The 115,343-nt window shown below is 41.8% G+C and carries 100 protein-coding genes and 3 riboswitches (1 of these 103 running past the window's edge); of the genes, 26 read left to right on the top strand and 74 right to left on the bottom strand.

Annotation, left to right across the window (positions count from 1 at the left end; translation table 11 throughout):
• The 9 genes from DFO73_RS09440 to DFO73_RS09400 form a co-directional block, all read right to left on the bottom strand.
• Positions 1 to 923, bottom strand: the 5' portion of a protein-coding gene (locus DFO73_RS09440) for a TRAP transporter substrate-binding protein (protein ID WP_110064540.1). It extends 130 nt beyond the left edge of the window; the window shows 923 of its 1,053 coding nt (coding positions 1-923); it begins with the start codon at positions 921 to 923; its stop codon lies beyond the left edge, outside the window.
• Between the two features lie 475 nt (positions 924 to 1,398).
• Positions 1,399 to 2,512, bottom strand: a protein-coding gene (gene prfB / locus DFO73_RS09435; protein ID WP_110064539.1) for a peptide chain release factor 2 whose coding sequence is annotated in 2 segments (ribosomal slippage) — positions 1,399 to 2,439 and positions 2,441 to 2,512 — 1,113 coding nt in all. Because the reading frame shifts where the segments join, the coding sequence is not laid out codon by codon here.
• A 340-nt stretch (positions 2,513 to 2,852) separates the two neighbouring features.
• The gene (gene secA / locus DFO73_RS09430) at positions 2,853 to 5,366 is read right to left on the bottom strand and encodes a preprotein translocase subunit SecA (RefSeq protein ID WP_110064538.1); all 2,514 of its coding nucleotides are present in this window, start codon (positions 5,364 to 5,366) and stop codon (positions 2,853 to 2,855) included.
• 374 nt (positions 5,367 to 5,740) lie between these two features.
• Complete coding sequence (locus tag DFO73_RS09425) at positions 5,741 to 6,733, bottom strand: nuclease-related domain-containing protein (protein WP_110064537.1); 993 nt, start codon at positions 6,731 to 6,733, stop codon at positions 5,741 to 5,743.
• A gap of 293 nt (positions 6,734 to 7,026) precedes the next feature.
• Positions 7,027 to 8,088 carry a YecA family protein gene (locus DFO73_RS09420; protein WP_110064536.1) on the bottom strand — a complete coding sequence of 354 codons (1,062 nt, stop codon included), beginning with the start codon at positions 8,086 to 8,088 and terminating at the stop codon, positions 7,027 to 7,029.
• Positions 8,089 to 8,468: 380 nt separating this feature from the next.
• Entirely contained in the window at positions 8,469 to 9,311 is an 843-nt protein-coding gene (locus DFO73_RS09415; protein ID WP_110064535.1) for a DUF1028 domain-containing protein, read from the bottom strand.
• A 14-nt stretch (positions 9,312 to 9,325) separates the two neighbouring features.
• Entirely contained in the window at positions 9,326 to 9,856 is a 531-nt protein-coding gene (locus tag DFO73_RS09410) for a chromate transporter (protein WP_110064534.1), read from the bottom strand.
• Positions 9,853 to 10,428, bottom strand: a complete 576-nt coding sequence (locus DFO73_RS09405) for a chromate transporter (protein WP_110064533.1) — start codon at positions 10,426 to 10,428, stop codon at positions 9,853 to 9,855. The genes DFO73_RS09410 and DFO73_RS09405 overlap by 4 nt, the downstream gene beginning before the upstream one ends.
• A 150-nt stretch (positions 10,429 to 10,578) precedes the next feature.
• Positions 10,579 to 12,189, bottom strand: a complete 1,611-nt coding sequence (locus tag DFO73_RS09400) for a gamma-glutamyltransferase family protein (RefSeq protein WP_110064532.1) — start codon at positions 12,187 to 12,189, stop codon at positions 10,579 to 10,581.
• A 370-nt stretch (positions 12,190 to 12,559) separates the two neighbouring features.
• On the opposite strand from DFO73_RS09400, the gene DFO73_RS09395 reads away from it, so the two are divergent.
• The 3 genes from DFO73_RS09395 (at position 12,560) to DFO73_RS09385 (ending at position 13,715) form a co-directional block, all read left to right on the top strand.
• On the top strand, positions 12,560 to 12,694 hold the full coding sequence (locus tag DFO73_RS09395) for an FbpB family small basic protein (protein WP_110064531.1): 135 nt from the start codon (positions 12,560 to 12,562) through the stop codon (positions 12,692 to 12,694).
• Positions 12,695 to 12,805: 111 nt separating this feature from the next.
• Positions 12,806 to 13,195 carry a sporulation protein gene (locus DFO73_RS09390; protein ID WP_110064530.1) on the top strand — a complete coding sequence of 130 codons (390 nt, stop codon included), beginning with the start codon at positions 12,806 to 12,808 and terminating at the stop codon, positions 13,193 to 13,195.
• A 241-nt stretch (positions 13,196 to 13,436) separates the two neighbouring features.
• The gene (locus DFO73_RS09385) at positions 13,437 to 13,715 is read left to right on the top strand and encodes a YkvA family protein (protein ID WP_110064529.1); all 279 of its coding nucleotides are present in this window, start codon (positions 13,437 to 13,439) and stop codon (positions 13,713 to 13,715) included.
• Between the two features lie 164 nt (positions 13,716 to 13,879).
• Here DFO73_RS09385 and DFO73_RS09380 read toward each other — a convergent pair whose 3' ends face one another.
• Together DFO73_RS09380 and DFO73_RS09375 are read right to left on the bottom strand one after the other, a co-directional pair.
• Positions 13,880 to 14,815: a response regulator gene (locus tag DFO73_RS09380; protein ID WP_110064528.1), complete on the bottom strand. Its 936-nt coding sequence runs from the start codon at positions 14,813 to 14,815 to the stop codon at positions 13,880 to 13,882.
• Positions 14,815 to 16,137: an ATP-binding protein gene (locus tag DFO73_RS09375; protein ID WP_142669519.1), complete on the bottom strand. Its 1,323-nt coding sequence runs from the start codon at positions 16,135 to 16,137 to the stop codon at positions 14,815 to 14,817. Before DFO73_RS09375 ends, DFO73_RS09380 begins: the two co-directional genes overlap by 1 nt.
• Before the next feature lie 355 nt (positions 16,138 to 16,492).
• Between DFO73_RS09375 and DFO73_RS09370 the strand changes: the two genes are divergently transcribed.
• Both DFO73_RS09370 and DFO73_RS09365 read left to right on the top strand, forming a co-directional pair.
• The gene (locus DFO73_RS09370) at positions 16,493 to 17,473 is read left to right on the top strand and encodes a glutaminase (RefSeq protein ID WP_110064801.1); all 981 of its coding nucleotides are present in this window, start codon (positions 16,493 to 16,495) and stop codon (positions 17,471 to 17,473) included.
• A gap of 128 nt (positions 17,474 to 17,601) precedes the next feature.
• A complete protein-coding gene (locus tag DFO73_RS09365; RefSeq protein WP_110064527.1) occupies positions 17,602 to 19,038 on the top strand; it encodes an alanine/glycine:cation symporter family protein in 1,437 nt (478 codons plus the stop codon).
• A gap of 298 nt (positions 19,039 to 19,336) precedes the next feature.
• Here DFO73_RS09365 and hpf read toward each other — a convergent pair whose 3' ends face one another.
• From hpf to DFO73_RS09260, 20 genes are all read right to left on the bottom strand, one after another.
• Positions 19,337 to 19,894: a ribosome hibernation-promoting factor, HPF/YfiA family gene (gene hpf, locus DFO73_RS09355; RefSeq protein WP_110064525.1), complete on the bottom strand. Its 558-nt coding sequence runs from the start codon at positions 19,892 to 19,894 to the stop codon at positions 19,337 to 19,339.
• A gap of 267 nt (positions 19,895 to 20,161) precedes the next feature.
• Positions 20,162 to 20,557, bottom strand: a complete 396-nt coding sequence (locus DFO73_RS09350; protein WP_258309360.1) for a hypothetical protein — start codon at positions 20,555 to 20,557, stop codon at positions 20,162 to 20,164.
• On the bottom strand, positions 20,558 to 20,902 hold the full coding sequence (locus DFO73_RS09345; RefSeq protein WP_110064523.1) for a flagellar protein FliT: 345 nt from the start codon (positions 20,900 to 20,902) through the stop codon (positions 20,558 to 20,560).
• Complete coding sequence (gene fliS, locus DFO73_RS09340) at positions 20,902 to 21,303, bottom strand: flagellar export chaperone FliS (protein WP_110064522.1); 402 nt, start codon at positions 21,301 to 21,303, stop codon at positions 20,902 to 20,904. Before fliS ends, DFO73_RS09345 begins: the two co-directional genes overlap by 1 nt.
• Positions 21,304 to 21,321: 18 nt before the next feature.
• Entirely contained in the window at positions 21,322 to 22,839 is a 1,518-nt protein-coding gene (locus tag DFO73_RS09335; protein WP_110064521.1) for a flagellar hook-associated protein 2, read from the bottom strand.
• A 24-nt stretch (positions 22,840 to 22,863) separates the two neighbouring features.
• Complete coding sequence (gene flaG / locus DFO73_RS09330) at positions 22,864 to 23,223, bottom strand: flagellar protein FlaG (protein ID WP_110064520.1); 360 nt, start codon at positions 23,221 to 23,223, stop codon at positions 22,864 to 22,866.
• 182 nt (positions 23,224 to 23,405) lie between these two features.
• Complete coding sequence (locus tag DFO73_RS29800) at positions 23,406 to 23,645, bottom strand: flagellin (RefSeq protein WP_375137315.1); 240 nt, start codon at positions 23,643 to 23,645, stop codon at positions 23,406 to 23,408.
• Between the two features lie 219 nt (positions 23,646 to 23,864).
• Positions 23,865 to 24,998, bottom strand: a complete 1,134-nt coding sequence (locus tag DFO73_RS09320) for a flagellin N-terminal helical domain-containing protein (RefSeq protein WP_110064519.1) — start codon at positions 24,996 to 24,998, stop codon at positions 23,865 to 23,867.
• A gap of 148 nt (positions 24,999 to 25,146) precedes the next feature.
• Positions 25,147 to 25,377, bottom strand: a complete 231-nt coding sequence (csrA, locus tag DFO73_RS09315; protein ID WP_110064518.1) for a carbon storage regulator CsrA — start codon at positions 25,375 to 25,377, stop codon at positions 25,147 to 25,149.
• Entirely contained in the window at positions 25,377 to 25,817 is a 441-nt protein-coding gene (gene fliW / locus DFO73_RS09310) for a flagellar assembly protein FliW (RefSeq protein ID WP_110064517.1), read from the bottom strand. Before fliW ends, csrA begins: the two co-directional genes overlap by 1 nt.
• 15 nt (positions 25,818 to 25,832) lie before the next feature.
• Positions 25,833 to 26,396, bottom strand: a complete 564-nt coding sequence (locus tag DFO73_RS09305) for a DUF6470 family protein (RefSeq protein ID WP_110064516.1) — start codon at positions 26,394 to 26,396, stop codon at positions 25,833 to 25,835.
• Between the two features lie 53 nt (positions 26,397 to 26,449).
• Positions 26,450 to 27,313 (bottom strand): flagellar hook-associated protein FlgL, encoded by an 864-nt coding sequence (flgL, locus tag DFO73_RS09300; RefSeq protein WP_110064515.1) that lies wholly within the window; start codon positions 27,311 to 27,313, stop codon positions 26,450 to 26,452.
• A gap of 13 nt (positions 27,314 to 27,326) precedes the next feature.
• Positions 27,327 to 28,889, bottom strand: coding sequence for a flagellar hook-associated protein FlgK (gene flgK / locus DFO73_RS09295; RefSeq protein ID WP_110064514.1), 1,563 nt, complete (start codon positions 28,887 to 28,889; stop codon positions 27,327 to 27,329).
• Positions 28,890 to 28,907: 18 nt separating this feature from the next.
• The gene (locus tag DFO73_RS09290; RefSeq protein WP_110064513.1) at positions 28,908 to 29,390 is read right to left on the bottom strand and encodes a flagellar protein FlgN; all 483 of its coding nucleotides are present in this window, start codon (positions 29,388 to 29,390) and stop codon (positions 28,908 to 28,910) included.
• A gap of 15 nt (positions 29,391 to 29,405) precedes the next feature.
• Positions 29,406 to 29,672 carry a flagellar biosynthesis anti-sigma factor FlgM gene (flgM, locus tag DFO73_RS09285; protein WP_110064512.1) on the bottom strand — a complete coding sequence of 89 codons (267 nt, stop codon included), beginning with the start codon at positions 29,670 to 29,672 and terminating at the stop codon, positions 29,406 to 29,408.
• Positions 29,673 to 29,816: 144 nt separating this feature from the next.
• A complete protein-coding gene (locus tag DFO73_RS09280) occupies positions 29,817 to 30,248 on the bottom strand; it encodes a TIGR03826 family flagellar region protein (RefSeq protein WP_110064511.1) in 432 nt (143 codons plus the stop codon).
• A gap of 33 nt (positions 30,249 to 30,281) precedes the next feature.
• The gene (locus DFO73_RS09275) at positions 30,282 to 30,983 is read right to left on the bottom strand and encodes a ComF family protein (protein ID WP_110064510.1); all 702 of its coding nucleotides are present in this window, start codon (positions 30,981 to 30,983) and stop codon (positions 30,282 to 30,284) included.
• A complete protein-coding gene (locus tag DFO73_RS09270; RefSeq protein WP_375137314.1) occupies positions 30,973 to 32,469 on the bottom strand; it encodes a DEAD/DEAH box helicase in 1,497 nt (498 codons plus the stop codon). The genes DFO73_RS09275 and DFO73_RS09270 overlap by 11 nt, the downstream gene beginning before the upstream one ends.
• Positions 32,470 to 32,670: 201 nt before the next feature.
• Positions 32,671 to 33,510: a DegV family protein gene (locus DFO73_RS09265; RefSeq protein ID WP_110064509.1), complete on the bottom strand. Its 840-nt coding sequence runs from the start codon at positions 33,508 to 33,510 to the stop codon at positions 32,671 to 32,673.
• Complete coding sequence (locus tag DFO73_RS09260) at positions 33,485 to 33,670, bottom strand: hypothetical protein (RefSeq protein WP_110064508.1); 186 nt, start codon at positions 33,668 to 33,670, stop codon at positions 33,485 to 33,487. The genes DFO73_RS09265 and DFO73_RS09260 overlap by 26 nt, the downstream gene beginning before the upstream one ends.
• A gap of 99 nt (positions 33,671 to 33,769) precedes the next feature.
• Between DFO73_RS09260 and DFO73_RS28575 the strand changes: the two genes are divergently transcribed.
• The gene (locus DFO73_RS28575; RefSeq protein ID WP_181395972.1) at positions 33,770 to 33,916 is read left to right on the top strand and encodes a hypothetical protein; all 147 of its coding nucleotides are present in this window, start codon (positions 33,770 to 33,772) and stop codon (positions 33,914 to 33,916) included.
• Positions 33,917 to 34,064: 148 nt separating this feature from the next.
• Here the strand turns inward: DFO73_RS28575 and DFO73_RS09255 are convergent, their stop codons facing one another.
• The gene (locus DFO73_RS09255; RefSeq protein WP_110064507.1) at positions 34,065 to 34,748 is read right to left on the bottom strand and encodes a response regulator; all 684 of its coding nucleotides are present in this window, start codon (positions 34,746 to 34,748) and stop codon (positions 34,065 to 34,067) included.
• Between the two features lie 41 nt (positions 34,749 to 34,789).
• On the bottom strand, positions 34,790 to 35,932 hold the full coding sequence (locus tag DFO73_RS09250) for a sensor histidine kinase (protein WP_110064506.1): 1,143 nt from the start codon (positions 35,930 to 35,932) through the stop codon (positions 34,790 to 34,792).
• Positions 35,933 to 36,336: 404 nt separating this feature from the next.
• Between DFO73_RS09250 and DFO73_RS09245 the strand changes: the two genes are divergently transcribed.
• Positions 36,337 to 36,969 (top strand): YigZ family protein, encoded by a 633-nt coding sequence (locus DFO73_RS09245; protein ID WP_110064505.1) that lies wholly within the window; start codon positions 36,337 to 36,339, stop codon positions 36,967 to 36,969.
• A gap of 94 nt (positions 36,970 to 37,063) precedes the next feature.
• Entirely contained in the window at positions 37,064 to 38,083 is a 1,020-nt protein-coding gene (locus tag DFO73_RS09240; protein ID WP_110064504.1) for an LCP family protein, read from the top strand.
• Positions 38,084 to 38,135: 52 nt separating this feature from the next.
• Here the strand turns inward: DFO73_RS09240 and DFO73_RS09235 are convergent, their stop codons facing one another.
• Both DFO73_RS09235 and DFO73_RS29235 read right to left on the bottom strand, forming a co-directional pair.
• Positions 38,136 to 38,465 carry a hypothetical protein gene (locus tag DFO73_RS09235; RefSeq protein WP_110064503.1) on the bottom strand — a complete coding sequence of 110 codons (330 nt, stop codon included), beginning with the start codon at positions 38,463 to 38,465 and terminating at the stop codon, positions 38,136 to 38,138.
• A gap of 285 nt (positions 38,466 to 38,750) precedes the next feature.
• Positions 38,751 to 38,879: a hypothetical protein gene (locus tag DFO73_RS29235; protein ID WP_258309359.1), complete on the bottom strand. Its 129-nt coding sequence runs from the start codon at positions 38,877 to 38,879 to the stop codon at positions 38,751 to 38,753.
• 184 nt (positions 38,880 to 39,063) lie between these two features.
• On the opposite strand from DFO73_RS29235, the gene DFO73_RS09230 reads away from it, so the two are divergent.
• The 4 genes from DFO73_RS09230 to DFO73_RS09215 all read left to right on the top strand — a co-directional run bounded on the left by DFO73_RS09230 (position 39,064) and on the right by DFO73_RS09215 (position 44,182).
• On the top strand, positions 39,064 to 39,930 hold the full coding sequence (locus DFO73_RS09230; protein WP_110064502.1) for a helix-turn-helix domain-containing protein: 867 nt from the start codon (positions 39,064 to 39,066) through the stop codon (positions 39,928 to 39,930).
• 210 nt (positions 39,931 to 40,140) lie between these two features.
• Positions 40,141 to 40,803 carry a hypothetical protein gene (locus DFO73_RS09225; protein WP_110064501.1) on the top strand — a complete coding sequence of 221 codons (663 nt, stop codon included), beginning with the start codon at positions 40,141 to 40,143 and terminating at the stop codon, positions 40,801 to 40,803.
• A 12-nt stretch (positions 40,804 to 40,815) separates the two neighbouring features.
• A complete protein-coding gene (locus DFO73_RS09220; RefSeq protein WP_110064500.1) occupies positions 40,816 to 42,027 on the top strand; it encodes an efflux RND transporter periplasmic adaptor subunit in 1,212 nt (403 codons plus the stop codon).
• A gap of 163 nt (positions 42,028 to 42,190) precedes the next feature.
• Positions 42,191 to 44,182, top strand: a complete 1,992-nt coding sequence (locus DFO73_RS09215; RefSeq protein WP_110064499.1) for a phosphodiester glycosidase family protein — start codon at positions 42,191 to 42,193, stop codon at positions 44,180 to 44,182.
• A gap of 43 nt (positions 44,183 to 44,225) precedes the next feature.
• Here the strand turns inward: DFO73_RS09215 and DFO73_RS09210 are convergent, their stop codons facing one another.
• The gene (locus DFO73_RS09210) at positions 44,226 to 45,074 is read right to left on the bottom strand and encodes a stalk domain-containing protein (RefSeq protein WP_110064498.1); all 849 of its coding nucleotides are present in this window, start codon (positions 45,072 to 45,074) and stop codon (positions 44,226 to 44,228) included.
• 464 nt (positions 45,075 to 45,538) lie between these two features.
• Between DFO73_RS09210 and DFO73_RS09200 the strand changes: the two genes are divergently transcribed.
• The gene (locus DFO73_RS09200; RefSeq protein ID WP_110064496.1) at positions 45,539 to 45,847 is read left to right on the top strand and encodes a hypothetical protein; all 309 of its coding nucleotides are present in this window, start codon (positions 45,539 to 45,541) and stop codon (positions 45,845 to 45,847) included.
• Positions 45,848 to 46,125: 278 nt separating this feature from the next.
• Here the strand turns inward: DFO73_RS09200 and DFO73_RS09190 are convergent, their stop codons facing one another.
• Positions 46,126 to 47,193, bottom strand: coding sequence for a glycosyltransferase family 4 protein (locus tag DFO73_RS09190; protein ID WP_110064494.1), 1,068 nt, complete (start codon positions 47,191 to 47,193; stop codon positions 46,126 to 46,128).
• Positions 47,194 to 47,534: 341 nt separating this feature from the next.
• Here DFO73_RS09190 and secA2 point away from each other — a divergent pair, with 341 nt between their 5' ends.
• From secA2 to tagU, 4 genes are all read left to right on the top strand, one after another.
• A complete protein-coding gene (gene secA2 / locus DFO73_RS09185; RefSeq protein ID WP_110064493.1) occupies positions 47,535 to 49,889 on the top strand; it encodes an accessory Sec system translocase SecA2 in 2,355 nt (784 codons plus the stop codon).
• Positions 49,890 to 49,903: 14 nt separating this feature from the next.
• Positions 49,904 to 50,791, top strand: a complete 888-nt coding sequence (locus DFO73_RS09180; RefSeq protein WP_110064492.1) for an accessory Sec system S-layer assembly protein — start codon at positions 49,904 to 49,906, stop codon at positions 50,789 to 50,791.
• A gap of 226 nt (positions 50,792 to 51,017) precedes the next feature.
• The gene (locus tag DFO73_RS09175) at positions 51,018 to 53,102 is read left to right on the top strand and encodes a 5'-nucleotidase C-terminal domain-containing protein (RefSeq protein ID WP_110064491.1); all 2,085 of its coding nucleotides are present in this window, start codon (positions 51,018 to 51,020) and stop codon (positions 53,100 to 53,102) included.
• Between the two features lie 473 nt (positions 53,103 to 53,575).
• Positions 53,576 to 54,505, top strand: coding sequence for a polyisoprenyl-teichoic acid--peptidoglycan teichoic acid transferase TagU (gene tagU, locus DFO73_RS09170; protein ID WP_110064490.1), 930 nt, complete (start codon positions 53,576 to 53,578; stop codon positions 54,503 to 54,505).
• 41 nt (positions 54,506 to 54,546) lie between these two features.
• Here the strand turns inward: tagU and DFO73_RS09165 are convergent, their stop codons facing one another.
• From DFO73_RS09165 to hutG, 11 genes are all read right to left on the bottom strand, one after another.
• Complete coding sequence (locus DFO73_RS09165) at positions 54,547 to 58,092, bottom strand: S8 family peptidase (RefSeq protein ID WP_110064489.1); 3,546 nt, start codon at positions 58,090 to 58,092, stop codon at positions 54,547 to 54,549.
• A 220-nt stretch (positions 58,093 to 58,312) separates the two neighbouring features.
• Positions 58,313 to 58,783, bottom strand: a complete 471-nt coding sequence (locus DFO73_RS09160; RefSeq protein ID WP_110064488.1) for a hypothetical protein — start codon at positions 58,781 to 58,783, stop codon at positions 58,313 to 58,315.
• A 135-nt stretch (positions 58,784 to 58,918) separates the two neighbouring features.
• Positions 58,919 to 60,376 carry an aldehyde dehydrogenase family protein gene (locus DFO73_RS09155; protein WP_110064487.1) on the bottom strand — a complete coding sequence of 486 codons (1,458 nt, stop codon included), beginning with the start codon at positions 60,374 to 60,376 and terminating at the stop codon, positions 58,919 to 58,921.
• A gap of 3 nt (positions 60,377 to 60,379) precedes the next feature.
• Complete coding sequence (locus DFO73_RS09150; protein WP_110064486.1) at positions 60,380 to 61,120, bottom strand: SDR family NAD(P)-dependent oxidoreductase; 741 nt, start codon at positions 61,118 to 61,120, stop codon at positions 60,380 to 60,382.
• Positions 61,121 to 61,123: 3 nt separating this feature from the next.
• Positions 61,124 to 62,206 (bottom strand): tartrate dehydrogenase, encoded by a 1,083-nt coding sequence (locus DFO73_RS09145; RefSeq protein ID WP_110064485.1) that lies wholly within the window; start codon positions 62,204 to 62,206, stop codon positions 61,124 to 61,126.
• Positions 62,206 to 63,582 carry an FAD-binding oxidoreductase gene (locus tag DFO73_RS09140; RefSeq protein WP_110064484.1) on the bottom strand — a complete coding sequence of 459 codons (1,377 nt, stop codon included), beginning with the start codon at positions 63,580 to 63,582 and terminating at the stop codon, positions 62,206 to 62,208. Before DFO73_RS09140 ends, DFO73_RS09145 begins: the two co-directional genes overlap by 1 nt.
• Positions 63,583 to 63,594: 12 nt before the next feature.
• A complete protein-coding gene (locus tag DFO73_RS09135; protein ID WP_110064483.1) occupies positions 63,595 to 64,863 on the bottom strand; it encodes a TRAP transporter large permease in 1,269 nt (422 codons plus the stop codon).
• Complete coding sequence (locus tag DFO73_RS09130; protein ID WP_110064482.1) at positions 64,863 to 65,342, bottom strand: TRAP transporter small permease; 480 nt, start codon at positions 65,340 to 65,342, stop codon at positions 64,863 to 64,865. The genes DFO73_RS09135 and DFO73_RS09130 overlap by 1 nt, the downstream gene beginning before the upstream one ends.
• Positions 65,343 to 65,417: 75 nt before the next feature.
• Positions 65,418 to 66,452, bottom strand: coding sequence for a TRAP transporter substrate-binding protein (locus DFO73_RS09125; RefSeq protein ID WP_110064481.1), 1,035 nt, complete (start codon positions 66,450 to 66,452; stop codon positions 65,418 to 65,420).
• A gap of 178 nt (positions 66,453 to 66,630) precedes the next feature.
• Entirely contained in the window at positions 66,631 to 67,839 is a 1,209-nt protein-coding gene (gltS, locus tag DFO73_RS09120) for a sodium/glutamate symporter (RefSeq protein ID WP_110064480.1), read from the bottom strand.
• A 15-nt stretch (positions 67,840 to 67,854) separates the two neighbouring features.
• Positions 67,855 to 68,814 carry a formimidoylglutamase gene (gene hutG, locus DFO73_RS09115; protein WP_110064479.1) on the bottom strand — a complete coding sequence of 320 codons (960 nt, stop codon included), beginning with the start codon at positions 68,812 to 68,814 and terminating at the stop codon, positions 67,855 to 67,857.
• A gap of 129 nt (positions 68,815 to 68,943) precedes the next feature.
• Between hutG and DFO73_RS09110 the strand changes: the two genes are divergently transcribed.
• Entirely contained in the window at positions 68,944 to 69,825 is an 882-nt protein-coding gene (locus tag DFO73_RS09110; RefSeq protein ID WP_110064478.1) for a LysR family transcriptional regulator, read from the top strand.
• A gap of 103 nt (positions 69,826 to 69,928) precedes the next feature.
• On the opposite strand, the gene argH is transcribed toward DFO73_RS09110, so the two are convergent.
• Genes argH through DFO73_RS09085 form a run of 5 tightly spaced genes read right to left on the bottom strand, consistent with a single transcriptional unit; the run spans position 69,929 to position 76,570 of the window.
• The gene (gene argH, locus DFO73_RS09105) at positions 69,929 to 71,419 is read right to left on the bottom strand and encodes an argininosuccinate lyase (RefSeq protein ID WP_110064477.1); all 1,491 of its coding nucleotides are present in this window, start codon (positions 71,417 to 71,419) and stop codon (positions 69,929 to 69,931) included.
• Positions 71,420 to 71,435: 16 nt separating this feature from the next.
• The gene (locus tag DFO73_RS09100) at positions 71,436 to 73,127 is read right to left on the bottom strand and encodes an ABC transporter permease (RefSeq protein WP_110064476.1); all 1,692 of its coding nucleotides are present in this window, start codon (positions 73,125 to 73,127) and stop codon (positions 71,436 to 71,438) included.
• Positions 73,124 to 74,230, bottom strand: a complete 1,107-nt coding sequence (locus DFO73_RS09095; protein ID WP_110064475.1) for an ABC transporter ATP-binding protein — start codon at positions 74,228 to 74,230, stop codon at positions 73,124 to 73,126. The genes DFO73_RS09100 and DFO73_RS09095 overlap by 4 nt, the downstream gene beginning before the upstream one ends.
• A gap of 14 nt (positions 74,231 to 74,244) precedes the next feature.
• A complete protein-coding gene (locus DFO73_RS09090) occupies positions 74,245 to 75,342 on the bottom strand; it encodes an extracellular solute-binding protein (RefSeq protein WP_110064799.1) in 1,098 nt (365 codons plus the stop codon).
• A 16-nt stretch (positions 75,343 to 75,358) separates the two neighbouring features.
• On the bottom strand, positions 75,359 to 76,570 hold the full coding sequence (locus DFO73_RS09085) for an ROK family transcriptional regulator (protein WP_258309354.1): 1,212 nt from the start codon (positions 76,568 to 76,570) through the stop codon (positions 75,359 to 75,361).
• 312 nt (positions 76,571 to 76,882) lie between these two features.
• Between DFO73_RS09085 and DFO73_RS09080 the strand changes: the two genes are divergently transcribed.
• On the top strand, positions 76,883 to 79,387 hold the full coding sequence (locus tag DFO73_RS09080; RefSeq protein ID WP_110064474.1) for an NEW3 domain-containing protein: 2,505 nt from the start codon (positions 76,883 to 76,885) through the stop codon (positions 79,385 to 79,387).
• A 153-nt stretch (positions 79,388 to 79,540) separates the two neighbouring features.
• Here the strand turns inward: DFO73_RS09080 and DFO73_RS09075 are convergent, their stop codons facing one another.
• The 4 genes from DFO73_RS09075 to DFO73_RS09060 all read right to left on the bottom strand — a co-directional run bounded on the left by DFO73_RS09075 (position 79,541) and on the right by DFO73_RS09060 (position 85,495).
• Entirely contained in the window at positions 79,541 to 81,547 is a 2,007-nt protein-coding gene (locus DFO73_RS09075) for a penicillin-binding transpeptidase domain-containing protein (RefSeq protein WP_110064473.1), read from the bottom strand.
• 126 nt (positions 81,548 to 81,673) lie between these two features.
• Positions 81,674 to 82,936: a PTS ascorbate transporter subunit IIC gene (locus DFO73_RS09070; RefSeq protein ID WP_110064472.1), complete on the bottom strand. Its 1,263-nt coding sequence runs from the start codon at positions 82,934 to 82,936 to the stop codon at positions 81,674 to 81,676.
• 158 nt (positions 82,937 to 83,094) lie between these two features.
• Positions 83,095 to 83,364 carry a PTS sugar transporter subunit IIB gene (locus tag DFO73_RS09065; protein WP_110064471.1) on the bottom strand — a complete coding sequence of 90 codons (270 nt, stop codon included), beginning with the start codon at positions 83,362 to 83,364 and terminating at the stop codon, positions 83,095 to 83,097.
• Positions 83,365 to 83,377: 13 nt separating this feature from the next.
• Entirely contained in the window at positions 83,378 to 85,495 is a 2,118-nt protein-coding gene (locus DFO73_RS09060) for a BglG family transcription antiterminator (protein WP_110064470.1), read from the bottom strand.
• Positions 85,496 to 85,855: 360 nt separating this feature from the next.
• On the opposite strand from DFO73_RS09060, the gene DFO73_RS09055 reads away from it, so the two are divergent.
• A complete protein-coding gene (locus DFO73_RS09055) occupies positions 85,856 to 86,116 on the top strand; it encodes a CGCGG family putative rSAM-modified RiPP protein (protein WP_110064469.1) in 261 nt (86 codons plus the stop codon).
• A 286-nt stretch (positions 86,117 to 86,402) separates the two neighbouring features.
• On the opposite strand, the gene DFO73_RS09045 is transcribed toward DFO73_RS09055, so the two are convergent.
• Both DFO73_RS09045 and DFO73_RS09040 read right to left on the bottom strand, forming a co-directional pair.
• Positions 86,403 to 86,834 (bottom strand): VanZ family protein, encoded by a 432-nt coding sequence (locus tag DFO73_RS09045; protein WP_142669518.1) that lies wholly within the window; start codon positions 86,832 to 86,834, stop codon positions 86,403 to 86,405.
• A 93-nt stretch (positions 86,835 to 86,927) separates the two neighbouring features.
• A complete protein-coding gene (locus tag DFO73_RS09040) occupies positions 86,928 to 87,215 on the bottom strand; it encodes a hypothetical protein (protein WP_110064467.1) in 288 nt (95 codons plus the stop codon).
• Positions 87,216 to 87,335: 120 nt separating this feature from the next.
• Here DFO73_RS09040 and DFO73_RS09035 point away from each other — a divergent pair, with 120 nt between their 5' ends.
• Positions 87,336 to 89,762 carry a M14 family zinc carboxypeptidase gene (locus DFO73_RS09035; protein ID WP_110064466.1) on the top strand — a complete coding sequence of 809 codons (2,427 nt, stop codon included), beginning with the start codon at positions 87,336 to 87,338 and terminating at the stop codon, positions 89,760 to 89,762.
• A gap of 25 nt (positions 89,763 to 89,787) precedes the next feature.
• Here DFO73_RS09035 and DFO73_RS09030 read toward each other — a convergent pair whose 3' ends face one another.
• Positions 89,788 to 89,982: a hypothetical protein gene (locus DFO73_RS09030; protein ID WP_110064465.1), complete on the bottom strand. Its 195-nt coding sequence runs from the start codon at positions 89,980 to 89,982 to the stop codon at positions 89,788 to 89,790.
• Positions 89,983 to 90,096: 114 nt separating this feature from the next.
• Here DFO73_RS09030 and DFO73_RS09025 point away from each other — a divergent pair, with 114 nt between their 5' ends.
• Both DFO73_RS09025 and DFO73_RS09020 read left to right on the top strand, forming a co-directional pair.
• Positions 90,097 to 91,581, top strand: a complete 1,485-nt coding sequence (locus DFO73_RS09025) for an S-layer homology domain-containing protein (RefSeq protein ID WP_110064464.1) — start codon at positions 90,097 to 90,099, stop codon at positions 91,579 to 91,581.
• A 5-nt stretch (positions 91,582 to 91,586) separates the two neighbouring features.
• Positions 91,587 to 91,838: a hypothetical protein gene (locus DFO73_RS09020; protein WP_142669517.1), complete on the top strand. Its 252-nt coding sequence runs from the start codon at positions 91,587 to 91,589 to the stop codon at positions 91,836 to 91,838.
• A 104-nt stretch (positions 91,839 to 91,942) separates the two neighbouring features.
• Here the strand turns inward: DFO73_RS09020 and DFO73_RS09015 are convergent, their stop codons facing one another.
• The 7 genes from DFO73_RS09015 to DFO73_RS28565 form a co-directional block, all read right to left on the bottom strand.
• Entirely contained in the window at positions 91,943 to 92,188 is a 246-nt protein-coding gene (locus DFO73_RS09015; protein WP_142669516.1) for a hypothetical protein, read from the bottom strand.
• Between the two features lie 124 nt (positions 92,189 to 92,312).
• Positions 92,313 to 92,401: riboswitch (cyclic di-GMP riboswitch) on the bottom strand.
• A 132-nt stretch (positions 92,402 to 92,533) separates the two neighbouring features.
• Positions 92,534 to 94,438, bottom strand: coding sequence for a copper amine oxidase N-terminal domain-containing protein (locus DFO73_RS09010; protein ID WP_110064461.1), 1,905 nt, complete (start codon positions 94,436 to 94,438; stop codon positions 92,534 to 92,536).
• 184 nt (positions 94,439 to 94,622) lie between these two features.
• Complete coding sequence (locus DFO73_RS09005; RefSeq protein WP_181395971.1) at positions 94,623 to 99,122, bottom strand: chitobiase/beta-hexosaminidase C-terminal domain-containing protein; 4,500 nt, start codon at positions 99,120 to 99,122, stop codon at positions 94,623 to 94,625.
• A gap of 242 nt (positions 99,123 to 99,364) precedes the next feature.
• Positions 99,365 to 99,934, bottom strand: a complete 570-nt coding sequence (locus DFO73_RS09000; protein WP_110064460.1) for a 3D domain-containing protein — start codon at positions 99,932 to 99,934, stop codon at positions 99,365 to 99,367.
• A gap of 219 nt (positions 99,935 to 100,153) precedes the next feature.
• Positions 100,154 to 100,291 (bottom strand): hypothetical protein, encoded by a 138-nt coding sequence (locus DFO73_RS28570; protein WP_181395970.1) that lies wholly within the window; start codon positions 100,289 to 100,291, stop codon positions 100,154 to 100,156.
• 22 nt (positions 100,292 to 100,313) lie between these two features.
• A riboswitch (cyclic di-GMP riboswitch) is annotated at positions 100,314 to 100,399 on the bottom strand.
• 566 nt (positions 100,400 to 100,965) lie between these two features.
• Entirely contained in the window at positions 100,966 to 101,226 is a 261-nt protein-coding gene (locus tag DFO73_RS08995) for a hypothetical protein (RefSeq protein ID WP_110064459.1), read from the bottom strand.
• Between the two features lie 419 nt (positions 101,227 to 101,645).
• Positions 101,646 to 101,786: a hypothetical protein gene (locus DFO73_RS28565; protein WP_181395969.1), complete on the bottom strand. Its 141-nt coding sequence runs from the start codon at positions 101,784 to 101,786 to the stop codon at positions 101,646 to 101,648.
• A 241-nt stretch (positions 101,787 to 102,027) separates the two neighbouring features.
• Here DFO73_RS28565 and DFO73_RS08990 point away from each other — a divergent pair, with 241 nt between their 5' ends.
• Positions 102,028 to 103,494: an S-layer homology domain-containing protein gene (locus DFO73_RS08990; RefSeq protein ID WP_110064458.1), complete on the top strand. Its 1,467-nt coding sequence runs from the start codon at positions 102,028 to 102,030 to the stop codon at positions 103,492 to 103,494.
• Positions 103,495 to 103,530: 36 nt separating this feature from the next.
• Here the strand turns inward: DFO73_RS08990 and DFO73_RS08985 are convergent, their stop codons facing one another.
• The gene (locus DFO73_RS08985; protein ID WP_110064457.1) at positions 103,531 to 103,728 is read right to left on the bottom strand and encodes a hypothetical protein; all 198 of its coding nucleotides are present in this window, start codon (positions 103,726 to 103,728) and stop codon (positions 103,531 to 103,533) included.
• Positions 103,729 to 104,002: 274 nt separating this feature from the next.
• Here DFO73_RS08985 and DFO73_RS08980 point away from each other — a divergent pair, with 274 nt between their 5' ends.
• The gene (locus DFO73_RS08980; protein WP_110064456.1) at positions 104,003 to 105,982 is read left to right on the top strand and encodes a M6 family metalloprotease domain-containing protein; all 1,980 of its coding nucleotides are present in this window, start codon (positions 104,003 to 104,005) and stop codon (positions 105,980 to 105,982) included.
• A 440-nt stretch (positions 105,983 to 106,422) separates the two neighbouring features.
• Positions 106,423 to 106,508: riboswitch (cyclic di-GMP riboswitch) on the bottom strand.
• A 166-nt stretch (positions 106,509 to 106,674) separates the two neighbouring features.
• On the opposite strand, the gene DFO73_RS08975 is transcribed toward DFO73_RS08980, so the two are convergent.
• The 5 genes from DFO73_RS08975 to DFO73_RS08955 all read right to left on the bottom strand — a co-directional run bounded on the left by DFO73_RS08975 (position 106,675) and on the right by DFO73_RS08955 (position 113,163).
• Positions 106,675 to 107,592 carry a DMT family transporter gene (locus tag DFO73_RS08975; RefSeq protein WP_181395968.1) on the bottom strand — a complete coding sequence of 306 codons (918 nt, stop codon included), beginning with the start codon at positions 107,590 to 107,592 and terminating at the stop codon, positions 106,675 to 106,677.
• Positions 107,593 to 107,917: 325 nt separating this feature from the next.
• Positions 107,918 to 109,447, bottom strand: a complete 1,530-nt coding sequence (locus DFO73_RS08970) for a sodium:solute symporter family protein (protein WP_110064454.1) — start codon at positions 109,445 to 109,447, stop codon at positions 107,918 to 107,920.
• A gap of 167 nt (positions 109,448 to 109,614) precedes the next feature.
• Positions 109,615 to 110,196, bottom strand: a complete 582-nt coding sequence (locus DFO73_RS08965; RefSeq protein WP_110064453.1) for a hypothetical protein — start codon at positions 110,194 to 110,196, stop codon at positions 109,615 to 109,617.
• 371 nt (positions 110,197 to 110,567) lie between these two features.
• Positions 110,568 to 112,007: an aldehyde dehydrogenase family protein gene (locus tag DFO73_RS08960; RefSeq protein WP_110064452.1), complete on the bottom strand. Its 1,440-nt coding sequence runs from the start codon at positions 112,005 to 112,007 to the stop codon at positions 110,568 to 110,570.
• Between the two features lie 49 nt (positions 112,008 to 112,056).
• A complete protein-coding gene (locus tag DFO73_RS08955) occupies positions 112,057 to 113,163 on the bottom strand; it encodes a zinc-binding dehydrogenase (RefSeq protein ID WP_110064451.1) in 1,107 nt (368 codons plus the stop codon).
• Positions 113,164 to 113,625: 462 nt separating this feature from the next.
• On the opposite strand from DFO73_RS08955, the gene DFO73_RS08950 reads away from it, so the two are divergent.
• Positions 113,626 to 113,958, top strand: a complete 333-nt coding sequence (locus DFO73_RS08950) for a hypothetical protein (protein WP_110064450.1) — start codon at positions 113,626 to 113,628, stop codon at positions 113,956 to 113,958.
• 288 nt (positions 113,959 to 114,246) lie between these two features.
• On the opposite strand, the gene DFO73_RS08945 is transcribed toward DFO73_RS08950, so the two are convergent.
• Complete coding sequence (locus DFO73_RS08945) at positions 114,247 to 115,074, bottom strand: glycerophosphodiester phosphodiesterase (RefSeq protein ID WP_110064449.1); 828 nt, start codon at positions 115,072 to 115,074, stop codon at positions 114,247 to 114,249.
• Positions 115,075 to 115,343: the final 269 nt, after the last annotated feature.

Raw genomic sequence — 115,343 nt, 5'->3', positions numbered from 1 at the left:
TAAGTCATTTCCTTCTTTAACGTTTCAAGTGATTCATCCGCAACTTCACGATTGCGCTGGCGGTTAAACTCTCCTGCTTCTACTGCTGCTTTTGCAATGACCTCCTGCTGCTCAGCGGAAAGCTCTTCCCAAATTTTCTTACTGAATAAGAAGATAAACGGTGTATAAACATGATTTGTATTCGAAACATGTTTCTGAACTTCAGGGTATTTACTTAAGAGAATGGTTGGATATGGATTTTCCTGACCATCAATTGTGCCTTGCTGCAACGCTGTGAATAACTCTGTAAATGCCATAGGAGTCGGATTCGCACCAAGCGCCTTCCAAGCGTCCAAGTGAATCTCGTTCTCCATTGTACGGATTTTCAGGCCTTTAACATCTTCCATCGCTGCAACAGGCTTTACATCGTTTGTTAAGTTACGGAAACCATTTTCCCACCAGGCAAGACCAACAAGTCCCTGCCCGTCAACCATTTCAAGCATCTTGTCTCCAAAAGCACCATCCAATACCTTGTCTGCTACTTCTTCATTTGGAACTGTGAACGGAAGATCAAATACTCCAAACTCCGGTATAAAGTTTACAAGCGGAGATGTTGAAGGAATCGTAATATCAAGTGTACCGAACTGAAGCATTTCAATCGCTGAGCGGTCATCGGCAATTTGGCCGGAATGATAAACTTCAACTGTTAAGTCATCTGACTCTGCTTCAACCAGCTCTTTAAACTTCATGGCTCCTTCATATTCTGGATGCTTGTCATTTACTCCAATACTAACTTTAAGCGTACGCTTTCCGCCTTCTCCGCTTTCACTACCTGATGATCCTTTTTCAGAAGCGCCCGTCGAGTTTGAATTCCCTCCACAAGCCGCTAAAACCAACGTACTGATCATAATGATACTAAGAAATAAAATGGACAGTTTTTTCATCTATTCTCCCCCTCAAATATTTTTAAAAAATGATAGTGTACTCTATCTTTTGCGCTATCATTGGAAGTTCAAAAAAAGGCTTTTTCATAAAATAAAACGCTTTCAAAACCGACTAAAAAAATTTGATATGTAAATCACCCTTCCGCTATTTGTTTTACATTATAAAACTCTGTTCTGTATTCATGAACTTATTTGTATTGTAACTTCAGTAGGTTTTATTGTCAAACTATTTTTTATATTCAAAATGCACATTATAATTAACGTTATTTCAGAAAAATCACTTAGTTATATAGAGAGGGCATATCACTAAAGATAATGGGATTTTTTAGTATGTTAGTAAAATATTTTTGAAGAAAAAAATTTTCTTTTATAAACGAAATAAGCCTTTGCCAGTCATTCGCTGGCAAAGGCTTTGGGTTATTGGGTTGGGGCAATTCTTTGAATTTGTGATTTTCCGTCATAAACTTTAGGTGTTTTAGTCCTGAGACAAACTTAATCTTGAACGCAAGTATGCATTGATAAAGAGATCAAGGTCGCCGTCCATGACTCCCTGAACATTTCCGACTTCCGTATTCGTCCGGTGGTCTTTGACCATGGAGTAAGGATGGAAGACGTAAGAACGGATTTGGCTTCCCCAGCCGATTTCTTTTTGTTCGCCGCGGATTTCCAGAAGTTCCTGCTCCTGCTCTTCGATTTTCTTTTGGTAGAGCTTTGCCTGGAGCATTTTCATTGCGCGCTCGCGGTTTTTGATCTGGGAACGTTCTGTTTGGCACGTTACCACGACATTTGTTGGCAAGTGCGTGATACGAACGGCGGAGTCAGTGGTGTTAATGTGCTGGCCGCCGGCGCCGCTTGCACGGTATGTGTCAATTTTCAGGTCTTCTGTACGGATATCGATTTCAATTTCATCGTTGAATTCCGGCATGACTTCACAGGATACGAATGAAGTATGACGGCGTCCTGATGAATCAAATGGCGAAATCCTTACAAGACGGTGTACGCCTTTTTCTGCTTTTAAATATCCGTAAGCATTATGGCCCTTGATGCTAAGCGTAACACTCTTGATGCCCGCTTCATCCCCAGGAAGGTAATCCAGGGTTTCGACTTTAAAGCCTTTTTTCTCGGCCCATCTTGTATACATGCGAAGAAGCATGGAGCCCCAGTCCTGTGACTCGGTTCCGCCTGCACCTGGATGCAGTTCAAGAATGGCATTGTTTTTATCGTATTCTTCACTTAAAAGAAGCTGCAGTTCGAAGTCTTTCAGGCGCTGTACTAAATCCTTAAGCTCATCAACAAGCTCTGCCTGCAATTCTTCGTCACTTTCCTCTTTGACCAGCTCATACGTTAATTCCAGGTTTTCGAACGTTTCGTTTAAATCGTGAAATTCATTTACCTGGTCCTTAAGAGCATTGGATTCGTTGATAACACCCTGTGCAGCCTGCTGGTCATCCCAGAAGCCAGGCTGCAGCATGACATCATCAAGCTCGGCAATACGCGCCTCTTTGTTTTCTAAGTCAAAGAGACCCCCTAAAGTCCGCTAAAATCTTAGCTGTTTTTTCAAGTTCATTGCGAATATCTGCTAATTCCATTTCCGTCACCTCAAAAATTATTTTTACTTATTATAGCGTGATTATGTTGTAAAGGTATATTTGATTAAATATTATATAAGCTCTCTTAACTTTGAGTGTTGATTTCCGCTGCAGGCACTCAGCGAACCCCGGGGCTACTGGGAGCCTCCTGGGCGCTCTGCGTCTGCGGGGTCTCCCTCCCGCAGGAGTCTCGCGCCTTCCGCTCCAATCAACTCAGTGGTTAAACTTAGTTATCCGACCAAAATAGCCATCTAAAAAATGCCTATGTGCCTACATCACGCAAGGCCCTCCCCTTTTTTCCAAAGAGAGAAGCCGGCAAAGCTGTTGCCGGCTCGGTTGTTTATTTCTCTGCACCACAGCAGTTTTTATATTTTTTGCCGCTGCCGCAGATGCACGGGTCGTTGCGTCCGATGTCCATTTGCTTGACGACTGGCTTTTTCTTGACCTTTTCTCCGTCTTCCTTCGGGTTGACGGCCTGGCCTTTGGCGACTTCCTGGCGCTCCAGGTTGTTGCGGATTTCGGCTTTCATGATGTACTTGGCGACATCTTCTTCGATGGACGCAATCATGCTTTCGAACATCGCAAAGCCTTCTGCCTGGTACTCGCGAAGCGGATCTGTCTGGCCGTATGCACGCAGGTGGATACCCTGGCGAAGCTGGTCCATCGCATCGATGTGATCCATCCACTTGGAGTCAACGGCACGAAGCACAATAACTTTCTCGAATTCGCGCATTTGCTCTGGCTGAAGCATTTGCTCTTTTTCATCATAGCGTTCTTTCACCTTGGCAAAAATCGTTTCAGCGATTTCTTCTGTATCTTTGCCGCGGATATCATTGACTGTCAGGTCGCCTTCATGAAGAAGGTTGCCATTTACATAGTCAATGATGCCTTGCAGGTTCCAGTTTTCCTCATCCTCATGACCTGGCGCATAGGCTTCCACATTTCGCTGGATGCTGGTCATGATCATTTTTTCAACGATGTCTCTTAAGTTCTCGGACTCAAGAACTTCGTTACGCTGGCCGTACAGGATTTCACGCTGCTGGCGAAGAACGTCATCGTAGGAAAGAAGCTGCTTACGAGCATCAAAGTTGTTGCCCTCAACGCGTTTTTGCGCAGATTCAACCGCTCTTGAAACCATTTTGCTCTGGATCGGCTGGGTGTCATCCATGCCGAGGCGCTCCATCATCGATTTCATATTGTCAGAGCCGAAGCGGCGCATCAGTTCATCTTCCATAGAAAGATAGAACTGTGTCACACCCGGGTCTCCCTGACGTCCTGAACGTCCGCGTAGCTGGTTATCAATACGTCTGCTCTCATGGCGCTCTGTACCGATAACAGCAAGACCGCCGCGTTCCTTTACGCCTTCGCCAAGCTTGATGTCGGTACCGCGGCCCGCCATATTGGTTGCAATCGTAACGGCACCTTGCTTACCTGCGTCCGCGATAATTTCAGCTTCACGGCCGTGATTTTTCGCGTTCAGGACATTATGCGGAACACCTTTTTTGGAAAGGTATTTAGAGATAATTTCAGATGTTTCGATTGCCACTGTGCCGACAAGAACAGGCTGTCCATTTTTGTAGCGTTCAGCGATATCTTCCACAACGGCGCGGAACTTGCCGTCCATTGTTGCGTAGATTAAATCCGGACGGTCGTCACGGGCAATCGGACGGTTTGTCGGAATGACAACAACGTTCATATTGTAAATATTGCGGAATTCCTCTTCTTCCGTTTTCGCTGTACCTGTCATACCGGCAAGCTTTTCGTACATACGGAAGTAGTTCTGGAATGTAATCGTCGCAAGTGTCATGCTTTCGTTTTGGATTTCAAGGCCTTCTTTTGCTTCGATTGCCTGGTGAAGCCCATCGCTGTAGCGGCGGCCCTTCATCAGACGGCCAGTAAATTGGTCAACGATAACAATTTCGCCTTCTTGAACGACATAGTCAACGTCAAGATGCATGCTGGAATGCGCTTTGAGCGCCTGTGTAATATGATGGTTAAGCGCTACATGCGAAATGTCGAAAAGGTTTTCGATACCGAAAGCTTTTTCCGCTTTCGTCATCCCTTCCTCTGTCAGCTGAACACCTTTTGTTTTCTCATCATACGTGTAATCCTCGTCTTTTTTCAGGCGGCTGACAAAGGCATTTGCCTGAATATATAGCTGGGTTGACTTTTGCGCAGAGCCGGAAATGATCAGCGGTGTACGCGCTTCGTCGATAAGGATGGAGTCGACTTCATCGATTACGGCATAATGAAGCGGGCGCTGCACCTTCTGCTCTTTGTAAAGAACCATGTTGTCGCGAAGGTAGTCAAAGCCAAGCTCATTGTTGGTGCTGTATGTGATGTCGGCAGCATAGGCCGCCTGCTTTTCTTCTTTGGAAAGTCCGTTCAAGTTGAGGCCGACAGTCAGGCCAAGGAATTCGTAAAGCTGGCCCATTTCAGTGGCGTCACGGCTGGCAAGGTATTCGTTGACCGTTACAACGTGAACGCCTTTGCCTGTTAATGCGTTCAGGTAAACCGGCATGGTCGCAGTCAAGGTTTTACCTTCACCGGTTTTCATCTCGGAGATATTTCCTTCATGAAGGGAGACGCCCCCCATTAATTGGACCGGATAAGGATATAGGCCAAGAACGCGCTTCGCTGCTTCGCGGACAACTGCAAATGCTTCGATCAGCATATCGTCAACGGATTCACCCTTTTGGTAGCGTGCCTTAAATTCTTCCGTTTTTGCACGCAGCTGCTCGTCCGATAATTTTTCAGTATCGGATGCAAGTGCATCGATTTGTTCTGCCATTTTGGTGAGACGTTTTATTTCGCGTTTATTTTGATCAAACACTTTATTTAAAATCCCAAGCATTCAAAACGCTCCTTTATGTTGGATAATCAGAAAAGCGCAAGCGCCTCAATAGGAAGGAATGCAGACTAAGACCGCCACGTCCTGTGGCAACGTCTGCATAACCCGCTTCCTGCGGGCCACAAGCATAAGACGGGCCCCGGAGGAAGGCGTATTTTGCCTTCAGCAGGGGAACGGTTTATGACCTCGAGTCCCTAGGCGCTGGAGCTAGACATGTCTAATATTAAAGTCAATTTTAAGCCTATACATCAATTGCATAGGTAGTAATTAAAAAAGATTCGCTTTTTGCCGGCGGAATCCTCCCATGAAAATTCACATTATTTCTTATTAATATTACCACTTTGGGAGGGGGGTGACAACTTATGCCACCCCCTGCCTCATTCTAACTCCTTCATTTGCTGGTAGCCGGGCGGGGGGAAATAAACCCTGCCCTTCTTTGAACCGGAATAGGGAAGCTGCATGGAAGTGAGCAGTTTTTTAGCGATATCCCCGGAAGGCAGGTGCAGGAAGCGGCAGATCTCCTGATTGGTTAATGAAGAATTTTTGTTTAAGAGGAATAGATCTTTAAGGGCTTGGACGTGAGCATTCTTATCTTTTGAATGGCAATTGGCGCAATACCATGTGCCGAAGTGGCGCTTCATAGGAAGTGATGAACAAGCTTTGCATATCACTCCTGTTTGTATATCGCCGGGTAGAATTCCGTAGTATTTTAAGATATCAAAAGTTTCGGGAGTGTGCTCTTTTATAATCGTACGGGAAATTTTCTTTAGGTTTTTTGCTGTCATAACTTCGTTTTTGTAAGAGGCTTTTATTTTTTCAATGCTCCTCAGGAGGAATTGGGCATGCTGGACTTTTAGCAGCATTTTGGAGTAGCCGGGAGCCGTTTTGAGGATAGTGGAAGGCTTACTGATAATGATAAGATATTCGACCGGAATGGTGATGTTCCGCTTGTGGAACCATTTTTTCAGTTCCGAGCTCTGCTGGCTGGCTTGTTCAATCGGATTGGGATATCCTTTGGTTTCTCCCTTGTTGTTCGTTTGAATTAATTGATTAAAATCCGGGTCGAAAAATAATGTGCCGTTGTAGTTCTTTACTTCTAAAACTAAGGCAAAAGCTGTGCTGAGGAGCAGCGTGTCAATTTGGAAAAAGTACTTGCCATTCGAAAGGCGGAGGTCATGGAGGATTAGATACTCTTTCTCTGGCAGTTTATTTAAGTAAAAATCAATGGCTAGCTCTCCTTTATATCCTGCAAGTCTTCTGCTTTGATCAGATTCAATATCAGGCCTTTTTGGATGGTTCTTCGGGATTCTCTTCAGCAATGCATGATTTTTTTGAATTCGGATAGGTACAAATCGTTCTTTTTCAATCAAAAGCAACACTCCTTTTGGGATTTCGGGATAGAATTCGGCTTTGGGAGAGAAATCTCCTGCTTTATTGACTTCATTTTTAAGCTCTAAACAATATATCGGTCACTTTGCCAGGTTTATCGGTCAGATTTTGATTTTATCGGTCACTTTTTCGATATATCGGTCAGATTTCATTTTTATCGGTCACTTTTTCAATTTAGCGGTCACTCTGCATCCTATCAACATTCCTGCATTCACAAGGTGAAGATAAGAAAAACAGAGAGCCCAAAAAAGCCCTCCGTTTTTTTCTGTGCCCATTAAGAATTCGATTCCTCAATTAGCTTGCGGATCGTATCCTCAACTTCATTATAAATCTCACCGTAATAGGTCGATACGCGGCTTGCATTGATGCCATACTTTTCGCCGAATTCCTTCTGAGTCAGATTTTCCTTAGAATCAGCTATTGTGGTAACAAGATAGCGGAGTCCAGCAACGTAATTATCAGGCTTTTTCACCTGTTTGCCTGTCTTTTCGCAATAGTCCATCCAGAGAGAAATCCCCATGCCGATGATCCATGGTTCTTCACCTGCTTCTATCATATCGTCTCTGAAAATCTCAGCCACCTGCTTGGCGCCTTTACTCGGCCAGTCGAAATTATCCATAGTTGGAGCAGCAGACACTGATTTAGGTGTGTCGTTCATAAGATCGACGAGATATTCCGCCAAATATTCTTCCGGGTTATCATAACCTTCTTCTTCAAAAGAATATTGGATATAATCCTCAAATTTTGCGGCATGTTCTTTCGGCAGATCAAAAATTGCCGGAAACGCCAGATACTCTTCTCCATATGGAAGAAGAATAGCAAAGGCGAAATTCCCTTCCTCAAAGCCATGCAAATCGCCAAAAAGCGAAACACTATAGATCTTCCCTGTTAAGGTATCCTTAATAACAGCCTGATCTTCGGTAACTTCAGTCATGATTCCAGCTACAGCTTTGCCCTCAGCCCAGGATTGTAAAATGTTTTTTAGGCGCGGACGCGAAATGTAAGGCATTTTCACACGAATAAACTCGTCCATGATGGATTCCTCTTCCTCTATGGTACCGAATAGAATGTACCAGAAAGAGTGAACAAATTCATAGAACTCTTTTTCTTCCCCTTCAATGTCTTCGAGTATATCAAGAAGATCGGTAAAATCCTCTTTTATATCATCCGCATAATGGGTAAGGGCAAAAATTCTCGCTTCCTTTTGAAGTTCAATGATTTCATGGTTCAGTACTTCCTTAATCGAAACAGCATCCTTGCTGCCGCAGCACTTCTTATATTTTTTCCCGCTGCCGCATGGGCACGGTTCGTTTCTGCTTACTTTAATTGTTGACATGCTTTAAATCTCTCCTACTAATTTCATTCGATTCTACTATCCTAACATTAATCGGCAGAATGGGCATTTTTCAAGTAAATTAAAACAATTGGCTCTTGTCAGATAGCTTTTAACCAGGCAAGTGAAATATAGCTTTAATTTTCGAGTGAAAAGACCTTATTAAAGAGTAAATTTCAGGCACGATGACGATATATCGGTCACTTCATCAGGTTTATCGGTCAAATTTTGATTTTATCGGTCACTTTTTCGATATATCGGTCAAATTTCATTTTTATCGGTCAGTTTTTCAATATATCGGTCACTTCGCGTCCTATCAACTTTCCACCAATTACCTAGTAAAAATAGAAAAAACGGAGAGCCCTCACTCTCCGTTTTCCTAATTATGATTGTTTTTTCATGTAATCCAAAACATCCAGGTCAATCTTACCCGCTTCCTGCTCGCGGGCTTCGAAGTTTTCAGTATGGATATAGGCTGTTAATGCTTTTAAAAGCTGTTTATCACCCTTGCCGGCCTCTAAATATGTAAGGCGCACAAGTTCCCGAGCCAGCACTTCTCTTACCTCGCCTTCAATCGCAGCGATCCGATCAGCCTTTGAAGGAGCAAAATAAAGCTGCTGAAGATGATAAATCCGGATCAACTCAGTGATTGGCTCCGGATGGTCATCGACTCGCAAATCGATGTAACGGTCGTTAAACCCTCCGTATCCGCCGGCCTCTTTTACGACCAACAGTGCTGCAGACTGCTGGCCGCGGCTATCACCGCCTGCTGACTGGCCTGCGTTCAATGAAGCAAGCAGACGTTCCGCCAGAGAACCTTCCGTGCTGATAAATGTCTGGCCCATCGCCTGAACAGTTTTTTCATCGACTAAAATATTCCCCTGAGCGGCAAAATGAGGGCCCGTCATTCCGCCTGCCCAGGTGTAGCAGCCTTCCCCTGTGAAGGTTGCCGGATTCCCCATTGCATCCAGCAAACCGACCTGGCGGAGCTCTTTTTCAGGATCATCTTTTGTAATGATTTCGAGCGCTTCCTCAGCCGTTTTGCCTTCCTCCATTAATTGCAATGCCCGCGGGCCATATGATGTATTGGCATATGACTGGGTCGCCACTGCTCCTGCACCAGCCTTTGCAAACGGTACAACTGCGCCAACTCCTAAAAATTTCGATTGAACCGCAATTCCCCATTCTTTTTCTTTTGGATCGTATCCAACAATTGAAAATGTCATGTATGAAACCTCCCCTATGCTAAAACAAGTCCCCCGTAAACAAGCGCCCCGGCAATGACGTAAGCTGGATGCACTTTAAGCTTTTCCATTAGGAAAAAGCTTAGCAGCCCAATGAAGAGTGTCTGCCAGATGCCGACGCCTTTATAAGCTGAGAAAAAGAAATCATATGTCATGATCCCAAGCAGGACGGCAATTACCGGACGGATATAAGTAGTCATCCGTTTGACGCGCGGTGATTCCTTATATTTCATCAGCAGTCCAAGCAAAGTAATCATCAGAATCAATGATGGGGCAACAGTTGCAAACACCCCAACAATGGCTCCGAGCACTCCCGCCTGCTGGAAGCCGATATAGCCCGCCATTTTTGTGGCGATCGGACCAGGCAGCGCGTTGCCCATTGCCAGCACTTCACTGAACTCATTAACGGTCAGCCATTCATAATTGTCTACTACCTCGTTTTCAACCAAAGGAATGGATGCCGGTCCCCCACCGTATCCAAGAATCCCCGGGATGAAAAATGCCAAGAAAATCTGTACGTATATCATGCTGGGTTCTTCTCCTTCTTCGCTTCATTTTTTTCAGCCGCGTCCTTTTTCAGCAGAGCTGTTAAGAGTAAAGCAAAAATGATGATGGCAGGATGAATGTTCACAAACTCAAGAAGAATCAGGCTTGCCGCTACAAAAAGAAGTGTCCAGCCCCAGCCTAGTGATGATTTCGTTGACTTTTTAACGAAGTCCCAGGTCAATGTAGCGAGCATGACTGCCACAACCGGAACAACCGCCTTCGTCATGCCGGCGACCCATGGCTGATCTTTAAACGTATTTAGTGCAGTAAGAAGAATAATCATAAGGACAATGGTTGGAACCATGGTGGCTATGAGTGCATTCACCATGCCAAGAATTCCGCCAACGCGGTAGCCGATATAGCCGGCCATTTTCGTCGCAATCGGGCCAGGCAGCGCATTCCCAAGTGCCAGCACATCGCCAAACTCATCCGTATCCATCCATTTATATTTATCAACAACCTCTTTATGGACAAGCGGAATCGATGACGGCCCGCCGCCATACCCCAGAATGCCCACTCTAAAAAAAGCCATAAAGATGTCAGCCTGCTTCATGATGCAACACCTCTTTTCATTGATCGTGTTGGTACTTCCCTGTCTCCTATCCGGAAAAAAGCAGGTGAAGGAGCGGCTTTCTTTTCCGCTCCCCAGTACCTGTTATATGGTTATTTTACTCTAATATGCGAGTTGCTCCATCGTTTTTTATTACCAAGCAGCAATCGAGCCATCTGTCCGCGGCTCGGTTCCCCCCATGAGGACGCCGGTTTTCGGATCGCGCCAGATGATTTGGCCGCGGCCGAATCCGCCGGTATCAACCGTTACTTCAATTTGATGCCCTTTGCGTGCAAGAGCCTGGGCAATATGGTTAGGGAAGTTCGGTTCCACTTGAACCTTTTTGCCTTCAATCCACTGCCATCTTGGCGCATCCAATGCTGCCTGCGGGTTCAGATGGAAATCAACTGTGTTCATGACCACCTGCATATGGCCCTGCGGCTGCATATAGCCGCCCATAACACCGAACGGCCCAACTGCTTCGCCGTCTTTTGTCAGGAATCCAGGGATAATCGTGTGATATGTTTTCTTGCCTGGCTTCAATGCGTTATGGTGCTCAGGGTCAAGCGAGAAGTCGTGTCCGCGGTTTTGCAGCGCAATACCAGTTCCCGGAACAACAAGCCCTGAACCAAAGCCCATGTAGTTACTTTGGATGAACGAAACCATGTTCCCTTCACTGTCCGCTGTTGCCAGGTAAACCGTCCCTCCGCTTGGCGGCTGGTATGGTTCCGGTGTTAATGCTTCGTCGCCAATTTCGCTGCGGCGGGATTCGCCATATTGCTCAGAAAGCAATTCTTCAACGGTTACTTTCATATCAGATGGATCCGTAATAAACGCCTTTCCATCGGTGAAAGCTAACTTCATGGCTTCGATTTGCTTGTGGTATGTATCCACCGTGTCTTTAGCACCGAATTCAAAGCCTTTGGCAATATTTAAGCCCAGCAAAGCTACAAGCCCCTGGCCGTTCGGCGGGATTTCCCACACATCATAGCCGCGGTAATGGACCTTGATCGGATCAACCCACTCCGCTTTAAAACCAGCTAGATCTTCCTTGGATAAAAATGCATTATATTTTTTGGAAAAAGCGTCGATTTTATCAGCAATTTCGCCGCGGTAAAAGCTTTCGCCGTCTGTTTCACCGATGGATCTTAACGTAGCGGCATGACCTTCTGAGCGCCACACCTCGCCAACTTTAGGACACTTTCCGTCAGGAGCAAAGGTTTCAAACCAGTGCTGGAATTCATCATCAGTAAAAATTTGCTTGAATTTTTTATAAGCAAACTTCCAGTACTTGCCGAGAATCGGCGTTAATGGATAGCCTTTTTCCGCATAATCGATTGCAGGCTGAAGCACTTCTTTTAACGGAAGTTTTCCAAATCGCTTGGATAGCTCAGCCCATGCGGATGGCGCGCCTGGTACTGTAACGGGAATCCAGCCGTGCACCGGCATTTTCTCATGGCCTCTTTCCTTTAATGCTTCAATAGAAATGGACTTTGGCGCCGGGCCGCTGGCATTCAATCCGTGCAGTTCTCCTTTTGTCCAAACAAGCGCAAATGCGTCCCCGCCGATTCCGTTTGAAGTTGGTTCAACCACTGTAAGAGCAGCTGCTGTGGCAATCGCTGCATCAATCGCATTTCCGCCTTTTTTCATCATGTCAAGGCCAGCCTGTGCAGCAAGCGGCTGGGAAGTGGCAACCATGCCGTTATTCGCCATGACGGTCGTTCGCTGTGAAGCGTATGGATGGTTCTGAAAATCAAAGTTCATGGAGTTCACCTCTAGTATAGTCTTAAATTCGTTAATTCTGATTATAGCAAATTATATAAATATTATGTTAGTATTTATTTCGTATATCTAAATTTTCTAACTTCTAGTTGATTTTTTTATAAAATTTTTATATGATATAGCTATAAATTGAATAGTCATTCTCCTAAAGGGGAGTAGCTTTTACAGCAGAGTCGTCATTACGGAGCACACGCTCTCGGCTTTGTTGGCAATCTAAACAATTGTTAGCAAGACCTTTACCAATACGGTAGAGGTCTTTATTTATGGGCCTTTACCAATCACGGTAAAGGCCCTTTTTGTATACAGGCCCGCACAACGAATCGTTTTACTTTATAAAATGGAGGAATAGGATATGAAGAAGAAAATAAGATATACAATGGATGAACTAATCAAACGAAATAAAGAAGAACTGATGAAGGACAGATCACAGCTGGAAAAAATCGAACGGAAACTGGATGAAAAATATGCGAAGGTGAAGCAGATGTAGTTTACGGCTTAAGAATTGGGGAAATATGAAACTTTCTCACCCAGTTCACGTAACTATAGCTAAATAAAAGTAGGCGAACGATCGCCAACACGAATAGAGGAGAGATCTTGATTGATTTTGCGAAAATATATGTCAATGCTGGGAATTGGTTCTGCAAAAATTGACCTGCAGCTGCCGAAGCATGAATACGCTCCAGGCGAAAATGTGAGCGGCACCTTCCTAATCGAAGGCGGCACAATCGAGCAGCAGATCAAACGGATTGAATGCGACCTGGTTATGACGACATTAACTGACGAAACGGAAGAAGTGATCGACTCAGCGACAATCCTGACTTCACAAACAATTGAGTCGGAAGAAACCAACCGGATGGAATTTAACTTTCGTTTGCCGGAGGATATTCCTGCTTCCACGCCGGAGCGTACGTTTCAATTTAAAACAAGGCTGATCTTTAACGAAGGCGTCAAAAGCGCTGATCTGGATAAAATAGTTATCACACCTTAAGGATTCGAAGGAGGTAGAACCGCGGTGTCATAATCCCCTCTATCATAGAAAATTAACAGACAGAGGAGATTCAAATTGAAAACAGCGCTTTGCAAAAGTGGCTTATCACACTAACTTTTTGAAGCATACTTGAAACCAGTTATTTATCGGCTGTCACACTTGACGTGAAAAATCCGCCCAGAATCCGAATGGCGGGAATGGCAGCCCCCTTCCAGCGAATGAACTAGAAAAAGGTGAAGTGATGAAGTTTATCAAACGCATCAAATTTGTATTTAAGTTTTGGAAGTTTCTGCCCTTTCTGAGGGACTACTTTCTCTCAAGAGAAGTCTCTACTGGCAAAAAGCTGTTTCCGATAGCGGCTGGACTGCTTTATATCTTCCTGCCGCTGGATTTCGTGCCCGATTTCCTATCGATATTCGGCTTTACGGATGATATTGTCGTCACGTCGTTCGTTCTCCAGCAGATGGTGAAGATGGCTCCGGAGGATTTGAAGGAGAAGTATAAGGTGCTGGAGGAATGAATAGATGACTGCTGCCTGGACTTCACTGCAGTTTGAGAAACGTGTTAAAAATCGGCAAAAAGAGTTTGTTTAAAATACATCAGTCGAAACCCCCCGTCCGATAAATGAAACGGGGGTTTTCGGACATCCTGCTGCTAGAGCTTGCCCTGTTTCTAAAAGCGTCCTTAATGCGGCTCCGAATATAAATGTTTTGCTTCAAAATAAAGAACTTGAATGAATTTTTTCGTATTGATTCGGGATGGGGAGGATGACGGTTTTGAATGATGCTTTAAATCTTCCATCTTTTGCCTGACACATGTAAAATCAAAGAATTTGGATGCGTAACTTTCAAACTTCAGGTTTGAAAAATCGGTTAGACCAAGAGAAGCCAAATGATTCAAGGATTGGTAAATCGCTCTGCGCACCCGTTGTTCAGATGCTTTGATCTCTTTTTTTAATTCCTTCTCTGTCAGTGATGCGCCAAGTTTTTGTTTAGCAATGTTCAAAAAGATTTCTTTAAGGGGTGGAAATCCTTTTTCAAGCATATGATCCTGTTCAAATTGATCTAAATAATCGAGCATATCCAGTAAATCTTTACTCCCGTTTTCACCTGCTATTCCAAGTTCGGATAAAAGAAACTGACCGGAAGTTCTTATCTTTTTTCTGTTATGCGGCAGGTCATGCCGCTCCTTAACTTGATCGAAAGATAGCACGTTATGCAGTGATTTTTGAATATCTTGAATCGATCTTTCTAATCGAATACGTTCGATTACCTTCCTGATGACTGTAATGACCTCAATCCTGTTGATCGGTTTTGTTATATAGTATTCGATGCCATGTGAATAGGCTTCACCGATTAATTCTTTTGATTCGACTTGTGAAATCATGATCATTTTCCCCTTGAATGCCGGCTTTATTTGACGTATCGTCTCGATTCCGTCCTGAACCGGCATTAACAAATCAATTAATAAAATATCGATGTTCTTCAATAGCAGCATCGGCCCATTCAGCAATGAGCCGTCTTCAGCTTCCCCGGCAACCTCGCCAAGATCCTCATCTTCAATGATTTGGGAGAGCATGGATCGAACTGCTTCATCATCGTCTGTTATATAAAAAAGCATCACAATCCCCCTTTATCAACTAATTGATTAATCGGTAAGCGTATAATAAAAATCAGCCCTTTTCCTCCTGACCCTTCATGGAAGGTGATACCCCCTTCAAGCTGTTCGACAATTTCTTTTACATAGGAAAGCCCAATCCCCGTTGATGGGTTGCCGGCATGATCATATTTCGTTGTAAATCCCGGCCTGAACAATAAAGCTTTGTGCTTAGGCGATATCCCGGGGCCATTATCGCTAATCCTAAATTCAACCGAATCGCCATGCCTGTTGATGCTAATTTCGACCGTTCCCTTATTTTCGATCGCTTCTGCCGCGTTTGCTACGACATTATTGATAATCGATAGGACGGTGAAAACATGGTAATGAGGATGCGTCTGTTTAACTGTTTTCACGAATTTAATGTCTTTTCCTAATAGAGCTGCATATTTCTCATTTGCCCGCACGATGATATTCACCAGTTCATGCACGTCCATATAATCGGCAATGCTTTTATCCGTAATGAGTTTTGAAAGGCCAGAAAAAATACGCTGGTTATCTTTTTTCACTTCATGAACTTCACCGGCGATTTCCAAAGCTTTTTGGCGATATTCCCCAACCGGGACAGAATCCTGTTTATCGATCCAGCCGTTTAGACTTTTGTATAGATCATACGATTTTTTCGTGATATTTTCAGTATTTTTCAGTGTCTTTTTTAAATAGACCGATTCCTCATACAGATTGGAGATGAGCATCAGCAATTGTTCATTCTGTTTCCGGATTTGCCTTTCCCTCGACTGTGCCTCATACAGACTCAGCATATTGAAAAAGCTTATAACAATAAAGCTGTGCGACATCGCGATGACCATAATTCCATTTAGCGCTGCTGCCGTTATGGTTGTTCCCAATATAAAATATTGCGCAGTCAGCTCTGCCAAGTCGGACAAGACTTCAATTGGAATGCCCAGTAATCCGATGATCAGCGGCCGATTGGAAAAACGGCTGATTTTTGCAGCATTAACGAGACAAGAAAAGGTGAAATAAAAGAAAAAGCTGGCGATATGGGCTTGAAAGGCAGAGGTCCAATCAACATGATCCAGGACAGTCAAGTCTATCAATATACGAAATCCAACGACCGCGGCAGCAGTCAAAAAACCCGGCAGAATCGCTGGCATTTTTCGGAACAGCAATAAAAAGAAAAAGAAAGCAGGTGCTCCAAAGCTGATCCGAAATGTTTGATTAAAAGGATAAAAATTCAATTCACCTGCCAATGGCACGATAATCACCATGAGGACCAGCATATACATTTCATTTTTTAAAATAAAACGGCTATTCAAAATGACCACTTCCCCTTTTGTTGAAAATCAGTATACCTTCCCCTCGGCATCTATACAATGTATTTTTTTGTATACAATCTATTAAATTTACAAAATAAAAAGACTTTTTGTCACTTTTCGTCTGATTCTGTAGTTTGGAATATATCATATCAGGACAAAGGTGGAAGCGTTTTCAAAAATCAAAAATTATCAGAACACTAAAAAAAGTCTGGTTTCCATACTTAACTTAAAGCCGGAGCGGCTCCTGCCATTCATAAACCTGCAAAAATGGATAGCAGTTTTTAAAAGTCAAAAATAGTTCTTCCACATCCTTTCCACCGGAACAAAATGATAGAAAGAGAGGGTGAAGATTATGTTCGAAACAATGATTTATAAGGAAAACCAGCCATCGGGCTGTGAGAAGATGAATGGCCTCGATGAATGGGTCGCTTATTGCCGTTCTTTTGCTGCTGAAGGAAAATGTGCAGACTATATTCCAGCTCTGGCAAATACAAATCCTTCGGAATTGGGCGTTTGCATCATCAGACCTGATGGAAGAGTTATAAAATCAGGAGATTGGAATGTCTTATTTACGTTACAGAGCATCTCTAAAGTAATCAGTTTTATGGCTGCCTGCATTGGCCGCGGTATTTCTTATGTATTAGAAAGAGTGGATGTTGAACCGACTGGAGACCCTTTCAACTCGATTATCCGCTTAGAAATGCATAAACCGGGAAAGCCTTTTAATCCCATGATTAATGCTGGAGCCATTACAGTATCCTCCCTTCTGCCCGGAGAATCGCCGCAGTATAAATTAGATTTTTTATTGAAATTACTGGAAAATATGCTGGGAAAACGGCCGGCAATTAATGAAGAAGTGTTTCGATCCGAATGGAAAACAGCTCATCGGAATCGGGCATTAGCCTATTATTTAAAAGAAACGGGCTTTTTAGACTTAGAAGTCGAGGAAGCTTTAGAGGTTTACTTAAAGCAATGTTCCATCGAGGTCAACACAGAAGACATCGCCATGATCGGGTTAATTCTGGCCCATGACGGCTGCCATCCAATCCGCAAAGAACAACTGATTCCTAAAGAAGTGGCCCGATTAACCAAAAGTTTAATGCTTACGTGCGGAATGTACAATTCTTCAGGCAAATTTGCCGCATTCGTCGGAATACCTGCAAAGAGCGGCGTTTCCGGAGGCATAATGGCACTCGTCCCTCCAAGGAGTCGGCATGAAGTACCGTTTCAGGCTGGATGTGGAATTGGGATTTACGGTCCGGCTATCGATGAATACGGAAATAGTCTGGCGGGTGTCATGTTATTGAGACATATGGCTGAGAAATGGGATTTAAGCATTTTCTAAAACGGATCATTCAGCAGCCAATTCTATAGCTCTTGGGGAGCTCCTGGCAGTTTGCTCCTTCTCATAGCAATGAAGCAATATTCTCTTTGGCATTAGGCAGATTCATTAATAGTAAAGGAAGCAGGTGGATGATATTTATGAAGGAAGTAATTAACTGGCTGACTGCAGACTTTGGCCATTTTCTTTGGAGTTATGTGCTCATCATTATGCTAATTGGTCTCGGGCTTTATTTTACTGTCCGGACAAAGTTTGTCCAATTTCGCATGATCGGTGAAATGCTGCGGCTATTGGGTGAAGGGGCGGTAAACAAGAAAGGTGTCTCATCCTTCCAGGCTTTTTGTATCAGCACCGCTTCCCGTGTGGGCACGGGCAATCTCGCAGGTGTTGCCATAGCGATTTCTCTCGGCGGGCCTGGCGCTGTTTTTTGGATGTGGTTAATTGCCCTTATCGGGTCTGCATCCGCTTTTGTTGAATCGACATTAGCCCAAATTTATAAGGTAGAAGATAAAAAAACAGGGACATTCCGCGGCGGTCCGGCTTATTACATGGAAAAAGCTTTGAATGCCCGCTGGATGGGCGTTCTATTCGCGATGATGATAAGCGTCACATTCGGACTTGCTTTTAACTCCGTTCAAGCGAATACGGTTACAAGTGCGTTTCATCATGCGTTTGGTTTTGATATGCATTGGACAGGTCTTGGGATTACAGCCGTTACAGCCTTCATCATTTTCGGCGGCATTAAACGTATTGCCAAAGCAGCTGAATGGATGGTACCACCCATGGCCGGTATGTACATCCTTTTAGCAGTTTACGTGATAACCAAAAATTTCGGAGAGCTCCCTCACGTATTCTCCCTTATTTTCCAAAGTGCTTTCGGATTAGATGAAGCGGTTGGCGGCGGACTAGGAGCGGCCATGATGCTGGGAATTAAACGGGGCCTCTTTTCGAACGAAGCCGGCATGGGAAGTGCCCCGAATGCTGCAGCCACTGCAGATGTAAGCCATCCTGTAAAACAGGGCCTCATCCAGTCACTTGGCGTTTTCGTTGATACACTGGTCATTTGCAGCTGTACAGCATTTATCATTTTATTATCGGGTGTCTATACATCTGCCGAATCTAACGGCATCGTTCTGACTCAATCCGCTTTAAATGCCGAATTTGGACCATGGGCAGCTGTTTTTATCGCCATTCTTATTTTGCTGTTCGCATTCAGTTCGATCGTCGCCAATTACTACTATGGTGAGTCAAACATTGAATTTATAAAACCAGGCAGAGTTTGGCTGACCATATACCGTCTTGCCGTAATCGGGATGGTTGCGTTTGGTTCTCTGGCTTCGCTTGACACAGTATGGAGCCTGGCTGATGTCTCCATGGGCATCATGGCTGTGATTAATCTGGTGGCGATAGCCTTGTTGGGGAAAATCGCTTTTGCAGCCTTACATGATTATCGGAAGCAGAAAAAAGCAGGAAAAAATCCAGTCTTTTCCGTTTCCACTATTGATGGTCTCAAAAATACGGAATGCTGGGAAGCAAAGGAACAGCCAGCATTAAAAAAGGAAGCATAAGAAAACGTTATCAAATATATTTGGAAGACCCTTCAGAAGACACTATGGAGAAAATTAAAATGATTATTTTTAAGGGGAGGAAGAATTTCGTGTGGATAATCACGGTTCATTCAAAAAACAACATTAAAATGTTTGAATTTTACACAGAAAAAGAAGCAAAAGAAACGTTCAAAAAAATCAAAGGGTGTAAAATTCTGACCGAAGTGATTTACTGGTAGAAATAAATACAAAGTGGTCAGTCCCGATCTGCCGCACATGAAAACCCCCTGCAAAGAGGCAGGGGGCTTTTGTTCTAAAATTATTGAGCTTCAATCAAGCCATAACGGCCGTCTTTACGCTTGTACACTACGTTTGTTAAGTTAGATTCTGCATTTGTGAACACGTAGAAGCTGTGACCCAGCATGTTCATCTGGAGAATCGCCTCTTCGCTGTCCATTGGCTTTAAGTCAAAGCTCTTCTGGCGGACAACCTCAAGGTCATTTTCCTCTTCCTCAACCGCTACAGACCCTTCTGCTTCATCCAATGCTGCGAATACAGCAGTCAGATTGCCCTTTTCACGGAACTTGCGATTAACTTTTGTTTTGTGCTTGCGGATTTGACGCTCTAATTTATCAGTAATCAAATCGATCGCTGCATACATATCATCATGATCTTCCTCTGCACGCAGAACCAGATTCGGCATCGGAATCGTTACTTCCACTTTAGAACGGGTATTATTGTACGTTTTCAAGTTTACATGTACATTTGCATTAGGAGTTTCAGTAAAATACCTTTCTAACTTCGCAATTTTCTTCTCTACGTACTCTCTAATTGCTGGAGTTACCTCAATGTTCTCACCACGAATGTTGTAATTCATACGTGAACTCCTCCTTCTCATTATACATTGCGGCATCTTTCCAGAATCACTATTCCCCTTGGCTGTTATAAACAGCCATATCCAAAGAGCGTCTGAAAATGTTAGCCTAGTCTTAACAGTATATTAAGACTATGTAATTATATTTCTATTTTACCCTTAAAAACTCCTGCTGAAACCGTGAAAAATGTGCAAAAGTTATGACGAATTGGTGACGAGGGCGCGAATAAATTATTGAAGGAAAGTAAAAACCGCTTCGGTGGGAAGCGGTCAGGATTGGATATAGGGATTGAGCTCTTGCTGAATGGATTCATGCCACTGGGCAAACGCTGGATAAAGCTTTTGTGAGATGATTTCCTGCCTTACTGGAAGATCCTCAAAACATTCCAAAAGAAGTTCTGCCTGATCGGCCACTGTGCTAATATCCTTTATTGTATTCTGCAATTGCTGATTGTCCCGGAAAAGCTGGCTGAGCTGTTCATTGGCGGCCGCTACCTGCGGCAAAGCCTGAAAAATATCACCAAGAAGGCGATGGCCTTCTGTTTTACTTAAGTCACTAAAGCTTTTAACAATATAATCAAACGCCTCATCAATTGTATATAAGAGGTCGCTGTATTCCTTCAGAAATATATACTGCTCTTCGGTCAGAGTTAGCAATGATGTCACCTATTTTCTTTTATCATAAAACATGCCGTCCGTCGCCATGGATTGATAGGGATTGATGTATTTATTGGATGATTCTTTTTTAACGGTTAAATCTTTGATGTCTTTTTGGATGAAAAGCTTTTCCCGCTGCATGAGCTCGGTTGCCTTTTCATTGAGCTTGTTCAGCTTGGCTCCCAGTTCCTTTTCGGCCTCTGAATATGGAGGAGCCATGTCAGCCATTGCCTGCTGGCGTTTTTCCAGCTGCGCTTCAACTTTGCTGATTTTTGCATCGCGGTCGAGCTTTGTATTTTCTAAAGTGGATATCAGCTCAAGAGTTGCTTCATAGAAACTTTGCACAGAACTCACTATACTGTGCCGCCTTGAGTAAACTGCTTTTGGCGGTTTACTTGAATGACTTCCTTCCAGGTGTCGCGGAATTCAGTAACGAGACTTTCCACCTCATCGAGAATCGCAGCATCATTTTTTATATTCGCCTCTATTAATCTCCGGTTTATGTAATCATACAGAGACATCATGTTTTGGGAAATCTCCAATTCCATATTCAGCGTCACCATCAGCTCCTGGATGATATTCTGCGCTTTTTGGATATTAGTGTTTTTCATTTCGATGTTTTGATCTGCAATAGCTTTCTTCGCCTGATGGATAAACTTCAGGCAGCCGTTATAAAGCATAAGTGTCAGCTCACCTGGCGAAGCCGTATTCACCGAGTTTTGCTGATAGGATTGGTATGGGTTGCTTACTGCCATTTTTAACACTCCTTTTTATTACATACCGCCGCCAAATTGGTTCATGAGGAACATGGATTGCTCGTTGGAACGCTGGATTGCTTTTTCCATGGCGGTGAATTGGCGCCAATAGCGATCTTCAACTTTAAGAAGGCGATCTTCAAACCTGGTGATTTGGCTATCAAGATTGTTCAATAACCTGCCGAGGGAAAAAGTATTATTTACACTTGATGCTTTCCCTGCTTTTTTCTCAATATCGGCCATGGTTGTTTTAATTGAGTCACGCAATCTTCGAGCTAACCCTTTATCTTCGGTGGTAGTGCCATCCTTTTGAAAAAGTTCATACACACCATTTGGATTTTCCGAAATTGTTTGCTTTAACTTATCAGGGTCAATAATTAACTTTCCGCCTTCAAGATAATTGCTAGAGGTTTTGATGCCTATTTGGGCAAGCTGTGATATTCCCTGCAGTCCGTTAACTGGCGCATATAAATCCATTCTCATTTTATTTAGGCTGCCCGATAGGATTGAGTCTCCTCGTAACGTGCCGCTTTTTGCTCTTTCTTCCCAAAGCTCGATTTCCTTCTCTTCCATTGTTTCCCGCTGTTCCTTCGTTAGCGGCTGATAGTCACGATATCTTTTTTCATCCAGTTCACCTTTGATCTTGCCGATCACTTCATTGTATTTATCCACAAACTTAACAATGGTTTCCATAATGGCATCCACATCAGGTGAGGATGAAAAAGTAACTGGCGTTGTTGTTTCATTTTTTAATGTAAATTCAACACCATTTATTTGGAAAGTATTAGACGGGCGGGTTGTCGCTAACCCGTTATATGTAAATTCAGCATTCGTTCCGTGTGTTCCAGCCATGTTGTCAGCTGCAACTCTATTATTGGAGGCTAAATTTAGATGTGTACTTAAAAAATCGCCAGTTAGAATTATTTCTGATTCATTTAGAGTGGTATTCGGATCATCAATACCCCCTGTGTTTTTTGCAGTCAGTGAAATCTTCTTTGTTGCTGTATCAAAGAAGGCTGTTACACCTGAGTTTTTGTTTATTTTTTCAATAATACTGTTGATTGTTTCTTGAGCAGGATCAAACTCAAGGGTATATCCCTTAGTATCCATGGCACCCTCTTTATTAATAGCTTGGATCTGAATAGTCTGTGTTCCTGTTATCCCTTGCTCGCTAAGTTTTTTGGAGGGATCCAGGGTGACCTCTGCCCCGCTGAACATGGTAGCTGCAGTAGCCAGTTTATCTACCTTAAGCGATCCACTAAATTCTGAAGTTGAATTAATGTTTCTAATTGAGACAGCATTGGGGTCAGATATATTAATAGTCTTTTTTATGTAGGAGCCCTGTTTTCCAATACCGTCAAAAATTAAGTTATCAAGTTCAAAAAGCATTTTATTCATATCACGGTAATCGTCCCGCTGCCACTCCATATATTGTTTCTTCTGACTGAGTTTATCAAGCGGAATGCGCTCAGCCGTCATTAACTCCTTGACCATCGAGTCTATATCCATTCCGCTGGCAAGTCCGCCAATGCGCATAATGGTTCACTGCCTTTCCTGCGTCTATATTTTTTTATCAACTACCAGACCTACAAACTCTGTCATGGCAGCATATAAATCCAGAAGCTTCTTAGAAGGAATCTCCTTCACCACTTCCTGTGTTTTATCATCAATAACGGTTACGTAATATTCGTTTAATTTATCATGAAGCTCGAATTTTAGAGATGTATAGGATGGCTGTAAGAATTCGTTTAAGCCTGTGACTATCTCCTCTAATTTTTCTTTATCCTTTTGTGTTTGAACCTTCAATTTTGGCTGCTCAAGATTATTAATATTACTCTCTATTGTTGTTTCCTTCAAATTTGAGTCAGTTGTTGTCCTAGATGTAAAAGAAATTTGATGGGAAGATACTTTTTCAAGCATGGTTAATCCCCCTAATTAAACATCTAATGATTAATACTCTTTATATCGGAATTATTATGGAAAGTTTAAGAGAAGTTAGAAACTTAGTTTCGTGGGATTTGAAAGAAGATAGTCAATAATTTCTTTAACTTGTTTTCCTTGTTAAAAAAAAGGACTCTGGTTTCCCAAAGTCCCTAAAATAATTAACGTAATAACTGAAGAACACCTTGTGGCTGCTGATTTGCTTGCGCTAACATAGCTTGAGCAGCTTGAGATAGGATAGAGTTCTTAGTTTGGTTCATCATTTCTTTCGCCATCGTGCGAACATTTACTTTCATAAATGACCAGACTATATCTTCACCCTCTAGCATTCTAGTAGGGGTCGGGCACTTCGGATTCACAATGCTGATGACCATTGTTTCACCTATGGATTTCATCATCATAGCTTTCGCCTTAGATGGTCTATCCTAGTCGTTGAACCTTCTCCACTCTTTCGAGACAGGAGCTTGGCTGCTGATTGCCCAATCTTTCTTCTTTTTAAACCCTTCACGTTTGTTGTTTCCAACTCCGTTGTGGGGAAGAAAGCTCTAAGGGGTTTCCAGCAATTCACCCGATAATAATCACTAGCCGTTACCAGCTAGGACGACTGTGCTTGTCACTGCTTATGCAGCTAGAGCATAATCTACGTCACGGATACGAGATTCCGCAGCTGTTAGGTTTTCAGCTGATGTACCTAAATTGTTAATTGTGTGTTCTAAACGGTTTTGGTTAGAACCTAACTTAGAACGCTCAGCAGATACTGATTCAATCGCTGCGTTAATAACTGTAATTGCTGATGCTGCATTAGTCGCTGTAGAAACATCTAAAGCAGCTTCTACTGTAGTATTATTTGTTCCGTCTGTTACCGTGTTAGTTGCAGTAAATCCAGCAGCTCCAGCAGTTCCAGTTAGACCTAGGGCAAGAGAACGCATATCTGCAAAATCAACTGTTAAGCTTTGGTTTTCATTAGCTCCGATTTGAAGAGTTGCACCAGAAGTAGCGTCTGTACCAGTACCCGTACCAACAGATAGTTTTAAGTCTGTTAGAATAGAGCCTGCACCCGAAACTACCTCTACGCTAGATGTCGAACCAGTAGTATCAGATTCAATTTTTAACGTACCAGAATTATCAGATGCATATGTTACACCTGTTGTACCTAAAGCAGTATTTGCAGCAGCGTTAATTGCACTGATAACTGTTGCATAAGCATCACCGTCAGTAACTGATACGTTAACGGCAGTACCATCAATTTCAAGCGCCAAAGTACCACCAGTTGTTACAGTAGCTGCTGCTGCTGCAGTACCATCTACACTACCAGAAGTTGCTGCCGCAGTTGTCTTTGTACCATCAATTAACTTTTGAGTGTTAAATTCAGTAGTGTTTCCAATTCTGTTAATTTCAGAAGTTAATTGGTTAACCTCTTTTTGGATTTCACCACGGTCAGTAGCTGTATTTGTGTCGTTTCCAGCTTGAACCGCTAGTTCACGCATACGTTGAAGGATGCTGTGAGTTTCATTTAAAGCACCTTCTGCAGTCTGAATCATAGAAATTCCATCTTGTGAGTTACGAGATGCTTGCTCTAATCCACGTACTTGACCACGCATTTTTTCAGAAATCGCTAAACCTGCAGCATCGTCCCCAGCACGGTTGATACGAAGACCTGAAGATAACTTCTCCATTGACTTAGATTGAGCACCTGAAGCACTATTCAACTGACGATAAGTGTTAAGTGCTGCAATATTATGATTAATTCTCATTGTTTTGTTTCCTCCTTGAGTATAAGTCCCACGTCCATGTGGTTTGTTTTGCCCAACAACAGAAAAGTCGGCCGCCTTTTTGCTGTTGGGCTTTACAATGGTTATATCGACTTATTTTGACAGGTTTTTAATAGTTTGGAAAAATTTTTTATTTCTTTTTGAATAAGGTGCTTAAACTGTCAATTGCATTTGCTTCAGTTTGGGTTGCGTTGCTGTTTTCTTGTTGGATAGATAGGTAGATTTCTTTTCTATGTATATCGATGTTTTTGGGTGCGTTGATGCCGAGTTTTACTTGGTCTCCATCAATAAAGAGAACGGAGATTTCTATGTCGTCGCCGATCATGATGGATTCTTTTAGTTTCCTTGTAAGTACGAGCATTATTTCTCCCCCTGTTCTGGAGGAGTTAGGATTTTATGCTTTGTTTGGTAGGCTGTGTTATTCAGTATGACTTGCTTTCCCAGTTTTTTTGCTTGGTTGATGATTAACGGCGCCTGCAGGTTGGCGGTTATTTCCTGGAAGGGCTTTCTTACCGTTAAGATGGTAAAGGTGGCGACGTCTTTTTCCGATTCGATCTCTAATTTTTCTAGTACCTCTTCCGGCAAATCAAATTCATACTGCGGAAAAAGCACAAAAGGATCTGTAATGATAAAAGCAACCGCTGTTTTTTTAACTGACTGCAGCACATAAAGATCTGTCCCTTCAAGCGGCAGGATGAAAAATTCCTTTTCCTCTAAAAATCCAGGTATCCCGGAATGAAACTGTATAATATCTTCTCTATTTACTTCTTGCTCACCATGAAACTTCGTTTGTATGTTCATTTTTTCACCACTTTGTTAGATTGTTAGATTTATGAAATCAATATTAAGGCTGTTTTTCTCGAGAATTTCTGTGCTGACTTTTCCTGGTGTGTAGTTGTGCACAGGCTTCCTAATTTCAACGTCAATTTTAGGCTTTTGCGGTATAGCCTCGATGTTCACTTTTGTAGGCTCATATTGGATTTTTACACTATTGTGGGATGGTATCCAGCCAATGTTGAATTGCTTCGGAGGTCCTTCACTATTTTCCTTTGCCTGGTAGGCAATCGGATTGCCGCCATTTTCTATTTTCATAAGCTCCGTTCCCTGGCTTGCTCTTCTTTCAAGTCCTTTCAGCCAGTCCTGATAACCGTTTTGAGCGAACTCCTCCACTCTTCTGCCGATGCTTTTCAAATCGACATCCTCACGTGCCTTTGTCTGGTCGATTGTCAGCTTGCCGGGTATCGTTTCAATTTCGAGGATTGCCTTTGGCTGCTGGATAGATTGGACGGCAGGCGGCTGCTGAATTTCCTGGACTGGTTTTTCAATGTTTAAGCCCATGCGGATAAAATTCGATTCCAGCCGTATTTGCGGTATATTCATTACCTCACCTCTTTTATGAAAAAAAGCTATCACATATGGATAGCTTTTCGTTATTATCTTAAAAAGTCAGTCAGGGTCGGTTGTAAAATTCTTGCTCCGACACTTAATGCGGCACGGTGGACACTTTCCTGGGTGGTAAGTTCGATAATCGCTTTTTCCATATCAATGTCTTCATTATCGGAAAGGATTCTGGTCGAGAATACTTCCTGCTGGGAAAGACGGTCCTCCATCAGGTCGACACGATTTTGCTTGGCACCAATGAGAGCCCGTGCAGACAAGAAGTTATCGATATTTTTATCAACCTTTTCGAGCATATCGCCAATTGCAGGATCATTCGTTTCCAGAGCAGTGATTAATTTTTGAATATCCCCATCAGCAGAAAGCATATCGCCAAACAGCTCAGAGCCCTCTGTATTCACTTGAATTTTAATACCGGAGAATACTTCAAGTTCAATACTTCCGCTGGCATAAGTACTAGCCTCAGATGGCCTTACATTTGTCTGGTTGCCGTTAAAAATATACTTTCCACCAACCTGAGTATCGCCAATATTCTGGAGATGTTCCTTAAGCTGCTTCACCTCTTCAGCAATGGCTTTTCGCTGATCCCCTTCAAGCGTGCCATTGCTGGCTTGGACCGTAAGCTCACGGATCCTCTGCAGTGCAAGCACACCTTTATCCAAAGCGTCATCTGTACTGTCAACCCAGTTTCTCACTTCTCCGATATTGCGAGTATACTGCTGAACCCGGTTTAAGTCCGTACGATAGTTCATGCCCATCATGGCTGCAACCGGATCATCGGATGGCTTGGTGAATTTCTTCTGTGTTGAAATCTGGTCCTGCAGCTTGTCCAGCCGGCTGTAGCTGTTGCTAAGGTTACGGAGCATATTATTGGAAAGCATTGATTGCGTTACGCGCATATTATTTCACCGCCTATCTGCCTACAACGCCCATGCCGTTGATGATTTTATCGAGCATTTCATCGACCACTGTAATATTTCGTGCCGAAGCATTGTAAGCATGTTGGAATTTAATCATATTGGTCATTTCTTCATCTAATGAAACCGCGCTGACGGATTGCCTGTTCTGCTCAACCGAGTCTGCAAGGATCGAAGAGTTTCTTAGGTCCTTTTTGGCACTTTGGGAATCGACGCCCATTCGGCCAATGATTCCGGAGTAATACGTGTCAAGGCTGCCATTCAGCCCTTCCGGCAAGTTATTGCCAGCTTGTTTATAAAAACCGTAATCCGAAAAGGATTTCTTTCTCAAGTCGGCCAGCAGCTGTGCATTTTGGTTATCCCCTGATGCACCGCTCTCTTTTCCTGCAGCAATCAAGCTGGAATCATCCAATAAATCCTGGTTTACTTTCATGCTTTGAGCCGGGTTCCCCTGATCAAACACAAAGAAGTCCTTGCCGGAAGGCTCACTCGCCCCCAAGGCATATCCCTTGCTGTGAATATGATTGAACTCATTGGCAAATGCTGCGGCCATTTTATTCAGCTTATCAAGCATTTCAGGATAAGATCCTTTTGTGCCGCTTTCCGTCTCATACCCAAAGCTCTTGATCAAGCCGGCAAGCTCTCCTGAAAATCGATCAAAATCGGTTATGGATGCATCCCCAACCTTCAATTCAGAAACAGCACCATTCTCTTCAGCAAGTTCAACCTTATTGGTACCTATAATGCCGGAACCTTTTGTGACGGAAATTAGATTAACGGGTTGGGCAAATGACTTCCCATCCTGCTGAACGATTTCGATATTGTATAAGCCTTCTGCAATTGATTTGGCATTTCCATAATTGCTCGGAATCACATTGGTCACTTTTATATTGACCATTTTTGAGAGCTGATCCACCAGGACATCCCGCTCATCGTACAAATCATTCGGCAAGTATCCATGCGGTTCAACCTCCGCGATCTGCTTATTGAGATGGTCGATCTGCCCAACAATCGCATTTATTTCGTCCACCTTTACACCGATCTGGCTGCCGATATCCTCTTGAACCCTTGTAAGGGAGTTATGATAGTAATTGAGGGTGTCCGCGACCATCTGGCCAGTCGCAGCCACGACGTCTCTCGCACCTGTATTTTCTGTATGGCTGGATAGATCCTGGATGGCATTCCAGAATTTCTCCAACGTGCTATGCAGTCCATTCTCGGATGGCTCATTCATGATCTCTTCCATCTTGGTAAGGGACTCGCTCATGGTACCGTAATAGCCCATTTTCGTGTTTTCCGTTCTGAACTGAACGTCAAGGAAGGATTCCCTGATTCGCTGGACCGTTCCTGCTTCCACTCCAGTTCCCATTTGCCCTGGAAGCTGATGGCGGTTCATGCCGACTGATGGGTACGGAGTTGTCTGGGTAAAATTAATCCGCTGGCGCGAATAGCCCGGCGTGTTCGCGTTTGATATATTATGACCAGTTGTATATAAAGCGCTTTGCTGGGTGAACATGCCGCGGCGGGCAGTTTCAAGTCCCATAAAGGTTGAACGCATGTTTGTTCCTCCGTTCTGCTACACTTTCGAGTTAAAGATGCCTGGGGCGTTCTTTTCGGATGGTTTCTTTTTTGCGGGCGGGCCGTAGTTCATGTTTTCCGGCTGCGGCCTTAGGAGATTCATAGAGACATTGACAAACTGCAGCGAATGATGGACAAGCTGCTGGTTCAGGTAGTTTTGGTCCTTTAGTTCATACACCAGTTCAGTCAGCTCGTTTGCAATCGTCTCGAGCTTGATCCGTTCTGTCTGCGGCAGGATATTCAAACAATCTGATACGGTTGGGCTTTCCATCTTAGCTGCTATTCCCTTTGCTGCCTTCTGCCGCTCCTTTTCCATCCGGTCAATCGCAGCTATATGCGTCTGCTCATCCTTCAGCATCTGGTTCAGGGCGTCCATGTCGCCGGTCTTAATGATGTCTGTTTTTTTGACTGCAAGCTCATATAGGCTTTTATGAAGCTTGAGCAGTTTTTCCATGGATGTAATTAGCGCTTCGGCGGACATGCTTGTTTCCTCCCCTTATTTTTTCGAATAGAAGTTGGCAATACTTTTCGCTACTTCTTTTGGATTCATTTTATACGTGCCGTTCTCTACCTGAATTTTTAACGCTTCTACCTTTTCTTTGCGGTTTTCGCTTAGCTGTGATACCTGCTGCATTTCCTTTGCAGTAGAGCTGATTTCGATTTTATCTGAAGCAGTTTTGGCTGGTTTTCCTGCATTTTCAAGTTTGTTTATTTGGCGTTTGTACGGATTCACACCTGAAGGTCCAAAGTTATTGATTTTCATAGGTATCCCTCACTTTCATTCCGGTCGATTTCAATCTAATCCTATTATCGGCTATAGATGCAGTTTCTTTAAATATTAATTTATGTTTGGTAAAAAATACATCTAAAAGCCTATAGAAAAAGCTATGTGCACCTGACACATAGCCTAAAGCCGCCTCTTTATTTTTTCATCTACCGAAAAATAAGTGGCGCTTTTCTCTCTCTTTAATATTTCATTTCTCCGCTCTTCCTCAGCTGTAAATTGCTGAAGATCTTTCCTCAGCACTTCAGCACAGCTTCCGCAAATCTTCCCTTCCCTAATGCTCGTCCCGCATTTTTCGCACGGATAGCCCAAATTTGGAAAGTGAGCAAGCTTTAACCGCCCGCTTTTAATAAATTTCAGGATTAGCTCTTCTCCAACCCCAGTCGCCTCCACAACCTCCAGCATCTTCGCCGTCCGGTTTTCCCTCTTTCGGATGAACTGATAAACCGCTTCATATGCCTTTTCTTCTTCTTTCCAGCAATTCTGGCAGATGTCACGGAATTGATTTTTCACAAATATCTCATTGCATTTAGGGCAGTTTGAAAGTTCAGCCACTACTGCTCCCCCTCTTTCAATTGATTACACATTTTAGCCTCTTGCAATAGTAAAAGAGCTAACAGACTCAGCTCCTGCCTCCTTAAGGAGTTTAGCAGCATGATGAAGCGTTGAGCCGGTAGTATATATATCGTCAATAATGAGGATTTTTTTATGTTTGATTTTATCTGGCTTGGCGATTTGAAAAACCTGTGGAAGGTGTATCCTTTCGGAGCGTGATTTTTTCGATTGTTTTTCTGTGTGGGTTCTGGCGAGGATTGATTCTGGATGGAGTCCTATGGCAATAATGATTGCCTCTGATTGGTTAAACCCCCGTTCGTACAGACGTTCATCACTCAGCGGAATAGAGGTAAGCTGATCATATTGGAGAGCGTTCAGCTTGCCTTTCATCAAACTGGCAAATGCATAGGAAAGAATATAATCACCACGAAACTTATAACGTGCTATTGTTTCCTTGCAAAAATCAGTGTAGGTGACCAAAGAATCGTTTCTTTCAAGGCATCCTTTCCATTTGGGGTCTGCCTCCCAGCGAACGCAGTCCAAACAGAGATTATTCTGTTTATACTCGGTTTCTCCAAGAGGGCGACTGCATTTATTGCAAGTATCGCCATCTATTAAAGTGAAGCTATTTATACAAACTTCACATAAATATTGAGGCTCTTGCTTTGAAAATAAATAGTTCCATCCGATTTGCGGAACGATTTCTTCATTGCATATTAAACAATTAATAATCAATCAGCCCTTTCTTTCTCGCTTCTTCGTTTATTTTGAGGATTTGTTTGCGAGCTTGAACCATGTTTTCTGTTTTGCCGTAGTGGAAAAAGGTTATATCGCCATTGGGGAACTGGGCGCTTCTGCCGACCCGTCCGGCAATTTGGACAAGGGCGCTTTCTGTGAAAATGCGGTCTTCTGTTCCTAGAACCGCTACGTCTACACTTGGGAAGGTTACTCCTCTTTCCAGGATGGTTGTTGTTAAAAGCATAGGGATTTCTTTGTCGCGCATTTGCTGGACTTTGCTTTTTCGATCTGGGTCTTCGGCGTGGACAGCTTCTATTTTTGGATGGAGTTTTCGGAGGAGGCTGAGGACTTTTTCCATCTTATCAATTTTGGGGAGGAACAGAAGGCATTGCTTCTGGTTGTCGAGCCGCATTTTGATCCATTGGGTGACTGCTGCCGGGAGTTTATCCTTTTTAAGTGCTTTTTCCCAGTTGCCGCACCACTTGAAGGATGGCACAGGTAAAGGGTGACGGTGATATCTCGCTGGAATGGTGACAAAGTCTCTCTTACCATTTCGACATTCATTTTGCCATTTCCGATTGGGAGTTGCAGTTAGGTAGATCATAGAGGAGAGGTCTTTTCTTGATTGGCGTACAGCATATTGCAGGCTTTCGTCTGCAGTGTAAGGGAAGGCATCCACTTCATCCACTATGACGGCATCAAAGGCTTTGTAGAAACGGAGGAGCTGGTGAGTGGTGGCGATTGTCAGTGGAGCCTGGAGGTGGCGGTCTTCACTGCCTCCGTATAGGACGGCGACTTGGATGCCTGGGAATGCAGTTTTGAGACGGGGCCCAAGTTCGAGTACTACATCGGTCCGGGGTGTTGCAATGCAGACTCTTTTACCTGAAGCGAGGGCTGTATTGATCCCTTCGAAAAGCACTTCTGTTTTTCCGGCTCCGCAAACCGCCCAAACGAGGAGTTCTTTATTTTCTATTACAGCCTGCTTTACCCGATCCGAAGCAAGCTGCTGTCCATCTGAAAGCTTGCCGCTCCAGACTAAAGGATCCTCAGTTATCGCCTCGTCCGGATCTGCTCCCCTCCAGCTAACTAAAGGCGTACAAGCACTCACCCTCCCCATCATGATGCACTTCCGGCAATACATACAATTCTTTTCACCACAGCGCGCACAGGGAAAGCTGGCAAAAAGCGAGCTATCCTTATTGCCGCACCGGGCACAGGCTATCTTATTATTCTCTGTACTAATGCCTTTTCGGTAAAGGATATGGCCGTTTTCAAAGTGTTGTTGGATTTCTTTCAGGGGAAATGGCAGATCATCGAATAAAAGCTGTTTTCCGTAGAGTAAATGTTGGAGGTCTTTGTTAAAAGGGTAGGTTTGATTAAGTGGCGGCTCTGGAATGGTCTCCATTGAGGAAATCGGGAGGCTTTCTGGAGGGCTTTCTTTTAAAAACAGGTTCAATTTATTGTCTTTCAAAATAAATCTCAAACAATCACCAACTATCTTAAGATTTTGTATTACTAAAACAGATGTCTTTTGCTAAAACACCTCATTCTTTTGCTAAATTTCCTGCTCCTTTTTCTAATTTTAGCATTGCTGTTGCTAGTTTTTCTATCCCTCTTGCTAAGTTCACAATTCAGACAAAAAGAAAGCACCATCCTCTTAACAGATGGCACCTTCCGCATACTATTACTTCTTCACCCAGCCAAATCCCATGGCGCCTTCACCCAAATGAGTGCCGATAACCGGTCCAAAGTAGCTGATCATAAATTCCACATTCGGATACTCAGCCGTAAGCTCAGCTTTCCATTCGCGGGCTTCTTCCTCACGATTGGCATGGATAATAACCGCTTTATAAGGCTCGCCGCTTTTGACGTCTTCCCAGAACAAATCGACCATGCGCTTCATTGCTTTTTTCCGGGTGCGAATTTTTTCAAAAGGAACAATCTTTTTGTCTTCAAAATGAAGCAGAGGCTTCACCTGCAGCAGGCTTCCGATCAATGCCTGGGCACTTGAAAGGCGGCCGCCGCGCTGAAGATGGGATAAATCATCGACCATGAAATAGGCGCAGATCGACTTCTTCATTTCCTCCAGTCGTTCAACGATCTCTTTAGGGTCTTTTCCGGCCGCAGCCAGTTCAGCAGCTTCGAGTACATAAAAGCCCTGCACCATACAGCTGATTTCGGAGTCGAACGGGAAGACCTGAATTCCTTCTACCATGCTTCCAGCGGTTACGGCTCCCTGGAAAGTGCCGCTGATGCCGCTCGATAGATGAATGGAAACAACCGCGGCATAGTCCTTTGAAAGCTGCTCAAACAGCTCCACAAACTGACCAACTGGCGGCTGTGAAGTTGTGGGAAGCTCCTTATGCTTCACTTCCTCATAAAAATCTGCAGCCGTAATTTCCACTTCTTCTTGATACGTTTCATTGCCGAAAATCACGCTAAGCGGAATCATATGTATATTTAACTTTTCTCTTAAATCCTTGGGGATGTATGCTGTACTATCCGTTACAACAGCCGTTTTCATAAATAGAGTTACCATCCTTATCTTTTTTCTCTACTGTATGTTCATGTTCCATTTTATATGATAGCGTGGGAAATTGCATTAAGTTTAGGTCTTGGATAGGCTCACCAATAAGAGTATTCGACAAAATTCGGGTGGTACCTGGTACCAATACGGTATCCATATAGTTCCTCCTGCCCTTTAATTATGCCCTATGGTAATGTAAGATTTTTACATGAGGGTTGTGTACATAGAATGAATAGATTTCTAGGGAGGGGATGAGATGTGGTTTTGGGTTGGGGTTATTGCCTTGTCGTTTGTGGTTTTGATGTTGATTGAGGAGTTATTCCAGATGGCGATGAGAAGGTATATAAATGGCCCCTTTAAACTTGAACTTAAACTTAAATCTTATTTTTCGAAGCAATCCTGATAAACTCTTCACCTCCTAGCCTGCTTCAGATCAGGCTAGGAGATTACAAGAATCGGAAAAAAACAAAAAGCACGCGATGTTAGCCCATTCGCGTGCTTTTTTCGTTTAATCGTTTTCGACAAAATTCGGGTGGTACCTGGTACCAAATCTACCGCACTTCAACCCAGCCATTTTTGATTGCAACTACTACAGCTTGTGTACGGTCGTTAACATTCATCTTTTGCAGGATGTTGCTTACGTGGTTCTTTACGGTTTTTTCACTTATGTAAAGCGCTTCGCCGATTCCACGGTTGCTTTTGCCATCAGCTAAAAGCTGAAGAACTTCGCATTCGCGGCGCGTTAGCAAGTGAAGCGGACGGCGGATTTCAGGCTGAGAGTAGGAGCCGCCTCCTCCTGCACTTACTGTTGCCAGGCGGCGATATTCGTTTACAAGATTATGTGTAACTTTCGGATGAAGATAAGAGCCGCCCTCTGCTACAACTTTAACAGCCTCAACCAATGCATCAGCATCCATTTCTTTCAATAGATATCCGCTTGCACCTGTTTTAAGTGCATGAGTAACATAGTTCTCATCATCATGAATGGAAAGGATGATCACTTTGGATTCAGGATGTTTTTCAATTAACTGGCGTGTTGCTTCTACACCATTTACATTCGGCATATTGATATCCATAATAATTACATCAGGATTGTTTTCTTCCACTAATGAGATAGCCTCAGTTCCGTCATCGCCTTCCGCTACTACATCAAACGATCTTTCAAAATCTAAGATGCGTTTTACCCCTTCTCTGAACAATTGATGGTCATCAATAATAACAATCTTTGTATTCAATTGCTTCGCCTCCCCAGTTCTTCCGGTTGTTTGTCTATTTTTTATAAAGTTAAAGGTATTTGTATAATAACTATGGTCCCTTTTCCGATCTTGGAATCGATTGAAAGCTGGCCTTCCAGCAGCTCAACTCTTTCCCTCATCCCTATAATCCCAAATGACTCTCTTCTTTTCTCTTGAGTATTAAAGCCTTTGCCATTATCTTTGATGACAGCGGCAACTCTATTATGATTAATTTCAAGCTTAACCACAATTTCTCTTGCTTCCGCGTGCTTAAGTGCATTGGTGACTGATTCCTGGATCAGTCTAAAAAGTGCTACTTCATATTGGGCAGGGAGCCTTGTTTCGAGACCCAAGTTCGAAAAATTTATTTTGGTGGTGCTATGATACTCTTCGATGGTTTGCAGATATTTTTTGAGGGTAGGCACTAAGCCCAGGTCATCGAGTGCCATTGGTCGCAGATCATAGATGATCCTCCGCACCTCATAAAGGGCACTTCGAACCATTTTTTTTAGGTCTTTAATTTCTGTAAGAGCCGCATCCCCGCCCCGTTCCTTATACACCCGCTCAATTAAATCGGAACGCATCATAACATTAGCCATCATTTGAGCAGGGCCATCATGGATATCTCTTGATAGCCGTTTCCGTTCCTCCTCTTGGGCTTCGATAATTTTAAGCCCAAAATCCAGCTTAAGCTTTGCATCTTCAATGACTTCCCCCATCTGCTTTAAATCACCCATTAAATAATTCATAACCACCGTGATTTGTGAAACAAGCGACTCGGCCCGCTCAATCGTCTCGTTTAGACCTAGCAGCCTTCGTTCTATATCATCCCGGCGGTCCCGGAGCTGCTTTTCCAATTGCCTATTCATTGATAGGTCCATTTGCAGCTGATGTGCTTTTTCATAAGCCTCCCGAACTTCAGCCTCTGTATAGTCCTTAAAATGCATACTTACTTCAGAGAGCCGCTTTCGGGCGAACTTGGTTTGCACCTCAAGCATGTCCCCTTCATCAATAACCTTCAGAACCATATGCTTTACTTCTTTTAGCTCATCAGTAAGCGTTTCATGATCAGTACGGCACTGTTCACTGATTCGAAAAATTTCATCCTTGCTGGTCCCGACAGTATCTATCATTTTTTGCAAAATAAGATCGAGGGTTTTCGTGTCAAATTTCTTTATATTCATTAGAATCCTCCAACATATGACAGCCTTTATACTATGTAACCCCCATTTTATCGCGAATAACAGAAGGATACTATCACCTGTGCAAGAAAACTATACCAAAACATCATAAATTCGGTAAAAAGACACAGTTTCATCAGATGCACCTATGTCTTATATCCTATATAATAAATAGTGAAACCTACCTACTATATAAAATATTTTTCAAATTAGAATACTACTTTTAGAACTAGAAATTATATTGCAATAATGAAAATTACTCTATCAGAATATTTTTCATTATAACATGCGAAAAAGTTACCAATATTAAAGTTTCATTACAATCAATTGAAATTTTAAACTGTCGAATTATAAGTAAACATGTCATAATTTAAGTAACAATATTAAGTATCAAAAGGAGTGGTCATATGCTGTCACGCTACTATACAGTTAAAGGCTATGGCGAACATGAAATCAACATCCAAAAATCCAGGTTTATTGCATATATATCCCGTGCCGAATCTGAAGAAGAAGCCCAGGAATTCATTCAAAAAATCAAGAAAAAACATCGGGACGCAACCCATAACTGCTCAGCTTACCTGATCGGAGAAAATGACCAGATTCAAAAAGCGAATGATGATGGTGAGCCCAGCGGTACTGCAGGTGTCCCGATCCTCGAAGTTTTGAAAAAAAAGCAGCTAAAAGATACAGTAGCTGTCATAACCAGGTACTTCGGCGGAATAAAATTAGGTGCAGGCGGCCTAATCCGTGCTTATGGCAAAGCCACTTCAGAAGGAATTGAAGCAACAGGCATTGTTGAACGAAAACTAATGAAGGTCATACACACCAAGGTTGACTATACCTGGCTTGGCAAGCTCGAAAATGAGCTTCGGTCTTCTGTCTATGCCATCAAAGAAATTCACTATCTTGACCTGGTCGAGGTAGAAACCTACGTTGAAAAAGCTCAAATTCAGACCTTCAACGATTGGATGACCGAACTTACAAATGGTCAGGCTAAAATATCTGAAGGTAAAATGCTTTACCTTGAAAGCGACATATAAAAAAAGAAATTTACGAATTCTTTAAAAAAGGTTAAAATATTGAATGTGTTAAATGTGAATTTTTTCCCATTTTAATTTTCTAAGGAGATAACCAATGTCTAACTCCAGACAGCAAATGAAAACTCAAAAAAAGAATAGAAGCCGCAGAAGAATTTTTTTATGGGTAATGCTTCCTATCCTCATACTCTTGGTGAGTACGATTTCCTACGGGGCATTTTTATATAATAAAGCCCAGTCCGTCATGGATGAGTCATACGTTCCAATTGAAAGAGAGTCCTCCAAAAGGGAAACGAAAGCAGACCCACATATAGACAATATTTCGATCCTATTTGCCGGAATAGACGACAGCGACAAAAGGAACTTCAGTGATGCCTCCCGGACAGATGCCCTGATGCTGGCAACCTTTAATGATAAGCAGAAATCTGTTAAGCTGCTTAGTATCCCGCGTGATTCTTATGTGTATATCCCTAATAAGGGCTATGATGATAAAATTAATCATGCTTATGGAAAAGGCGGCATTGCTTCCACAATCGAAACAGTTGAGGAACTATTTGACATACCGGTAGATTACTATGTGAATATGAACTTCAATGCTTTTATAGACATTGTCGATGCACTTGGCGGCATAGAAGCAGAAGTGCCATATGCTTTAAGTGAACAGGATTCACAGGATAGAGCCAACGCGATTAATCTTGAGCCGGGCATTCAGGAGCTTAACGGTGAAGAAGCACTTGCTTTAGCCAGGACACGAAAGCTTGATAATGACATCGAGCGCGGGAAAAGACAGCAGGAAATTCTAAAAGCAATTATGAACAAAGCTGTATCCGTTAAGTCTGTTACAAGGTATTCGGACGTGATTGAAGCTGTTGGGGATAATATGAAAACCGATCTTTCCTTCAGTGAAATGAAGTCATTTATTGATTATGCAACAGCCGGAACGGGCCTAAGCGTTGAAACCTTAAACCTCCCTGGCCAGGATAGCTACATTAACGGGATTTACTATTATCAGCTGGACGATGCCGGCCTTGAAGATATTAAAATCACGTTAAAAGACCATCTTGACCTTGCCAATCAATCACTAACTGGCTCAAATACCGAAAGCGGTACACCATAAAGGCACTTATAAAACAATCGTCCTCTCTTCAAAGAGTGGACGATTTTTCGTTTTAACGGTTCAAGCTGAACTCTTGGATCTGCTTTTTAAATACATAATTCTGAATGCCAATAACCTTTAAAAACTCGATCATCTTCTGAAAAGAACGTTTCTTATATTCCTCTATCACTTCAAACTCTTTAATTAACGCAATTCTTTTACAAAGCGAGTCGTTTCTTTCTGCCCCTAAGTCTAAATCCTCTTGATGATATCCTTCAGACCAAGTACAAATGACGGCTTCACCTATTTTTTGCTTTTCCGTATTAAAATAAAACGAAAAGATGATGGAGCATTCCTTATCACAAAAAGACGGCAAAATTCTCATTTCAAGATCTTTATTCATTGGACACCTCTTTCAGTAGGATTTACCCATACTATAACAGGATTTTAAGTTATCTGAATTTGCTTATTTAAGCCTATTATCTCCCTTTTGCCCTTAATTTTGACCTTAACTGCATCGACACCTTAAAAAATATAACTATAAGCATATTTTTTGGTTTAAAATTTCCAAACTTTCTAGTATATTCATTTATATAGATAAAAAAAGGCATCCTGTCGCCAGGATGCTAAAATTGGAGATTTAAGATATTGTTCGTAAAACCGATAAACTAGTTCTTAAGTATCAAACTTAGTGCATGGAAGGAAGTTCTAATGTTTGAATTCCGCCATTTCCATTACCTGCAGCAGCTCCTACTCCAGCTCCAGCAGTCAGAATTAAAGTGAATGCAGCAATAATGGCAATAATACGTTTTTTCATAGCGTTACCTCCTATACCTTTTTCAATATTTTTCAAATCATTTAATTTTATTTAAACATAATATCAAAAAGCGCTGAGAGGCGATGAGAGACAGTAGAGCCTAGTTTTTCCTGGTTTTTCAGCTCTTTTCTTTCATTATTTTGTACAATTATAACTTTAGGAATATATCGATTGGGGTGGGAACATGGACTTTTCAGCTATTGGGGGAAAGATTAAAGAATTAAGAAAGCTTTTAGGACTATCGCAGAAAGAGCTTGCCGCAGGGATTTGTACCCAGGCGCAAATAAGCAAAATCGAAAAGGGCGATGTCTATCCCTATGCTTCAACTCTTTATCTAATATCCCAGCGCTTGGGGGTTGATGTCAACTACTTTTTTGATATTGGAACAACGCCTCGGCTTGATTATGTTAAAGAGGTCAGCAGACAGCTTGTAATTGCAAGAAGAAAACTTGATTATGAGGAAGTAAAACAAATTGTAAAAACAGAAGAAAAGAATCCATTATTTTCCCAAAACAGAAGGAATCTTCAAATCTTGTTATGGCATAAAGGAATTTATGTTTACCATATGACCAATAATGTGAAGAAAGCTCTTTCCCATTTTGAAGAAGCGATTAATCTCACTCACGATAAAATATGGACGGAACGCGAGCTAGAAATAATCATAAGTAAGGGAATCGTTTTCTTCGAGGAAGGCCAGCTTGAAACTGCCCTGGAGGTTTATGAATTTGCGCATGAACAGCTCCAGTATCTGCCACACATTCAGGATGGCTCAATCAAAAGCAGATTGTTCTATAATATCGCTAGAGTTCTAACAAGGCTTGGCCGGTTTAATCGTTCTATAACTTATTGTAAGGAAGCAATCGATTGGTGTATAGAGAAAGAAGACTTATTTCTTCTTGCTGAACTCCATTACCATATTGGCTATAATTACGAGCTGTTAAAAGAAATCAATCGTGCGAAATCCTATATGGAAAAATCACTTATTATTTTTGAGCTTCAAATGGATGACAAGTATACTTCCTTTATAAAAAGTAAAATTGCGAAGTGGTAATGAAAACCTTGCCGATTAAGGCAAGGTTTTCACTATATTTTACCAGAAAAAACATTCTTTAATATTTTGGGTTTTAATCTATAATTTAAGTAAAATCTACTTCATTTGAGATATTTGGAAATTAAAAGTATGATATTTAAATTTTTGGTTTTTATTTCAAGTTGAGTTAAAATAATATTTGTTGCTATTAAAATCATTTGGAGGATTTATATGTACTATCGATTTCGGCTGCTTAAAGGGATCTTTTTCCCGTCATACTCCTCACATCAATTAAAGCAAGCTGAAGCAATTCCAAGGTTTTGGCCGAGGCTTATCTTATTGGTTTTATTCAGCGGTTTAATCTATCTTTTAGGTTCCAGCCTTGGGCTTGGAAACGAGATTTTATCAAAAGAGCTCACAAGCCTGCCAAGCAGTGAATTCGAGGCGAAAAAGCTTTTATTTATTTTAGGAGAGACAGTTTGGGGAATCATTTTCTGTCTATTTTATTTATTATTTCCTGCACTCTTTTTCTGGACCGTTACGGAAATAGATTATAAAAAATTAGCTGCCATTCAAATGTTTGCATTTACTGTTTTATTAATAGAAAAGGTTTTAGTTTCCCTCTTGGCGTTAACCATTGGGATTGATCAATTCTCTTCCCCATTTTCATTTGGAGTTTTAACACAATATCTGACTGAGAAAAACTTTCTCATCATATTTTTCGGAACTATATCACTTTTTCATTTTTGGGTAATTTATTTGCAATACATCTACTTAACAAGATTATCGGAAAAAAGACGATGGGTTTTATTTTTATTAATTCTGGGGCTGCATGCATTTCTGCTGATTGTATCCACCCTTCTTGATTATATTGAAATAGAAAGGCTGATTTAAGGTGGTGGCCACATGCATATGAAAAAACCTGCAAAAATAACCCTCTTCCTTTTATCTGCACTTTTTGTTGGAGGTAATCTATATCTTACTGAAAAAAAAGACAGTAAGATCGAAAAGATTGAAAGAGTCGAAGAGTGGCAGCAAGTTCAAATTGGACCAATAAAAAATGTTCTAAAAAAACCCGGAGTGGTTACTCCCTCTGAAGAAATGCCGATTTATTTTGACGACGCAATAGGATCCTTTAATCAGTTTCTAGTAAAGCCTGGTGATGAAATCTCGCAGGGAACTGACCTATTTGAGTATTCACCTCATTCAATTGAACAGGAAGTAAGCAGGTTGGAGGCTGAGAAAAACGAGGCAGACAATAAAGCTGATAGTGTTGAATCACATATTAGAGACCTGGAAAGCTTACTGGCTCAGGCAAAGAGTGATGCGGATGAAGACAACCCAAATCTCGACGTAATCTATTCCCTTGAAAAAGAAATTTCTCAAAAGGAACTGGAACAGGAACTGCTGGAGGATGAATCTTCCAAACTGGATGAGCAATTGGGGCAGCTCAATAACAGACTTGATGTATTAACAGTGAAAAGCGAGTTTGATGGTTATGTTAAAGAAATCAATCCAACGCTCAATAATCCTGTTATGACGATAAGCTCTAATACCCCTTCTGTTAAAGGAGCCTTAAATGAAGAGGAAATCCACGAGGTAACTGAAGGCATGAAGGTATCCATTTCAAGCCCTTACGATGAGAAAAAACGGGATGGACAAATCCTGAACATTCTTCAAATGCCTGAAAACGAACCGAATTTAGAAAATGAAACACTTTATCCGTTCTTCATTCAGCTTAATGGAGATGAATCTGGTCTGCATTCAGGAAATCACGTAAATATGGACATCATATTAAGAGAATCTGCAAACGCACTTCTGGTTCATAAAAACAGCATCAAAAAAGCGAAAAAGAATTCTTATTTGTATGTACTGACCCCCTCCGGAACGCTTGAAAAGCGTAACGTGAACACGGGAATTAAAGAAGAAAATAAAGTAGAGATTCTCGAAGGATTAACCTCTGAAGTATTTGTGGTAAAAAATGCAAAATATGTTCAGCAGAAAACAGGCTCCCTATTTACGACCACATTGGAGCCAAAAGCATTGGAAAAGAAAAAAGTAAAAGAAGCTTTCAAAAAGGATTGGAGATATATCCTGCGAGGCTTCCTTTCGAGATAACCTTCCAAAACCATCCTATTATCCATAGGATGGTTTTTTTATAAGCCTGTAACTCTCCGACAATATATTTACCAAAATTTAATAGTTCGACAATTAATTCATAGTATGGTAGAAATATATAAGTATTCTAATATTTGGTATATATATTAAGGAGGCACCAACTTTGTTACACAAAAGAAAGAAAGCTTTAATATTTTTAATGTCTTTGTCCCTTTTCACTATCCCGCAAAAATCTGCATTCGCTGAAACAAAGGAACAATACCCCATTTCCTCTGGAGTTCAATATAAGTATAGCCAGGAAGTAATCAATACACACCCGCAAGCTATCAATCTCCTAGAAATCAATACAGCAGATACTTATACTCAACTGGATCTGTCATATCCTGATCCGTTAAATACTTTAGCCACTACTTCAGCACAAGCCAAAAGAAACCATTATGAAGGACATCGGGTTATCGGTGCTATAAATGGATCTTTCTTTGATATGAAGTCAAAACTTCCGATGTACTTAATCTCGTACAATAATAAGCTCGTTAATCTCGGTTTAACTCAATTTGAGAGCGAGCATTACGTAAATAAGCCAGCTGCTTTTGGTGTAGACGGAAGCGGTAAAGCTCAAATCGAGGATTACAGCCTGAAGGTGACGATGACCCATTCTGGAAGCACGAAAGAAATTACAAGCATTAATAAAATTCGTGAAGCTAATGAATTAATCTTATATACTCCTGATAACATTACCCGTGACCCAGGAACAAACCAATGGGGCTATGAAGTCATTTTTACAAATGCTTCTAAAAACCGTGATTTGGCATTCGGTGACCGCATAACAGGAACCGTTCAGGCAATCAGACCATTTGGAGACACGACTGAGCCGACAATCCCTGAAGACGGCTTTATTTTGTCTGCTCATGGCGATAAGCAGGAAGCATTAAAATCGTTAAGGCCAGGAGAAACGGTCCAGGTTGATATTAGCATTGATTCAAAGTGGCAAAACTCCAAGTTTATGCTGGCAAGCGGCCCTATGCTGGTAAACAACGGAGTTTATGGCCTAAATATGGACCCTAACAACATTCGGGCCCGCGAACGTGCTCCAAGAACTGCGATCGCTATTGATAAAACACAAACAAAGGTCTTCATGGTTACGGTTGATGGAAGACAATCGGGATACAGTGCAGGTATGACGCTCCCTGAATTTGCAAACTATCTAATTAAAATAGGAGCCTATAAAGCCATCAATCTAGATGGAGGCGGCTCTACTGCAATGGCCATACGGAAACAGGGACAGGAGTATGCCTCACTGATTAATCGTCCTTCAGATGGCTGGGAAAGATCTGTTTCATCCACCCTTCAGGTAATCAGCACAGCGCCTATTGGCAACCCTAAATATATCAATGCTGCTCTCTCGAAAAGCGGAGAGTTAAAAGCAGGAACAAGTGTTTCTGTTGAATTAAAGAGCGTTTTAGATCAATTTTATAATCCTCTTCCTAAGGATCTGACAAAATTGAAAGTAACCACGACACTTGGTGAGGTTCAGGGCAATACCGTTACATTATCGAAACCTGGACAAGCTGTCATTACTGTATCCTACGGAGAAGCAGTCAAAAAGTTCACAATAAATGTAACGGAAGAAGCAACAGCCTTTTCGGACGTGCCGGCTTCGTATAAATATCACAAAGAAATCACGGCATTAACCAGCCAGCAGATCATAACCGGGTATCCTGATGGAACCTTCAGGCCTAATACCACCATTTCGAGAATGGAGGCTGCCCTTCTCTTGACAAGAGCGTTAAAACTGAACACTGAAAATGTTCAGGATGCTGATTTCCGTGATGTTCCGAAAGATCATAAATTTTATAAAGAAATTGCAGCAGTAGCCAGCCAAGGAATTATGGTAGGAAAAAGCGAAAATTACTTTGATTTATCTTCCAATTTAACAAGAGCAGAGATGGCAGTCATTCTGCATAGAGCATTTAAGCTAAACGGAAGCGAAAAAGTTCCATTTACAGATGTTACGCCTGAAACCTTTGGATATTATTCCATCTCAACATTATTGGCCAATGATATTACAGAAGGTTTCCCGGATAACACTTATCGTCCGAAGGAATCCTTAAATCGTTTCCAGTTTGCCCTATTCCTATATCGAATTCTGAATTAGGCAAAAAAATGGAGGCACAGAATATCCTGTGTCTCCTTTTCTATTAATCTTCTATAATACCAAGATCCTTTAAACCCATTAGAGTCGTATAATAAACAGATTGGTTGTAGAGGAGATGATCCAGCTCTCCTATCTCGTTCAATACCACTTCATCTGTTGCCAGATCATAAACCTCTACATAAAAGTCGCCATTTATTAAGGTATTGCCATTATCATCAATCATTTCTCCAAAGGTGGTCATATAGACCCCATACTCTTCATCCTCAATCATTCTGACTGAAAAATTCTCTGAAGTGATAAACTGTTTACCAGCATCCAGATAGCTATTATAAAGCGAGACATTAACCACTTCCTGATCAAGCCCAAGGTTTTCTATCCGATTAAAAAATTCTTCCGCCGAGATTTCAAGTGAGTAGCTTCCGTTATTATAAGATTGGAAGTATTGGTCCACAATCATAGCCACTGTTTCAATTTCAACTATTTTTTCATAATTGTCCCAGCTAACCTTTGCACCTATTGACTCTGACACGAACCGAAGAGGTACCATTGTCCTGCTGTTAATAATCTGGGCCGGAACATCAATTTTTACCGTTTTGCCATTTACAGTGGTGTATACACTTCCAATTTTCAATTTGATCACTTTATCAGCTCTGACAGCCGCAACCGTTTTTGTTTTTGAATCATAAGATACATCGGCACCTAATTCCTCAAAAATTTTCCGAAATGGAACAAGAGTCCTTCCGCTTTTGATCACTGGCGGCTGATCAAATTCAAGTGGTTCTCCATCTAGAAGGACCATAATGTTTGTTGAAGCAGCAGACGTATTTTGCATACCACTAAACCAAACTAAAGACAGCAGCAGGAGGCCAATACCAATTCTAAATTTTCTCATCTCATTCTCCTTGGAAAGTATAATTTTGAAACAATTATATAAAATTGGCCCCAAAATAAGTAGCTAAACTTTCCATTTTTAATCAGGTAAATTTTTACTAAAATAGGCGAAAATGGTGTAACTTGAGCTTCAGACATCTTTATGTATGTAATCAAACGATTTTTTCTAAAGGCACTTTTCTCATAACTGTTTTTGCTTATGAACCCTGCCCGTTGATTTTCGCTCCGGATACTTGCTTTCCACGGAGAAGAATGAGAGCCTCCTAGGCTTCGCCTGTGGGTTCTCCCACTTCCCTCTCTTCCTGCTGGAGTCAAGGTACCCTCCGCTACAATCAACTCAGTTGGTTATACTAGGTGTACCATCAAAAAGCAATAAAATTAACGAAAAGAGCCAATCAAAAAAATTAAAAGGCGGGATTAAAATGAAGAGCCTCAAGCTTTTCTCTGCAGTCGGTTTGTCACTTATTGCTGCTGTTTACATCGGGATGTGGAGCAACACATTCAAGTGATCCAGTTAAGGGTTCAGAAGATGAAAGTGATCTTCGGCAGATCAATATAGAAGAAATTAATACGTTATTATCTGCTGCAAGCAAGCATGATAGCACTTTTTATGAAGGAGGTCCTTATACAACAGAGGAAGTTCATATTTATTTTAAAAAGTATTTCACGCCCGATTATATAGAAGAGAATATTTTAAACGGCGAAAATATAAAACAGGAAAATGGTGAATGGATTCTTGCTTTTCCTGGTTCGGAATTTATGGAAGGAACGTAATTTTCAAGATTTATTTACTGATGAAACTGAAGTAAAACAACTTAGTGCAAAAGAGATTAAAGTGATTAATTCTTTAGGTGATGGGTTATATGCACAGCATAAGGAATTGATATCTTTAATTTATACGGATGATGGATGGAAAATACATGGTTTAAAATGGGAATACGAATAAGTGATAAGGACTCATTAAAGAGTCCTTTTATGTATGTTTTATTAAAGAGCTAGGCACACTAAAAACGCATAAAAAGCCGCAATCCAAAGATTGCGGCAAGAAGGTATTATCGGTTTTTTACGTTTGCTCCACTTTTTACATTTGATCCACTGAGCATTTTAAGCAGTGGCTTGTAGTCATGTCCTACAAGTCCAATTTTTTCTGCAAAGATTTCGATGGCAATTAAGATTACACCAACAACCAGCAAGGCTCCCCATACCGTAGACTGCGAGAAGATAACTGCTGCTAGTCCAAATAATCCTGCTACGCAATAAATGATAAGGACTGTTTGGCGATGCGAGTAGCCTAAGCGCAGCAAGCAGTGATGGAGATGGGATTTATCCGGTGCGGATAAAGGCTGCTTGTTGACGAACCTTCTGATAATCGCAAAGAATGTATCAGAAATTGGAACACCCAGGATAATAACCGGGATAACAAGTGACAAGAAGGTAATGTTTTTAAACCCGAGCAGCGCGAGCACTGAAATCATAAAGCCTAAAAACAGCGCACCTGTATCACCCATAAATATTTTCGCTGGATGGAAGTTATAAACAAGGAAACCAAGGGTGCTTCCCAATAAGAGAAGACCGATTGTTAAAACGAAAACATTCCCTTGCAGCATGGCCATTCCGGAGATTGTAATTAATGCAATAGATGATACTCCTGCTGCAAGGCCATCAAGGCCGTCAATCAGGTTAATCGCATTTGTAATCCCCACAATCCAAAGGATCGTAAGCGGAATACTAAAGTAGCCGAACTCCAGCGTACCGCCAAATGGCATTTTGATGAACTCCATTTGCACTCCGCTTAAAACGACCACAAGAGCCGCAGCCAGCTGGCCGAACAGTTTGATTTTGGCAGATAGTTCTAACATATCGTCTAAAACACCTGTAATAATTATAATCAAACTGCCAATAATAATGGGAATGAAATTCTCGTCCCCGGGTCTCATAATGAACACACCGATAATGAAGCTTATATATATTGCTAAACCGCCTAAACGCGGCATGATTTTTTGGTGAACTTTCCTTTGGTTCGGCTTATCTGTCGCACCAATGGCAATGGCAAATTTTTTGACTAATGGCGTTAAAAGTACCGAAGCAATAAAACAAAGAGCTAAGGTTACATAAACCATGAAATACCTCCTCAAATGTAGCATAACCATTCCGTATTATTTTAAAATGTTAATTTCAGCAACCTCTAGTGTATTACTGGGCTTCCAGTACAACCGATATGATTATATCACCTTACTAAAAATAAGAAAATGTATTTTGTACAAATTAATATTTTTGAAAAGAAATAGACATATATCCTCCCTTTTTATTTATCCATATTTGTTAGACGGGAAACCCAGTAAAAAAGTTGCATAATTTTGCTAGTTTTTTAACTTTATAGTAATTCTTTGTCGTATTTGGTAAGATATTTAAATGATAGATAATTATAGATAATAAGATATACATTAAGGGAGCATCCGCTATGTTAACTTACCTCAAGAAAGCTTTCGGCGATATTAATGAGCGCCGGTTAAAGAGCTACTTTAAAACAGTTGAAAAAATTAATCAAATAGAAGATCAAGTCAGCAGCCTAACGGATGAACAGTTAAAGAAAAAAACAGCTGAATTTATGGAAAAGCTGCAGAATGGCAGCACAATAGAAGAGATTAAAATCGAGGCATTCGCTACTGTCAGGGAAGCATCCAAGAGGGTTTTGGGGATGCGCCACTTTGACGTTCAGCTGGTGGGCGGCCTTGCACTGGCAGATGGCAATATTGCCGAAATGGCAACAGGAGAAGGAAAAACACTAGTCGCTTCTCTCCCAAGTTACCTAAGAGCTCTGGAAGGCAAAGGCGTCCATGTCATAACCGTCAATGACTATCTTGCTAAGCGGGATAGAGAAATCATTGGGCAAGTCCATGAATTTCTTGGCCTGACTGTCGGCTTAAACCTTCCATTAATGAACCCTTTAGAAAAGAAAATCGCTTATAAAGCAGATATTACATATGGCGTAGGTACTGAGTTTGGTTTTGACTACCTCCGTGACAATATGGTTGGCAGTCCTGAAGAAAGAGTTCAGCGTCCATATCACTTTGCGATTATTGATGAAGTAGACAGTGTTTTAATTGATGAGGCAAAAACCCCTTTGATCATCGCCGGAAAAATGAAGTCCGGACCAGAACTGCGTTATATCGCTGCAAAATTAGCCACGCGTTTCGAACAGGATATCGACTACATATTAGATGAAGAAACAAAAGCAACCAGCTTAACGGATGAAGGAATCGAAAAAGTCGAAATGGCTTTTGGCGTTGACAATTTGTACGATTTGGAGCATCAAACTCTTTATCACTATGTCATCCAAGCGGTCAGAGCTTATGTCCTGTTCAAAAAGGATGTGGACTACATCATCAAAGACGGCAAAATCATGCTTGTCGACATGTTCACCGGCCGCATCATGGAAGGAAGAACATTAAGTGATGGCCTGCACCAGGCAATCGAGGCAAAAGAAGGACTGCAAGTAACAGAAGAAAACAAAACACAGGCCTCGATTACCATCCAGAACTATTTTAGAATGTACCCTTTCTTGTCTGGTATGACAGGTACTGCCAAAACGTCTGAAAAAGAATTTGAGCAAGTGTATGGAATGCAAGTAGTTCAAGTGCCAACGAACCGCCCGAAAATCAGATTAGACGCTCCTGACAGAGTGTACAAAACGATTAAGGATAAGTATGAAGCGGTTACGAAGGAAGTACAGGAAAGGCACAGCACGGGACAGCCTGTGTTAATTGGAACCACCTCCATTCTACAATCAGAGGAAGTCGCTAAATATCTGAAGAACACAGGATTAACATTCGAGTTGCTTAACGCAAAAAGTGTTGAACAAGAAGTGAGATTAATTTCATTGGCAGGCCAAAAAGGGCAAATTACGATTGCAACCAATATGGCTGGCCGTGGAACGGATATTCTTCTTGGAGAGGGTGTACATGCTTTAGGAGGCTTGCATGTCATTGGGACAGAACGCCATGAAAGCCGGAGAATTGATGACCAGCTTAAAGGACGTTCTGGCCGCCAGGGCGATCCTGGTTCCACACAGTTTTTCATTTCGCTTGAAGATGATATGTTCAGAAGGTTTGCCAAGGATGAACTGGAAAAGTTAAACAAAAACCTTTCTGTTTCAGAGGATGGTTTAGTTAAGAATAAGAATATCCATGAATTTGTGGATCGCGTCCAGAGAATTGTTGAAGGGGCCAATTATTCCATGAGGGAGTATAACCTGAAACTGGATGATGTCATCAACGAACAAAGAAATATCATTTATACATTGCGTAATAGAATCATTGAAAATCAAGATTTGGATCAGCTGTTAGTTTCTGTAGTCGAAAGCACTGTTCAAGCAGAAATTAAGCAGGCGTGCCAGGAAGGTGTTTTACCTGAAGACTGGGCAATTAATCAATTATCAAAGAATTTGGATGAAATTCTTGTAAATCAGGAATACCGCTTCCCTGATCCGATTTTGGATATTGAAGAGGTCCACCAGGCATTAAAGCAGCCTGTCGACAACTATACATCGTACATTCTCGAGCAATCTCAAATAAATGAACCAGAGTTCACAGCAAACATCAAGCATATTATGACGTCAATTCTTGATTACAACTGGATTCAGCATATTGAAGCCATGACACGTTTAAAAGAAGGAATCGGCTTGCGCTCCTATCAGCAGGAAGATCCTATGAGATTATACCAAAACGATGGACTCGAACTTTTCACCCTTACGTATGAGAAGATTGAGAAGGAAATCGCAATGGGAGCTGTAAGCTTTTTAAGAAATCGGCAATAAGGGAGTTTTATTTCATGCTTTCAATATTTCGTAAAAAAAATAAGGATATTAAAAAAAGCGGTAACGATAATACAATAGAAGCCAAAGAGATACTGGATGTGAAGGAGTCTTCAGAAGAGAAAGAAGTGGAAACGGCTCTTTTTATTCACCCAAACTGGAACCTGCCTGCTGAGCAGCAATACGTTTTTCGCTTCCTGCACAATGAGCTGAATCCTTTGCAGCCTAATCAGATTTCAATAGCCGGAGTGGACTTGGCTAACACACCAAATGGCATTGAAGTGACTGCATTTGTGCGCAACAGCTTGCAGAAAAAAGTGTCTTTTGGAGAAACAACCCTGCTCCTTTTAGATGAGGAACAGAACCTTATAGCCAGACAATCCTTTAACTTAAGCGAGCTTGGCGAAGTTCCTGCAGAAAGCAGTATGCCATGGGTGTTCCGATTCCCGGCTAACACCATGAAGCAGGAAATCTTTAAGGAAAGCAACTGGACATTGGCATTTGAACTGGCGAAGCCGCATTCCCTTGATCTTCATGAAAGCTGGGAGAAAGCTCTTTCAGCAGAAGAAAAAGAAGGATTAAAGAAATTGGTCGCTTCTGCTGGAAAGCCAAAAGATGGCGAAGTCAATTTCATGGGGATTAAGATCAGCCATAACCCTGGAGAAAATCTATCTGTTACACTAATGATCCGCAATGGCACAAAACAGGATATGCATTTGCAGCAAATCCCGATAGCAGTTAAGGATGCTTCTGAAGAAATCATAGCAGAAGGAGCATTTAACCTGGAGGATTTTGTCGTGAAAGCAAATACGTCCAAACCGTGGACCTTTATCTTCCCTTCTTCCTTTGTTAAAAAAGAAGAAATTGATCTATCATCGTGGTCTATTCAGATCGTTAATAACTAATAGAAAAACAACAAAAGCCAGTTCTTCCAAATGAAGATCTGGCTTTTATTAATCTATAAGCTTTTTTCTTATTTAGTTTTGCTTACCCTCATTATCTTTAGGCTGTCGTTTATATCGAAATACCCCTCAAAACGCCGATGTTTTTTTAAAAAATTCCCAATTTAGAAAACTATTGGCGAAATTTGTATTATAATAGAATCGAGTAAATTTTAGAGGAGGAATAATTATGGTGAGTGTGAAAAAGAGTTTCCTAGTCTTGTTCTCAGCTATATTAATTCTGGCCAGCCTTGCAGGAATCCAGCCGGCTACTGCAGCTGAAACAGGTACTAAAACAATCACGATATTACATACGAATGACTCACACGCTAAAGTAAAGCCTGACGATGGAGGAATGGGCTTTGCCAAGCTTGCAACCTTAATCAAGGAACTTCAGCAGGAAAACGCAAATACACTTCTTCTTGACGCAGGCGATACACTTCATGGAACTCCGTTTGCAACGGTAGAAAAAGGCGAGAGCATTACACAAATTTTAAATAAGCTAGGCTATGATGCCATGGCAGCTGGCAACCACGATTTCAACTACGGTTATCAGCAGTTATTGGCATTACAAAAAATGATGGACTTTCCTGTTTTAAGTGCCAATGTACGGAATAAAAATGATGACTCCCTGCTCTTACAGCCATATAAGGTTGAAGAAGTAGATGGAATCAAAATTGGTATCTTCGGACTTTCTACTCCTGAAACGCATTACAAAACCAATCCAAAAAATGTTGAAGGTTTAGAATTCACTGATCCTGTTGAAGAAGCCAAGGCTATGGTTAAAATATTGAAAGAAACTGAAAAAGTGGATATGGTTGTAGCTTTAACACACCTTGGAATTGACGAATCAAGCACAGACACTTCCATCCGTGTAGCAGAAGGTGCACCAGGAATTGACTTAATCGTTGATGGACACAGCCACTCTGTACTTGTTGAAGGCCAGAAAGCTGGCGAAAGCACACTTATTGTCAGTGCCGGTGAGCATACAAAAAATCTGGGTGTAGTTGAATTAACATTTGATGGCAGCATGCTCGTCAATAAAGAAGCGCGTTTGATTACAAAAGAGGATGCTTCCGGCACACAAGAAGATGCCGATGTGAAGGCATTAATTGACGAAGTAAGCGAAGCCCAGGACAAGATCCTATCCGAAAAAATCGGTACAACGAAAACATTATTAGATGGTGTTCGCGAACACGTTCGTGCCGGTGAAACAAATCTTGGCAACCTTTTAACAGATGCCATGCTTGAGGCTTCAAACGCTGATGCTGCCATCACGAATGGCGGGGGAATTCGTGCGTCTATTGAAGCAGGTGACATTACGAAAAAGAATGTCATTGATGTTCTGCCATTCGGCAACTTCCTTGTGACAAAGAAATTTACAGGTGCTGAAATTAAGGCTGCACTTGAACATGGTACAGGCGACTTTCCTAATGTTAAAGGAGCCTTCCCTCACGTATCTGGCATGACATTTGAAATTGACCTAAATGCTGAGAAAGGGAAAAGAGTTAAAAACCTCCAGATTGCTGGTAATCCAGTTGATCTTGAAAAGGTTTATGTTGTGGCTACAAATGACTTTATGGCCGTTGGCGGAGATGGTTACACTATGTTTGAAAAAGGGCCGCTTGTAAATGAATATGGTGCCCTTGATGAAGTATTAATTGAATATATTAAAGCAAATAGCCCGATCGATGCTAAAAAGGAAGGCCGTATCGCCACATATCTTCCATTTAAGGACGTACCGGCATACTCATGGTCTCGTCAATACATTGCAGATTTGTACTATAAAAACCTAGTAAAAGGTACATCTGAAACAACTTTTGCTCCTAAAGCAGAATTAACACGCTCTCAATTTGCCTCTCTATTGGTAAGAGCTTTGGATTTAAAAGCAACAAAAGATGCTCCTTTTACGGATATCGCTAACCTTCCTGAAGAAACAAAACAGGAAATTGCTGCTGCCTATGAATTTGGTTTAGTAAAGGGTGTAAGTGATACAATATTTAACCCTAAGCATCCTATTACACGTGCAGAAATGACAATTATGCTTGAACGCGCATATGAGCTGCAGACAGAAGCTGCTTATGAACCAAAGGCAAAAGCTCCATTTACAGATATCACTAAACTGACTGAAGAAGCTCAGGAAGCAATTGCTGCCGCTTATGAGCTCGGATATGTAGAAGGCTATGGCAAGGATCTCTTCCAGCCGAAAGGCCATGCTACACGCCAGGAAGCTGCAAAAGTTATATCCGTGTTTTTAGATTCCATTGAACAGTAAAATACTAAATAGCATCCAATCCTGACTGCTGGGATTGGATGTTTTTATTTTGCTCGAAATTTCCCGAGAAATGAAGTCAAATATTGTAGAAATTTTTGTTGTTTCATTTACAAAAAATGGCGGTATACACATAGTAATTAATAGAAATACAAGTTTTGTAAATAGATAAATATCTAATAAAGGAGTGTTTTCAATGAAAATTAAAGCCGGAAGCTGGAGAATGCTTACCAAAAAAGATAAACTATTTATTTTAGAGCTTGTTAGCTATCGATCAAAAAACAAACGTACTTCTTAAATATTCCTCCTTCATGTTACCCCACACTCATTCTCTGAAATACTTTCAAAAATAAAACAGGCATGGGCCTGTTTTTTATTTGTGTTAATTACATATTTTCACATTTTCCCATCTATTCATTTCTTATCAAATTTGATAATCTATTAGTTAGGTTTATTAATCCATCGGAGGTAAAGAAATGAGAGCCGAAATAAAAGGCAAGAAAAAAAGGATATGGCTTAGAGTTACAGGCATTATTATACTCTTTACTATTGCAGCAGCTGGAATTTACGGTTATACCGTTTACAAATCTCTAACGGATGCAGTGGAAACCATGCACCAGCCAATCAAACGCGAAAAATCCGAAAAAAGACCGGAGCAGGTTACTTTGGAAAAACGAGACCCCTTTTCTGTTCTTCTGCTTGGAGTAGATGAGCGGGAAGGTGACAAAGGCCGCTCAGATACAATGATAGTCTTAACAGTCAATCCTGAAATGAATTCAGTAAAAATGCTGAGCATTCCACGGGATACACGAACACAAATTATCGGAAAAGGCATCGACGACAAAATTAACCACGCCTATGCTTTTGGCGGAGTAGAAATGTCCATGGCTACCGTCGAGAATTTCCTCGATATTCCAGTTGATTACTATATGCAGATTAATATGGAAGGCTTTAAGGACATTGTAGATGCAGTCGGCGGGATTACAGTGAATAATGATTTGGATTTCACTTCTGACGGTGTCCATTTTCCAAAGCAGCAAATCACCTTGGATGGCGAAGAGGCTTTAAAATATACAAGAATGAGATATGAGGACCCAAGAGGCGATTTTGGCCGGCAGCTTAGACAGCGCCAGATCATTCAAGGGGTTATTAATAAAGGGGCAAGCTTCTCTTCTTTAACGAGATTTGATGACATTTTTGAAGCCCTAGGAAAAAATATCAAAACGAATATGGCCTTTAACGAAATGGTTGATATCCAAAAACATTATAAAGAAGCCGGAGAAAATATTGACCAACTTACAATAGAAGGCAGCGGCCAAACGATAAACGACATCTGGTATTTAATTGTTCCGGATGAGGAACAGAAAAGAGTACAGGATGAATTAAAGAGCCATCTGGCTTTATAAAAACGAAAGAAGCAGTGCAAAATAGCACTGCTTCTTTGTTTTTATTTTATGGTGATTTTATAAGGATCTGTGCTGGCATTACCTGCGGCATCCTCTACTTTTACATAATAGCTGCCTTTTTTCAGCTTAATAGGCAGAATTTCATTGTCACCTTTACCATAGAAATCAGATACAGCGACTTGGCTTCCTTTGGAATTATAAATGGTTACTTTTCCATCTAAATCCTTTGGCAACTGCAAAGCAACTGTAACGTTTCTGTCTTTATCAAGGGTAAGTTTGTAGAAATCCTGATCTCCTTTATTAGAAGTTAGATTCATATAGCCTGTTGCATAAAAACCATTTCCGTTTCGCTTTAGAGAAAGCGGCTTAGAAGGGATATTATTTTTCACCTTGGAAACCCTGTCTTCATCGGTCCTGTTTGCGCCATCAATCTTTAGAATATAAGGCACAAGGGATGAATTTGTTCCAAAGTAATCAAACGTTAGGATAAAGTAGCCTGATTTCTTTTTGGTCCTAAAGCCGGTTCTTTCTTCCCCACTGTAAAAGCTGTAATCCACCATCGTGATATTGCCTTCCTCTTCCGGTTCCAGCTTCCCATTTCCATTGGTATCTTCAATTAATACCAGAACTGGATCGATTTCAGCACGATGCTGCGCCTTAACATTTTTATATTTGTCAGGCAACTCTCTTGGTGTGACTCTGACGCCAAACACGCCATCTTTGCCCGGCTTGAAATAGTAGGTGTCCACATCCCCTGCTGTTGAATAGTTGCCTGTCAGGCCAGTTGTCGAAACCTTAATGGCATTTTCAAAAGAATCATTTTTCTCATAAGGATCTGCAACATTCTTTACTTTTGATTTAACTGTAAAGCGATATGGCTCAAATGCCGGACGATACATTGGATCAGAAACCCGGAAATAATAAGTCTCTCCAGCCTGCAGTCCAAGCGTGAAGCTGCCCTCTACCGATACTGTATCATCTGTCCAGGACCATGTGCTGTTGGAATAGACATATGAAAAGTCCTTATACTCTTCGTTGTACTTTAACACTTCCATCGCTGCCGGCTTGTAGCGGCCGTAACTCATATTTACTTCAAAGATGGAGCTGTGTTTTGGTGTGAAGGAAAACCAGTCCTCGTCCCCAAAGGTTTGAAGATAACCTTCCTTCGATTCATTTTCTTCAAACGGTACAGCTGCATCCTTTAACATATTGATATAGTCTTCATAGGTTTGCATATTTGGATCGAACATCTTTTGCTCGATCGCCTTTTTCTTGGCAATATACTCTTCTAAATCCCCTTCAATAAGCTCTTCCTCAGGACTTCCCATTCCTATTTCCATCGGGATGCCATCTTCATCGGCAGGAAGCGTTCTTGCATCAATCGTTAATTGGTATGGCTTGAAAGAAGAATAGCTTTTATCATAATCAATTTCAAAGTCCTCGAACATAAGCATAAATTCATCAATATACGGTTTATTTGTTACCTCTACCATATATTCCTGGCCGGCAATAGCGTTAAAAGCCAGCTCCTCGCCTTTTCCTTCTCCTTTATAGGAAGCCTGATCCATTTCATGAATCATTTCTCCTTCTTCCATCTTTTCAATCATATGAAGTTTAATAGAAGGATTAATTCCAGGGACGCCGGATAGGCTGATTTTAACAGCTTTCATCCCATCTTCTTCCTGCCCCGGAACTTTAAAGCGGAAGAAATCTGAGTCACCTGGAATTTCTTTCATTCCTTCCTCCATACCAGATCCTTCTGTTTGTTTGGAAGCGGCTTCTGCTTCAGGCTCTTCCATTCCTTCTTCCGGAAGATTCTCCCCAAACATTAATCGCTCGTCTGTATAGTAGTTATCCAATCCGGATCGATATGGCAGAGATTCAACCTCCACAGGTGATTCCATTGAATTGCCATCGTCCAATAATTCTGCACTTTTGTGGAGAGTTAGCTTATAGGTTGATTGGCCAGCTTCTCCATACTTTCCGAAGCTATCCTTAACAGCTACAACAAGCGTCCCATTCTCTTCTGCTTTAAAGAGCGTTCCCTCGCTGCTGCCTTCACGTGCTCCATTAACTTCTATCTTTTCGAGAGGTTTTTTCTCTCCATCCTTGAAAAATAGCAGTTCAAATTTTAAATCAAATTTGTCTGTTCCATCGAGAGAAATTTGTATATATTCCCCCTTCGTTAAGGATGTTTTATATAAATCTGTTTGGTTTAATTTCTGCAGCTTACCTGATGCTGGAATCGCTTCAAACTCGCCAAGATCCTTTGCTTTCGCAAAGATATCCGCTTCTTTTACCGAAGGGTCTGCAGGTATATTTTTCGGATTAAACGAAAGAAGCTTAACCGGATCGATCATTCCATAGCCATATTTTAAATCGTAGCCTTTTTCGCCTAAGTCTCTGGCTGTTTTAGTTAAAATATAATTTACCTGATATGGAGTCAGATTCGGATATTTGGACATCAGTAATGAGACTGCCCCTGCTACCACCGGTGAAGCCATGGAAGTACCGCTCATTTCAACAAAGGAAGAACCCTTGTCCACATCAAAAACAGGTGCATATACCTTATGCCCAGGAGCTACTACATCTATAGATGGCCCATATGTAGAAAAAGATGCCAGCTGATTATTTTCATCTGTTGCCCCTACGCTGATCACTCCGTCGAAGGAAGCAGGATAATTGAGGATATTCGCACCATCATTTCCCGCCGCCGCCACTACAATGATTCCGGCATCAATTGCTTTTTGAACAGCATCTTTAAGGATCGGCGAAGGATAATAGGTTCCTAGACTCATATTAATAACCTTTACCTTTTGGCGAATCGCTTCCAGAATTCCTTCAGCAATCGTATAATCGGTAACATAATATGAGCGGTTGAAAACATCAATTGAAACAATCTCGGAATTTGGGGCTACTCCATATCCTCCGATTCCATTTCCCTTTTCAGCACCGATAATTCCGGCTACATGTGTGCCATGGCTATCAGGTGTGCCCTTTTTCAGTGGATTCATGGCATTTTTGTTCGCTGTAATTTTATTCTTCAACTCAGGATGTGAAGCATCTACCCCTGTATCAATTACCCCTACTTTAACTTTATTTTTGCCTGTAAGTGAGTGGGCTTTTCCAAGATTTAAATTTTTAAGATGAAACATTTCTGCAGCCTTAGGATCTGCGGTTCCTAGCCTTTTGCCATAAGCGCTTCTAGTGATCGAAGTAACGCTAGCCAGTTTGGCATAGTTTTGTGCTACTTCCATGAGCTCTTTATTGCCCTGAACCTCGATTACGTCATAGCCTAAGCTTGCAAACCTTTTAACCAGCTTACCGCCGGCTATCTTGTGTTCACTCTGAGAAAGAGGCTTTTCATATTTCACAACAAGCTGATTCTCAGTAAATTTCTTTTCTTCCTCCTTTGTTACCTGACTGACTTTAAAATCTTTGTTTTGAAGATTAAATTGCTCAAGCTGCTGATAAACTCTTTGTGTGACACTCTTTTCAGAAGCAGCTGCTGCACCTGGAAAAAGTGAACTGACTGCCAGAGTTGCCGCCAATCCTGCCGCTAGACCCTTCCCCTTTAGATTCTTCATGTTTTTCCTCCCTGACTAAATTCATAAATTAATAGAATAGACACATAGTGCATGGATAATATTTCCTACTATATAGACGAATGAGGCTTGGAAAAAGTTTCATTTTTAGTTTATTTTTACCCATTATTTATTTTTCTATCATAAATCAAATTTTCACGATAATAAATGAATGTTTTCTTTATAAAATGACATTTTTCTACTTTCAGCTAGCAAAATAAACTTACTTATTATAGTCCCATAATATTCTCCACTTTCCTTTTTCTTGCCCGACATATACATCCTGCTCGATATCAAATTTTCCATATTTACCCTCAAATGTTTGTATAACGATAATCTTATAGGCAGGTTTAATGACGGAACCCTCTTCAGACATCCTCCATGAATTAAGCTTTTCAGGCTTGCCCAGTGTAAATGTAAAAGAATCTACACCAAAGTGATTCATAAAAACATGGGCCCTGTCCTGGATATAATGTCCTTTAGAAAATTTCTGTTTCATGTTTGAATGAAAGAGCTCCCAGGAAGATGAAAACTCCCCTTTTTGTTCATAAGCATAAAACTCGCGGACAGTTTCTTCAGCATGTTTTTCTGATGAAAAAATCAAGACTTTAAGAAATAATAATGAAAGAAGAATAGCTATAGAGACTAGAATAATTTTTAATAAAGTATTTTTTTGATTTCTTTTATATCCCACAATATCACCTCTTTAAAAAGGTTGTTGGTCTATTTTATTCAGGGATACTGTGATTTATCTCTTAAAGCAGGAATCAGAGCCTGCAAAAAGGGATGCCTCCATTAAGGAAGACATCCCTTTTTTGTACATGAGCGATTAATATTTCAACGCCACATTCTTCACCTGCGTATAATTCTTCAAAGCTTCCAATCCTTTTTCCCGCCCAAAGCCACTATGCTTATAGCCGCCAAATGGCTGAGTGATGCCGCCGCCAGCTCCATAGTGATTTATGAAGACCTGGCCGCATTCAAGCGCATTGGCAACGCGGTGGGCACGGCCGGCATTTTCAGTCCATACGCCTGCAACGAGACCGTATGGCGTACCGTTTGCGATTTCGATTGCTTCCTCTTCTGTTTCGAAAGTAGTTACGGTTAAAACCGGCCCGAAGATTTCCTCCTGGGCGAGGTGATGGTTTGCTGGTACGTTATCAAAAATCGTCGGCTGCAGGTAATAGCCTGATTCGCATCCTTCGACAGGCTGGCGTTTTCCGCCTGCTGCAACCCGGATTCCATCATCCTCTGCAAGCTGCAGGAAGCTTTGGATGCGCTCAAATTGCTTTTGGTTTAAAACGGGTCCAAGGTCAGAATGATCGATCCCAGGTCCTATCGTCAGCTTTTCGAAGGATGCAGCGAGTTGCTGCACAAACTCATCCTTGATCGATTTTTCAATCACAAGGCGGGAGCCTGCTGAACAAGTCTGACCGGCATTTTGTACAATGGACTTTAACACCCACTCTAATGCTAACTCCTCATTGCAGTCAGCAAACACTACATTCGGCGATTTCCCGCCAAGCTCAAGGGTAACCGGAACGATATTCTTCGCCGCTGTTTCCATAACTCTTTTTCCAGTCTCGACTGAACCGGTAAAGGTAACATGGTTGACCCCTGGATGGGCCGATAATGCCGCTCCGGCTTCATACCCGTAGCCAGTTACCACATTAAGAATTCCCTTCGGCAGCCCAAGACTTTCCATTAGTTCAACAAGTTTTAGTGTTGATAGCGGAGTATCCTCAGCAGGTTTCAATACGGCTGCATTCCCGGTTGCAATCGATACAGCAATGCTGCGTGCAGCAATTTGCAGCGGGTAATTCCAAGGAATAATATGCCCGACAACCCCAAGCGGTTCGCGGACGGTGTAATCAATAATGCCTCGTTCAACCGGGATTGTTTCTCCCATAATTTTATCGGCCACACCTGCGTAAAACTCGAAATAGCGGGCCGCAATCTCGACATCTGTTTCAGACTGGACCAATGGCTTACCGACATTTAACGTTTCCAATCTTGCTAACTCTTCTTTATTTTCGCGGATGATATCTGCTGTTTTGAAAAGCAGCCTTCCCCGGTTATAAGCTTGCAGGGACTTCCACTCTTCCGAACGGAATGCCTTCTTTGCCGCTTTGACGGCTCTATCTACTTCTTCCTGATCGCCACGCGGCACTAAAGCCAGAACGGACCCGTCTGCAGGATTTTTCACTTCTATTAATCTGCTTTCGTCCGGAACCACCCATTCTCCATTAATATAACAGCCTTGAACCTGCACGTCTGTTGCTTTCATTAATTATATCCCCCTTCCGCCATCTACGTTCAGGACAGAGCCGGTCACAATCGCGGACTCCTTGGAACATAGATAGACAAGTGAATTGGCAATATCAGTCGGCTGGATCAGCCTCCCTAATGGGACACTCTTTTTAAAAATTGTATCTTTCGTTGCTTCGATGTCTGCATCCTTTGAAGTGAACTGGCCCAGCATGCCTGTGTCAGCAGGACCAGGATTCACGACATTGACTCGGATTCCGTATTCAGCCAGTTCAATGGCCAGTGCCTGTGAAAAAGAAACCGCTGCACCTTTGGAAGCGATATAGGCATTCAAGCCCGGCCGCGGTCTTACCATGGAAATCGATGCGATATTAACGATGACACCTTCTCCCTGTTTTTTCATATAAGGAACCGCTTCACGGCATGTGAGAAAAAGGGATGTTGCGTTAACAGCCATGATTTTCTCCCAATCTGACAGACTCACTTCTTCAATCGGTGTCGCTGATTGGGCAATCCCTGCAATATTAACCAGGCCGCTGATTTTTCCAAAGGCTTCACTTGCTTCTGAAAAAATTCTCGCCACATCTTCTTCCTTTGTTAAATCACCGGCAATCGGCAGCAGGCGGTCAGTTCTTTCGGCGCCATCCACATTTAAATCAACGGCGGCAACAAAAGCCCCTTCTTCCAAAAACCGTTTAACCGTTTCTTTTCCCATTCCGCCCTGTGCACCGGTAACAACAAATACTTCATCCTGCAATCTCATTTTTTATAAACCTTCCTTCACTAGAAGTTTTTGCTGTAAAGCCTCGCTGATGGCAAAGCCCATTTCACTTGTCGTGGCACTTCCGCCAAGGTCTGGTGTCCGAACTTTCCCTTCCACGAGAACCTGTTCAACGGCTTCGATAATAACTGATGCCAAATCTGCTCTTCCCAGATGTTCAAGCATAAGTGCTGCCGACCAAATCTGCGCAATCGGATTGGCAATTCCCTTCCCGGCAATATCAGGTGCCGAGCCATGGACAGGCTCAAACATCGATGGGAAATCGCCTTCCGGGTTCAAATTGGCAGACGGTGATAGGCCAAGGCCTCCGACCACGGCAGATCCCAGGTCACTTAAAATATCGCCGAATAAATTGGACGCGACAACCACTTCGAAATCAGCAGGTCTCTCTACAAAATAAGCAGCCAGTGCATCAATATAATAGCTATCCAGTTTAATAGACGGATATTCCTCGGCAACTGTACGGACCACATCATCCCAAAGCTTCATAGAATGGATAATAGCGTTGGACTTAGTTGCACTTGTAACTGATTTTTTTCCATGCTTCTTTGCGTATTCAAAGGCGAATTTTGCTGCTTTGGCAGTACCGATCCGAGTAATAATGGTGTTTTGAACAGCTACTTCCTCTTCAAGGCCTGGATATAAACGTCCGCCGCTGTTGGAGTATTCTCCCTCGGCATTTTCACGGACAATCACGAAATCAATGTCCTCTCCCTCAAAGCGGGAAGAAACGCCCTTTAGCATTTTGACCGGTCTTAAATTAATGTACTGACGGAATTGCTTCCGGATTGGCATGATTAGTTCCCAAACAGTTACATCGTCAGGTACTCTTTTATCACCTATCGCGCCGAATAAAATCGCATCATATTTTTTCAGCGTTTCCAATGCGTTATCCGGCATCATTTTTCCATGCTGGAGATAGTACTCGCTGCTCCAGTCAAAGGTTTCAAACTCCAGATCAAGTGATGGGTCCAGTTTTTTCAAAAGCTCCAAAACTTTAACCGCTTCATTTACAACCTCAGGCCCGATTCCGTCACCAGGCAATACAGCTATTCGATGGTTTGCCATTAGCTATGCACCTCTTCCATTTCGACTATTTTTCCGGGATTTAAAATATTGTTCGGATCCAATGCCTTTTTGATCATTCTCATGACCGGCAAAGCAGTGCTCCGTTCTTCCTTTAAAAATTTCATTTTACCGATGCCGACACCATGCTCGCCGGTACAGGTTCCGCGGTGATCAATCGCAAACTTCACCATTTTTCCATTAAACTCGTGGAATCGTTCCATCTCATCCCGATTATCAGTGTCCAAACCGAACGCCACATGGAAATTCCCGTCACCGACATGGCCAAGAATCGCTCCATCGAGCTTGTATTCATCGAGGAGCCGTCGGGTATGGGCAATGGTTACGGCCAATTGCGAAATCGGCAGACATACATCTGTCGCAACAAGCTTGCAGCCTGGCTTCTTCCCTAGAATCGCCAGTGCTGCCTGATGGCGTGCCTCCCAAAGCTGGGCCCGTTTCAGCGAATCATGTTCATACTCGAATTTCACCGTTCCGGCATCCTCCATGAGCTCTTTTATGACTGCAATTCCCTGTTTTGTTGCTTCTGCCGTCCCGTTGTACTCTAAAAAGAGCGTTGGCACTTCTTCAAAATCTGTCCCTTTGAATTCATTAACCGCCTGAATCGTCGCAGCGTCCACAAGTTCCATTTTTCCAATATCAACACCGGACTGAAGCACAAGCTCAGCCGCCTTCCCTGCTTCCTCCACACTCTCAAAAGCAGCTTTCGCAACAACCGTAGCCTCAGGGATACCAGCAAGCTTAAGCGTTAATTCAGTAAAAATACCGAGTGTTCCTTCAGATCCGATCAGCAGTTCTGTCAGGTTATAGCCAGCAGACGATTTAACGGTTTGCCCGCCTGCAGCAACAACACTTCCATCTGCCAGTACCGCCTGCAGGCCGAGCACATTATGCTTCATCGTTCCATACTTAACGGCGTTTGTTCCGCTCGCATTGGTTGCGGCCATTCCGCCGAGTGTTGCATCGGCTCCGGGATCAATCGGGAAGAATAAACCATACTTTTTCAAATGCTTATTCAGCTGCATTCTCGTAACACCTGGCTGGACTTTTACAAGAAAGTCCTCAGGATAGACGGCAACTACCTCGTTCATTAATGTAAAATCCATGCTGATGCCGCCATTTAGCGGAAGCAGGTGGCCTTCAAGGCTGCTGCCTGCTCCGAAAGGAACAACAGCCACCTTGTTTGCCGCAGCATATTTTACGATTGCGACAACTTCATCCTCCGTTTTCGGAAAAACCACGACATCTGGCTTTTTCCTAACGTGGTAGTCCATACCGCCTGCATGATGCTCAAGCACCGTTTCATTCACACTGACGCGTTCAGGGTCTTTTAAAATCTCCAGCAAATCTTGATACATATTCCTTCACCTCTATTTGTCTAGTAAAAACAAGCTGATTGATGGCATAAAGCTTAGAATCAATACATCGATGATCAGAACAATAATGAATGGCATGATCGCGCGAACGATGTGCTCCAGCCTGATATTAGCGATATTTGACGCCACAAACAGGTTGATGCCGACTGGCGGCGTGATCATTCCGATGGCAAGGTTAACAACCATGATAACCCCGAAGTGGACGAGATCCATGCCGGCTGCCGATGCTATCGGCACAAGAATTGGCGCCATAATGACGATCGCTGCAGACGTCTCCAGGAATGTTCCGACAATCAGCAGAATGACATTAATAATGATTAAAATCATAATGGCATTGGACGTAATCCCCAGCATGCCTTCTGAAATTTGCGCCGGGATTTGCTCTCTTGTTAAAAGAAAGCCGAAGATCGACGCACAGGAAATAATAAATAAAATAACCGAAGAAGTGATCGCCGAAGAAATGAAGATTTCCGGCAGGTCCTTCCACTTGATCTCCTTATAGATTAAAAGACCTACAATCAGACCATACACAACTGCAACAACAGATCCTTCTGTCGGGGTGAAAATTCCCCCGTATATGCCTCCCAGAATGATGACAGGCATGAGGATGGCTAAAATGGCGCTCTTAAACGCAGATGCAACTTCCTTTAATGAGCTCCTTTCTTCCTTGCCGTACCCCCTTTTACGGGAGATGAAATAAGCAACAAGAATAAGAGACATTCCCACAAAAACCCCTGGGATGATACCAGCGATAAATAGATCACCGATGGAGGCTCCGGCTATGACACCGAATAGAATCAGCGGAACACTTGGCGGAATCATAACCCCAATCGTACCGCCGGCTGCCTGGATCGCGGTTGAAAAGCTTTTATCATAGCCGCGTTTTACCATTGCCGGAATCAGGATGCTTCCGACGGCTGCAGTCGTAGCCGCTGCAGATCCGGAAATGGCTGCGAAAAACATACAGGTTACAATCGATACCATCGCCAGTCCGCCATGAAGGCTTCCGACCAGCGTACTGGAAAAATTGATTAAGCGCTTTGAAATCCCGCCAGATTCCATCAGTTTTCCGGCCAATATGAAAAACGGCACAGCCATAAGCGTAAAAGAATCGGTAGAAGTAAACATCTTTTGGACAATAACCATCAATGGAACATTATCCTGAACCATTAAAACAATCATGGAAGCGAGCCCGAGGGCAACCGCAACCGGAACGTTAATGAGAAAAAGCATTAGCAGCAATCCGAATAATAGCCATGCCATCAGTTACTCGCCTCCTTTCCCCATTCCGAAACGGTTATGTAGAGCAGATTGATGACAAATAAAATACTTGAGATCGGAATGACCGTATAAACAAAGCCCATCGGCAGCTGCAGGGCTGGCGAGGTTTGTACCATGCTTCGTTCGATAAATACAAAGCTATTAACGATTATTTGATAGAAGAAAAAAACCACTAGTGCGGTTGAGATGACTAACATCACCCTTCTCACCGCTTTATTTGCTTTTTCAAAAAGCAGCTCGATGCTCGGATGCGCTTTTACGCTGACCGCATAGCCCGCCCCCAAAAAAGTAATCCAAACAAGCAGGTAGCGTGATAATTCCTCCGTCCAGGCAAGCGGCTGATCCAGCACAAACCGGAATAGCACCTGTAAAAAGACCACAATAACCATAATGAAAAATAGAAAGATCAGTATCCATTTAATGAAAGCATTCAATGAATCTACTAATTTTTTAACCACCATAGACTTCCCCTTATGTGTAAAAAACTTGGTCTGTGCCGGCGTCAAATTCCGGCACTCGCCAAGTTTCATGTTTTATTATTTCGTGTTTAAAATGGCGTCAAGTTTTTCTTTGCCGAATTCAGATTCATATTTTTCATAGACAGGCTGGATCGCTTCACGGAAAGGAGCTACATCCACTTCCTCTACGATTTCCATTCCCTGCTCTTTCAGTACCTTTAAGGATTCTTCATCAGACTTTGTAATCAGGTCGCGGATTTGGTCGCCCGCCTTTTTCGATTCTTCTTTTAAGATATCCTGATACTCCGCAGGAAGCGTATCCCAGACAGATTTACTGAACATGATGACAGCCGGTGAATATAGATGGCCAGTTAATGTCATGTATTTTTGGTTCGCTTCATAAAGCTTGTACGTATCTGCTACAACGATTGGGTTTTCCTGCGCATCAACCACTCCCTGCTGAAGGGCTGTTAGCGCTTCAGTCCAGGCCATTGGTGTTGGCTTTGCTCCTAATGCGTTAAAGGCATCAAGATGGATTGGGTTTTCCTGAGTACGGATCTTCAAGCCTTTCAAATCTTCAGGCTTATTGACTGGATGCTTGGCGTTCGTAATATGGCGGAAACCATTTTCACCCCATGCAAGACCAACAATGCCTACATTCTCCATGCCTTTTAAAAGCTCCTGCCCAACTTCTCCATCAAGCACTTTGTAAGCATGTTCTCTTGATTCAAATAAAAACGGCATGTCCACGATCCCAATTTCCGGATAGAAGTTCGCAATTGGCGCTGTAGAAGAAACCGACATATCAGCCGTTCCAAGCGTAAGTGCCTCAGTAAGCTCTCTTTCCGCTCCAAGCTGGCTTAACGGGAATACTTCAATCTTTACTTTTCCGTCAGTACGCTCTTCCACATTTTTAGCAAGCTCCAATAAACCAATGTGATAAGGATGGTCCTCTGTTAAAGAATGACCCGCCTTCAAACTGAATGTCTTGCCGCTATCCTTATCAGCTGAATCAGCCTCACCGCCGGTCGAACTGGAACCGCCACCGCCGCAAGCCGACAAAATCAGACTCAGCACCAGCATCGGCACTAACCACAATAATCTCTTCTTCATCTCTCTAAATCCCCCTTTTAATGTTTAACTTGTTAGAATATACAGGCAATTATAACACCTTTTACGCTTTTATGCGGTAAATTTTTTGTGAATTTTTCGAAATAAATAGGTACCAGGTACCACCCGAATTTTGTCGAATAAAAATAGGAGCTGAAATTGCTTCAGCCCCTAGAATTTATTATTTTAGTAAATTAATGCTTGTAATAATGATTGGCATGGCGAATACGTCGATGAGGAATGCTCCGACGATTGGGACAATTAAAAATGCTTTTGGGGATGGACCAAAGCGGTCAGTAATGGCAGCCATATTTGCCATTGCATTTGGAGTGGCTCCCAGACCATGGCCAGTGAAGCCTCCTACCATAACAGCAGCATCGTAGTCTTTACCAAATAACCTAAATAGAACAAATACCCCTAGAAGTACAATAAATAGAACTTGAACAAAAACAATTATTAACATTGGAAGGGCTAAACCTGCGACCTCCCATAGTTTAATACTCATCAAAGCCATGGAAAGGAAAATGCCAAGCGTTACATCACCAATTAAGCTAATACTTTTCATATCCACAATGTTTTTATTAAAGCTATCCAGAATATTTCTGAATATAACCGCTACAAACATGGCTCCAACATAGCTAGGCAGTACAAAGCCTGTAACGGTGGAGAATAACTCACCCAAATATGAACCTGCAGCCATACAAAAAGTTATGATTAGGATCTGAACCATAAACTTTTGGGAATTGAATTCAAAAGCAGATTTCCCAGATACCTCTTCACTAGCTGCTGCCACCTCTACTGATGCATCAGCTTCAGATGGATTCAATTTGTATTTTGTAATAAGGTATTTAACTGTTGGCCCTCCGACAAGACCTCCAGCTATTAACCCAAATGTAGCTGCTGCAAGGCCGACTGACAGAGCAGAGTTTACTCCCAGCTCCTCAATTGTTCCGCCGAATGCAGTGGCAGCTCCGTGCCCTCCTTCCATGGACACAGCACCAACCATTACCCCTAATAAAGGCTCAAGTCCTAGAACACTTGCTAAAGAAATTCCAATGACACTCTGGCATAATGCCAATACTCCGCACGCAAGCCAATAGATAACCAGCAATTTGCCGCCGAGCTTTACCAATTGAAAGCTCGCTCCCAATCCGACCGTCGTGAAGAATGTCAGCATGAATACACTTTGCAGGGAAGTATCTAATGTAATAGTTAAAAGTCCTGTCTGTTTAAAAATAGTTACAAGAATGGCAAATAACAAACCACCCACAACTGGAGCAGGAATGCAAAACCGTTTTAAAAATGAAACTTTATTAATCAGGTACCCTCCAGCTATGAGTAAGGCAACCGCCAAAAAGATGGTGGTAACATTGTTTAATTCCAAGTCCATATTGTACCCCCTAGATTATTTGTTAAAATTCATGAGTGCTTCCTTAATGAAATGTGCTGCTAAAGCTATCGTTTTTTTACCTTCATCAAACGAAGGATTTACTTCACATACATCAAAGGAGATTGTTTTATCCTTTGAAACAATATACCTTACTAACTTTCGCACTGTTTTCGGGTCAAGACCAAATGGGGAAGGTGCACTTACTCCAGGAGCAAAAGAAGAAATAATGGCATCTGTACATAAAGTGAGAATAAGGGTGTCATATTGTACAGCAAAATCATCTATTTGCTTTAATGCACCAGCCGTTTCTGCGGATGAAAGCTGCTCCTCCAATATATAACTCACATTATATTTACGGGCTGTCTCAAATAAAGCGGCCGTGTTCCCCAGTTTTTGAATTCCAGCGGCTAAGTATCCGCAATTTTGATCCTGATCCAAAATCTGTTTAAACATAGTACCCGAGGACGTTTGCTGATCATACGGCCTCATATCAAAATGGGCATCTATATTAATGATTCCCACACTCGCTTCGGGGCCTAAGTACTCCCTGACCCCTAGATAGTGGCCATAAAAGGTCTCATGGCCGCCTCCTATAATAACAGGAGTTACTCCTTTTTTAAAAAGAGAGGAAACGGCTTTTCCCAGTTCAGCTTGAGCCTCTTCCATGTTTTCCCCAACACATTCTATATCACCTGTATCAAACACATTTGCATTCGGCGGCAAATGCCAGGGCAATTTTGCAATGGCCAGCCTAACTTCTTCCGGTGCTTTTGCGGCTCCTCTCCTGCCCCGATTCCTTATAACTCCTTCATCACACCTAAAACCAATCAGGCCAAACGATTGGCCAGCCCCCGCTTCCTCAGTATCAGCGGTGAGGTCCATCAATTTTACCTGCTGGTGAAACCGAAAACTAAGTGGGTCTGTTTCACTATCAATTCTCCCGATCCAATGATTGCTAGACGGCTGAATATACATATTTCCTCCTGCTGTTTATAAATTCTGAATTTTTATCCTATAAAAAGTATATTTAAGTTAATATATAATTACCAATACCAAAATTATATATATTAATAGTTTGAAACTATAAATGAGAGGTGAATACATTTGGATCTTCGGCAGCTTCGTTATTTTACCACTGTAGTAAAGGAAAAGAATTTTTCTAAGGCCGCTGGCATACTGCATATTTCTCAGCCTTCCTTAAGCAACAGCATAATGAAGCTGGAAACTGAAATAGGGATTCAGCTTTTGGAAAGGAACACGAGAAGCTTAACTCTTACAGAATCAGGGGAAATTTTTTATACACGTGCCATGGATCTTATAAAAAAGCATGAATATATGTTAAAGGATCTCGATGAAATTAGACAAACAGGAAGCGGCATGATCTCGATTGGACTGATCGAATCTTCTAAATACTGGATTCCTAAAACGATTAAACAGTTTAAGAAAAGTTATCCTAATATAGAAATCCATTTTAAAGAACTGCTTGGCCATAAACAGGTTTTAGAGTCGCTGTCCAATTATGATGTTCACTTTACAATTACAAACCAGCCGATTCATAGCGATGAAATTGAGGTTGCCCCCATTTATATAGAAAATCTGCTTCTGGTCATGCATAAAGATGACGAGCTTAATCGTCTAGTTTCCATATCTTTGAATGATCTCACGGAACACGATTTTATTATCAGCACAGCCGGCTTCCAGACGAGAGATGATGTTTTAAATGCATTTCAGCATGAAAATCTAACTCCAAATATCATGTATGAAATCGAGCGTTTAGAAACCGCCTGCAGCCTGGTTGAACATGGCCTTGGAATTGCCATCCTGCCGGAAAGCTATGTTAAATATTACTCAAACCCTAACCTCGTGACTCGCTCTATTGATTCAAGGTTTCTGCAAAGGCCTGTTTATATTGCCTTTTGGAAAGACCGCAATCTAACACCGGCAGTGTTTCATTTAATCGAAGAAATACAGAGCCTCTTTGTTTGAATTTTTCAGGTACCAGGTACCACCCGAATTTTGTCGAAAAAAAAAAGCTGCCATCTCGATCGGCAGCTATATTAACCTTTGCTCATATTCATCTGAAAAATATCTAAAACCTAAACCCGATTAGGTTAGCTCTTTTCTCCTTAAGCTTCCTTACAGTTCCTTCATAGTTCAGCAGTTCCCCTGTAAGTGTTTCGGTCCGATTTTTGATCATTCTGGAAACCTCTTCCGGATTCGGACCGCCTTGTAAATTTCGGATTTGAACGAAGTATTCAGGTGATATGATTTTCTTCCACTCTTCCTCTGTCAGGGAGACTGGGACGAATCCTTGGATCACTTCATTAACATCGTCCACTTTCCAGTCACATAGTTCCTTTTGTTCTTTAACAGTTTGTTTGGATATATAGCTGGCAATGGAGTGTGCTTTTCTGAAAGGGATGCTGTAGTCTCTGGATAGGGTGTCTGCCAATTCAGTGATGGTAATGCAGGATTTCTTCGCCATTTCTCTAGCATGTTCTTTATTGACTTTTAGAGTAGCAATGACTGCGTACATGAGCTTTAACACACGGTTGGCATTATTGAAGGCCCGGTATAGATGTGGCTGCAGATCATCTTCAGTATCAACGATATCGCCAAAAGGCGTATTATGAACCATGTTCATCGCTGCAAAAGCCTCCCCGTATGCACTGCTTGCAATAGACCTGGAATGCTCAATGGAAACAGGATTCCGTTTTTGCGGCATGATGCTGCTGACCTGAACATATGGGTCAGCCACCATGAAGGTTCCAAACTCCCTTGTCACATGCTGAAGAAAATCCTGAATCCATCTGCCGGTATTAACCATACAAGTCATGAGTGCGGACGAAGTCTCAAGCAAGTAGTCTGCTCCCCCGATGGAATCGTAGGAATTCTCAATGATTGCATCAAATCCTAATAACTCTCGAGTGCGGTCACGGCAGATCGGGAAACCGGTTGTGGTAAGTGCGGCTGCACCCAGTGAGGATTGGTTGACTGTTTTATAAGCAGCCCATAGCCGCTTAATATCCCGCTGCAGTACATCATAGATTGCCAGAAGATAATGGCCTAAAGTCGTTGGCTGGGCTGGCTGTGTATGAGTATAACCAGTCATATAGGTCTCTTTATGCATTTCTGCCTGCTCAAGCAATGCCTCGCTTAGCTGATAGGCGCTGCCAAGAAGCTGCAGCAGGTGCTCCCTGAGGACAAGTCTATACATGGCAATACCCATATCATTCCGGCTGCGCGCGATATGAATCTTCCCAGCTAGCTCATCCCCGATCTCTTCCCCTATTTTTGCTTCCATCATAAAGAAGAGATCTTCAAACTGAGGCTGGTAGCATAGTAAACTGGTGTCTGCCCCGGCAACTTTATTGATCCCTTCCAGCATAATTTTTGCTTCTTCTTCGGGAATGATTTCCTGTTCGGCCAGCATGATCACATGTGCCCGGTGGATATCAAACATGACATGAAACAAATAATCTCTCTGGTCATTAAAAACCGGCATTAACAGTTCTTCTACATATGTTTTTCCAGGAAAAGCAAGTCCTTCATTTTTGATAAATTCTTCTAATTTGCTCATTTTTTCAACTCCGTTTTTATGACAATGATTTTTCCGCTTTCACTCCGAAAAACTTATTTGATATGAAAAGCACTAACGCAATTAATGCAATTTGTATCATTCCGTAAGCAGCAGCCTGCCCCATATTAAACATGCGTAGCTGATTCATAATCTCGATTGAAATCGGGCGATTGGATATGGTATACAGCAATACGGAGGTCGGAAATTCACCGACAGACTCAACAAATGCAAGCAAAGTCCCAGATAAAACCCCCGGCATAATAAGAGGGAGAATGACTTTTCTAAATGTATAAAACCACTTTGCACCCAAACTCCTTGATGCTTCTTCTATGGAATCATCTAATTGCTCCAATACGGCATTGGTCGATCTGACAACCAAAGGAATATGCCGGATAAAATAAGCAAGCGGCAAAATCCAGAATGTACCGACAAGAATATTCCCAAATAAAAAAATGGTTGGCTCATTAAAAGCAAAAATTAAGTTCATCCCAATGACTGTGGCAGGCAATGCCCAAGGAATCATGACCAATATATCCACGAAGCTTTTGCCGACAAATTTCCTTTTGACCAAAACATAAGAAGCCAATACCCCAAAAACCAGGTTTCCTGCTGTAGCAATACATGACAGAATCAAACTGTTCTTTAATGGCTTGAAAATATTCGGGTCCTGGAACAATAAACGATAGTTTTCAAAGTTAAACACAGATGGATAGGTTTGCCATGTCCATGTGCCATCAGGTACGAGGGACAGAAGGAGAATCGTGAAATGCGGCAGCAGCAAAATGATGACACCTACAACGCCCGTAAAGACTAAAATCCACTTCAAAACAGGATGATTCACTTCACTGCGATGAGCACCAATTCCCTTTGATGCCATCCGATAATCCTTTCGATTTTGATACCAGCGCATAAATAGCAAAAAGCTAATCGACACGATGGATAAAATAACGGATTGTGTTGCAGCAACTTCCATATCTCCGTTAATTTTAGAAAAATAAATCTGCAAACTTAATACCCTGTAGCCTCCTGCAAGTAAGAACGGCGCACTGAAAGATGCCATCGATATCATAAAAACAAGCAAAGAGGCAGCCACTATAGCCGGTGTTAATAAAGGAAAAGTAACTTTCCAAAAAACTTTAAAACGGTTTGCTCCAAGATTATATGCGGCTTCCTCCAAGGAAGGATCAATTTTATTAATAGCTGATGAAACAGTCATATAAAAATAAACATACATCGTGTAAGCATGGACAATCAAAATGCCAGATACACCGCCAATTTTAAATGGGACTTCATCCAGCCCAAATAAATCTTTAATGGCATTCGGAATCAAACCTGTCTCACCATATAAAAACATAAAGGCCATAACCCCCACCAATGACGGAAGGACAATAGGCATAATGGCAGCTGATGCGAAAAACCCCCTGCCCGGAAAATCATACCTGTTGAAAATGAATGCCAGCGGAATGCCAATAAATGCACTTACAAGGACACTCAAAATCGAGATATAAACAGAATTCCACAAGGCTTCCAAATTCGTTTTGGATTCCTGTGAAAAGAAATCACTATAATTGCCAAAAGTCATGCTGCCGTCTTTTTGCAAGCTTTCCATAAAAGTCCGAAAAGATGGGTATAACACATAGGCTACCAATACTAAAAGGACTGGAATGAGAAGCAGCAGTGTTAATCTTGTATCCCGATTCTTAATCATGATCCATCACCATTAACAACTGGGATAATCCGCATCTGCTCATCAGGAAGTTCCACCCATACCTCCGAACCCGCTTCCAGGTTTCTTGATAAACCGCTATTAAGTGCGTTTACCTGCAGCTGCAGGCCGCCAGTACGGACAAGGATATTGATAAGGGAACCAAAGAATTGTACTTCCTCAATAGTTCCTTTGAAAATATTTTTCCCTTCCCTCTCTTCGTCCAATATATTGATAGCTTCCGGCCGGATCGATAAAGCTAAATTACCTTTGTTTTCCTCCTTATAATTAAATGGAGCATTTCTGACAGCAAGCTCACTCGAACTCTCACCGTTCTGCACCATTACATAAATATATTCCTGCTCAACTTTCCCGATTTTTACAGGAAGTAAATTAATCTCCCCAATAAACCCAGCTACAAAATCATTGGCAGGCTCATTATAAATTTCAGATGGTGTCCCCACCTGGTGGCAGACCCCAAAATTGAACACCGCAATCCGGTCGCTCATGGAAAGAGCTTCCGCCTGATCATGGGTAACATAGATAGTGGTGATTTTATAATCCTTTTGCAATCTTAGTATTTCGCTTCTCATTTCATCACGAAGCTTTGCATCCAAATTACTAAGAGGTTCATCCAAAAGCAAAATTTCCGGCTCTATCACTAAAGCCCTCGCTAATGCGACACGCTGCTGCTGACCTCCGCTTAACTGGCTCACCTGACGATCGGCGTATTGCTCAAGCCTCACCTTTTGCAATACATCCTTGACTTTTATATTGAGCTCCTTGGAGCCAAGCTTTCTAACCCTTAATCCAAACGCCACATTTTCAAAGACCGTCATGTGAGGAAAAAGGGCATAGTTTTGGAAAACCATGCCCGTATTTCTCTTTTCAGGAGGTACACGCGTCATATCCTTTTTGCCGAAACGGACAACACCTTTAGTAGGATAATAGAAACCAGCAATCATCCGCAGTGTGGTAGTCTTACCGCATCCACTTGGTCCAAGGAAGGTAAAGAATTCCCCATCCTTTATATCAAGGTTTAAATGATCAACTGCAATAACCTTCCCAAAGGCTTTTTGGACATTATCAATGTTTATAGACGCCATACCTATTACACTTCCTATTCTTTAATTTCTTTCTCTCCGCTCTTAATGTTTTCATCCCAATGCTTCATCCAGCTGTCACTATGCTCCTGAAATACTTTCCAATCGATATCCATGCTCTTGATTTCTGTATTGGTAATCCACTCAGGAAGTCCTTCAATGTCATCCCTTGTTGGAATGCGGTAGAATTCCTCAGCAAGGATTTTGGCTGCTTCCGGCGTATTGACAAACTCATAGAAGGCTTCTGCCGCTTTTGGATGCGGAGCTTCATTCACAATCGCAATTCCTTCTGTCAAGACAGGTGTACCGCTTTCCGGAATAATAAATTCAAAAGGATAGTTTTTGTTTTCTTTTAGCATAACGACGTCAGGCATCGCCCAGACAGAAAGCTTTCCTTCCCCTTTGGCCACTTTGTTGTACATCATTTCAGGATTCGCTGCGTACTCTTTTGTGTTTGCATCCAATTTTTCAAGCCATTCGTATCCGGCAGCTGTATCATTGGAATCCTTGAAATCACGATAAATCATCGCAGAAAAAATCGTTCTCATCGTACCGGAAGCAAGCGGGTAGCGGATAATGATTTCATCCTTCCACTTAGGGTCAAGAAGCTCATCCCAGTCTTTAGGCGCTTCTTCTTTGGACAATTCTTTGCTGTTATACATAATGACTTCTGGTGTTTGGCTTGTGCCGGACCAGTTCCAATCCGGATCATGGAATCCTTCCGCCAGGCTACCGGAGTAGGAAGGCTCATATGGTTTTAACAGCCCTTCATCTTTTGCCTGATCAAAGTTCACAGATGGAGCTCCCCACCAAACATCTGCCTGTGGATTATTTTTCTCGGAGCGAATCCGGTCCAGAATCTCCTGTGATCCCATATCAAGCCACTCAACATCAATCTGATATTTTTCCTCGAATTGCTGTTCAAACTTTGATAAAATATCTTTTCCATGCGGAGAATACACAACAACCTTTTCTTCCAGTTTATTCTCTTTCTCAGCCGGCTCCTTTGAATCGGAACTGGAGCTGGAGCCTTGTTCAGAACTGCATGCAGAAAGCAGTAATGCGGCTGATATGGATAAAGTTGTTAACATCGACGCCCTTTTCTTATTTTTCATTGAAAAATCCCCCTCATTATGAAAATTTAATAATACTTTCATGTTCCCGCAAAAAGAGTGAAACAGCACCAAGTACTCCTGCACTTTCGCCTAATCGTGAAGTCTTCAATTCTACTGAACTGGGAAGATAATGATTCACGATAAGTCGTAATTTGGGCAAAATGTAATCAGATGATTTTAAAACACCACCTCCTAAAATAATTACCTCGGGATTTAATAAGCTTGCAGCATTAATAATTCCATATGCAAGGTGCTCAATGGACTCCTCAATTACCGAAATTGCCAGCTTGTCACCTTTTTTTGCTAGTGTAAAGGCCATTTCTCCAGGCAGTTCTGATTGCTGTGCCTGCAAGTATGCTGGATGATCTGGCTCTTGCTGTATTAATTCTGTCAGTTTTTTGCCGATAGATTTCCCCCCGGCTACACTTTCCAGATAACCATAACGGTGAAAGACCGGCTTGAAGTCTTTTTTCATATCTGTTTTATCCGTTACCATATAGCCCATCTCACCGGCAGCATTTGAATATCCACGGTAAAGCTGATTGTTGATAATGATCCCGCTTCCGATTCCCGTACCGACTGCTATAAACAGAACATTCTGTTTATTTTTGGCGTTTCCCATCCATTGTTCGCCTAATGCAGCAACATTTACGTCGTTGTCTACATGAACTGGAAAGGAGAAGCATTTTTGAGCTTCTTTTAAAAAAGGATATCTTACCCAATTCAAGCTCGGTGCTTCTGCTACTATACCGCTGGATGTTTGGGTGATACCCGGTACACCTGCTCCCATTCCAAGCACCTGTTCCAAAGGAATCTGGCATTCTTCCAGCATGACATGAACCTCTTTGGAGATTTGCTTAAGAAGTCCTGATTCCAAAAATTGATTGGTTGAAAAACTGCTTGAATTTACAATGTTCCCTCCCAGATCACTAATAACAGTCTTTACTTTCGTGCCGCCGATGTCCGTTCCGATCACATAAGCCGCTTTATCGTTGAAATAGAGTTGTATAGGTCTCCTGCCGCCTTGTGAGGACGACTCTCCTATCCCCTTTTCATACACCCACTTTTCCCCAATCAATTCATCCACTAATAAAGAAACAGTTGGTTTGCTTATGGAAATCTTCGCAGCAATCTCAGCCCTTGAAGTCGGTGAATTCTCCTGAATCCATTGAAGTACCCTTTTCTTATTCATTGATTTCATTTGCATAGGTGTCCCATTTAAATTCATCTCATCACGGCCTTAATTGATTTGGTTAGTAAATATTACTAATTAACTCCAATATAACTTACCTGGTATATGTTTACAACCTATTATTTTAATTTTATGATAATTCAGCATCTTATTATGTCTATGGGAGTTCAATTAAAATAATTAATTTTCTGAATGTTGCAATATTTACAGTTTTACCCTATTATGATATTTGTTAGGTGGAGGTTTATCTGCAGTTAGTTAGGCAGATTAACTAACATGCTTTTTACCCAGGACGAAAGGAGTGCAAAAGAGCTAGGAATTCACCAAAATTGAAAGGGGTTACACACTTTGAAAAGAATCTTTATTTATTTTCTGTCACTAGCGTTAATCCTATCTTTGCTGCCTGTAAGCGGAAGCGCCCAGTCAGATGAGCATGATGCGGATCTATGGAGCGCAGTAAAGCCGCTTGAGACAACTGTCAGTTTTTTGAACACTGGGGCACACCCTGATGATGAGCGAAGTGACTTTCTTGCCTACCTATCAAGAGGCCTCGGCGTAAAAACTTCAAGCCTAATTGCCAACCGCGGTGAAGGCGGCCAGAATGAAATAGGGCTGGAGCTTGGCAACGGCCTTGGAATTATCCGCTCCAGAGAAATGATTGAAGCAGCAAAAATCACAGGTGTAAAAGCCTATCATCTAAGTGAAACGACCTCAGATTCCATCTATGATTTCGGATTTTCGAAAACGAAGGACGAGACTCTTAATCACTGGGGAAAGGATCTTACTTATGAAAGACTAATCCGTTTTATCCGTACTTACCAGCCCGATATTGTTATGCCTTCCTTCAGAGACTCAGATACCCAGCATGGACACCACCGTACAATGACCATCCTAAGTGAAGAAGCTTTCAAAGATGCAGCAGATCCTAACGTTTTTCCTGAACAATTAAAAGAGGGATTATCAGTTTGGCAGATTAAAAAGCACTATTTGCCAGCGGAATCAAAAGATACAGCTGATACTTCCATAGAAATCGGAATGTATGACCCTGTTTACGGTAAATCCTATCCGCAAATAGGTGAACAATCACGCTATATGCACAAAAGCCAGGGGATGGGAAATGACATCCCTGTTGCCCCAAGACAGACTCACCTGGAATTAGTTAATAGCGCTGTTGAGACAAATGGCAGAAAGGAGCTTTTTGCCGGTATCCCTTATGATTTTGAGGAGTGGGCCCAAGCGCTTCCAACGAAAGAGAAAGATTTGCAAGTACAGTTTACTAAATTCCAAAAGAACCTGGATTCTATTATCTCCAGCTATCCTAGTCATAGCAAAGTATTTAGCGAAACTCAAAAGGCCTTAAAAAAAGCAGACCATTTAGTAAAGAAAACAGAAAAGTCCGCGCTGAATGCACAGCTGAAATCTGATTTGCTTCATAAGCTTGAAGTTAAAAAGGATCAACTTTTAGATGCGAGCTTTGTATCCTCTGAGCTTGAAATAAAAGCGGCTGCTGAATCCAACATCCTTACAAAAGGACAGGAAACAGCCGTTACAGTAACGTTAACGAATAAAGGGGAGCAAATGCTGAAGAAAGCTGGTGCTGAACTGTTAACTCCAGAGGGCTGGGAAGTTTCCAGCAAAGCAAAAGCTGCTGACCTTGCACCTGGTGAAACATTAGAAATCAAATATGACGTAGGTGTTCCATCAGACGCAGAGTATTACCATGCATATGCCGAGCCTGCCATACAGGTTAATGTCAGCTATGAGTCTGCCGGAGCAAAGACTGTTAAAGTATCTGAACTTGAAGGCACCATTGCAGTTCTGCCAGACGTCGGACTCACCCTTTCTCCTGAGGATTTAGTTATTAATACTTCTAAGGTTCAGGAAGAAGTTCCAGTAACCGTGAAGGTGAAAAACTACCGCAATGGAGCAGCACAGTCTTCTGTATCCTTGAATGTTCCTGAAGGCTGGTCAGTAAGCCCGGAAACAGCCACGGTTAACTTTGACTCCTCTTTGGAGGAAAAAGAAGTAACTTTTACATTGAATCCGCCAGCCGATATTCAAGACGGAGACTTTAAAATATCCGCCCAGGCTGTTGTGGATGGAAAAACCTTTGATTCTACTGTTCAGGAAATCCAGTATGACCATATTGGCACATTCTATTATCTGTATCCTGCCCAAGTAAATGGAGTGGCCTTTGAATTGCTTGCACCAGATGGCTTAAAGGTTGGCTATATTGAAAGCGGCTTTGATATGGTAGCAGATTATCTGTCAAATGCAGGGCTTGATGTTACAAAGCTCACCGAGTCAGACTTAGCTTCGGGAGATTTAAGCCAGTATGATACAATCGTGGTCGGTATACGCGCCTACTTATCAAGGGAGGATCTTGCTGCGAATAATGACCGTCTGAAACAATATGTAGAAAATGGCGGACATGTGGTGGTTCAGTATCATAAGCCGAACGATGGCTGGGTTACGAAGGACACTGCACCATATCCTCTGACTATTGGCAGCCCATCGATCCGCTGGAGAGTAACAGATGAAAATGCAGCCGTAACCGTATTGCAGCCGGAATCGCCGCTGTTCAACTATCCTAATAAAATTACGGATAATGACTGGGATAACTGGGTTCAGGAAAGAGGATTATATTATCCAATGGACTGGGATGAACGTTTCGAGACCTTCGTGCGCATGGGAGATCCAAATGAAGAACCATTCGACGGCGGCATCCTTATGGCCAACTACGGCGAAGGAACCTACCTCTACACCAACCTGGTATTCTACCGCCAAATCCAAGGCCAAGTCCCAGGCGGCTACCGAATCTTCACTAACTTGATCAGCTACGGGCATAACTAAAGCCATACTCTTTCCGTAAAAGAGAGCTATCGCAAATATGCGATAGCTCTTTTTGGTACCAGGTACCACCCGAATTTTGTCGAATAAAAAAGTGTCTGGGCTCCTTTACAGGAATTCAGACACTTTCTTAAGTACACATATTCAGGTATTACCTTAGAAACGCCCTTTATGCGCCTCGAAGACATTTTTTACTTTATCTACAACCACTTTTGAGCCACCGCTGTTTTCAACCCCCTCGATCATCATCGCAATAAGCAGCTTAGGTGATTGCGGGTTGTAGGCAACGAATAGGCCGTTTTCCTGGCCTTTTTCGTCAGCGCTTTTCTTGAGCTCTGCCGTCCCGGTTTTACCTGCTAAAGGATAGTCATTCATATAGGCAGCACGGCCGGTACCGCCTGGTTCCTGAATGACCTTTTCCATCGTGGACGCCACTGTGTTAGCTATCTCCTCGCTCATCACGCCTTCTTTAAGCACCTGGCCCTTTTCCTCACCTTCCATCAATACAGGCTTTATCATGGAACCTTTGTTGATAAAAGGGGTATATGACGCTGCCAGGTGAAGGATGCTCATCTCAACTTCCCCCTGGCCATAACCGGAGTCGGCGAGCTTAATCTCACTGTCCAGGCTGCCGATTTGGGACTGCTCGAGCGGGAATGCATATGGAATCTCTTCTTCAAATGCAAATTTCTTGAGGCCTGCCGCAAATCGATCTTTCCCAAGCTCAAGAGCCTCCTGGGCAAAATAAATATTATCCGAGTACATCATCGCTTTCTCAAAATTAACGGGACCACCCGGATCTTTTACACGTGTAACTTTATATCCTCCCCATGAGCTGCCTTTCTGCCATTGAAGGCCCTTTACATTAATGGTTTCGTCCAGTGTTAATGTTCCTTCGGTTAGTCCGATTGCACCCGTTAGCGGCTTCATGACAGAACCCGGGGCATAGGTTTGCTTAAAACGGTTCATGAGCGGCATGTCCTTGTTCCCTTCAATCGCCTTCCACTCGTCAGCCGTAAAACCTAATGAAGCCTGGTTAGGATCAAAGCTTGGGCTGCTGACCAGCGCCAAGGTTTCACCTGTTACAGGGTCAATCGCCGCAGCGGTTCCCGGCTTTCCTCCCAGTTCTTTGAAGAGAGACTGCTGTAGATTCACATCAATGGTCAGCTGAATATTTTCGCCGTTCTCTACAGGCTTTTCAGCCAGCACTGCCTCTGAACCATCCTTCTTTTTAATGCCAATTTTGATTCCGTTCGACCCTTTTAGCCGTTCCTCCAGCACCTGCTCCAGTCCTCTTTTTCCGATCATATCAGTACTTGAATAGCCTTCGCGCTCTTTCAGTTCTTCCGCTGTAATAGGTCCCACGTAACCAATCAAATGGGCCGCCGATTCGCCAAAAGGATAAATCCTGCCTTTGGCATCCTGCTTTAAAACTCCCTTTAACGCAAAGACCTTATCAAGCGTTTCCTTATCTTCAGGGGAAACCTTTTTAATCGGTACAAAATAACTTGGCTGTACCCAGCTGGCGTTCAGATTTTTATTAATCTGCTTTTCGGAAACTCCCAGCGCCTCAGACAAACCTTTGATCGTTTGTTCCTTCTGGTCTCCCATCTGCTCAGGAACCACACCGATTTCATAAAGGGTTCCGTTTAAAGCAAGCGGGTCTCCGGTGCGGTCCACAATATCACCGCGCTTAGCCGGAATGGTCGAATAGCTGATCTTGTCCTCAGGCCCCAGCTCAGGAAAAATATATGTCGTATCCCAAGCCACAAACCAGCTTTCCTCATCTTCCGTTTCTTCCCTCACAAGCTTCGCATCATGGGTAAAATCAATCTTCCCGGCTGCACTGTCCATACTAGCAGAAGAAGGAAAACTGGCGCTCTCTTCCTTCTTATATTCCTTTTCCATATCAGGCTCATATGTAACCTTCAAATTGTCTATCTCCAAATCTTTGTAAACCTTTTCATAACGTTCTTTAAAATCCTCTTTGCCGATCGCCTGCTTCGCATCCTCGGAAAGGAATTCATACATCTCTTCGAACTCCTGCTTATTCCAATGATCCACATACTGTGCAAAGCGATCCTGGGGCTTTATCTCCTTATTGCACCCGCTCAAAGCGGCCAAAACCAGGACAGCAAAAACGACAAACCATATCCTTCTCATAAATCACCCTCCCTTCAATAGTTTACCATTTTATTGAAGAAATTACCTAGTACCAGGTACCACCCGAATTTTGTCGAATAAAAAAAGGATTTCACTGTTTAGTGAAATCCCCTTTTGTACTTGATTTTATGAGAATAGCTTAATCAGGAAGCTTAATAGAATGCCGACGATACCAAAGTCAGAGTCCCCAAATGTGGTTCCTTCGAATCCCAGAGAACCTAATACTGGCAGCAATAGTGCAGGCAGGAATGAGATTAATAGACCGTTGGCAAATGCCCCGATCATGGCACCTCTTCTTCCGCCTGTGGCATTGCCGAATACCCCCGCAGCTGCTCCTGTAAAGAAATGAGGAATCAGGCCTGGAACAATAATTTTAAGCCCGAATAAAGGCAGTAAAAACATGGAAAGTAAACCGGCAATGAAGCTGAAAAGGAAACCAATAATAACGGCATTAGGCGCAAAAGGAAATACTGCCGGGCAATCCAATGCCGGCTTTGCGTCCTTCACTACTTTATCAGCAATCCCTTTAAAAGCAGGTACGATTTCCGCGATCAGCATACGTACACCTGCAAGCACGACATACACACCCGCTGCAAAGGTAATGGCCTGCATCAGAGAGAATACCAGGAAGTTTACCCCTCCGCTCAGTTCTGTCTCCACATAGCCTTTCCCGGCAATAGGAGCCACAACCAGGAAAAGAATAGTCATTGTCAGTGACATTGCAACCGACGTATCACGCAGGAAGCCAAGTGATTTAGGAACCTTTATATCTTCAGTCGATTTTGTTTTATCCCCTACACGCTTTCCGATAAACCCTGCAATAAAATAGCCAAATGATCCAAAGTGTCCAACCGCAATGCTATCATTGCCTGTGATTTCACGTACATAAGGCTGAACTAGTGCAGGCAAGAATACCATTAGCAAACCCAGAATAATAGAACCAATGATAATGAGCGGCAGTCCTGTTACCCCGCCTGTTGCAAAAACCGCTGAAATTAAGCACGCCATAAATAAGGTATGATGGCCAGTCAGGAAAATATATTTAAACGGTGTAAAGCGGGCAATCACAATATTCATAACCATCCCGAAAAGCATGATCATAGCTGTTTCTTTGCCAAATGTTTGCTGGGCAATCGCTACAATCGCTTCGTTATTCGGAATGACACCCTGAATATGAAATGCCTTCTCAAACATTTTTCCAAAGATATCAAGCGAACCAATTAAGATGGTTGCTCCTCCGTTCAGGATGAGGAAGCCCATGATTGTTTTTAAAGTACCTGAGATAACATCGGCAATTCCTTTCTTTTGAAGAAGCAAGCCGAACAAGGCGAACAAACCAACCAGGATGGCAGGTGTGCCCAATATATCATTCATGATAAAATCAAACATCTTTACCCCTCCTTTTAAAATAGAACCTTTTCTATCAGTCTCTTTATCTATTTTTGAGAGAAAAATCATTCACACTAAAAGCTTTCTCAAGTTATACTATAATTGTCTTTTTTATTTTTCAGCGGGCGATTTTTCGCCTGCTCTTTTTTATATTTCTATTATGATAAATGTGATTCTAATGCAGCTTTTAGTTCGTTTTGGTCAAGGATATTGGTCAATCCGATAATCGTTCTTGCCCCATCATCCAAAGTTGAAATTAAGTCCTTTGAACCAAGGTAAATATCCGCTTTCTCAGATTTGGCAGTTGTTAAATCTGTATGTGAAACATCCGCTTCTACTCCCAATTGCCCCAACACTGTCTTTACATTCATCTCTACAATAAAGCTGCTTCCAAGTCCATTTCCGCATACAACTAAAATCTTTTTCATTTTTATTTCCTCCTTAGTCTTTTGAATATTGATTAATAATCGCTAAAACTTCTGCTGCTGTATCTGCACTTTGCAGCTTTTCAAGGTTATCCCCATCTGAAAGCATTTTGGAAAGCTGGGATAATGCCTTTAAATGTGTTTCATTATCAATTGCTGCCAGAACAAAGAACAGCGTTACCTGGTGCTCGGGCTTTTCTGAAAAAGAGCAGCTTTCCTTTAATTGCAGGAAGCTCATTCCCAATTTGTTTACACCTGCTTCAGGGCGGGCGTGTGGAAGTGCAATCCCTGGGGCTATGACGATATATGGCCCCATCTCATTTACATTTTTAATCATCGCGTCAATATACCCTTGGCTGATCGATTTATCCTCCAATAATGGCTGCGACGCCTTTTTCAACGCTTCCTGCCAGCTATCTGCTGAATCTGCAAACTGAATTTTATCCGGGGTCAGTACTTCATTTAGCATCGGCTTTTGGTCCACCTCGCTTTTCATTTCTTTACTTGATTGATAGTAGGCCTTTAACTCCTGGATGAGCATGCTTTCATCTTTTATATCAGCATGCTTCCGAATAATGCTCATAAGAGCTTCAATATTTTCTGGTTTAGGCGTCTTTTCAGCGGCTTGAACCTGTTTAAGCAGCGTTTCTTTTTCCGAAGGGTTTAAAATGGGATTGACCACAAAGACCGGAACGTTTTTCTCGGTTACTGGCGTTGTAGAGATGACAAAGTCCAAACCGGCAAGGGATGCTTTTTCATACTCCCGAACGGTGAACACATTTACTACATCCACCAATGGCATGAGATCTTCAATCTGTTTTTGCAGTATTCTTGAAGTGCCGATTCCGCTTGCACAAACTACCATAGCCTTCTTGCGGGCTTCCACTTTCACTCCCTCTTTGTCAATCCATCCTCCAAAGTGCATGGCTATATAGGCCACTTCATCATCGGAAACAGATTTGCCAAGAACATACTCAAAATGATGCACCACTTTTTTTGTAAGGATAAACAGATCCTGATACGAGTCCTGCATGGATTTGGATAGAGGGTTCTCCACCTCAATGCCATATTTGATTCTGAAATAGGCGGGCTTTAGATGAATAAGTAAATTCCGTTCAAGTTCGATCCGGTTTTGAAAAAATACACAGGCGTATTTTTGAAAATCATCCACCATTCGGGAAGCCATTTTCTTTAGATTCCCAAGCTCCTTGTTCTCCATTTCACCTGCTTTATAGTCGCTGATTTTTGCGCTCAGCAAGTAGGTGGCAATATAACAGGCTTCATCTTCAGGAACACTTAAACGGAAACCGCTTCCAATTCTTCGGCAGATAAATTGAGCAGCACTGTACTCTTTTGTTTCTTTAATAACCTCTTTTTCAACGGGATCCATCTTGATATATTTTCCCTGATTAAACCTTCTAATGAGTAAATATAAGTGGGCGCTTAATGTTTCCATTACCTCATCCGTATATTGGACTCCGGAATAGGACTCACTTTCATTCAAAATTCCGTAAATCGTATCCACATCAGAACGCTGGAATAATTCCGGCGGGATTCCATGCTGATCCTGAATCGTCAACTGGACCTCTGATATAAGATCATTCCAGCCTCGATTCATTAAAACCTGTGACAGGAAATAAATAATCACCTTTCGTTTATCCTGTTCTTCACCAGCAATGAAATAGCCAGAGGTTTTATGGAAACTTAATTCAATCTGAAACTGGGCAAGCTGCCTTTTTAAATCCCTTATGTCTGCCAGAAGAGTACTTCTGCTCACACTCAGCTTATCCATGAGATCCTGAAGAAATATCGCTTTTTCACGGGTCAGGATTAAGATAGCTGCCCAGGCAATCCTCTCTTTCGGAGAAAACTCATAACTCGTTTTTTTATCAAATGAACTTAAGATCTGTCTAACCTGCTGCTTTCCTTTCTCACTTAGAAAGAAACCTGCAGCACGCACATAACGAAGTTCTTCCAATTCTTTTTCTTTAAGCCAGCTATTGATTTTTTCCACATCATAATAAACGGTCCGCTTTGAAACATTCAGATCCTCCATGATCTCCTGTGGAGAAACATGTGAGGGCGCATGAACAATTTTCGTCAAAATCGTCATACAGCGATGGTCAAGAATCATGGGGAGCGCTCCCTCCTTTACACGATCCAAAAAATGATTCCAGAGATCATTAATTTGCAAAGATTAGACCTTTAATTAAAAGAAAACTCTGCCTAATACGTATTATACTCATCCTATACACAAAAAGAAGTCCGAATGTTGTGATGCCAACTTTGCAAAAATCAGACCGTTTGGTACCAGGTACCACCCGAATTTTGTCGAATAATTCCCTCTCCAATTTCAATCAAACGTTTGATTGATTTCTTTTTAGTTAGAGAAACTGCTTTTTTGGCGGGGAAGTGAAGCAGCTCACAGGTTCGGGGATTTCCAGCCGATATAATGAAAATAGGAAGCTTGAGCAGTTTTTTTAGGGGGTGACTAATGGAAACGAATTGGTCCATTTCATTGGAACATGGAGAATACGAGAGCAATGTGGAATTGGTCGTAAAGGAAGCCATTGATGCAGTCCGGCAGACGGCGAAAGGATTTTATGTAAACGTTGTGACACCAGCGAACTTCGGCAATCCTGAGGATTATTTAAGTGAAGCCTTGTTGCTCTTCTTCGGAAATAAAATCGATATCAAATATATCGACCAATGCGGCTGTGGAGGGTTTGTACTTAGAGTATGGAAAAGCAAATAAGTGATCTTGCTATTTTCAATAACTATCAGAATTGCCAAGTGATCCTGAATTATTATGAGGATAGCCTTCTAATGAAAAGGGAGGCTTTTCATTATAGCTCACTTGAAATAGGAGGTGCCTGCCTTTTCTTTTATAAAAATAAAGAACACCGTTTTTCCCTTTCATTAAAAGAGTACCCAATAAGGGTTATAGGCAGGGACTTTCAGCACTTTTATGTTTTCACCAATGATAGGAATCGTGTAGAAATATACTTTACAAATTAAAATACCTAGATGGGAAGTCCCTTCTAGGTATCTATTTTCGTTTCATTATTTATCTTCAAAAATCTCCTGCCTAAAACAATAAGCAAAAACGCAGCAAAGATCCCTAAGCTATCAAATCCCACATCAAAGAACCTTCCATCCCTCATAAAAAGCAACTGTAGAAATTCAGTTATCACTGCATATACCATTGAGCTGAGGACATTCAAAAGAGGAAATGGAAAAACCAGATATAAAGCAAGAGTAAAAATAAAGAATACCAGCGCATGACCAGCTTTTCGCAGAAGGAAGGCACTGGATAAACCTGCAGGCAACGGCTCCAACAATTCTTCGATTGGCGGATTCGGTGTCAAATTAAATTGAATACTTTTCGTCTCCACCGCAGTTTCTAAACTGGCCACACAAGTACAGAGAAAAATCATCCCAGCCCAAACAATTAGAAAAACGAACCTTAACAATGCACTTCACACCTTGTTTCCCTGTTAGCAATCTATTTTTTCCAGCCGGTAAGGTACATATGCATAGTATGGAAAAATTTAACATTAAATCAATCAAACGTTTGATTGATTTCCTGCCCTACGGAAAAAAAGCATCCCACAAATGATCTGACCCAATAAGGTTAGAGTTTTAACCGGGCTATTATTCATGCTTATTATTTCAAAAACAGCCAAAGGATTCCAAAGAGAGATTTTAATAGCGATTAGAATTCCGGCACATTTCGAGTTTACAGTTTTTATTTTAAGCATGTAAATAGCCTTGGCCAAGCTTCTATTTATAGAAATTGCGCCTTCCCTCATTCCTTTTATGCCAATTTCAACCACACCAATTGTATAAAACATTACAACAATCCCTTTTTCTTGCCCTCAATTAAAATGCCTCCTCCTTCTAGTACCATTTCATTATTCATCCACCAATAGTTTGCAAGTATAATAGACTCTAGTGATTAAAGGAGGGATTATGTGAAGGTACGGAAATTTATTATTTTCATCTCGATGATGATGGCATTATTTATTTTTAAGCCGGCTGTCGGACAAGCTGCCGATATTGTCAACCCGAAACAGACGTATACATATGAGATGATGGTGCGGGATATTAAGGCTTTAGCCGACCGTTATCCGGATATTATCAAATACAAGTCAATTGGAAATAGCGAGTACGGCAGGCCGATTTATGCAGTATCACTCGGTACGGGAAATGCGAACCTTTTTATCAATGGTTCACATCATGCCCGTGAGTGGATAACGACAAACTTAAGTATGAACATGCTTGAAGAATATGCAAAAATGTATAAGGGCCAGCAGACCTTTGGCGGATTCAATGTCAAAAAGGTACTGGACGAAACAACCATTTGGTTCGTGCCCATGGTTAATCCAGATGGTGTGACCCTGCAGCAGTTTGGGCTTAGCAAGTTTCCTTCAAGTATACATAGCTCATTGATTAAAATGAACGAAGGCAGCACAGATTTTAAAAGATGGAAGGCAAGTGCAAAGGGGATTGACCTGAACCGCCAATATAACGCGGATTGGTCAAATATCCGGAACAATTATCCTTCCCCGAGATGGAGCCACCATAAAGGAACAGCTCCTGAGCAAGCTGCCGAAACGAAAGCCATTGTAAAATTCACAAAGGAAATCAACCCTGACATGGCTATTGCTTACCATACAAGCGGGGAAATTTTATATTGGTACTTCCACCAATCAGGCAGCCGATTTACCCGGGATCAGAACTACGCGAAAAAAATTAGCCAGTATACAGGCTACAGTCTGGTTGCCCCTACCTCGAATCCATCGGGCGGAGGCTATACGGACTGGTTTGTATCTAAATATGGCCGCCCTGGTTTTACACCAGAGCTTGGTACATACGCAGGAAATACACATGTACCACTTTCCCAATTCGATACAATTTGGACGCAAAATAAATATGTCGGACTATACTCAGCTAGCGAAAGCTACAAGCTCTACCTGGCACGAGGCGGACAGCCTAAACCGATAGAAGCAAGAGTTAAAATCGACGGGGTACTCCTCTCTTTACAGCAGCCTGCCCTTTATATAGACGGCCGCGTTTTAGTGCCTGTAAGAGGAGTCTTTGAAAAACTCGGAGCAACCATCCAATGGGTGCAATCAACCAATACCGTTATTGCTAAAAAAGATGATACAACGGTTGAACTAAAGGTTGGATCGAAGACAGCTAAAGTAAATGGTGAAGCAAAAACATTAGATGTTGCTCCAATCATTGTCAATAATACAACCCTCATTCCGCTGCGTTTTGTATCTGAAGCACTTGGAGCACAAATCGGGTGGCACCATGAAACACTTACAGCGCTGATCACTTCGCCAGCGGAGAAAGATGTCACACCTCCTGAAAAACCGGTTGTAAATCCGGTTACAGACATTACTTTATCTGTGACAGGCGGGAGTGAAGCAAACGTAATGGTAGCTGTTAAAAAAGATGGAACTCTTCTCGGCCAATCAAAAGCTGGTGCCGACGGACGCTTTAGCGTTGACATTCCAGCCCAGAAAGCTGAAACCGTTCTAACGATTACAGCCACTGACGCTGCAGGAAACACCAGCACACCCGTACCAGTTACGGTTACGTATACAAGCAACTTTACGGACACAATCGGGCACTGGGCTCAGCAGCAGATTGCTTATTTAAAAGACCAGAACATTACCGGAGGACTTTCTGATGGAAGCTTTGGTGTCAACAGACAAATCTCACGTTCTGAATCTGCAGCGCTTCTTGTGAGGGCCTTAAAACTAGATACAGCTAATATGACTGATCCCAATTTCGAAGATGTGACAAAGGATCACTATTATTACAAATCAATCGCTGCGGTCTATACGCAAGATATTATGGAGGGAATGCCAGGAAACCGATTCTATCCGGATAAGACGTTAACCCGTGCTGAAATGGCTGCCATCCTCGTCAATGCATTTGACCTTAAAAAGAAAAAAGATGTCTCATGGCCTGATGTTAAAAAAGACCATTGGGCAAATGAGGCCATTACGATCCTATCTTCAAATGACTTAATTGAGGGATATCCTGATGGAACCTTCAGGCCTGATACACCAATTAAACGGGCTGAGTTTGCGGCTCTGTTAGTCAGAGTATTAACAATGGAGCCTCAACAGGAAGAGATGCCGAGCGAAGAACCAGCTGATGCGAAAGAGCAAACAGAAGAAAGCAACACTGGTTCCGAAGAATCGGCGGAGCCAGTTATCGGCGAACAGCCAGCGGAATCTGAATCTGCTGAACTATCAGATGAGCCAGCTTCTAATGAAACATCAGAAACAACAATTGATTCACAGGATGAAAATGAAGAAGCAGTTACAGAGAATGAAAATATAGAGCAAACCAACCATTCTTCTGAACCAAATAATAACTAATTAGAAAAGGCGTGATGCTTTGTCATCACGCCTCTTTTTTATTCAATTTACGCTTGCCGGCAGCATTTCCTAATATGGCTGCAAGCAATATACCTATAAGCATAATGGACTTTTCCATGAAATCCAGATAGAAAAATGATGTTAATGAATTATTAATGAACCGCATCAAGATCACAATACCATAAGAAACAAATAAGCCCAGCCACGCTCCTAAAGCCAAAAATCCCCCTATCATTATTTAGTAATTTATTCCACCTGTTGAGTTACCCTCCCCTTTTATTACAATTCTGTTACAATATCAAATGGAAATTAATTCACATCTAAGGAGGCCACTATGAAAAAATTAGTCGTTTTATTTCTTACTGTATCCTTATTTCTTATTCCTATATCCAAAGTCTCTGCATCTCCAGGTGGTACAGATTCCAGTGGTGGGCACACTTGCTGGACAAACTGTGCTCAATATGGACTGGAAACAGGGGAATATCATTACCATGATGCCAATGGAAATATTATAAGAGATAATCCTAAGCCTCAGCCTGGTCTTTTTACTGACACAGGAGGCCACTGGGCAGAAGCAAATATTAACCTTTTATATGAGCTAGGGTTAGTAGGCGGATACAGCGATGGTTCATTTGGTGTTAAAAAGAGTATAACTCGTGCCGAAGTTGCAGTTATCATTACCCGGCACTTAGATCTGCCTACTGCAAGACCTTCGTTCACTGATGTAACTTCAAAGCATTGGGCATACACATCTATTGGTGCTGTTGCAAAAGCAGATATTATGGGCGGATACAGCGGCGGAAGTTTTAAACCGAATGCTGCCATTACAAGAGCCGAGCTAGCTGCGATGCTAGTTAGAGCATACGACCTAACTGGAAAAAGCAGCATTTCATTTAAAGATGTTTCAACTAAACACTGGGCTTATGGCGTCATTCAAGTGTTGGTTCATAATGATATAACGGGCGGATATCCAGACAACACTTTTAGGCCAAACTCTAATGTAAACCGGGCAGAATTTGCTTCTTTCCTGGCTAGAATAATTAGAAACTATGATGTAAACATTGCCGGCGGTGAAATCACCGCCCATTTTATTAATGTCGGGCAAGGCGATAGCATCTTGCTGGAAACCCCTAATGGAAAGAATGTATTAATCGACGGCGGAAACAGATATGCAGGCGATGAAGTGATAGACTATTTAGCCAAGGAAGGCATCAATTCTATTGATGTCATGGTTGCTACTCACCCAGATGCTGACCACATTGGCGGCCTTATCGAAGTTTTAAAGAAGGTTCCTGTAAAAAAAGTGCTGGATAGCGGAAAAGTTCATACTACGCAAACCTATACAGACTATTTAACATTAATTGACCAAAAAGATATCCCAATGGAAATCCCATCTAAAGGGGAATTTTTAAACATTGATGAAGATCTTGTTGTTCAAGTGTTAAATTCCACCTATTCAAGTTCAGATTTAAATGAATCCTCTGTTGTATTAAAAGTGGTCCATGAAGACGTTAGCTTCTTGTTAACTGGAGATGCAACAATGGAGAACGAAGCGAATATGACCCTACAATACAATGTTTCTGCAGATATACTAAAAGCTGGCCATCATGGTTCCAGCACTTCAACTTCTTCAAGCTTCCTGAATAAAGTCCAGCCTTCCATTACCATACTTTCATATGGAGACAATTCATATGGCCATCCAAACTCCGAAGTTGTACTAAGATTAAAATCAATAGGTTCCAAAATATTCAGTACTTACAATGATGGAAATATTATTGTGGAATCAACTGAAAATGGGTTCACTGTTGAGGAGGGATGATCGAGTTGGAAAAATACACTGTTGATGCAATAGAGGGGGAAAATGTTATTTTATTACCGAGCAAGAATGAATGTGACAGAGTAGTCGTTTCAATTAAGCAATTTTCTTTATACCTGTCAGATGGAGATATGATTGAAGCAAATATTAATAACGAGGGCAAAGTGATTGAATACAAGTTATTAACTGATGAAACAAAAGATGCTTGTGAAAAAAATCAGGCGCTGCTTAATAAGATATTAAATAAACGCAAGGAATAGAGATTCGATGTTAAAAGCCCTCTCGCATGAGCAGGGCTCCATTTGTTATAAAAAGACCAACCCACTCACTGCAAATTGTCTCCTAATTGCTGTGTTTCCGTGTATTAATTATAAGCTGATATGGAACTATCTGTTCCATCCGCATCAATAAATTGATGGTTCACTTTTGTACACGCACATTCCAGGTTATTCAAGCATTCCTTCTTGATTTTTTCATCGCAAATAAAATCAAATAACAATTCTCTTTCCAGCTTATCTGCAATTTCCCGTAAAGAATTTGCCTCTTGGCGGGAAAGAGAATGAATAATTTCTCTTTCAAAGTATTCGACCGATCCGTAATAAACCTTCAATTTTATCCACGCCTTTCCAATTTTTACAATTCTGAAAACTAAAAGTAAAAAACCCGCCAACGCCCGGCAGAGTTTGAATGTTATTAATAGCTATACCCCATAAAAAGACATGTACTCCCGACATTTTGGCAGCCCGACGATCTTAGCCATATATATGACCTTAGACTCATGGCTTTGCGTCCTTATTTTTCAATAAGTTTGCCTTTTTCAATTTTCATACAAATATCATATAACTATAGTAATATATTTTCAACAATTTTCGCTAGTTTTCTCCAAATATCGATGCAAAAGGACTATTTTACCCCAAAAAAAGACCGGCAAAAATTTGCCGGTTCTCCTTTTTTATCATTTGGCCTCCACATAAATCGCAGCTGGCAGGCTGGCTCCCCCGGCATGCATGATTTCAAGGCTAATCATTTCCTCAGCACCTGTAACAGTGTAAGCTGGGAGTTCTGCATACTCCGTGAAAGGCTTAAGGGTTGGGATCAAATGGACGTTTCCATTCATTTTCACCGCTCCGCTATATAGTCCCCCTCTGCCTGCTATTTTAAGCTTGATTGTTTTAGCTTTACCAGTTGGGTTGATGATTGGGATATTCACCTTATAATTCATACCAAAGTGGCCTGAATTTCCAACTGAGCCATTGACCTTAGATAATGAATTCTCTTCGCTTAGGAAGTGATCCGTATTTCCGTTAGATATGTTATAGCCAACTTCCGGTGAGCCAACTGTATAGGCAGGCAGATTTGCCCGAATTTCAGCATTTGGCCATGCTCCTCTCGGATGTGCAGCATATGGATCAATCGGAACTTGTTCTGAGTGGATGCTTGTTAAGTCTGTATCATTTGTTGTCAATACAGTTCGAATTGTGTATTCACCGTTTCCTCCGTTTATGGAGCGAATATCAACATCCTGCAAAAAGCCGATAATATAGTTAGGATGCAATTCGTATGTTTCAATGACTTTTGTTTCACCAGGCTGTATAACAATCCCTTTACTCTCTGAATCATTTAGCTTGTCATTCAGAACTTTATCAGCAATTGGAAGACCAATATCATAATTAATCCAGCTGTTTCCGCTCGTTTTAACATAACCTTTAGAGCCTGTAACCTCCAAGCTATTGCTTCTTGAAATATTTTGAATGGTAATCCCAATCTTCGCTTCTTTTCCAAGCTTATTGAGGTGCCATCCAAAAATCCGGTGTTCGTTAACTGAATCTGCTGAATTTACATTGTGCTGAGAGAGCGTGGCTGCAGGATTCGGAACGAGGGCAGGTGTAACTCTTTCCGGATTATCGCTTACAAGCATGTCACGAGAGCCTTCTAAACTTGCATTAGGCACATAAGCAGGGCGAGTGGTTGAACCAACCGTTTTCTCAAGAAAATCGCTTGTAAACATATAATGATAAAGATAGATATACATTGCCTTTTTATCAGTAAGGATACGCAGATTGCCTCCCAGTGCATTTACGATAAAATGGACAGGGACATACATTTTTCCCGATTGAATAAACGGCTTTTCTTCGATCTGTACCGGTTCCTGATTCACCAAAACGTTCTGGCTTCCGTTTGAAAAAACAAAGTTCAAACCGGCTATCTGAAATTCTAACTGGCTATCCGATACCCAATTTGCAGTAGTGTTCTCCAGGTTTTCATAAAAATAATTAGCAGGTATATAGGTTCTTCCACCTCTGATGATTAAAGGATCTTCCATAATGATTCTTTTATTATTCATATGTAGCACGTATGGATCTTCTTGTGGACTTGTGGTTGGAGCTTCTTGGTGATTTAGTGTTATTTCAACCGTTTGTTCACCCTGGTTCCAATAAACCTTTCCATCAAGGTTTTCACTCACAAAGCGCAGCGGAACGTAAGTCCTGTATTTGTACATAAGAGGAGCTACGTTCATAGTAACCTTCTTATCATTTACTCTAGCAATAGCAGAGTTTATGGTAAGATCTACTCTTTTTCCATTTCTAACGGCACTTGCTGTTTGATTCTTTTTATCCCAATAAACCTCTGCATCTATCGCTTCATACAAATCTCTCATTGGCAAAAGCAAGTGCCCGGCCTTATTAAGAATAGGGTCTTTAAATACAGCCTTCTTGCCATCAATCTCAATGGTCACTCCTTTTTTAATGTATAGGCCTTTTCCGATCAGTGTTGCAGCCGAAACACTCGCTGAGCCCGCTGATAAAAGGGAACTTAGAGCAACTGCAACAACAGCTAAAACTCTTAATCTTGCAAACATTTTTCCACTCCTTACAAATAACGACAGGCTTCTTGTTATCCTGCCCCTCATTTTCGACAATAATACAATTTTACTATAATTAGGAAGAATTTTGTAATAAATGTGCGTTTTGGTTGAAATTAATAATAATATAATAGAAAAAAAAGGATGGAAATCCTTTTCGATTTCCATCCTTCATAGCTTATTAGCTTGCATGCTCCCAAATCATTTCCGCCCATTCCGGGTGATCAATGAACGGATTGCGGTTATGCTGCCATTTTTCAAAAATGATGTCGTTACGGTGGCGTTCAAATTCGTCAACGGGATCCTGCTCATGCCACTCTAGCAGTGTAGAAAGCTTTCCGTGGTAAGGATTTGACCCATTATTCAGCAGTTCGTTTAATTCCAGGTCCACTTCCCCGTTGCCTTCATAGCGGACAGCCATGTAAAAGAGCATTCTCGCAACGTCGCCTTTTACTCTATCCGGTGGCTCCCAAGAGTTGGCGGTTTTATAGCAGCCATCACATCCGCTGACTGCTGTTCCGCCGTTATCAAAATCAAGGTTACCGCGGGCACTATTGATTTTCACATCAGTAGGACGCAAATGATGCACATCTGTACCAGGTCCCATGCTGGTTCCAAAACCGCCATGGGATTTTGCCCAAACATGCTCGCGGTTCCAATCACCGACATTACCGCCGTTAAGGTTCTCTGAGCGGGATTCTCCTGTGTAGAAAAGAATGACATTGTCAGGATTAGCCGGGTCTTCATCGGTTTCCTTTAATGCGTCCCAAACATCGCTATATGAAATAACTGTCTGTTCGGAAATGATGTTGTGAAGCGCTGCTTTTAACTCTTCACCCGTTTTTCCGGAAGCATCTTCATAATAGCCATCGAGCTGTTCAGCTTCTTCTACTGTCAGGGAAAAGCGGACAGTCACTTCGCCGCCATTCCCGTCATTTGCAGTTACTGCAATTAGTAATGTTTGTGGAGTCTCTGTCGGAAGCGTCAGGATTGAACTATTTACAGCTCCGATTGTTGCAGTATAAGTTAATGCATCTCCATCGGGGTCAGAGAAGTATTCGTTTAAATCAAGTGAAACTTGCTCGCCCGTTTTCGCGTTGATATTTTCGATCGTTTTTGTGGGAACAGGTGCCTGGTTTACCTTTGGCTCAAAAGGAGAATGCATGGCATTTCCTTTTGAGTCAGTAAATTTGATAAGGGAAGCATCTGCTTTCTTGCCGATTGTCCACTTCTGGACATTCTCCGCCCCGCGGATTTCCTCGACTTTATCGCTTTCAATCATGACTTCTTTAATCTCTGCCCCTGAAAGGTCGACAATCGCACCTTTGTTTGCTGAGCTGATGACAACTCTTGTATTTTTCAGGCCTTCACCTTTTAAGGTTGCTGATTTTTTCAGCCAGAGCCCTTCTGTTAAGGTTGATGGTGCATCCATAGTGACCAGTGCATTATGAGGTCCTACTACATACTTTTTCGCATGGTAGTCTACCAGATTAAATACATGATCATACTTTGGCTCTTCTGGTTCCGCTTGCTCTTTTAGGCTAGTTTGAATCATGACTGGGTCATGGTCACTCGCTCGGCCATGCTCTTCCATAAAGCCCGAATTAATATGAAGAATATCAACTGTTGTTCTGTCTGCCAGGTTGTTGGATACTAAAATATGATCCAGCACCTGGGCATTTCCTTGGTAGGAATAAGAATAGCGTTGGTCTGCTGGCACTTTTTCGATCATGTTCGTTAATTCCTCACCCTTTAATGTTTGTAAAGGATTGGAGAACTCAAAATCATTAAAGTCGCCAAGCAATACGATGTTGGCATTCGGATCTTTTTCTTTCACGTCTTTAACAAAGCCATTAATTACGTTAGCAATCTTCATACGCTGAATTTCGCTATTTAACACCGGCGGCTGGACTTTCCCGAATAACGGTAGGTCTCCGCCTTTGGAGTTAAAATGGTTAGCGATAACAATGACGCTTTTACCATTGAACTCAAACTGTGCTGCCAATGATTTACGGCTGTCTTCAAAAGCTTCGTTGGTTGGATCGATGCGGCCTGGGTTTAAAGTCAGCTTGCCTTCTTCAAATCCAACAGCATCAATGGCAGAACCTTTTTCGCCTTCCATCAAGGATACGCGTTCAGCGTTATAAAGAAAGCCGACACGGATATTTCCGCCAGGCTGCCCGCCATCCATTTTATCGATTGGAGCGATATCGGTATACGTATATTCCGGTCCGCCCAGCTCAATTATTTTTTGGATGAGCAGCTCTGCGCTTTGGCTGGCGTCAGTTGTAGCACTGTCAGTTGGACCGTCATTATCCTGGACTTCTGTCAGTCCGATAATATCAGGCTGCTTCATGTTCTTGACAATCGCTTCTGCTAATCTAGCAACCTTCTCGGCATCTACTTTTGGAGAGAAGTTCTCAACATTATAAGAAGCAATGGTGAGTTTATCTTCTTCAGGAGAAATGATTGTATCCTCGCGAACAACTTTACCTTCCACGAGTTCTGGCAAAGCTGCTGCATCGCTTAATACTTTATAGTTGCTGAAGCCATAGCTTACAACTCCCTGGATGGGTCCTGCGAAGCTGTCGCCCATTTTAGCCACAAAGTTTTCATTGTTCATATCAATATGGATTCTTTCTGGGTTAAAATCGTCTTCAGTAATGCGCAGTCCGCCATCTGCAGTGTTCGTTGGGACATCTCCTGGTACAACTGCAAGCTCACCATACTTTTGAGGTGCCACTACTTTTGGATTGTTTATTTGAACTAACATTCCTTCCAGGCTTTCATAGAAATCGATGCCATCTTCTGCTGGGTCAAACTCAAAGAAGCTGTCATTATCGATGACCACGGTTGGAAGGTTGTCCTTATCAATTATAACTGGGGCAGGAAGCTCTCCAGTTCCTGTTTTGGAAACAGAGTTTGCACTGATTTCTGTTACAGGCAAATCTGTTTCTTTCTTTTCCGAATAGCCATCAAGCACCCATTCTTTTACCTGCCCATTAACAGAAACAACGTCTCCCGCTGTTAAACCGTGCTTACTTTTATAAACTAAGATTCCTTCTGAGGTTTTAGGATCATTATCAGACTCTTGATCCTGCATGTAGAAGTTATTGTTATCTACCACTTTCGTGATGATCCCCTCTACATCGGTTACATTAAAACCGTCATATACTGAATAGTGTCCCGCACCTTGAATGTCATGGATACGGACATCTTCTTTTTGAATAATATAATTGAATACAGATATTTTGCTGTTTGTTAAGCCTTCTTTTACTGCTAGCGCTTTAAGCGCAGTATCTTTATTGATTGTGATCGGCGTGGTATAAACCGTACTGGCTGAAGTTGGTTCAGAACCATCTGTAGTATAGTAGATCGTTGCACCTTCAGTTAAGGTCGACAGACGGACTTGATCGCCTGACTGTACAAAACCTGAACCTGGTGTTGCCGCTACCTGCTGGACTTTGGTGGAATCAGCAATGACATCAGATGCATTGCGCGGGATTAGCTGGTAAGTCCCATTATAGACACCTAAAACCCCAGTGATGGAATCATAGCTTGTGTCTACAGTTAGCAGGGAAGAATCACTTGGCCTAATTTGGAAGGAAACACCTTCTTCATCAACCGCTGTATAATTTCCGCCGCTAAATGATTGTACGGATACCTTTTCAATTTTCACTAGCGTTGCCTCTTTGCTTTCGTCAAGCTGGCCGGCTGTAAGGACTTCCGGTTCAGGTATATCAGCTGTTTCGATTACATTCACGTCTTCAGCTTGTACCTCTATTTCCAAAAGAGTTGCATATTCTGTCAATTTACCAGATGCTCTCACAACATCACCAGGCTGAACATTAAGGCGCGGCCCGTATAATACGATTCCTGCTGTTTCATCCTGTATGTAGGTAGAAGAACCTAATACCGCTGTTACCACACCTTTTGTAAGGACTGTGCCTTCATGCGGCAGAGGCAGCGCACGTAATTCGGCAATTGTTTGTTCCTGAGCAATGCTATATTCAAAGGTTGATATTTCGCTATTATCCAGGCCGCTTTTTACAGCGAAGGCTTTGATTGTTGTACCCTCATTGATCACGATTGGTTCTAAATACTCAGAGCTTGTTGTAGTGGGTTCAGAACCATCAGTAGTGTAATAGATCGCAGCATCTTCCGTGGAAGTTGAAAGAGTAACTTCTGTACCACTTTGAACCGCCCCTGCTTCAGGAGAGGCTTTGACTGCTGAAACCTGTGTTGGATCAGTTTCTTCTACAAAGGTGTAGACTGTCGGACTCTTCAAACCTGGAACTGTAAAGTAAGCTTCAAGGTTCCCAGTAATTTGAACTTTCTTCCCCAGATTCTCTGAATTATCAACCAAATTTATACCTGTTCTGATAGGACCGCTTGGCAGTTGAACAGGCATAATCTTACTGGGATCTGTCTCAGTTGCAGAGTCTGCAATCGCAATATTCGTTGCAACCGTAAACGGCCCCTCATGTTTATAATTAGATGTAGAAGTTGTTGTTCCGACAATATATCCCTCAACCGTGGCAGTACCGCTATTATTCGCAATAGCCTCTGCAACCGTTATGGCCCCTTCTGCATGAGCAGAAGAAAACGGAACAAAAAGACTAAGGATTAAGGTAAAAATAGACACAAGGCTGAACATCTTTTTCTGACGTCTTCCTATCATAATATCCTCTCCAGTTTCTAGTATTTGAAACGTTTACATGATACTCCAATATTAGTAAAACACTCCTCTATTACCGGCACAATTCAATTTTTGTAAATATTATGTCAATACACAAAAATGAGATAATAGTCCTTCCAAAAATATAGGTCTTTAGGGTACCAGGTACCACCCGAATTTTGTCGAATAAGCCTGACACCATAAAAAAAGAGAATCTCCCTCTCAGGAGATTCTCTTTTGTTCTATTATTTATATACTTTAATTGTTACGGTTTTGCTTCCCCATTGAAGAGCTTTTTGTTTGTTTGGGATGAAGACGTCTATTTTGTTTCCTTTTACTGCAGAACCTTTATCGCCTGCAATTGCTTCTCCGTAACCAGGTACGTATACTTTGGATCCAAGTGGAATAACCTTTGGATCTACTGAGATTACTTTAGCATTGGGGTTCTTTTTTAAGTTAATCCCTGTGTAAGTAATCCCGCTGCAGCCTTTACAGCTTGCAGTGTAAGCTGTGGCTTTCACAGTGATTTCTTTATACGCGCGAGCCTTCTGTGTTGTTTTTGAAGCTTTCGCAGCAGTTGATGTTTTTACAGCTGTAGAAGATATTTTTAATACCTGTTTAGGTTTAATCGTATTTGAAGTCAGTTTATTCCAAGATTTTAGTTGTTGAACAGTTACTTTATTCTTTTTAGCAATTGCCCAAAGCGTATCGCCTGATTTTACTGTATATGTCGAATTTCCAGCGGCTGAAGTGACATTTGAAAATCCCAATGATAGAAAAACAGCAACAGTTAGATAGATTAGTATTTTCTTCAAAATGTATCTCCTTTATGTCCCTTGATAGGAACATCTTAACAGAGGAACATAACAGGAAGGTTTCAATAAACTACTTTTTATATTACAAAATCATTCAATTTTAATATTTTTGTAATAAAAGGATAGTAAAAAGCTCGATTCTCTCTCTATATATAAAAAGTAACATCCTCCACTGGATGTTACTTTGAAAGAATTATGTAGTCATACTAGACCCAATTATCAAATTTGATTTGCTAAAACCGTTACGAATGCACTGATCAAACATACAAGGATTGGTAAAGAAATATAAAGCAGCTTCCTTTTTAACTCTTTCTTTCTCGCCATTTCCTCCGGTGTAACCCAAGTGTGATTTGACATCAAATATTCTCCTTTACTTTTTGATGGCAGCTGGCTGGCTTTATCTTTTAGATAGAGGCCCCTGTAGCTTTGCGTCATTACTTTTCAGTAATTTTGCCCTTGAAAATAATATCGGATGGAAAATGAAAATTCTAAAGGGCCTTTAATCAATCAAGAATATTCCGAAAAATCAAGCAACCAACTTACTCCAAAATAGGAATACCCACATCTAACCCCAGCTAAACAAAAACTATCAAAATAAGGAAAATAGTCACCTCATCTATTTCTAGTTTAGTAAAAAAGAAGGGTGGTACCAGGTACCACCCGAATTTTGTCGAATCAAAACTAGATATTTGTGTTAAAAGATCTAAAAGCCAATTTGCATGTAAATTAATTATGGAGGCGGAGAATGTTATTTATGGTGGGAATCAGTTCAAAAAGATATCAACACCAAACTCGATATACTAAATTCACTGAAAGGTAATAATGCCGAAATTTAACCAGGCTAAATCTCTATATGTAAAGTTTCTTCAAGAATCCAAAGAGCTAAAAGATTATTTTCGCTATCGTGCAGCCGTTAAGGGAATTGAATTTTTAGCAAATGAAATAAATCAATAGAAACAAAATTCAAAAGAGCTGGGATACGAATCCAAGCTCTTTTTGCATTACTCGACTAATCTAAATACCATCTTCCCTTACATGCAGATGTTAGCCTGCCACCTTCCAGTTTTGCTTTCATGCGTTACAACAACTTCATCCCTGCATGAACAGCCACTAATTTCAAATGTTAAAAAGAAATGCATACTAGGCCAAAGAACTTCATCATTAACTTGACGCAAACGGGAGTGAAATTCCGATTTATAAACTTCAAATTCCCATACTGATGCTCCAAATCTTTTGTGGCCGTTTTGATCATTCTTTTTTCGCCTGCTTTTATATAAATCAATCAAGGTCATTCAAAATAGATCCATACAAAAATGGAAGAGCCTAAAAATAAAGTAAGTTCATATGTTATTTTACACACCATTTACTTTCTATTTTTATCTTTAATATAGAGAAAAGAAAAGCATAAAAAAAAGAGCACCCCCAGATAACTGAGAGTGCTAAAAGGAAATAAGATTTATGGCTTACCAACCTAAATCTATTAACAACATTTTAATAGGATTATCACTATCAGTCGACTGAAAATGGATTCATTTTGCTTTCATCAATACTATAGATAATTTGTCTCACGTTTCTTCATTAATACTCTATTTCAGGAAAATTGTGCAAAAAAATTAACAAAAAATTAACTACACTTCAATAAATATCCAGTAAACATATAATCTAAAACGACTATATAAAAAACAAACATGCCCAAACTTTAAAAACGTTTTTAAGAAGTTTCCTTCCATACTAGCCCTAATTTTTCTTTTAATTCATTAATAAAAGCTATTTCCGTAACGTCATGGTTTTTTTGGCCTTTCTCATATGCCTCTAATAGAATACGGAAAAATGCTTCCTGTTCCTTTGTCATAGCAAGTTACCTTCCTATTTTTAATATACGTAAAAATATAATAAATTGGACCTGGAAAGTAAATGTAAAAAATATTACATTTACACCAAACACCCTCTATATTAATTCCATTATAGTAAAATACTGTAAAAAAATACAACTAATTATTGTTTCCGCTATCCTCATGCAAGTTGGTAGATCTATGTTATATTTCTAGTAAGATATTGGAAACTTGTAAAAGGAAAGGAAGAAATACGCAAATATGAAAAAACTAAAACCCTCTTTAATGGCCTTTGCGGTTCTGGGGTCACTTTCTTTATTTTCAGCTTCAGATACCTACGCTGCCGATCCTATTTCAGATAAATGCCAATATATAGCTCAGCCAGGTATAAATCCTGACTTTAATACAATGAATTGCTTATTAACTGAAACAGCTTTAGCTTATGATGTGCCTCCAGAGATTGTTAAAGCAATCGCAGAAGGAGAGAGCGCCAATTGGAAACATTTTGACAGCAACGGTGATACGATTATCGCTAATGATAAGGGCATCGGGGTGATGCAAATAACCAATCTGGCCAATTATGATGAAGATCTTCTAAAAACAGATGTGGCCTACAACATTAAAGCAGGTGTAGAAATACTAGATCAGATGTTTGAGAGATCCGATCTGCCGAAAATCAATAGTGGCGAGCGAGATGTTCTGGAACATTGGTACTTTGCCATCATGGCTTATAACGGGATAAAACCAGTTAACAGTCCTATTGTCCAAGCTACAGGTGATAGAAACCCGAATTCTTATCAAGAAAAAGTCATCCGGAAAATTGAAGAACTGGGACTCACCAAGCTAACAGTCCTCCCTTTTAAAACGGAGGACTTTGATTATGATCCTAACAGCACTGAAAATATTAAATTTGTCACGATGCAATATCAATTTGATTTGCCATTAACTAAGACGAAGCACAAGTTTATTGCCGGGCAAACTGTTGAAACCACTTCAGCCGTTAACTTTAGAAGCGAGCCAACTACCAATAGTGCTTTAAAAGGTACTTTAAGCAACGGTGAAAGATTAACAATCCAGGGCCCTTTTGAATACGACAAAGTTCTTACAGGCAAAAACCACTTCGTTTGGTATCCTGCAACAAGAAGTGATGGCACAAAGGGATATGTAGCATCCAGCTATCTTGACTTCAGATTTAAGGATGTTCCTGCAGATCATTATGCAGCAGAAGAAATCTATTACCTTACTGATCGTAACATCCTCCATGGAGTAAGCGATTTTAGTTTTGGCATAAAACAGCCTTTAACAAGATGGCAGGCCGTTCTTCTATTGACTCGTGCCAACAATGTTTCATTGGAAAACCGTCCGGATCCAGGATTTGTTGATGTTCCTAAAACATACAAATACTACAATGCTATTGCAGCCGCTGTGGATGAAGGCATTTTTGCCGGGATTACCGAAACAGAATTTGAACCGAATTCCAAATTGACGAGAGCCCAGATGGCAACTCTTCTTCAACGCCTATACAGCTTCCCTGAAACAAATGCAGGAAACCCATTCACCGATGTAAAAGCAGATGCCTGGTACACAGATTCCATCGTCCGGATGTATAACGCAGGCATTACCGGTGGAGTTACCAAGACAGAATTCCAGCCGCAAACAACGGTTACCAGAGAGCAATTTGCCGTCTTTTTAACAAGAGCGGTGAATCCTGATTTTAGATTAAGATAGTTTCACTGAAGCCAAACTTCTCGTTTGGCTTCTTTTTTATCTTTCTATTAAATAAATAACCATCGACCCAAGCAGTACGATAATAATCGCGGGAAAAATAAAAAGTATCAGCGGAGAAACCATTTTAACCGGAGCCTTCATGGCCTGTTCCCTATTTTGACTAATGCCATCAAGGCTCTTTTGCAGAATTCTGGACCAGAGAATTTCACCGCTTAGATCCTTTAAAAATCTCAACCAATGACTGCATAAACCCTGCTGTCAAATGAGTTTTCGATATAAAGGGCGACATTTGAAAATGATGAAAAATTTCAACGAGAGTCGATATATCGATCTTTCAGTTGGCAAAAGTGTAAAAAGACTCTGTCCGTTATTAACTTCCTATCTATTTTCCCACCTAAATACTCAGGACTTCTCTATCATTTTGAATATTTTAAATATTAAATATTTTTATACCCGAAATTTAATTGTATAATTTACCAGAAAAATAGATTTAGGGGAGGAAGATGAGTTGAGGCATTTGAAGAGGTCTTTTATTTTATTGGTTACCTTGTTTTTATTGACGGTTTCTTCTGCAGCTTATGCGGAAAAGCCAGGTCTGGAAAATTTCCCGGACCCAGCAGATGCACAGTCCTGGGTTCTCCCGGAGAATATGACTTGGGAAGATTATCGGCCAGTTCCGGGGATTGATTGGCGCACCGCTGATATTGAGCCGGAAAGAGTATTAAGGGGAGCTTTGGTTATTGTTGATTTTCCGGATCGTGAGTTTATTTTAAGCCAGCCGGAGGGTTCTGAAATAGCTGGCAATCCAATTGGCACCGGAAATATCCCCCGCGATGAAATCGGACCGTTCTGGGTGGATTTCCTGAACAAGCCCCAGCCTTTAAATAACTATCGGACAATCAATGAGTACTGGAGAGAAAATTCATATGGCAAATGGGCCGTAGAGCTGGATTCCTTTGGAACGTACCGGATGGATCACAATGAATTCCAGTATGGACTTAATGAATTTGGCCAGAAGGTAAACATGCCTGAAGAATTCGAAGGGAAAAGCTTAAGAACTGAAGCGATGGAGAAGGCTAAGGCAGATATTGAAGCATCAGGAAAAGAGTACGACTTCACCTTCATCCTGCACGCCGGTTATGATGAGTCAGGTGTCTGGCAGGAATTGGGCGAAATGATGTTCCAAACTGCAGAAGATGTATCAAAGGAATTTGGCCCTCCATTTGAAGGGTTTCCTAATTCCGCCAACACCCGCTATGTTCCTTGGACTTCCTGGCTGGCAGCAAAAAGTATCTGGTCCAGCGCCAGCCGCGGCGTTTCCATTCAAGGTGAAAATGATGGAATGGGCACGTTTGCTCATGAATTTGGGCATATTATGAACCTTGGGGACAACTACAACAACCCTTACGGAAAACCGGTTTCCCGCTCTTATTCCGGACCATGGGAATTAATGAGCCGCGGAAGCTTTAATGGTCCAGCTGGACCGCATACTCGCTGGATGGTACTTCCTACTCTGGGTGGATCAGCACCATCCCACCATATGCTTCGCAATAAAATCAAGCAAGGATTTTTATCCGAAGACCAGTACCTGAACATCAGCCGGGAAGAGTTGGCTGAAACTGGACCTGTTTTCGCTGATATCCTTGCAAGGGCTGTTCCCGCCGGCGAAGAATTTGGCCGCAGCGCATTACATGGCATCAATATCAGTATGGAAGACCTTACACCGAAGAACTCACTCGAAGACGATTGGCGTGCAGATATGCAGCGGGGAGAAAAATGGTACAACAATTATACCGTAGAAGTTGTGGATCGAGTTGGCTTCGATTCCTTCACTCCGGATTCAGGTGTACTTCTTGCGAAAACAAAAAATGCTGAATCAGCGCCTAACATTTGGGTCATTGACTCCCACGCGGAGGATATCAGTCAAGTTGACTTCAAAAGGCCTGATGGCACAGATGCCATGTACTCAAAAGGCGACTACAGACAGCTTTCCGACTCCCTTTTCAAAGCGGGAACTGCAGATGGAGTTGTCAGTGAATATACGGACGAACATAACCGGCTTCACTTTTACATTCTGAAGAAGAAGCTGGATGACCAAGGGGCACTCTCCTATCGTGTTGCTGTCCGCAATATGGAGGGCTCTGGCTCCTTCACACGCGGAGTAACAGCCGAAAGCGGCAAGGCAGAATTTGCGGCTGCCGGCAGGGTAGGAACCTATTACTTCAAGGTAACCAACACTGGTGAGGCAACTGACCTAATCCGCCTAAATGCCAAAACGGAAGCTGGCTGGGAGTTCATGCTGGAGAATAACGTCATTGAAGTTCAAGCAGGCGAAACTGTCGAAGTTCCTGTTTACGTAAAAATTCCACAGGGCAGCGAAAAATTACAGCCAGTACCAACAAACCTTACTTTCACAAGCACATCGGAAACAGATTCGGATAAAACTGCCACCGTAACACGCAGAGTGGGTGCTGGAGCCGGGAAATAAATAGAAGAGGGAAGATGTACTGTAACGGTACATCTCCTTTTTATAGTATTCCCCCCACTGCCTCTGCCTGAATCCCAAAGGGGTCAATAGAGTAGGAATACAAAGTTTCTATCAATTTTGAGAAGAGTATAAAAGCCTGTTAAAAAACTCAGCAGGCTTTGTTCATATTATTCGACAAAATTCGGGTGGTACCTGGTACCTACTATGCACCTTTCATTTCACTTTATTTAAAGATTAAGTTTCCATATTTCTTACTGGAATGCTTTTTTTTATGATACAATGCCTTCTTCAAATATTTATCCTTTAGATCATCCTCTAGACAACCGATGATTAACAATTCATAATGTACTTTCTGAAATAAATGCCAATAAACCTTTAATTTATAAAAAGGATTTAACACACAATCCCTCCCCTATCTACATAAACCGCAGGAGAACGTATTCGAAAGCTGGCTGGCATGGTCTCTAAGACTTTAGCCCCTCTAGTTTTGCGTCATCACCTTTCAGCAACTTTGCCTTTATCGTACGATTCATGTGTTTTATATCTAATATATACCATTTTTCATATAAATAAGTAAATATTACCTATTTAAAATAGGTATTTATTCCTATTCAATAAACAAAGAAAAACCTGCTGAAATACATGCCTAGCAGATCCATTTCATTCGACAAAATTCGGGTGGTACCTGGTACCTATGTACTAACCTTCTCCCTCTTCTTACTAACAAAATAATTATCCACATACCCCGTCCCCAGCACAACTCCAGCCACAATAAACAAAAACCCAATAATTTGCTCAATCAGTATCGTTTCTTTTAAAAACAAAACCGATCCAATCAGGGTGAAGAACGGCATGAGATTGTTAAATATCGTTGTCTGTCCGGGACCTATATTTTGAATGGCTATATTATAGAGGAGCTGGCCAATTCCTGTCGCCACGACACCTGACAAAAGGAAGATGACCCATACTCTTATTTCGGTTACAGCCATGCTTGAAATCCCCTTGGTGTCGATGAAGAAACTAAACAGGAACAAAACGATCGAACCCGCTGTCAACATGATGGCCGTCATCAATTTGGGATTTACAGATTGAGAGTTTTGTTTGATTAGGATAAAGCTAAAAGCCTGTGTAAGCATTGCCATAAAAATTAGGAAATCTCCCAAGGAAATGCCGCCCAGCTGTCCGCTGCCGGTCAGCACAACAAAAAGGACGCCGCCAAATCCTATGCAGATTCCCAGTAATCTCATTTTGGTCAGCTGGTCATGCAAAAAGAGAATCCCGAGGATTGAAGTGGTTAATGGGCTGAGTGCAAGGATGATGCCTGCATTGGAAGCCGTAGTCTCCAACAGTCCGATCGCCAAAAACAAATGGTGTCCCGTGACACCCAAAACTCCTGCCAATACCGTGATAAACCACCCTTTCCTGGTCATCTTTTGCAGGTTTTTCCGCCACCAGAAAAACAGAACGAGAAGGAGTCCCCCAAGAAATATTCGGGTGCTTTGCATCAAAATAGGCGGAAAATATTCAATTAATATTTTAATAGCCACCACATTCAATCCCCACATCAGCATGACGAAGACGAGTAAAAAATATATGCCGATCCGTGACATAGGTATCTCTCCCTTTAGCCAGAAAAATGCCGAATACGAATTGTATCCGGCCATTCTGGTCTATTTATTACTTAACCAATCGTGACGTTGCTGTTTTTGCCCATTTGTTCGGTTTTGTATTTTTCAAATACGGCAATAATCATGTCCCGGGATAATCCGGTCTATGTTCCCACCAATTCAGGCTGTGCAGATCCTTCCCCAATTTTCAGAAGAGTCAGAAACAGGTGAAGACACTGAACTACACCCTGTTAGCGTCATTAGCATTATGGTTATAGTTAAAATATATTTCAAAATGAACGCCACTCCCTGAAAAAAGCCACCATTCTTATTGTGAAATCGTCTTACTGTCAGGTACGACTACTTCTGAACCGTAAATGTTATCAATAAACTCTTGAGACATCGGTTTCGTTAACAGCGTCACCACAACCATGACGGCAGAAGCGACTAAAATCGAGTAGCCTGAAGCCGCAAAAGGATTTGTGATGGCTTCAAGACCTGGGACCCACCCCATATAAAGCACTGCATAACTGATTACACCCACACAAAACGAAGTGATAGCCCCTTGTTTGTTGGCGCGCTTCCAAAGTGCCCCAATCGCAAGCGGACCTGCAAGGCCTGATACCATTCCCCCTACACCGATCCATAAGAACATGGCCAGAGATTGAGGAGGGTTGTACGCAAGAATGATCCCCAGGACAAGACAGGCAACAACAGCTCCCCTGCCAATGATTAAAGAATTTCTTTCTACCTTTTCTTTATCAGGATTGTTTTTCGCAAGTGTTTTCCGGTAAAGGTCATTTGCGAAAATTTGTGAGAAAGAAACGACCAGTCCGTCACCTGTAGAAAGAATTGCTGATAACACGACAACAGCCATTAGCGCTGCAGCAAATGGAGGGAATACCTCAACAAATAATGCCGGGATAACGGCATCTGCACTCTCCAGTGTACCCGGAATAACCGCAGCCCCCAACAATCCGCCCAGTGCCATCATTGGCAACAGAGCGCCGCCAACAATACAAAAGCTTAAGAAGACCTTCATTTGCTTTCCATTTTTAAGAGCAAAAAACTTGTTCCCGATATGCGGCAGCACACCGAAAGGAATATGAGCGATTAAAATAAGGAACACAAGCCATGCACTGCCATAAGTATTATGCCCTTCAATAAACAGTGTGTCCCATCCGCCCTGCGGATTTTTGGCTGTAATCGCATCATTAACGGCAGTAACTCCGCCATCCACCCCAAATCCAGTAAAGAACATAACAGTGATCATAACGGCAATAATTAACATGAGGAAACCTTGAACAGCATCCGTTAAAATATCGGAATGCGATCCGCCAAGCACCAGATAAATGCCAAGTACAATGGCCGTTAGCCAAAGCCCTGCCTGGTAACTTAAGCCCATCATTGTTTGGAACATCAATGCAGCTGCGACCAGCTGGGAAACAATATAGAAAATAAGGAGTAAAGATAGCAAAGCCAGCCCAACCCGCAAGAATTCACTGTTAAAACGTTCGCCAACAATCTCCGGAATCGTACGATTGCTGAATTTATCGCCCATTTGCTTAACCATTTTCGCTGTTAAAAGCATCCCGCCGTAGATGCCAATCGGATAGATCATCGGATACCATAAGCTTGGAAATCCCGAGGTATAGGCGGTACCCGGAATACCCATGAAAGTAGATCCTGATGCTGTAGTGGCACATACGGCAAGTCCAAGGGCAATGGGCCCATAGCTTGAGCGTGCTGTAGCGAAGTCATCTGCATTTTTTGTTTTCTTCATTCCCGCGTAACCCAGATAAAGCATCAGCCCAATAAAGAACACCATTAAAATCCAAGACCAAGTAATTACTGACATATACAGACCCCCTCTTTCAATGATTAGTCGATTTTAAACATATCTGTTTTAAAAATTAAAAAGCCAAGGACTACCCAGGAACCTAAAATATAAATGGCACCGTAATGCAATACAGTCATATTTTCACCTCCCTAGAAAGGGCAAAAATGACAACGCTTCCAAAAGTATTATTTTTGTCTTGCCATACTCTCAAGCCACGAATTGAGTTCCTTCATTTTTCTGGCTTCCGCCGTCACTCCGGTTAATGCTTCTGTTATCATCAGCGTTTTTTTGCCTGTCGAATTCTCATAAAAAACATGGTAAGGCAGATAAATCATTTCCTTCCGGCTTAATTGGTAAATCGGCGGCTTTAATGGCCTCATAAACTTAAAAACGTAATTTTCAAGTGCCAGCTTGCATTCATCATCGGCTGACTCTTCCGTTACCCTGCACGGCAGGCAGCTCTGAGGCTCAGCCTCAATCGTTTCACATTCAGGCCAAATATCGGTTTGGGCAGCCACATTGGTCAAACCATTTACACCAATCCGAATGAGGGCTTTTCCGTCCCTGAAAACAAATCTGGGAACAGTCACCTTCCATTCGTAGAACATATAAGGATAATAAAAAGTAAACACCGGATCAGCCCGCTGACTGGCAGAGGAGCCAAATAGTTTCCTTTTTTTCGGTTTGTTTATGATCTGTTCTAGAGTCAGCTCACTCTTCGCTGCCTGAATGGCAGCAGAAGGCTCAATTTTAATAGCCTGAGTCATCTCCTAACCCCTTTACAAAAAATTTTCAGCAGATTTTACAAGTTAGCTCTGTTAAACTTGCCTGTTGGTTTCCGCTCAAGAAGTTCACTTTCCGCCGGCATCCTGGAGCCTCCTCGGCGCATTACGCGCCTGTGGGGCATACCTTTGACTCGCTACTTTTGCTGGCCATTGAGCCCGTACCCTATAACTCGTACTCAAATTACCGGGAGAAAGAGAACGAAAGCCCTCTATTCGTACCCCAACTCAGCGGAAAAACGGGAGAAAGGGAACGAAACTCACCACGATAAAAATGCGATAGCATTTTTCGGGGATCTCGCGCCCTTGCTCCCCAATCACAAAATACCAAAATCAACAATACGCTTTAATAGAGCCTACAAATTAATAATCACTGTCTTAAGGAAGGTCATTTCTTCAATCGCATAACGCGGCCCTTCTTTTCCGATGCCGCTATCCTTAATTCCGCCGTATGGCATGGCATCCGCCCGGAACGTCGAAGCATCATTGATAATCACGCCGCCCGTTCTAAACTTTTTGACTGCCTTCATGGCCGTATTGAGATTGGTCGTAAAAATACCTGATTGGAGACCATAGTTCGAATTGTTGGCCTGCTCAATGGCATCATCTATATCTTCAAAAGGCATCACCGTTAAAACAGGTCCGAAAACTTCCTGACAGACCACTTTCATTTCGTGGTTCACATCGCTTAAGATCGTAGGCGTCACAATGGCCCCGTCCTGTTTTCCGCCTGCGATCACTTTGGCCCCTTGTGAAACAGCTTCATTGATCCATGCCATTACTCGGTCCGCTTCCTTCTTACTGATCAGAGGCCCAATATTCGTTTCAGCATCCAGCGGATTTCCTACCTTTAATTGCTCTGTTTCCGCTTTTAGCTTATCAAGGAACTGGTCATATACTTGTGAATGAACCAATATTCGCTGAACAGAGATACATGCCTGGCCTGCCGTATTGAAGCCCTTTAACACGCACATTTTGGCAGCCAAATCAAGGTCTGCATCATGGTGAACAATATTAGGAGAGTTATTTCCGAGTTCAAGCGATACAGGACGGAGCCCGCTGTTTTCCTTAATGTAGCGGCCTACCTCGGCACTTCCGGTAAACGTATATTTGGCAATTCTCTCATCCTCAAGCAGCCACCCGCCTACTTGCGATCCGGAGCCGCATACAAGATTCACATATCCGGAAGGGAGTCCTGCTTCTTTTAAAATATTAATTAAATGATAAGCCGAAGTGGCTGTATCTGAAGCCGGCTTCCATACGACCGTATTGCCGGAAGCAATCGCCGGGCCAATTTTATGACAGGCAAGATTAAACGGAAAGTTAAATGGAGTGATGGCCCCAATAACGCCAAGTGGTGCGCGGACTGCATAGCCCATCCGGTTTTCCGCCCCTGGGCTTGCTGAAATAGGAATCACTTCTCCGTCAATCCGCTTTGCTTCTTCAGAAGATAAAGTCAGCGTTTGGATGGCACGGTCCACTTCTCCACGGGCATCGGTAATGGTTTTTCCAACTTCCCTTGATAAGGTAAGGGCCACGTCTTCTTTTCGCTCTTTTAAAATCTCGGCGGCACGCTTTAATATTTCATAACGATGATAAGGTGTAAGCTGGTCTTGATCAAAAGTCTTTTGGGCAATCGATACAGCCTGATTGATATGTTCCTTGCCCGCCTTTGCCACATTGGCAATGACGTCACCTGTATATTTATCTAGTACGGCAAACTCTGAATCTGTGAAAATTTCCTGATCTCCTATAATAAGTCCTTTTCTTTCTGCTGTTGTCTGCTCTGTAGGCATATTTATTCCTCCCTTAATAAGCTCTTTTCTTAACTTTAAGCGGATTCTATTACTGTTCTGCAGCAACCCCAACCGGCAGCACAATAGAAGCCCGTGTGACTTCTCTTGAAGCAGATTTATCAAGTGCTTCCTGGATATTGTCAAATTCAAAGTCCCCGTCGATCATATTGGCGAATGGATATTTATCGATATTTTTTGAAAGGAACTGGAGGGCCTTATCCAAATACCAAGGGTCGTAACGGACAATTGGTTTTATTTCAATTGACTTTCGTGTCAGCAAGCCAGGATCAAAGTCTGCGTACTTTCCAGGAGATACATTGCCAATCGACACATACTTCCCGCCGCTTCGCACCAGATGGATTCCTTCATGGAAGGCAGACGGAACACCGCTTAACTCGATCCCTATGTCAGCGCCCAGCCCGTCTGTAAGTTCGCGTACTGCTGCCGCTCTTTTTTCTGCTGTATCGAACTCTGAAATGCTAATTGTATGGTCAGCACCGAATTTTCTGGCCATTTCCAATCTGGACTCAACTGCATCAATGATAATGACCGTAGCTCCTTTTTCCTTTGCTACTGCAGTCGCATTTAAACCTAAACCGCCCGCTCCTTGAATGACAAGGGTATCACCATACGTAATGCCCGCTTTATCGAGGCCAAAATAAACCTGTGATAAAGCACAGTTTGCACTGGCTGCTGCAATATCAGGTACATTGTCAGGAACCTTATAAAAGTACATATCGGGATGAATATAATAATGGGAAGAGAATGTTCCATGGAAGTGCGGCGCTTCCTCCGGATCTTTATTCCAGAAGCTGTAAGCGTTCTCACAAAGGTGCAAATGGCCTTTTAAGCACATACTGCACTTACGGCAAGTCCGGTAGTATACAGTTGCAATACGATCGCCTTCTTTAATGGGGCGGCCGGCAAAGTCTGTTGTGACACCCTCACCAAGTTTATCTACAACCCCTACCATTTCATGGCCCAATACACCTTTTTTCTTGGTTGGATGTTCCCCCCGCCAAATATGTAATTCAGAACCGCATACATTGGTACGAGTTACACGCAGCAAAACAGCACCTTTTTCCGGTTCAGGCAAATCAAACTCGCGAAACTCCATTTTCATCGGTTCAACCATTACAGAAACTTTCCCTTTCATAAAAAAATCCCCTTTCTTCCTATAAAATTTTAGGCTATCTTTAATGAATGCAAGTACCATGCCAATAATAGACACTTGAAATTATTGGATTTTGGATACAGGGATGTTGCAAAAATACAATATATTAAAAATATTCTGACTTGTTTATAGATTAAAATGCTATTGTACAGGTGTTTTTAAGTATATTGCATTTATGCAACACTGGTTGCAAAAGTACAACTATCAGGGAAAAGGACGGAATACCGAATAAAAATAAACCCATACTCACTGGCACCTAAATTATTCTTTTTCCTATGTAAAGGTTTTTACTGATATTTAAGGTGTTTTTCATTCCGATTAAGGTTTAGTAAAAGTCTAGAATTTCGACACATTCTCTCAAGAGCTTGTTTATATAATAGCTTGTGAATTCAGAAAAAGGAGGGCAGGCTGTTTTAAAATTATAATTCTTGGAGGGAATATCTTATGTTAAACAAATCTTTATTCAAAAAAATCATCCCCGTATTGCTTGCTGTGCCATTAGCTGCATGCGGCTTCTTGCCAGGTCAAGAAAATGAAATGGAATCTGAAGTTGAGGAACCTGTGAATAATGAAATGAACACTGAGGAAGAACCTGTAAATGGAGAAGTTGGAAATCCCGAAGATGAAGATGTTAATGCGGAAAACCCCCAAGATGATGCGGAAAATACGGATGAAAGCACAGATGCCGATTCTGCTACTGAAGAAGAAGAAGGAAGCCAGCAATCGGATGAAACAACAGAGTCCGATGAGGTTTCTGAATCTAGTGACAGTAACTAATATAAAAATTGAACTTAAGTCGACTTAAATAAAGGGACCGGATACAGTCAGCGGAACTCTATCCTTTTTCTTTTAGGCTCTTTAGCAGTGAGGAAATGCTATGATTGAATCAAATCTTACCCGCAGCTGGATAGATCCCTTATATAATGTTAAGAATGTGTATGAACACCTGGAGTAGATAATTCCAACAAAAAGAGCCTGTGCCGGCTAACGTCGATACAGGTTCTTTTAAACTTATTCATTTAAAGGAAGCCAGGTTGAGACCTGCCCTTAGCTGTATATGTACTATTAGTTTCTTGGATCTACATAATCAGGGTAATCGGTAATAATGGCATCAACATCCATGCTTAAAAGGAAATCAGCTGCTTCCTGGCTTCGTACGGTCCAAGAAGAAATTTTCATACCAAGTGAATGTACTTGTTCAACTAAATCTTCCGTAACAATTCCGTAGTGCGGGTTAAAATAATCAGCGTAAGCGGAAAATTCTTTTAATGCCTGCTCAGATGTATGCGTTTGAGAAGAAGTAAGAACTCCAATTGGGACCTTTGGAAGAAGTTCATTCATTTTTTTCATAGATTCCAAGTTAAAGGATTGGATAATAATTTTTTCATTTTGCGGATGGTCAAGGTTACGCTCTTTTAATTCCTGTGCAACACTTTCTTCCATGCCAGGGTAAAGTTCCGGAGCCTTCAACTCTATTAAAATTCCAACCTTTCCGTGATAACGATCAAGTATTTCATCAAAAGTCGGGATTTTTTCCCCTTTAAATTGTTCTCCTTTAAAGCTGCCGGCGTCAAGAGCCCTCAGTTGTTCAAAAGTTAAATCCTTCACTTTGCCTGTGCCGTCAGTCGTTCGATCCACGGTAGTATCATGAATAATAACCAATTCGCCATCCTTGCTTCTTTGAACATCAATTTCAATATAGTCCGCTTTCATTTCTACAGCTTTGTCGAACGCAGCAATGGTGTTTTCCGGTGCATATCCGGCTGCCCCGCGATGGGCTACATTATCCACCTGTCTTAGTTCACCGGTTGTTTCAGCTGCAAAAGCTTGTTGAAACGGGCTTAATAACAAGGTTAGTGCAAAGCCCATTCCCAGAATTGTTTTCTTCTTCATGTTCTCATCCCCTATACGATCGTATTTTTACATTATTAATCGTATCGCTGGATTGTTTATCATCTATTACAAGCATGTAAAATAGTTTTGAGTTTTTGTGTATTTTGATAAAATTTTGGGGGCATTAGGGTAAGCACTTTTTAACGATCAAATAAAAAAGGCCACCCGTCATTATGAACTGAACCCCGAATAGTAGACACTTTAAAAAAAGTGGATCTATTCGGGGATTTTTGTTTTTTCTAGCTTAAAACCCCGTTATACTAAAATTT

Origin of the sequence: Cytobacillus oceanisediminis, from assembly GCF_003182355.1 — a bacterium.
Lineage (GTDB): Bacteria > Bacillota > Bacilli > Bacillales > Cytobacillaceae > Cytobacillus > Cytobacillus oceanisediminis_A.
The sequence above is the reverse complement of the archived record's forward strand: the minus strand, read 5'-3'. Positions and strand labels throughout refer to the sequence as shown.

Excerpts from the sequence above, each read along its gene's own strand:
- DFO73_RS08955 (WP_110064451.1), bottom strand. The coding sequence starts at position 113,163 with ATGAAAGGGAAAGTTTCTGTAATGGTTGAACCGATGAAAATGGAGTTT.
- DFO73_RS29235 (WP_258309359.1), bottom strand. The coding sequence starts at position 38,879 with ATGAAAAAACGTATTATTGCCATTATTGCTGCATTCACTTTAATTCTG.
- flaG (WP_110064520.1), bottom strand. The coding sequence starts at position 23,223 with ATGCTTGAAAAAGTATCTTCCCATCAAATTTCTTTTACATCTAGGACA.
- flgM (WP_110064512.1), bottom strand. The coding sequence starts at position 29,672 with ATGAAAATCAATAACTTTGGACCTTCAGGTGTGAATCCGTACAAACGC.
- DFO73_RS09320 (WP_110064519.1), bottom strand. The coding sequence starts at position 24,998 with ATGAGAATTAATCATAATATTGCAGCACTTAACACTTATCGTCAGTTG.
- DFO73_RS09380 (WP_110064528.1), bottom strand. The coding sequence starts at position 14,815 with ATGCTTTTTTATATAACAGACGATGATGAAGCAGTTCGATCCATGCTC.
- DFO73_RS09245 (WP_110064505.1), top strand. The coding sequence starts at position 36,337 with ATGCTGTCACGCTACTATACAGTTAAAGGCTATGGCGAACATGAAATC.
- flgL (WP_110064515.1), bottom strand. The coding sequence starts at position 27,313 with ATGCGCGTAACGCAATCAATGCTTTCCAATAATATGCTCCGTAACCTT.
- DFO73_RS09395 (WP_110064531.1), top strand. The coding sequence starts at position 12,560 with ATGAAGAAGAAAATAAGATATACAATGGATGAACTAATCAAACGAAAT.
- hutG (WP_110064479.1), bottom strand. The coding sequence starts at position 68,814 with ATGTATATTCAGCCGTCTAGCAATCATTGGATCGGGAGAATTGATAGT.
- DFO73_RS09065 (WP_110064471.1), bottom strand. The coding sequence starts at position 83,364 with ATGAAAAAGATTTTAGTTGTATGCGGAAATGGACTTGGAAGCAGCTTT.
- DFO73_RS09060 (WP_110064470.1), bottom strand. The coding sequence starts at position 85,495 with ATGATTCTTGACCATCGCTGTATGACGATTTTGACGAAAATTGTTCAT.
- DFO73_RS09220 (WP_110064500.1), top strand. The coding sequence starts at position 40,816 with ATGCATATGAAAAAACCTGCAAAAATAACCCTCTTCCTTTTATCTGCA.
- DFO73_RS09075 (WP_110064473.1), bottom strand. The coding sequence starts at position 81,547 with ATGAGAAGGATATGGTTTGTCGTTTTTGCTGTCCTGGTTTTGGCCGCT.
- DFO73_RS09235 (WP_110064503.1), bottom strand. The coding sequence starts at position 38,465 with ATGAATAAAGATCTTGAAATGAGAATTTTGCCGTCTTTTTGTGATAAG.
- DFO73_RS09070 (WP_110064472.1), bottom strand. The coding sequence starts at position 82,936 with ATGTTTGATTTTATCATGAATGATATATTGGGCACACCTGCCATCCTG.
- DFO73_RS09290 (WP_110064513.1), bottom strand. The coding sequence starts at position 29,390 with ATGTCCGCCGAAGCGCTAATTACATCCATGGAAAAACTGCTCAAGCTT.
- fliW (WP_110064517.1), bottom strand. The coding sequence starts at position 25,817 with ATGAACATACAAACGAAGTTTCATGGTGAGCAAGAAGTAAATAGAGAA.
- DFO73_RS08995 (WP_110064459.1), bottom strand. The coding sequence starts at position 101,226 with ATGACCTTGATTGATTTATATAAAAGCAGGCGAAAAAAGAATGATCAA.
- DFO73_RS09100 (WP_110064476.1), bottom strand. The coding sequence starts at position 73,127 with ATGATTAAGAATCGGGATACAAGATTAACACTGCTGCTTCTCATTCCA.
- csrA (WP_110064518.1), bottom strand. The coding sequence starts at position 25,377 with ATGCTCGTACTTACAAGGAAACTAAAAGAATCCATCATGATCGGCGAC.
- DFO73_RS09405 (WP_110064533.1), bottom strand. The coding sequence starts at position 10,428 with ATGAAGCAGGCTGACATCTTTATGGCTTTTTTTAGAGTGGGCATTCTG.
- DFO73_RS28565 (WP_181395969.1), bottom strand. The coding sequence starts at position 101,786 with ATGACAAAGGAACAGGAAGCATTTTTCCGTATTCTATTAGAGGCATAT.
- DFO73_RS09370 (WP_110064801.1), top strand. The coding sequence starts at position 16,493 with ATGATTTATAAGGAAAACCAGCCATCGGGCTGTGAGAAGATGAATGGC.
- DFO73_RS09225 (WP_110064501.1), top strand. The coding sequence starts at position 40,141 with ATGTACTATCGATTTCGGCTGCTTAAAGGGATCTTTTTCCCGTCATAC.
- flgK (WP_110064514.1), bottom strand. The coding sequence starts at position 28,889 with ATGCGTTCAACCTTTATGGGACTTGAAACTGCCCGCCGCGGCATGTTC.
- DFO73_RS08975 (WP_181395968.1), bottom strand. The coding sequence starts at position 107,592 with ATGTCACGGATCGGCATATATTTTTTACTCGTCTTCGTCATGCTGATG.
- DFO73_RS09150 (WP_110064486.1), bottom strand. The coding sequence starts at position 61,120 with ATGAGATTGCAGGATGAAGTATTTGTTGTTACCGGTGCACAGGGCGGA.
- DFO73_RS09335 (WP_110064521.1), bottom strand. The coding sequence starts at position 22,839 with ATGCGCATTGGCGGACTTGCCAGCGGAATGGATATAGACTCGATGGTC.
- DFO73_RS09005 (WP_181395971.1), bottom strand. The coding sequence starts at position 99,122 with ATGATAGGAAGACGTCAGAAAAAGATGTTCAGCCTTGTGTCTATTTTT.
- DFO73_RS28570 (WP_181395970.1), bottom strand. The coding sequence starts at position 100,291 with ATGTCAAATCACACTTGGGTTACACCGGAGGAAATGGCGAGAAAGAAA.
- DFO73_RS09090 (WP_110064799.1), bottom strand. The coding sequence starts at position 75,342 with ATGAAAAATAAGAAAAGGGCGTCGATGTTAACAACTTTATCCATATCA.
- DFO73_RS09085 (WP_258309354.1), bottom strand. The coding sequence starts at position 76,570 with ATGAATTTAAATGGGACACCTATGCAAATGAAATCAATGAATAAGAAA.
- DFO73_RS09240 (WP_110064504.1), top strand. The coding sequence starts at position 37,064 with ATGTCTAACTCCAGACAGCAAATGAAAACTCAAAAAAAGAATAGAAGC.
- DFO73_RS09095 (WP_110064475.1), bottom strand. The coding sequence starts at position 74,230 with ATGGCGTCTATAAACATTGATAATGTCCAAAAAGCCTTTGGGAAGGTT.
- secA2 (WP_110064493.1), top strand. The coding sequence starts at position 47,535 with ATGTTAACTTACCTCAAGAAAGCTTTCGGCGATATTAATGAGCGCCGG.
- DFO73_RS09305 (WP_110064516.1), bottom strand. The coding sequence starts at position 26,396 with ATGAATATACCGCAAATACGGCTGGAATCGAATTTTATCCGCATGGGC.
- argH (WP_110064477.1), bottom strand. The coding sequence starts at position 71,419 with ATGAGCAAATTAGAAGAATTTATCAAAAATGAAGGACTTGCTTTTCCT.
- DFO73_RS08950 (WP_110064450.1), top strand. The coding sequence starts at position 113,626 with ATGTTAAACAAATCTTTATTCAAAAAAATCATCCCCGTATTGCTTGCT.
- DFO73_RS09250 (WP_110064506.1), bottom strand. The coding sequence starts at position 35,932 with ATGAATATAAAGAAATTTGACACGAAAACCCTCGATCTTATTTTGCAA.
- DFO73_RS09180 (WP_110064492.1), top strand. The coding sequence starts at position 49,904 with ATGCTTTCAATATTTCGTAAAAAAAATAAGGATATTAAAAAAAGCGGT.
- DFO73_RS09365 (WP_110064527.1), top strand. The coding sequence starts at position 17,602 with ATGATATTTATGAAGGAAGTAATTAACTGGCTGACTGCAGACTTTGGC.
- DFO73_RS09135 (WP_110064483.1), bottom strand. The coding sequence starts at position 64,863 with ATGGCATGGCTATTATTCGGATTGCTGCTAATGCTTTTTCTCATTAAC.
- gltS (WP_110064480.1), bottom strand. The coding sequence starts at position 67,839 with ATGGACTTGGAATTAAACAATGTTACCACCATCTTTTTGGCGGTTGCC.
- DFO73_RS09260 (WP_110064508.1), bottom strand. The coding sequence starts at position 33,670 with ATGGATACCGTATTGGTACCAGGTACCACCCGAATTTTGTCGAATACT.
- DFO73_RS08965 (WP_110064453.1), bottom strand. The coding sequence starts at position 110,196 with ATGACTCAGGCTATTAAAATTGAGCCTTCTGCTGCCATTCAGGCAGCG.
- DFO73_RS09125 (WP_110064481.1), bottom strand. The coding sequence starts at position 66,452 with ATGAAGAAGAGATTATTGTGGTTAGTGCCGATGCTGGTGCTGAGTCTG.
- DFO73_RS08960 (WP_110064452.1), bottom strand. The coding sequence starts at position 112,007 with ATGCCTACAGAGCAGACAACAGCAGAAAGAAAAGGACTTATTATAGGA.
- DFO73_RS09055 (WP_110064469.1), top strand. The coding sequence starts at position 85,856 with ATGGAAACGAATTGGTCCATTTCATTGGAACATGGAGAATACGAGAGC.
- DFO73_RS29800 (WP_375137315.1), bottom strand. The coding sequence starts at position 23,645 with ATGATGATGAAATCCATAGGTGAAACAATGGTCATCAGCATTGTGAAT.
- DFO73_RS09010 (WP_110064461.1), bottom strand. The coding sequence starts at position 94,438 with ATGTTTGCAAGATTAAGAGTTTTAGCTGTTGTTGCAGTTGCTCTAAGT.
- DFO73_RS08990 (WP_110064458.1), top strand. The coding sequence starts at position 102,028 with ATGAAAAAACTAAAACCCTCTTTAATGGCCTTTGCGGTTCTGGGGTCA.
- DFO73_RS09145 (WP_110064485.1), bottom strand. The coding sequence starts at position 62,206 with ATGGCAAACCATCGAATAGCTGTATTGCCTGGTGACGGAATCGGGCCT.
- DFO73_RS09420 (WP_110064536.1), bottom strand. The coding sequence starts at position 8,088 with ATGTCAACAATTAAAGTAAGCAGAAACGAACCGTGCCCATGCGGCAGC.
- DFO73_RS09040 (WP_110064467.1), bottom strand. The coding sequence starts at position 87,215 with ATGTTTTATACAATTGGTGTGGTTGAAATTGGCATAAAAGGAATGAGG.
- DFO73_RS09155 (WP_110064487.1), bottom strand. The coding sequence starts at position 60,376 with ATGAAAGCAACAGACGTGCAGGTTCAAGGCTGTTATATTAATGGAGAA.
- DFO73_RS09230 (WP_110064502.1), top strand. The coding sequence starts at position 39,064 with ATGGACTTTTCAGCTATTGGGGGAAAGATTAAAGAATTAAGAAAGCTT.
- DFO73_RS08970 (WP_110064454.1), bottom strand. The coding sequence starts at position 109,447 with ATGTCAGTAATTACTTGGTCTTGGATTTTAATGGTGTTCTTTATTGGG.
- DFO73_RS08945 (WP_110064449.1), bottom strand. The coding sequence starts at position 115,074 with ATGAAGAAGAAAACAATTCTGGGAATGGGCTTTGCACTAACCTTGTTA.
- DFO73_RS09415 (WP_110064535.1), bottom strand. The coding sequence starts at position 9,311 with ATGACATTTTCAATTGTTGGATACGATCCAAAAGAAAAAGAATGGGGA.
- DFO73_RS09410 (WP_110064534.1), bottom strand. The coding sequence starts at position 9,856 with ATGATATACGTACAGATTTTCTTGGCATTTTTCATCCCGGGGATTCTT.
- DFO73_RS09175 (WP_110064491.1), top strand. The coding sequence starts at position 51,018 with ATGGTGAGTGTGAAAAAGAGTTTCCTAGTCTTGTTCTCAGCTATATTA.
- tagU (WP_110064490.1), top strand. The coding sequence starts at position 53,576 with ATGAGAGCCGAAATAAAAGGCAAGAAAAAAAGGATATGGCTTAGAGTT.
- DFO73_RS09025 (WP_110064464.1), top strand. The coding sequence starts at position 90,097 with ATGAAAAAATTAGTCGTTTTATTTCTTACTGTATCCTTATTTCTTATT.
- DFO73_RS09385 (WP_110064529.1), top strand. The coding sequence starts at position 13,437 with ATGAAGTTTATCAAACGCATCAAATTTGTATTTAAGTTTTGGAAGTTT.
- DFO73_RS09190 (WP_110064494.1), bottom strand. The coding sequence starts at position 47,193 with ATGGTTTATGTAACCTTAGCTCTTTGTTTTATTGCTTCGGTACTTTTA.
- secA (WP_110064538.1), bottom strand. The coding sequence starts at position 5,366 with ATGCTTGGGATTTTAAATAAAGTGTTTGATCAAAATAAACGCGAAATA.
- DFO73_RS09265 (WP_110064509.1), bottom strand. The coding sequence starts at position 33,510 with ATGAAAACGGCTGTTGTAACGGATAGTACAGCATACATCCCCAAGGAT.
- DFO73_RS09400 (WP_110064532.1), bottom strand. The coding sequence starts at position 12,189 with ATGAACTTTGATTTTCAGAACCATCCATACGCTTCACAGCGAACGACC.
- hpf (WP_110064525.1), bottom strand. The coding sequence starts at position 19,894 with ATGAATTACAACATTCGTGGTGAGAACATTGAGGTAACTCCAGCAATT.
- DFO73_RS09140 (WP_110064484.1), bottom strand. The coding sequence starts at position 63,582 with ATGTATCAAGATTTGCTGGAGATTTTAAAAGACCCTGAACGCGTCAGT.
- DFO73_RS09210 (WP_110064498.1), bottom strand. The coding sequence starts at position 45,074 with ATGAGAAAATTTAGAATTGGTATTGGCCTCCTGCTGCTGTCTTTAGTT.
- fliS (WP_110064522.1), bottom strand. The coding sequence starts at position 21,303 with ATGGCAGTAAGCAACCCATACCAATCCTATCAGCAAAACTCGGTGAAT.
- DFO73_RS09165 (WP_110064489.1), bottom strand. The coding sequence starts at position 58,092 with ATGAAGAATCTAAAGGGGAAGGGTCTAGCGGCAGGATTGGCGGCAACT.
- DFO73_RS09130 (WP_110064482.1), bottom strand. The coding sequence starts at position 65,342 with ATGGTGGTTAAAAAATTAGTAGATTCATTGAATGCTTTCATTAAATGG.
- DFO73_RS28575 (WP_181395972.1), top strand. The coding sequence starts at position 33,770 with ATGTGGTTTTGGGTTGGGGTTATTGCCTTGTCGTTTGTGGTTTTGATG.